This window comes from Velazquezella soli (assembly GCF_977018685.1).
Genome location: NZ_CDRNXF010000004.1, coordinates 2195031 through 2306771, shown reverse-complemented (window position 1 = coordinate 2306771; position 111741 = coordinate 2195031). Strand labels below are relative to the sequence as shown.

The window sequence follows — 111741 nt, the reverse complement described above, 5'->3', positions numbered from 1 at the left end:
AGAATGCCGAACACCATCGGGATCGCGAAGCTGGAGACGGCGCTGCCGCCCCAGATAGCCATTGGCAGAAGCGAGAGGAACGCCGTTGCCGAGGTATAGAGGCTTCGAGCCAGCGTTTCGTTGATCGACAGATCGATCACGTCGCGCAGCGGCATCTTCTTGTAGAGGCGCATATTCTCGCGCATGCGGTCATAGACCACGACCTTGTCGTTGACAGAGTAACCGACCAGCGTCAGCAGCGCGGCAATCGCTGTCAGGTTGAAGTCGAGACCGGTGATTGCGAAGAAGCCGATCGTCTTTGTCACATCGAGCACAAGTGTCGCGATGGCACCGACGGCGAAGGGCCATTCGAACCGCACCCAGATGTAGATCATCATGGCAATCGAGGCGAGCAGGACCGACAGGAAGCCGGCAGTCGCAAGTTCGCCCGATACCTTCGGACCGACGACTTCGGTACGCTCAACCTTGGCAGTCTGGTCGATCTTCAGTACTTCCGTCTTGAGCTTCTCGACGGCCTCTGTCTGGGCGATCTCGCCGCCTGGCTGGCGCTCGACACGGACCAGGAGCCTGTTATGGGCACCGAATTCCTGCAGTGCCACTTCACCGAGACCGAGTTCGTTGAGGCCCGAACGGAAGGATGCAAGATCCGCTTCGTTGGCGGTCACCACTTCCATCTGGATACCGCCGCGGAAGTCGACGCCGTAGTTGAGGCCAGGCGTCACGAACAGCACGAGCGAGGCGATCGACAGGAGAACCGACACGCCGATACCGATGAAGCGACCCTTCATGAACGGGATACGCGTACCATCCGGAACGAGATTGATCGGTAGAAGCGGCTTGATCTCGATCTTCTTCAGCTTGCGCTGTGCGGCAATGTAGATCATCGCGACGCGAACGACCGACACGGCGGTGAACATCGAGATCATGATGCCGAGGCCCATGGTGACCGCGAAGCCGCGGACAGGACCGGAGCCGAACCAGAACAGAAGGACGGTCGCGATCAGCGCCGTGACGTTACTGTCGACGATGGTCGAGTAGGCGCGGGCAAAGCCCGAGTCGATTGCCGCAAACGCGCTCTTGCCCTTGCGGGTTTCTTCCTTGATGCGCTCGTTGATCAGAACGTTCGCATCGACTGCAAGACCAATGCCGAGCACCACGCCGGCGATGCCGGGCAGGGTGAGCGTCGACCCGATCAAGGTGAGGCCGGCAAAGGTCAGGACGACGTTGATGAGAAGCGCAGCGTTGGCCAGAATGCCCCAGCTTCCGTAAAGGAAGAAGATAAAGCAGACGACGAGGACGAAGCCGATGAGGCCGGTGAAGATGCCCATTTCGATCGCATCGGAGCCAAGGTCGGCGCCGACGGTGCGTTCTTCGATGACAGTGAGCTTGGCGGGCAGGGAGCCGGCGCGCAGCAGCGCGGAAAGGGTGGTCGCGTCCTCAGGCGTGAAGCTGCCCGAAATCTGACCGGAACCGCCGGTGATCGGCGTCTGGATGACGGGTGCACTGAGCACCTTGTTGTCGAGCACGATCGCAAACGGACGGCCCACATTGGCCTGTGTGATCTGGGCAAAGCGGGCTGCACCGGCACTGTCGAACCGGAAGGTGACGATCGGCTGGCGGCTCTGCTGGTCGAACGCCGCGCGGGCATCGGTCAGGCGGTCACCGGAGAGTTCGACGCGGTCGAGCACCGGATACTGCTGACCGCTCTCGTCTGCGATCATGGTTACGCCCGGCTGGCCCTGGTCACCGAGAAGGTGGAAGCTCATCTTGGCGGTCGAGCCGAGAAGCTGGCGCAGGCGCGAAGGGTCCTGTTCGCCTGGAAGCTGGACGAGAACGCGGTCCGAACCCACACGCTGGATCGTCGGCTCGGCGACGCCGACCTGGTCAACGCGCTGGCGGATGATCTCAAGGCTTTGCTCAACGGCAGCGTTGATATGGGAGGTGATCCCCGCATCCGTCTGGGCGATGGAAATCGTGTTGTCGCCCTGGCTGGTGATGGAAAGGTCGCTGCCACCAACCGTCGTGCCAAGCCCGATCGGGTTCGCGAGCGTCTGCAACTCGGTGACGGCCTGATCGCGCTGCGCTGGATCGCGAAGCGTAACAAGCACAGCCTCGCCCGAGCGACGGATAGCCGATGTTGCGAGGTTCTTTTCGCGCAGAACGCGGCGTGCATCCTGGATCAGGCCCTGGACACGCTCGTTGATGAGATCAGCGCGGTCCACTTCCAGCACCAGATGCGAACCGCCGCGAAGGTCGAGACCGAGCGACACACGGCTGTGAGGCAGGAAGGAAGGCACGCGGTCGAGGACCGATTGCGGCAGAATGTTCGGCATCGCCACCAGGAAGCCGAACACGATGACAAGGATATAGCTCGCCACCAGCCAGGGTGAATTTCTCATGTTTTAAGATCCTGCTTCGCCCCGGTTGCGCGTTTCGCAGCAAGGGGCCGTATGCGTGTGAGGTTCGACTATCGCGCTTAGGAGACGACGGGCGGTGCGCGCGGCAGCGGAACCGGCCAATGCGTGCCGATAGGATTGGCATCGGTGAGCGCGGATGCAATCGCCTGAGCAAATTCCGGAATCGTCAGTGTCGAGGCGGTGAAAGCCAAAGCGCCGTCTGCGCCGCTCCACTGGCTGGGACCAGCCTCCCTGCGGTCGGCAGTCGCCAGCGTGCGAATAGGATCGCGTTTGCTGGCTTGTGGTGTCTCCGAGCTCTTCTCGCTGGAATGCGCAATGCGCAAAATTGCCTGGCTGTCACGAAGGCCACCAGACAGAAGAGCGACGAAGGCGATCAGCAGTGCCGCGACAAAGACTGCCCATTGCGACGGGAGCTTGTCCTGCGCGCACCGGGCCGTCTCTCGTGTTCCTGCCGGAAACACCGCCATCCGTTCCAACTCCGGAATATTCGTAACACCGAAGAGCCTGCTTCGGAAGAATGCCGCTTCTAAAGGAGAGTGCTGGTACGGTCAATCGCATCACGGCAGGGGATAACCGAAGTTTGACCCGCCTCGCGTCGGGCGCGAACCGGCCTTGACCTCAGTCAACGATTGGACGGGGCTCACCAGCACTTTCGAGCTGGGGGTCCGCGAGCCCCTGACCGGTTATTGCCGGCTGCGACCACCTAACGTTGCTAGCCGGCCTGCTTCAATGGCAGCGCTCTGATTCGACGGTCAATCTCGATTGTATAATAATGAGCGTTTAAACCGCTGTTTCAAAACGAGCCGAAAAGACTATGCAGACTGGATCAGCGGCAAGACTTCGATCGTGCCGTGATAGATCATGGTGATTGCGACATAGACGATCACGGCGAGGCCGAGATAGGCGATCCAGCGGTAGCGGTTGAGCAGGTTCGCCACGAAATTGGCAGCGATACCCATCATCGCAATCGACACGACGAGACCGATGATCAGGACTGCGGAATGCTCCTGAGCAGCTCCGGCAACGGCAAGGACGTTGTCCAGTGACATGGACACATCAGCGACGACGATCTGCATTGCCGCTTGAAAAAACGTCTTTTGCGGCTGGTTGGCGGCCGCAGCGTTGAGCGCGTCGGCGTCTGCCGTATCGTGGGCACGCAGTTCGCTCCACATTTTCCAGCACACCCAGGCGAGCAACAGGCCGCCGACAAGCTGCAGCCCGACGATGCCGAGAAGGTATGAGGTGACCGCTGCAAAGATCAGACGAAGCACGGTTGCGGCCGCGATGCCGAACAGGATTGCCTTCTTGCGCATGTCCGCCGGAAGGCCGGCAGCGGCAAGACCGATAACGATCGCGTTGTCGCCGGACAGCACGAGATTGATGGCAATGACCTCGACGAGGGCAGCCAAGCCAGCAGCGGTAAATAGATCCATGATAGGGAGGCCTGAATGGGAAGGATTGGAGGTAATTTCCTCTATCCGCTTCTTCGCGGTTGCGCACAAGCAATTTACAATTGTCTTTGCGCAAACCGTGGAACGGATGGTCTGCCGGACGATCAGCAACGGCGCTGGGGGGCAGGATATTTACATTCCCCAATTCCACCGTCATCAATGAGGCTACAAACGGGGAAATACCATGACGCTTGAACAGGATATCGCCAGGATCGCCGAGCAGGAAGCGGCCCTGATTTTCGACCGCTTTGGTCCGGACGAAGCCTGGCGACTCGGTTCTTTCCTGCGCGACATGGCGATCGAGAAGGGGCTGCCAGTCGCGATCGGTATCCGGCTTCACTCGATGCCACTCTTTTACACGGCGTTGCCGGGGTCGATGCCTGACAACGAAGACTGGGTTCGGCGCAAGAGCAATGTCGTCCTGCGCTTCTTTCAGTCGAGCTATGGGATGGGTCTGAGAATGACCAGGCAGGAGACAACACTCGAGGCAAAGTTCTCGCTTCCTATTGCCGACTATGCACCGCATGGCGGCAGTTTTCCGATAAAGGTGGACGGGGCAGGCTGTATCGGCGCAGTCACCGTATCGGGTCTCCCGCAGCGAGACGATCACAGGCTCGTCGTGGAGGCTCTGCTGGTGATGATGGGCAAGTCGTCCGACGGTCTTCAACTGGAGCAAGCTTCATGAGTTCTGAAGCGGTTCGTACCCCTGAAGACGTGCTGAATTTCTGGTTTGTCGAACTGGGACCGGAGAAATGGTTCGAAAAGAACCCTGCGCTGGATGTCGCAATCTCGAAGCATTTCGCGGCGACTCACCTGTTTCTGGCGCGTGGAGATCTGGATACGTGGCGAGGTTCACGCGAGGGGCATCTCGCGTCCATCATCGTGCTTGACCAGTTTTCTCGCAATATCTATCGGGGCACACCGCTGGCGTTTGCAACAGATTGGATCGCGTTGCGGGAGGCGAGGCTGGCAGTCGACGAAGGTGTCGATACGGGCGCCGGTCTGCATGAGCGGTGCTTCCTGTATCTGCCCTTCGAGCATTCGGAAGCGCTTGAAGACCAGGATCGCGCAGTCGAGCTTTTTGCTCTCCTCGGCGACGAACGATATCACGACTACGCGGTCAAGCACCGGGAGGTGATCCGTCAGTTCGGCCGCTTCCCGCATCGAAATGCTTTGCTCGGACGCAATTCGACCCCGGAAGAGCTCGAGTATCTTGCTCTGCCGGGGTCGGGTTTTTGATCAGACCTGATCTAGTCAGCGCTTAGCGTCTAAAGGCGCGCGCAACTGCAATAAGTATGCAGGCGCCGATAAAGCCGGCGATGAGGTAGCCAATCCAGCCGCCCAGCACAACGCCGAAGAAGCCGAGAATGGCGTTGGCGATGATCGCGCCGACGATGCCAAGAAGGATGTTCATGAAGACGCCCATATTGCTCTTCATGAACTGTTCTGCCAGCCAGCCTGCAATGCCGCCGATGATGATGGCTGCGATCCAGCCGATGCCTGCTTCTTCCATGTCTTACCCTCACGTTTTGAATTTGCGATTGGTAACGCAGCAGAATGTTCCAAAGTTCCCAAGGAATTTTCAAGCTGTGCAGGACGTCCTTTTCTTCGCCTTGAAGTGCCTCTATTCGTGCCTGCGATTCCGATTGTCCTGAGAAGAGTAGAGACCGGTGCGCGTGAACTCCTTCGATCCCTTGTCGCTGATGACGCGAACGATCCGCGCATCCATGATCGTCCTGCTTGTGACCGCAGCAGCGTTTACGGCCAATGCGCAGGCTCCGCAGACCGGTACGACGTCAACCCCGGCTGCACCGACCCCGGCTGCGCCGGCGCAGGCTGCGCCAACCCCGGCTGCACCGACCCAAGCGGCACCAGCCCAGACCGCGCCGGGCCAGGCAGCCCCCGGGCAGGCCGGGCAACCGCAGGCATCTGCTCAGCAAAACCCACAGTCGATGGTGACGGTCGACTCGATCAATCATGAAATGAAGGAGACATTGGACAGCCTTCGCGGCCGGCTGACCACGTTCAACGATCAGGTCAGGCAGGATACGACCGACGACGGCCGACTGGCCGAGCTTCGCCTGCAGGCGGAAGAGATCGTCGAACAGATGCGCAGCGCGTCTGACACGCTGAAGGCACGTGTCACGCAGATCCAGTCCAGGTTGACGAGCCTCGGAGAACCACCGGCCGAAGGGCAGCCGCAGGAAGCGCCGGCCGTCGCCGAGGAGCGCGGCAAGCTGGTCAATGAGCGTTCCGAGCTGAACCTCATCGTCGATGATGCCAACAACCTGGCCAACAGCGCGACAAATCTCGCCAACACGATCACCAACCTGCGCCGTGCCCTGTTCGCGCAGACGCTGTTTCGTCATACGGAATTGAACGCCGATCTATTCATCGAGGCGGGCAATGCCTTCGTAACTGAAGTGCACAACTTCAACGCGACGCTTGGCAGTTGGATCGGCTTTGTCATCCGCTTCAAGCTGCTTCAGCTTCTGAGCGCCATCGCGCTGTCCATCGGTGCTGCGGCCCTATTCCTCTGGGGCGGCTACCGCATTTTCGGCCGCTTCATTCGTCGCAACGGTCAGGAAGATCCATCCTACATCAAGCGTCTTTCGGTCGCCTTCTGGTCGACCGTGATCCAAACGGTCTCGATCGCGGCCTTTCTGGTGACCTCCTATCTTTTCCTCGATGGGTTCAATGTTCTCAGACCCGATGTGGCGCCGATCATTGCTTCGCTGTTCGGCTTCATCTGGTTCGTCTCGTTTGTCTGGAAGCTCACCTATGGCGTAATGGCGCCGGGAGAACCGGCATGGCGACTGGTGCGCATCACCGATAAGGGCGCGCGGCTGCTGACATTGGCCGTGCTCGTCATGGCGGTGGTCAACGGACTGGATTACCTTCTCGGCGCGATCAGCGAGGCATTGAACTCGCCACTGGTTCTGACGATCGTCAAGAGCCTGTTCGCCGCTGTCATCGTTGGTCTCATCCTGATCGCCATTTCCTTTGTACGGCCGCGCGTTGCCGAGGGCGAGGATCGTGGCGGCAGTACCGGCCATCCGTGGCCGCGGTTTTTCTCCGGTCTGTTGAAGATCATGGGCGGGCTGCTTCTGCTTGCTGTCCTGACCGGCTATATTGGTCTTGCCCGTTTTGTCGCGACACAGATCGTGCTGACCGGCGCGGTCGTCGTCCTGGTCTATCTGGGCTTCCTGTCGGGCAAGGCGATCTCTAAGCAGGGTGCGTTCAAGAACACCGGCGCCGGTCGGCAGCTGGCGGAGCGCCGCAATTTTGGCGAGGTCGCGCTCGACCAGACAGGGCTTGTTGCCGGCCTCGGCATCTATGCGTTCGCCCTGTTTCTCGGCATCCCGCTCATCCTTCTGACCTGGGGCTTCCAGACCACGGATATCGAGGCATGGATCTACAATTTCTTCACCGAAATTCGGATCGGTAACGTCTCCATCTCGATCGTCGGCATTTTCGGCGGCATCCTTCTGTTCGGATTGGGCTTTGTCGTCACCCACTGGGTTCAGAAGTGGATCGACAACAACGTTCTTGCCCGAAGCCAGGTGGATCTTGGTGTCCGAAACTCGGTGAAGACGGGCATCGGCTATCTCGGCGTCGGGCTTGCCGTCATCGTCGGCGTGTCGGCTGCGGGCATTGACCTCTCAAGCTTTGCTCTTGTCGCGTCTGCACTGTCGGTCGGTATCGGTTTCGGCCTGCAGAACATCGTATCGAACTTCGTATCGGGACTGATTCTGCTGGTGGAACGTCCGTTCAAGGTGGGTGACCACGTGGTGACGGGCGCAAACGAAGGTATCGTCAAGCGGATTTCTGTACGTGCGACCGAGATCGAGACCTTCCGCAAACAATCTATCATCGTGCCGAACTCCGACCTGATCAACGCCGCGGTCGGCAACTGGACGCATCGCAACAAGATCGGCCGTTCGGAAATTCCGATCGCTGTCAGCTACAACGCTGACCCGCAACGGGTGATGGACATTTTGCTGGAACTCGTCGACCAGATCCCCGAAGTGCTGCGGAATCCGGAGCCTCACGTCGAGTTCCTGACATTTGGGCCGTCGTCGCTGAATTTCGAGCTTCGTTTCCATCTCGCTGACATGGGCGATGGTCTTCGCATCCGGAACAACCTCAGGATCGCCATTCTGCAGCGCTTCCGCGCGGAGGGCATCGAGATTCCGTTCCCGCAGCAGGAGATCGTCTTCCACCGCGGAAAGCCGGTCCTGCCGGATGAGGGAGATACGGCGGGTGGCGCGTAAAGCCACACGCCGAGAATGGTAAGGTACCGGAATAATACATCATTCACTTTAGGCAGCGGTAACTCGATGACCGCTGCGCTCAAGATGTGAAAGTACTGCCTAATTAACGCTTCTGAAAATTGCTTCGCATAGAGTTAAACAAATGGGGCAAGGATCGGGGTTAAAAGGGTACCATGACATTTCTCGGCATTTCCGGCATGCAATATTCCGGCGAATCTTTGGCGAATGCGCGCATATTGCTTGCGGAAGATTCTAACGTATTTACGTCGATGGTCGGGACCCGACTGAAAGAACTGTTCGGCATCGAGATTGAGATCTGCCGTAACTTCGAAGATCTGCAGCTTGCTTACGATCGCTCCACCGAGCCTGTCACGCTTGCGATCTCCAACATCAACCTCCCGGGTGCTGAAAACGGAGAGGCGCTGGAATACCTGATCGATCTGTCGATCCCGACCATCGTCTTTACCGGCACCTTCCAGCAGGAAACACGCGATAGGCTTCTGGCCAAGGATATCGTGGATTATATCCTGAAGGACAACGTCTTTGCGGTCGACATGCTGGCAGAATCGGTTTGCCGGTTCCTGACCAACCACCGCCATCACGTCCTGATCGTCGATGATAGCATGACCGCCCGCGCATTGCTCTCGAGCCGCCTTAAGCGCTATAATTTTAGGGTCAGTGTCGCCGAAAGCGGCGCCAAAGCCCTCGAGATCCTGAAGAAGAGCCCCGATATCGGTCTCGTCATTACCGACTACAACATGCCCGATATCGATGGTTTCGAACTGACCCGCCGCATCCGCTCGGTTCGCGGTTCCCACGAACTGCGCGTGATCGGCGTGTCTTCGTCGTCGGACCGGCTGCTTTCCGCCCGGTTCCTGAAGGCGGGCGGCAATGACTTCATGTTGCGGCCCTTTATCGACGAGGAGTTCTACTGCCGCGTCAACCAGAACCTGGATACGCTGATCCAGATCCGCACGATGCGCTCGAAGGCTCCAGCAGCCGACGTCAGGAACGTTGCCTGATTTCTTGAGAGCTGCTGAGTGTGCAAAGCGAGCGGCACCCATATCGATGGCGTGCCGCTTTCCAAAAAACTTACACGACGACCCCGGTGCGTGCGGTGTTGAGCGAAAGCTTGCGCTCTGCGCGTTCCTGCTGGGGTGAGCGGTTGTAGACCTCGCGGTAACACTTGGAAAAATGAGACGCCGACACGAACCCGCAGGCGACCGCAACCTCGACGACCGGCATCGAGGACTGCACCAGCAGATGCCGGGCGCGGTCAAGGCGGATCTCGAGATAGTAGCGGGCAGGGGATCGGCCCATTTCCTGCCGGAACAGACGCTCTATCTGGCGGCGGGACAGGCCGACATCGTCGGCGATTTCGACCAGTGACAGCGGCTCGGCCAGATTGTTTTCCATCAGCTCTATGATCTGCAGAACCTTGGAGTTCTGGACCCCGAGCCTGGCACGCAAGGGAAGACGCTGGCGGTCCTGCGGGTTGCGGACGCGATCTGTCAGCTGCTGTTCGCAGACACGGTTGACAAGATTGTCGCCGAAATCCTGGCCGATCAGGTTCAGCATCATGTCGAGTGACGCGGTGCCGCCAGCGCAGGTATAGAGGTTGGAGTCGACCTCGTAGAGATCCGCATAGACTTCCGCCTGTGGAAACGCTTCTGCAAAACCCGGGAGGTTCTCCCAGTGGATCGCGCAGCGCTTGCCGTTCAGGAGCCCCGCCTGCGCCAGAATATGCGCGCCGGTGCAAAGGCTTCCGACAGCCGTGCCGCGGTTATAGGTCTCGCGCAGCCAGGCGTTGACAGATTTGTTGTTGAACTCCTCCACATAGATGCCGGAACACATCAGCACCATGCTGGGGCGATGCTCACCGCTCAGGTGACGGCGTTCGTCTGCAAGAGAGGAATTGACTTCGAGACCGATACCACTGGACGAGTAAACCTTCTCGCCATCGACGGAACAGAGGCGCCAGGTATAGGCGGCGTAGCCAAGCATGCGGTTTGCGATCCGCAGGGTTTCGACGGCGGCTGCAAAGGGCAGCATCGTAAAATGCGGCACAAGAAAGAAAACGAGCGCGCGTTTCTTCGCGTGCCCACGGTTTGTTATATCCATGTCGCTGTTCCCTTCGCTGGCCGCCGTTGATCCGGTCGTTTCTTTAAAAGCGACATTGACACGGAAGGCGGTGACGGAGAAGGACATTTGACGACGGCGAAATGTCAAATTTGCGACGTCCAAAGGTCGCACACACTATAATCTCGTTAACAGGCGATCAAAAAAGACGCAGCCTCAAGACCTGCCTGCGTGTCGCATGCAGGCCATGAGTATTGGGCATCAATGGCGCTTGAGGTCGTTGTCGGTGGATGGCCAACCGATATCCTTGCGGATTTCTGATGGCAGGCCCTCAAGGACCTGTTCATTTTGACGGCGGCGCCATGCGTCTCGCAGGTTTGAAACGGTGCTGCGGGCAAGCCCGAAGTATGTCGCAAATGACGACTGCGATGTTCGTGGCTGTACACTCTCACGATAGGTCATGTTGCTCATCGACTTTCTCCTTGGGGCTCTCGTTCGAGCACTGGACGCCGATTCAATGTGAACTGCGGTCAGTCATCAAAAAAGAGAATTAAAATAATTCATCCCATCAAGATTCGTTTTGTTTTGAGATGGCGTGTCGTGTTTCCAAGGGTGCGACCTGTTTGACTTTCAATCAAACGAAATGATATGGTGCTTAGGTTCAATTTAATTGATGGTGATGACGATGACCGTTCCGTTTCGACCGCCTCTTCCATTGCTCGATATCGACATCCTCAGAACCTTCGTTGCCATTGCCGAGACGGGCAATTTTTCGACTGCCGCAGAAGCGGTTCTGCGAACACCGTCGGCCGTGTCCATGCAGATCAAGAAGCTCGAAGAACAGTTGAAGACGACGCTGTTCCTGCGGGACGCGCGCTCGGTGTCGTTGACGCAGAACGGCGAAATGCTTTTGTCCTATGCGCGCCGGATGCTCGCTCTATCGAACGAAGCGGTCTCGCGGTTCGTCATGCCCGATCTCGCGGGCGTCGTGAGGCTGGGCGCTCCCGATGATATCGCCGAGCGGTTACTCCCAAAGCTCCTGAAGGATTTCGGAGAGAGCTTTCCGGGGATCATGGTCGATGTCACCGTCGACCAGAGCCTGCAATTACGTCGGCGGATGGATGAGCAGCGGCTGGATCTCACCCTGATCAACTGCGCGACAAGGCCGTTCCCGACCACCGGTGAAGTGATCCATTCCGAACGGCTCGTCTGGGCCGGTGCTAAATGCGGCAATGCCTACTTGCGTGATCCGCTACCGATCTCCGTCTGGGAGGATGGGTGCGTGTGGCGGCAGGATGCGATCTCTCAGCTCGATCGCCACAAGCGCTCCTATCGTATCGCCTATGCGAGCTCTCATACGATGGCGCAGCGCGCAGCAGTCGTGTCCGACCTTGCGATCGCACCATTCCCGCTTTCCTATGTCACGAGCGACATGCAGGTTCTGGGCGCCAAGGAAGGGCTGCCCGAACTCATCAGCTTCGACATTCGGCTTCTAACCGCGCCCCATCTCTCGGCCCCGGCCAAGGCTGTCGCGGAAAGCATGAGGGAAGCGTTCGGCGCGCTGGCAACGGCGGCCTGAACTCGGGCATTTCCGTGAGCATCACCAGATCTTCTTGGTGATGCCGTGATAAAGCCATGTCCAGATCGGCGGCGGAAAGCGCAGGGCTGATGGCCCGGCTGGTTCATACGGCTTCAGATTGCCCGTGATCGCATCCTGGATTGCTTTGATTGCGATATCCGTCGCGGATGCCGTCATCAGGAGCGGATAGGTTGCCATCGTGTCGGAACGGGCCGGAGATATCCGTTTCTCGTAAAGCGTTCCGCCGGTATCGACCCCGTTGTCAACGAGATGGACGGTTGCCCCGAAATTCTGCGCATCGCCTTCCACAAGAGCCCAGTACCCGCCCATCTGGCCACGATACATCGGGTTGATGCCAGCGTGGAAGTTGATCACGGGGCAGGGGATCGCGGCAAGCGTTCGGGGTGACAGGATACGGCAGGATATCGTGAAGACGACTGCCGGTCGGATTGCACTTACCGCAGCGTGACACGAAGCGTCATTCAGGGACGATACGGATGTCACAGGCACTGCCGGGTTGGGATCCGCTATCAACCCGTGCTCGTGAATGATCTCTTCAGACCGTCGCGCAGCGATGCCTTTGCCGAGCCGTGACGAAATCATCGTAGCCAGCTGACCAAGCGCATGCATCCATCCAAACCGCTTCGCGCGCCGCTTCAGAAGCACCGATTTCGGTTCCGCTTCCTCCTGGATAACGTGGAGATCAGAAAACTCCCGATGGATGGCATTAATCATCACCTGCGGGTTTATGCCGCCAGCAGTCATGATCAAAACCCGAGAAGATGAATGTTCCGTCATGGGCCTGCCCCGTAATTGACCGCGTAGCGTGCGCGCTCATAGTAACGGGGAAAGATTGGCAAATTCACACCGACCTCTCGGTTCGCGCGCTGCGACAACCGATTTGTCCTGTATCATTGTGCTGGAACCGGCGGTGAAGTCATCGGGCGCGATTGGGCTGTTGCCAAAAAGCATCACAGCGGTCGCTAAGAGACACATCACATTTGATTACGTGAACTTTTTCCGAGCTGGAACGTTCCTGTGCCGGAAATTGATTTTCCGAACGATTTGATCTTCATCCAGGGAGTTTTCTAACATGACGGCAAAGACAGTCACGGTTATCGCCGCACTTTTCGTAACGGCAGCTTCGCTCAGCTCGTGTGGCAACACGATCCGCGGCGTAGGCCAGGACACGGCGAACACCGTGAACGCCACCCAGGACGCCGGCCACCGCGTTGGCAAGGCTGCACAGTAATTAGTTACTCCCCAGCTCCGCTGTCGGCCATCACGTGCCGGCAGCGAGGCTGCTGAGGTGCCCCGCAGCGAGGGGCAGGGCGGTCTTGGCGTACAAGCTACTGCCAGTTTCGATGCGCTTTGCTCGACTTGATCAGACTCGAGCCTTTGGATAGGCGCGCTCGAAGCCGCCTGACTGATCAAGACCCTTCTTGAACGCCTGATAGGCTGGGTGCTGGCTGGATTTCGCCGCTTCCGCAATGCGGATTTGAAGCCGCGCCGGCGCTGCATTGCCGAGCCATCCACCAGATTTTTCCAGTTTCAAAGAGTTGAGAAACCGTCCTTCACTCGCCTGATCCAGGTAGAGATGCAGACCCGACAGGAGAAGGTCATCGCTCGACGGGTTCTCCATCAACAGAACAAGCCAGGACTGCTGTTCGGCCGACCGGTTCTCGAAACTCTCGGCAACGGTCTCGCGGCTGCCAATTGGCGAAATGTTGCTCACGTCTTCATCCTTTACCGTGATCGTTTCACGCCAGATCCACGCCTCCACACCGTGGGGAGCGCCGTCCTGACCTTTGTCGATCTTATCGCCCAACATGTCGACCTTGTCGATAAGGACGTCGGCATATGGCCGGTTGGCGTCAGAACGGTCCGACGCCGAGCCCTGTCATTCCGCAGCGATCCGTGCCTCCTCGGATGATGCAGGGCTGACCATGGCAGAAATGATTGTGTGCAGGTCGAGCGTCCCGACAGGCGCTCCAGTAGGATCTGTCACCGTTGCCCGTGTCAGGCTCGCCTCGCAGATCGCTCTCGCAGCGCTTTCGATCGTCGTGTTGCCCGCAAGCCTGATGCCGTCAGTCAGACCGTCGAACGGTTTCATCACGGTTTTTGCCTGCAACACACGCCCTCGGTTCACCTCCTTGACGAAGGCGGTGATGTAGTCATCAGCCGGTGACAGGACGATATCTTGGCCGGTTCCCTGCTGCACTACCTCACCATCGCGCAGAATGGCGATCTTGTCGCCCAGCCTCAGGGCCTCGTCGAGATCATGGGTGATGAATACGACGGTCTTCTTGAGCTCCGCCTGGAGATCGAGAAGCACGGTCTGCATGTCGACGCGGATCAGCGGATCGAGCGCGGAATAGGCCTCGTCCATCAAAAGGATGTCGGCATCGTTGGTCAGCGCCCGTGCGAGGCCGACGCGTTGCTGCATGCCGCCGGAAAGCTGGTTCGGGTAGTGGTTCTCGAAGCCGGAGAGGCCGACCCGCTCGATCCAGTACTGACCTTTCTTGAAGCTTTCCGCGCGAGGCACGCCCTGGATATCCAGTCCATAGACCGTGTTCTCGATCACGGTCCGATGCGGCAGAAGCGCGAATTTCTGAAACACCATCGCCGTCTTGTGCCGACGGAATTCCCGAAGATCGTTTTCGCTCATCGTGCACACGTCGACGCCGTCATAGACGACTTCGCCGTAGGTCGGGTCGATCAGCCGGTTGATATGGCGGATCAGGGTCGATTTGCCGGAACCAGACAGACCCATGACGACCGTGATGCCGCCCGCCGGCATGGATATGTTGATGTCTTTGAGGCCGAGCACATGACCGTGGTTCTTGTTGAGCTCGGTCTTCGTCATGCCCGCCTTGATGGCGTCGATATACTGGCGACCGTTCGCGCCGAAGATTTTGTAGAGACCTTTGATCTCGATGCCGTGACTAGCCATGGACCACCTCCGAATGTTTTTGCAGGCGCTTGCCGAATGCCTGGCTTGTTCGGTCGAAAATGATGGCGATCGCAACAAGCGCGAAACCGTTCATGATGCCGAACGTAAAGAACTGGTTGTTGATCGCCTGCAGCGTGTTGCGGCCAAGCCCGCCGACGCCGACCATCGATGCGACTACGACCATCGCCAGCGACATCATGATCGTCTGGTTGATCCCGGCCATGATTGTCGGCAGGGCCAGCGGCATCTGCACGTTCTTCAGCTTCTGGCTTGGCGACGAACCGAACGCATCCGCGGCTTCGAGCACTTCCTTGTCGACAAGCCGGATGCCGAGATTGGTCAGGCGGATCATTGGCGGGACCGCATAGATGACCACCGCAATCAGTCCCGGAACTTTGCCTATACCGAAAATCATCACCACGGGAATGAGGTAGACGAAGCTCGGCAGGGTCTGCATCACGTCGAGAACCGGATTGACGCTTGCCTGCGCCCGGTCGGACCGCGCCATCAGGATGCCGATAGGGATGCCGACGATGATGGAGATGAGAGTTGCGACCGTGGTGATCGCGAGCGTGATCATCGCATCGTTCCAAAGGCCGATAAAGCCGATGAACGACATTCCGAGCGCGGTACCGATGGTGATGCGGATGCTGCGGCTGCCGAGATAGACGATGGTGAGGATGACGGCGAGAACGATGATCCACGGCGAGTTGGTGAACAGCCTTTCCAGGAAGTTCAGGAACCATTGCAGGGGCTGGACGATCGTATCGATAAAGCCGGTATATTCGCGAACGAGGCTCTTGAACCCCTCATCGATGACCTTGCGCGCTTCACGGATGGAAGCGTCGCTGATCGCCGGAAAGCTACACAGAGCGTTCGGCAGAAAGTTGCAGGTTGCCATGATGTTCCCCTTTATAGGTTGGATTTTTGGCGTAACCCGGCATGGCTGCCCGAGCGCCTTCCTGACCAAATCAGCCTCATGCACGTCTGCAATGGATAAGGCGTTGGGTTCGCGCGACCGTCAGCGGTGGACGGCTTGTCGCGACTTCTCACGCGCCTTGAGCGGGAAGCCGCAGATCGGCTTCCCTCATTGGCGAGGCTAGGCTCAGAGAGCGGCCTTTACCTTTTCAGCGACGTCGGCACTGACCCACTTGCTCCAGATTTCCGGGCTGGTTGTAAGGAAGTGCTTGGCTGCGTCTTCATTGGTGCCTTGGTTGTCGGTCTGCCAGGCGAGAACGCTGTTGATCGTGGCGTTGCCCCATTTGCGGGCTTTGATGTAATCCATCGCGACGCCGGCCTTGTCGGCGAACTTCTTCGTTACGACCGTGAAGGCTTCCGAACTCGGATAGGAGTTGACCTTGGGGTTCGGGCAATCCGGAACCGCCGTGCAGGCATCCCAGTTGGCCTTGTCATGCGGCGTATCGAAGGACAGCTTCACCATCTCGTACTTGCCGAGAATCGCGGTCGGAGCCCAGTAATAGCCGAGCCAGCCGGTTTTCTTCTCGAATGCGCCGGCAATCGAGCCGTCGAGCCCGGCAGCAGAGCCGGTATCGACCAGTTCAAAGCCTTTTTCGCTTGCACCGAGAGCCTTGTAGAGGTTGGCGGTCGATGTCTGGCAGTTCCAGCCGGACGGGCAGTTGGTGACCGCGCCCTTGGATTTGTCTTCCGGTGCCGGGAAGAGTTCGGGATGAGCAAGCGCCTGCTGAACGGTCTTGATATCCGGGTGCGCGTCCGCAAGGAATTTCGGGATCCACCATCCTTCGACAGCGCCGTCGGCAAGGATTTCCGCTGCAATGACGAGCCGTCCTTCCTTGACCGCTGCGTCGAGCGGGGTGCGCACCGCGTTGACCCAGAATTCGGGTGCAAGGTCAGGCTGACCTTTTTCGTTCATCGATGTGAAGGTCGGCATCGTGTCGCCGGTCACCATTTCCACCGAGCAGCCATACCCGTTTTCGAGAATGATCTTGTCGATATGAGCGGCAACCCCTGCGGACGCCCAGTTCATCTCTGCGATTGATACCGAACCGCAGTCGGCATGGGCAGTGCCGGCAAAAGCGTAAAGACCGGCGGCGAAGGCTGCGGAAGTGAGGAGTTTCTTCATGTGTAAGACCTCCCAGTCTTATTCGTGACAGTGTTCAACTCTGGAGGCGCCGATAGCCGGCACCCGATGACTGCGGCTTTGTGCGATCAACCGGTAGATGTGATTGCACCGGCCAGCTGGCCTCATGCGTCTTTTATACGCCAGCGAATGATGTCACAGGCGTTGCGCAATAATGTGTCAGCAGTATCAGCCTACGTTTTCCGAAGCAGAAATCAACTGTCTGCGAGTAACCGCACAATAACGGGCATATCACCAAGCCCTTGTAAGATATCGTGTTCGCGTCTTTTGTGACGACAAAAGCGCCATCGCCGGCAATAACTAAGCAAACTCTGCAACCAGCAGCAGCCCGTTCATGCAGTCGGCACTTTGTCACGTCCGATATTTGACGTTTAGTGGCTGATTAGCGCCCTCGCTGTCGCAAAGAAAAATTCACGCAGTGTGGGGAAAAAATTGAAACTGCAGGCATTGGTAACGCGCTAATAACCATACGGTAAGAATGTACGCGTACATGTTGCCGCCATGGTCGTCCTCGAACGACTTGGCGCCGGATCAGGTAGTGCGTACCGGACGCCATAACCATTTTGCAGTGACGCAAGCGATCTCGAAGTGAAAGATCGCGCTATGGTTGCGTTCATATCGACTTTTGGGTTCTCATTTCACATCAGCCAGCGCTGAACGTACGGATGAAACCGAGCAGCGAAAAGCGCGTGTCGAGTTCCATGGCGCGGGTCTGACGATCACGACGCGGAAGGCTCGAATTCCAGGCAATCTGAACGCTGTCATTGTTCTTGAAGATGTAAAGCATCGGTGTTTCCTCAGAGGCTTCGTAGAACGAAGCCATGTCGTTTTCATATGCGCTCAGATACGCGGCGAACCAGCGCGTTTCAACGCAACAAGTCGGCAGCGCATGTCGCAAACAGAATGCCCATTGAGAAAGTTGTGAGATCGCGCCCCGAAATGTCTAACCCGCATGGGATTGACGGGCGACCTTCAACGAGTCAACATGGCGCTGCAATGCAAATCCAGAGCAAACACCAGCAGGGCCGGACGCCTTCCTCATCTACGAATCGTCCGGTCCCTTTCTCTGCGATCGGCCTGCTGCCATGACCCGCTCCGGGCGCGTCGCCCTTGTCCTTGGCGGCGCCAGATCCGGCAAGTCATCCTTCGCTGAAAAACTTAGCGGCGAAACCGGTCTCAACAGGCACTACATTGCCACAGGCCGCGCCTATGACGCCGAGATGGAAGAACGCATTCTGCGCCATCAAGACGACCGTGGCACGGGCTGGATCACCCACGAAACACCGTTGAACCTTACAGCCAACCTTCGCAGCATTGACTCTGATGATGTCGTCATCCTCGTCGACTGCCTCACGCTGTGGGTTACGAACCTGATGATGGCGGAGGCAGACATTTCCTCAGCCTCGGAAGGACTTCTGTCTTATCTGAGGGATACTGCTTCGACCGTCATCCTCGTGTCGAATGAAGTCGGTCTTGGTATCGTGCCGGACAATCGCATGGCGCGAGACTTCCGCGATCATGCCGGCCGCCTGCATCAGGCAATCGCAGCCGTGGCAGACGATGTATTTTTCGTGGCCGCCGGCTTACCGCTGAAGATGAAGGGGTGACGGGCTATACTGGTTTCGGTCGGGAGATAATCTAGAACCCCAGCCAGATACGAACCGGATGAGCCGGATTGGCGATCAGTTTGGTCGCAAGCGCAATGCATGAGATCACCAGCAGCGGCTTGATGATTTTCGCACCGTTCCGCATCGCCAGTCGCGACCCGATCTGCGCACCGACGAACTGGCCAACGCCCATCATCAGGCCGATCTTCCAGAGCACCGATCCCGACGCTGCAAACACCAGAAACGACCCGAAGTTGGAGCCGAGATTGATGAGCTTCGTGTGGGCGGTCGCCTTGAGCAGTCCGAATCCGGCGAGCAGGACGAAGCCCAGCATGTAGAATGATCCAGCGCCTGGCCCGAACACGCCATCATAGAGACCGACGATCGGCACGGCGGTCAGCCCGAAAACGAACGGCGTCACCCGTCGGTGACTTTCCAGATCGCCGAGATTGGGTTTGATCGCAAAGAAGATTGCGATTGCCACCAGCAGGAAGGGGATCGCGGTCGTCAGGAATTCGGCTGGAACGATGGAGGCAAGCAGCGCACCGATGGCGCCGCCGAGCGCCGCCATGGCTGCCATCGGCAGCTGCTCTTTCAGCTTCACATGGCCCTTGCGCGCATAGGCAATTGTTGCCGATGCCGAGCCGAACTGGGATTGCAGCTTGTTCGTCGCGATCGATTCAAGCGGCGGAATGCCGGCAATGAGCAGGACGGGGATGGTGATCAGCCCGCCGCCACCCGCAATCGAATCAACGAACCCCGCGAAGATGGCTGCGAGGAAGAGAAGAAAAAGCAGCTGAAATGCAATGTCGCTCAAGGCTCGCGCTCTGCGTGAAGGAGAGAAGGGGAAATGGCGAAGGGATGCGCGCCGGCTTGTGGCACCGAATCGGCGATCCGGCAATAGGAGGGGCGCTGGCAGCGGTTGCAGATTGCGGCTGCATTGCAGTAAACCGTTGCGGCGCTATGTTGCGCGATGAATGGCCGCTGGCTGGCGGCGAGCATTTCAAGGTATTCGCATGCAAAAAGTCATATTCGATACTGACCCCGGCGTAGACGACGCCATGGCGCTGCTGTTTCTCCATCGCCATCCGGATATCGATCTTCTCGGCGTGACAACGGTGTTCGGAAATGCCTCGATCGAACTGACCACGCGCAATGCGCAGTTCCTGCACAAGGAGTGGGGCATCGACGCGCCCATCGCCAAAGGGGCGGGCAAGACGCTTGATCCGTCGCGGGTCGAGCAGCACTCGCCGACGATCGTGCACGGCGAGGATGGCCTCGGCAATATCGGCGTGCCCTTGGAAATCGATTGGCCGCTCGATCCGCGTGAGGCCTCGCAGTTCATCATCGATACGATCAGGGCCAATCCCGGCGAAATCACGATTGTCGCTGTCGGTCGCATGACCAATCTGGCTCTGGCTCTTCAGGCCGATCCTGAGATCGCAGGCCTCACCAAGCAGGTGGTGATCATGGGCGGCGCCTTTGACGTCAACGGCAACGTGACGCCGGCGGCCGAAGCAAATATCCACGGCGATCCAGATGCTGCCGATCTCGTCTTCACCGCACCCTGGAACGTCGTCGCCTTCGGCCTCGACGTCACCATGAAGACGATGATGTCGTCGGATGACATGGCCGAGATGGCCAAGGGTGGCGACAAGGCGCTGACGCTCCTGTCCGACCTGTCGCAGTTCTACATCGATTTCTACCGCCAGGGCGCCGGTCTCGATGGAATGGCAATCCACGACAGCTGTGCCTGCGTCTATCTGGTGGCGCCCGATCTGTTCAAGCTCCGCAGCGGCCCTGTCCGCGTGGTCTGCGGCGGCATTGCCGATGGCGAGACGATCCAGGCGCCTGACACAGGCCGACGGTTCGTCGATAGTCCTTGGGATGATCAGCCAAGCCAGAAGGTCGCGGTCGGTGTCCAACCCGAAAAGGTCCTGGACGTTATCCGTGTCGCGCTGACGGCAGGTCGGCCGGCCTAGCCCTCTTCAAATTTGAGGGCGGTTTGGCATTCTGACCGATCGGCAATCGATGTTTAGGCAACAATGTAGCGGCAAATTGGCGCCGTCTTGTTGGAACCCATTGGCATTTTCGATTGGTTTCCTTATGTGGAACACCGAATACAGACTTTTTAAAAGGACATGGGCGTGACTGCTACATTCGACAAAGTTGCCGACATCATCGCTGAAACCAGCGAGATCGACCGCGAGACGATCACGCCGGAGAGCCACACGATCGACGATCTTGGCATCGACAGCCTGGACTTCCTCGACATCGTTTTCGCGATCGACAAGGAATTCGGGATCAAGATCCCGCTCGAGCAGTGGACCCAGGAAGTGAACGAGGGCAAGGTCTCGACGGAGGAATACTTCGTTCTGAAGAACCTCTGCGCCAAGATCGACGAACTGAAGGCGGCAAAGGGCTAAAGCCCAAAGCCGACGCAAGTTCATGCTGCTTGAATATTTCCAGATGATTGATCGGGTGGAAACGCTTGATCTCGCGGGAAAGACGCTGACTGCACGGTCGGTCGTTCCTGAAAAGAGCCCTGTTTTCGAAGGGCACTTTCCGGGAATGCCGCTCGTGCCGGGCGTGCTTTTGATCGAAACCATGGCGCAGGCATCCGGAATGCTGGTTCTTGCGGCTACCGATTTCGCCGCGATGCCATTTCTGATGTCGGTGGACAGTGCAAAGATGCGTGCGTTTGTCGAGCCGAACGCCGTGCTCGACATCGAGGCGTTTCTGGAGCATGAGGGTTCCGGCTACATGGTGACAAAGGCAAAGATTACGTCGGGCGGCAAGAAGGTGTGCGATGCGCAGCTCAAGCTGCGGACCATGCCTTTCAGCGAAGTTCCGCTGGCGCCGATCGTGCGCAAGCGCGCTGAAGAGATCGGCCTCATTGCGGCGATGCAAGCCGGCACCTGACGCAAAGCCTTCGGGAATAATGCGGCCCGGACGGACCGGTTCTAAAGTGTCCCGTCGTGCCTGATGTCGTCGCTGGTCAATGGCCGCGCAAAGAGGACAGTTATGAAGTCTGACAATGATGTGGTGATTACCGGGGTCGGCATCGTGACCTCGCTCGGCGTCGGCATCGAGCCGCATGTCGCGTTTCTGACGGGATCGTCCATTGACGAGCCCAAGGTCGAAACGGAGCGTTTCAAACCCTATCCTGTCCATCCCATGCCTGAGATCGACTGGTCCGCACAGATCGCCAAGCGCGGCGATCAGCGCCAGATGGAGAACTGGCAGCGCCTCGGCGTTTTCGCCGCAGGCCTCGCTCTCGACGACGCAGGTTTGAAGACGGATGCGGATGCCTGCGCCTCGATGGACATGATCGTTGCAGCCGGCGGCGGTGAGCGCGACATCAAGGTCGACTCGCTGATTGTCGACGAAGCCCTGAAGCGCAACGACCGCGACATGGTGCTCAATGAGAAGCTGACGACAGAGCTGCGTCCCACCCTGTTTCTCGCCCAGCTTTCGAACCTGATGGCCGGCAATATCTCGATCGTCCACAAGGTCACCGGCTCGTCCCGCACCTTCATGGGCGAAGAATCGGCCGGTATCTCGGCCATCGAAACCGCCTTCCACCGCATCAAGGCGGGCCAGTCGAGCCACAGTCTCGTCGGTGGCGCCTTCGTGGCGGAACGGGCTGATATTCTTCTGCTGGTCGAGGGCATCCGTGCTCACGCGACAGGCGGCTGGCAGCCGCTGTGGTCTCGCTCGCCGGACAATGGCGGCGGAATGATCACCGGTTCGGTCGGCGCCTTTCTCGTTCTCGAATCCCGCGGCTACGCGCAGGCGCGTGGTGCACGGATCTATGCAACGATCGATGCCGTCGAAGGCGATCGCGGCAACCGCGACGATGGCGGGCTCGAGAAGCGCATGTCGCGGCTCACCGCCCACGGCACGCCAGGGGCAGAAACTGTCGTGTTCTCCGGCGCGAGCGGCATGGTCGATCTCGCGAAGCGCGAAAAGACAGCGCTCGAGCAGGCTTTCCCGGGTTCCGCGATCCGCGGCTTTGGCGGCGTTACGGGCCACGCGATGGAAGCGCAGTTCCCGCTTGGCATCGCCCTTGCAGCGCTGACGCTCGAATCGACTGCCAAGGTCCCGGCCTTCGACGCCGCAAACGAGACGCCGATGGCGTCCCCGGCAAAGCAGGCGATTGTCACTACAGTTGGATATACGCGCGGCGAGGGGATTGCTGTCCTCTCTGCTGAAGCGTGAAGGAGACAGTCATGAGTGACAACCGCTTCACGGATCATCTCGGCCGGCCCATCGTCGCGGTCACCGGCATGGGCGTCATCACCTCGCTCGGACAGGGTCTTGATGACAACTGGTCAGCGCTGACCTCTGGCACGTCGGGCATCCACAAGATCACCCGTTTTCCGACCGAAGGCCTTTCGACCCGCATCAGCGGCACGGTGGACTTCATCAAGGTTCCAGCCGAAAACTCGGTCGAGCGCTCGTTTGCCTTCGCCCGCGAGACAACGGGGGAAGCGTTGGCCCAAGCCGGCTTGTCCGGTGATTTCGACGGACCGCTGTTTCTGGCCGCTCCGCCAGTCGAGCCGGAATGGTCCGACCGTTTCGCGCTTGCAGACCGTGCACCGCCATCGACGCAGCAGGGCGATGCCTACGATCGCTTTCTGACGGCCATGCGCGAGCGTCCTGATCCTGTCTTTCTCGAAGCCGTCCAGTTCGGTTCGATTTCGGAGCGCCTGGCCGACAAGTTTGGTACCCGTGGCCTGCCCGTAACGCTTTCCACCGCCTGCGCCTCTGGTGCAACCGCGATCCAGCTCGGCGTCGAAGCGATCCGTCAGGGTCGTACCGACAAGGCTCTGGTCGCTGCGACCGACGGTTCTGTCAGCGTCGAGGCACTCGTGCGCTTCTCGCTTCTGTCTGCGCTTTCGACGCAAAATGATCCGCCGGAAAAGGCGTCCAAGCCGTTCAGCAAGGATCGTGACGGCTTTGTCATCGCGGAAGGTGCGGCAACGCTGGTGCTGGAATCGCTGCAGTCGGCCATTGCCCGCGGCGCCAAGGTGCTCGGCATCGTCAAGGGTCTCGGCGAAAAGGCCGATCACTTCCACCGCACCCGCTCGTCCCCGGACGGCGGCCCGGCGATCGCCACGATCCGGGCGGCGCTTGAAGATGCGGGCATGGACGAAAGCGGCATCGGCTATATCAACGCCCACGGCACATCGACCCCGGAAAACGACAAGATGGAATATAGCTCCATGCTGGCCGTATTTGGCGAAGGTTTGAAGGGTATTCCGGTGTCGTCGAACAAGTCGATGATCGGTCACACGCTGACGGCAGCCGGCGCTGTCGAAGCCGTATTCTCGATCCAGACGATGCTGACCGGCACTCTGCCGCCGACCATCAACTACACCAATCCCGATCCGACGATCGAGCTGGATGTGGTGCCGAATGTGAAGCGGGACGGTGCGCCGAGGGCGGTTCTGTCCAATTCCTTCGGCTTCGGCGGCCAGAACGCCAGCCTTGTCATGACGCTTGAACCGGCGTAAGGCGAGCCCCCAAGAGATTTTTTAGACTTTTGAACGCCCAAACGGGCGGAGGATGACCTGTTATGCGCGCGCTGCAACTGATTGATGACCGCAAGCTCGAAGCCGTCGACATTCCCGAGCCGGAGGCGCCGGGTCCTGGCGAAGTCACGTTGCGTGTCAAGGCCGTAGCACTCAATCACATCGACGTCTGGGGCTGGCGCGGTATGGCATTCGCCAAGCGCAAGATGCCGCTGACGATCGGCGCCGAGGCCTCCGGCGTCGTGGAGGCCATCGGCCCGGGCGTTTCGAATGTTCTGCCCGGCCAGCTTGTGTCGATTTACGGCGCCCGTACCTGTGGTCTCTGCAAGGCGTGCCGCGAAAAGCGCGACAACCTTTGCGAAAATGTCTCGGGTGTTCATGGCTTCCATCTCGATGGCTTCGCGCAGGAAAAGGCCAATCTTCCGGCCCGTCTTCTCGTTCCGGCACCTCCGGGCGTCGATGCCGTTGCAGCAGCACTCGCGCCTGTCACGTTCGGCACGGTCGAGCATATGCTGTTCGATAACGCCAAGCTCCAGCCCGGCGAGACGATCCTTATTCACGCCGGCGGCTCGGGCATCGGATCTGCCGCCATCCAGCTGGCAAAGAAAATGGGCTGCACGGTCATCACCACGGTCGGTTCGGACGACAAGATCGAGAAGGCCAAGGCCCTCGGCGCCGATCATGTCATCAACTACCGCGTCGATCGGTTTGAAGGCGTCGTGCGCAAGCTGACCAAGAAGAAGGGCGTTGATGTCGTCTTCGAACATGTCGGCAAGGATACCTGGGCGGGTTCCATGCTGTGCATGAAGCGCGGCGGACGCCTCGTCACTTGCGGCTCCACCTCGGGTGTTTCCACCGACCTCAATCTGATGATGCTGTTCCAGCAGCAGTTGAAGCTCATCGGCTCGTTTGGCTGCCGCATGGAGAACATGGCCGATGCCATGCAGAAGATGGCCCAGGGCATCGTTCATCCGGTGATCGACACAGAAGTCACGTTTGATGAAATCCACAAGGCACTTGCCCGCATGGAGAGCCGCCAGATCTTCGGCAAGATCGTCCTGAGGATGGACTGACCACTGATGAAGATGGTCATTACCCGGATTGTTCTGAAGCTTATCCACTTCCGCCAATGGCTGGTGGCGCAGCTCACGTTCGGGCTGCTGAATTTCCTGAAGATCTTTCCGGCGGATCCGGCGATCCGGTTTGCCGATCGCTTCGCACGCTACATCGGGCCGAAATTCTGGCGTCATAAACTGATGATGACCAATCTGCGCAACGCCTTTCCGGAAAAGGGTGAGGCGGAGCTGCAGGAGATCGCTGTCGCGAGTTGGGGACACATGGGCAGGCTCGCCGCCGAATATGTCTTCCTCGACCGGCTGTTCGATTTCGACCCCGAACAGGCAGAGCCGGGCAGGGTGGAAGTCTCGGGCACCCCGATCTTCCTGGACCTGCGCGACAACCCACGTCCGTTTATCGTCTTTACCGCCCACACCGGCAATTTCGAGCTCCTGCCTGTCGCCGGCAAGGCCTTTGGTCTCGAGGTCATGGTGTTGTTCCGTCCGCCGAACAACCCTTACATCGCCGATAAGGTCTTCTCGTTCCGCAGTGCCCGCATGGGGCAGCTCGTGCCGTCGCATGCGGGGTCATCGTTCTCGCTGGCAAGGCGCCTGGACGCGGGCGGGGGGGTGGGTGTCCTCGTCGACCAGAAGTTCAGAAAAGGCTTGTCGACCAATTTCTTCGGACGCCCTGTTAAGACGAACCCGCTTCTTGCCAAGCTCGTGCGTCAGTTTGATGCGGATGTCTATCCGGCCCGCTGCATCCGTCTCCCGAACAACCGTTTTCGCCTTGAGATAGAGCCTCGCATCGAACTTCCGCGCGACGAACGCGGCAATCTCGACATTCAGGGCACGTCTCAGGTCCTGAACGACAAGGTCGAATCCTGGGTGCGGGAATACCCTGAACAGTGGCTGTGGTATCACGACCGCTGGCACATCAAGAAAACGGTCACAGATTGATTTCCTGAGGCCACAATTCTCGTGGGTTGCAAGCGTCTACGGGTATTTACCGGCCATTTTTAGGGGCCGTTTTTGAGACTACATTTAACGTGTGATGTATTATACGAGATTGGACGCAGTCGTCTCAGAGGGCCACGGCTGACGTGAGGCTCGTGTGGAGAGGGCATTGTCTTGCAAGCATTGATCGATCTTTTCTGGTCGAAATATGGAGAGCTACAGCAGGCGATCGACCGCGAAGACGAGGCTTTGACAGCCAGTCTCGACCGCGAACTTGATCCTTTGCTCCTGGCGATCTTTGGCAGCGCCGAATCCGATGCCGGCAGCATTCAAGCCCAGTTTCGTTTTGCGCTCGACCTCCTGAACGAGGAAGCGGACGATCGCAGCTGCGTTCGGCGCAACGCTCACCTCCTGCAGACCCTGGTCGAGCGGTATCTTGCACCGCAGACGACCTGTGCGGAAGCGCCGGGAGCTCCCGGTGAGGGGCAGGACCAATCGTCGCCGATCGACCAAGCCGTCTCCAGCGGCATTCTCGACGATTCCCTCCTGAACCAGCTTTCGGACCGCATTCTTGTCGTCGCTCCCGGTTACCGCATTCTCTATTCCAACGAGACGAACGCGCAGCGGCTGAACATTCCGCGTGAGGAACTCGTCGGCCGGCACATCGGGGAATTTGTCGGTCTCCATCGATTTCGAAACGAGTTCAAGCCGAACCTGGACCGCTGCTTCGAAGGCGAAAGCACGTCGGTCACCTATGCAGATCAAGTCGGAGGCGAGACGCTTGTGCTTCGCTGCCGCATGTCGCCGTTCCAGCGGTCTTCAACGATGATCGGTGTTCTTCTGGTCATTCAAGAGACCGCCGATCGGCGGAAGCGGCCTGCGGCCTGACGCTGAGCGTTCCATGATTGCCCTCAGCGACTGCAGATCCTTGAGGACATGCGCGGCATCCGCTTCGTGCGCCGCATCGTCGGTACCGGGTTGGCGCAAAAGAGTGAACAGAACTTCAGCTCCAGCACCGTTCGGTATGATACGCAGCGCGTTGTCCATCGACATTCCGTTTTCCAACGTGACCCTGTGATCGATCACGCCGAAGTCGTTGTCGGGAGCGAAGCGAACACGGATTGTTCCAACCGGACCGCCATCGCCGATCCAGTCTTCACCTTCGGCGCGCAGGTCTGCTGCAAGGCCTGAAGCCCAGCTTGCCATGTTTTCCGGACGCCTTGCAAATGCGTAGACATCCCTCCAGTTCCGCTCGATCGAGAGGTGGATTACGCGTGCGGGCATGACCGTCATGAAGGCCTCCTTGGTTTCTACGCCGAGTGGCATGCCACTCGGAAATTCTCTTGATCGCACGAGCCGGCGCATCCGCGAATAAACGGGCTCGCTTTCGTCTTAGCCTTGCCGTTTGGAAACGAGGATGCCAAAACAGCGTCAAATTAAAACTGGAGGCATATCCGTGGAACAGGCAGAAATCGGTCTTATCGGTCTTGGCGTTATGGGTGCAAACCTCGCGCTCAACATCGCGGAAAAAGGCAACAAGATCGCCGTCTTCAACCGGACAGCGGAAGTTACCAAGAAATTCTACGCCGAGGCGGGCGCGTTGCAAGGCCAGATCGTTCCTTGCGAGACCTTGGAAGAATTCATCGCTGCAATCCGGCCCCCACGCCCGATCATCATCATGATCAAGGCCGGCGATCCGGTCGATCAGCAGATGGAGCTCCTGAAGCCCTATCTTTCGCAGGGCGACATCATGATCGATGCCGGAAACGCCAACTTCCGCGATACGATGCGCCGTTTCGAAAACCTCGAAGGTTCCGGCCTGACCTTTATCGGCATGGGCGTATCCGGTGGGGAAGAAGGCGCACGCCATGGACCGTCGATCATGGTCGGCGGTGCTGAGGAAAGCTGGAAGCGCGTCGAAAAGGTGCTGACCTCGATCTCCGCAAAATTCCACGATGAACCCTGCGTCGCCTGGCTCGGTGAAAACGGCGCCGGCCATTTCGTGAAAACGATCCATAACGGCATCGAATACGCTGACATGCAGATGATTGCCGAAATCTACGGCATCCTGCGCGATGGTCTCGGCATGGGCGCCACCGAAATTGGCGACGTCTTCGGCAAGTGGAATACCGGCCGCCTGAATTCGTACCTGATCGAGATTTCGGAGAAGGTTCTGAAGGCAAAGGACCCGATCTCCGGCAAGCCGATGGTCGACGTGATCGTTGATTCCGCCGGCCAGAAGGGCACCGGCAAGTGGTCGGTCATCGAAGCCCAGAACATGGGTGTCGCGGCAACCGCGATCGAGGCCGCCGTCGCCGGGCGTGTTCTGTCGTCTCAGCGCACCGAGCGCCTCGCCGCAGAAAAGCAGTTTGGCCTGCCGAAAGCGATCGATGCGCCGGCAGACAGCGCGGCGTTCCTCGCCGATCTCGAAAACGCGCTGCTTGCGGCCAAGATCGGCGCCTATGCGCAGGGCTTTGCCGTCATGGCTGCCGCCTCCAAGGAGTATGGCTGGAACCTGCCGATGCCGACGATCGCCAAGATCTGGCGCGATGGCTGCATCATCCGTTCGGCCTTCCTCGATGAGATCACCTCGGCCTTCTCGAAGGACCCGGATGTTGCAAACCTGATCGTGACGCCGGCCTTCGCCCAGATGGTCGCAGACACCGACGGCGCACTTCGCCGCGTTGTCTCCTATGCCGTCATGTCCGGCCTGCCGGTTCCGGCACTCTCGTCCGCGCTGTCCTACTTCGATGCCTACCGCCGTGGTCGCGGGACAGCGAACCTCATCCAGGCGCAGCGCGACTTCTTTGGTGCCCACGGTTTCGATCGCCTCGACGGCGTCGACAAGCACCATGGCCCGTGGGGCAGCGGTCTAGCCGACTTCGCCTGAGACTTTCTTGCAAACACCGAAAGCCCGGCCAAGCGCCGGGCTTTTTGCATTCGATCAGTCCTGTGGTGACTTGATCGACCATTCCGGTTGGCTGACGCTTTGCAAAAGCTCTGGGGCCGCCCCATCGATCCGGGCCAGCAAGGCCTTTGCAAGTTCCCGTCCCGCCCAACGGATGTCCTCGTTTACGGCAAGGATTTCCGGCCTGATCCAGTTGAGAAATTCGGCCGACTGCTTTGACACGATATCGACATTGCGGCCGAGTTTTCGACCGGAAGCTTCAAGGCCTGAGGCGATCGCGATCGTTGCAGAGCCGCTCATCGAAATGATTCCATCAGGCGGTTGCGGAAGCCGCGACAGCTTCTCCGAATAGGCTCTGATATCCTCCAGCGACGTCTCCGTCGTGATCCGTCCCATCGGCACCTCGCTCAGGCCAAAGTCGGCTAGCGCCCGTTCGAAGCCGATGCGGCTATGGGTATAGTAGGCAAACCTGCTCTGTGGGGCGAGCAGACAGATATGCCGCCTGCCTCGCTTGGCGAGCCGCTCGACCGCCTGATAGGCAAACGCCGTGTTGTCGAAGTCGTGGTAGGGGTGCTCGATCCCCATACTGGTTCGGCCGTGGGTGACGAAAGGCAGGTTGCGCTCCGTCATCAGCCGCACACGCGGATCGTCCGGCTCGATCCTCGAGATGATCACGCCATCTGCCGATCCCGTATCGAGGATATAGCGCACCGGCACCATCGGGTCTTTCTCGAACGAGTGGGGCGTCAACACGAGGTGATATTGCGTGCCCCCGAGAACCTCGGAAATGCCCTGAACCATCTGGCTGGAAAAGCCCATCAGTTCCTGTTCGATGCTGAGCACGAGCGCGATCACATTGGTCTTGCCTGTGCGCAACCGGACGCCCGCCCGGTTCGGGTGATAGCCGAGCTGGCCGGCCACAAGTCGAACGCGTTCCTTCGTGTCGGCCCCAATGTCGGGTGCATCCTTGAGGGCCCGCGACACCGTCGTGATACCCAGCCCCGTCATGTAGGCAATTGTCTTAAGGGTCGGGCGTTGATTGCCGATCGTCCCGAAGGATCTACGTTTGTCTTCATCCATGGCTGCAGCTTTCTCGGAGATCACCGGCGACTGCGACCTTCTCCACAAGCACCGTTCATACGGTAAAAAACTGCAACGATACAGTCCTATTTTCGCTGAAAACCAACGACTTGCCGTCGATATACCCGTTACAACGCAGACGCACAATTCTTTTGCGTCTGCGAAGAAGGATCAATTCAATAATCCTATAAAGCATTGTTATATAACGAGATAAGTGCCTCAACACGAAGCACGCGGGCTGCTGTCGGACATCGCTGCGAACCTGCTCCGAATCTTTCACGCGATTTTCGGTTGCCCTCCATCGATGTTTGTCCTAGCCCTTTACTGCAACGTTTCAGTGAGGGAGGAGACTCATGCGCATCCGTGCTTTTGCAGCCGCTATGGCTGCCACCGTGGCATTGCCGTGCTTTGTTCAGGCAGCCGATCTTGAGGTCACCCATTGGTGGACGTCGGGGGGAGAGGCTGCAGCTGTCAAGGAACTGGCGAGCGCTTTCAATGCTACCGGCAACAAATGGGTTGATGGTGCCATCGCAGGTTCGGGAGGAACCGCGCGGCCGATCATGATCAGCCGGATCACCGGTGGTGACCCGATGGGCGCCACGCAGTTCAACCACGGCCGGCAGGCCGAAGAACTGGTCCAGTCAGGTCTCATGCGAGACCTGAGCGATGTGGCTGAGAAGGGCAAGTGGAAAGAGGTTATCAAGCCTGCCAACCTGCTCGACAGCTGCACGTTCGAGGGCAAGATCTATTGTGCCCCGATCAACATCCACTCGTGGCAATGGCTGTGGCTCTCGAACGCAGCCTTCAAGACGGCAGGCGTTGCCGTTCCGAAGGACTGGAACGAGTTCGTCGCAGCAGCGCCCGCGCTCAAGAAGGCCGGTATCCAGCCTTTGGCACTGGGTGGTCAGCCGTGGCAGGCCAATGGCTTGTTCGATACCTTGCTGATCTCGCTGGGCGGCAAAGACCTCTACGAGAAGGTCTACAAGGACAAGGACGCAAAGGTTGCTGCAGGGCCTGAAATGGCCAAGATCTTTGCAGCCGCCGACAAGGCACGCGAACTCGCCAAGGGTTCGAACGTACAGGACTGGAACCAGGCAACCAACATGGTGCTGACCGGCAAGGCCGGTGGCCAGGTCATGGGTGACTGGGCACAGGGTGAGTTCTCGTTGGCAGGAAAGACTGCCGGCACCGACTACACCTGCCTGCCAGGGCTCGGCATCAATGACGTGCTCACCACCAACGGCGATGCGATCTATTTCCCATTGCTGAAGGACGAGGCAAAATCGGAGGCGCAGAACGTTCTCGCCGAAACGATCGTCGATCCGAAGCTACAGGTCGCTTTTAACCTGAAAAAGGGATCGGTTCCGATCCGTGGCGATATCGACATGGCAGCCGCCAACGACTGCATGAAGAAGGGTATCGCGATCATCGCCAAGGGTAACACCGCCACCAGCACCGACCAGCTTGTCTCTGCCGATACGCAGAAACAGAAGGAAGATCTGATGTCGGAGTTCTTCAGCAGCTCCATCTCCGTGAAGGATGCTCAGGCGCGCTTCGTCGATATCATCAGCTCTGCGGACTGACACCGCTTTCAATCGCTGACCTTGACCGGCCCCGTATCACCGCGGGGCCGGCCCGGAAACCTGCGGCCTTCACGCTGCAGCCGATCGAGGACAACACATGGCGAAAACCCATCAATCTGCCAGACCAAACCAGCTTTTTCGCAACCTGAACTCGAAAATTGCCTCCCTTCCGATGATCTTCGTCGCGCTGGTGATTTTCCTCGGCGGTTCCGTATGGACCGTCATTTACTCATTCACCAATTCGAGACTGCTGCCGCGGGCAACATTCGTCGGGCTTGATCAATACGAGCGCCTGTGGGGCTCGGCGCGTTGGCTGATCTCGATCCAGAATCTCGCGATCTACGGCATCCTGTCGCTGATCTTCAGCCTCGTTGTCGGCTTCGTGCTCGCCGCGCTGATGGACCAGAAGATCCGCTTCGAAAACGTTTTCCGGACGATCTTTCTCTATCCGTTCGCGCTCTCGTTCATCGTCACCGGCCTCGTCTGGCAATGGATATTGAACCCCGAATTCGGCATCCAGCACATCGTCCGGTCGCTCGGTTGGGAGACCTTCGAATTCAATCCGGTCTATGACCCCGACATCGTCATCTACGGCATCCTGATTGCCGGGCTGTGGCAGGGCACGGGGCTCGTAATGTGCCTCATGCTCGCAGGTCTTCGCGGCATCGACGAGGATATCTGGAAAGCGTCGCGCGTCGACGGCATTCCGATGTGGCGGACCTACCTCTTCATCGTCATCCCGATGATGCGGCCGGTCTTCATCACCACGCTGGTCATCATCGCGAGCGGCATAGTCAAGCTCTACGATCTCGTCGTGGCGCAGACCTCAGGCGGACCCGGCAACGCGTCCGAAGTGCCCGCGAAATACGTCTACGACTACATGTTTCAGGCGCAGAACCTTGGCCAGGGCTTTGCCGCATCGACCATGATGCTGCTGACCGTCGCCATCATCATTGTCCCATGGGCTTATCTCGAATTCGGAGGGCGCAAGCGTGGCTAACGTTTCCACTTTCGACACCACATCGACCGTCGTCACAGATGCCGCAGTGCTGGCGACAACACCGTCACGCGCTCTGGGGGGGCCGAGTGGTCGCAAACCGAAGCGCAGGCTCTCACGCCGCAACATCATCCTCTACGGCACGCTCGGCCTTGCGGCGCTTTACTACCTTCTGCCGCTTTACGTGATGGTCGTGACATCGCTAAAGGGCATGCCCGAGATACGCATGGGCAACGTCTTCTCGCCGCCCATGGAGATCACGTTCGAGCCATGGGTAAAGGCATGGGCAGAAGCCTGCACCGGCCTCAATTGCGACGGCTTGTCACGCGGCTTCTGGAACTCCGTCCGCATCCTTTTGCCATCTGTGGTGGTCTCGATCTTCATCGCCTCGGTCAGCGGCTACTCGCTCGCCAACTGGCGCTTCAAAGGGTCGGAGCTGTTCTTCTCCATCCTGATCATCGGAGCCTTCATCCCCTACCAGGTCATGATCTATCCGATCGTCATCATCCTGCGTGAGATCGGGATCTACGGAACCCTGACCGGGCTGATCATCGTCCATACCATCTTCGGCATGCCGATCCTGACGCTTCTGTTCCGCAACTATTTCACCTCGCTGCCGGAAGAACTGTTCAAGGCGGCGCGCATCGACGGTGCCGGGTTCTGGCAGATCTACGGGCGCATCATGTTGCCCATGGCACTCCCGATTTTCGTGGTGGCGATGATCCTGCAGGTTACCGGCATCTGGAACGACTTCCTGTTCGGCGTCGTCTTTACGCGGCCCGACAGCTACCCGATGACGGTTCAGCTCAACAACATCGTCAACTCCGTGCAGGGGGTGAAGGAATACAACGTCAATATGGCGGCAACGCTCCTGACTGGTGCCGTTCCTCTCATCGTCTATTTCGTATCCGGCCGCCTTTTCGTCCGCGGCATCGCCGCTGGCGCAGTGAAGGGATGACCCCATGACCGATCTTTCCGTCCAGACACCACACACCAACGCATTTCCCCCAGGTGCAACCTCGTTGCCCGAACCCTCCACCCTATCCGGCGAGCACAGCGTCTCGATCCGCGACCTGTCGCTGTCCTTCGGGGCGGTCACGGTTCTCGAAGACCTGAACCTCGACATTCACGATGGTGAATTCCTTGTTCTGCTCGGTTCCTCCGGCTGCGGGAAATCGACGCTCCTCAACTGCATCGCCGGCTTGCTGGAGCCGACCGATGGCCAGATCTTCATAAAGGGCCGCAACGTCACCTGGGAGGAACCCAAGGATCGCGGCATCGGCATGGTGTTCCAGTCCTATGCGCTTTACCCGCAGATGACGGTCGAAAAGAACCTGTCCTTCGGCCTGCGGGTTGCCGGACTGCCGAAGGAAGACATCGCCAAACGCGTCGCGCGTGCTTCGGCGATCCTGCAGATCGAACCGCTTCTGCAGCGAAAGCCGGCAGCTCTTTCCGGCGGCCAGCGGCAGCGTGTCGCCATCGGCCGTGCGCTGGTGCGCGATGTCGACGTCTTCCTGTTCGATGAGCCGCTTTCCAACCTGGACGCAAAGCTCAGATCCGAGCTGCGCGTCGAGATCAAGCGGCTGCATCAGCAGCTCAAGAACACGATGATCTACGTGACCCACGACCAGATCGAGGCGCTGACGCTGGCAGACCGCATCGCCATCATGAAGAGCGGCGTCATCCAGCAGCTCGCCGATCCGGTCACAATCTACAACCGACCGAAGAACAAGTTCGTCGCGGGCTTCATCGGTTCACCCTCGATGAATTTCCTGGATGGCGAGCTGGCGGAAGAGGGCGGCCGTCCCGTGTTCAAGACGAACGGCGTCAGCTTCCTGCTCGACGGTTACAGCGCATCTGAACCGTTAACGCCCGGGCGCAAGGTCGTCCTCGGCGTCCGTCCAGAACATATCAAGGTCGATGCCGATATCGCCGGAGAGGAAATCCATGAGGCGATCGTCGACATCGAGGAGCCGATGGGTGCAGACAATCTCATCTGGCTGAAACTCGCCGCTCACACTCTGTCCGTTCGCGTCGGCGGAGCCCGTCGTTACGCTGTCGGATCGAAGGTCCGGCTGGGCTTCGACATGACCATGGCGTCGCTGTTCGATGCGGCGACCGAGGAGCGGATCTGATCCGCAGCTTTTCAATAGTTCACCTCTCCCCAGGAGGGTGACCAGCCGTGGGAGCGGTATTCTCGCTTTCCGCGGACCAAAGTTTCATTGCAAGGAGAATGACATGACGACGCTCGGTTTCCAGCTTTACAGCGCCCGCAATTTCCCGCCGCTATCCGATGTTCTGAAACTCGTGGCCAGTCACGGCTACCGTGAGGTCGAGGGCTATGGCGGTCTCTACGGAACGCTCGACGAGGCCGGTCTTCAGAAGTTTCGTGCAGAGCTCGATGCCAACGAACTCACGATGCCCACAGGCCATTTCGGTCTCGACCTCCTCGAACAGGAGCCTGACCAGGCACTGCTGATCGCAAAGACGCTCGGCATCAGTGCCATCTATTGCCCCCACCTCGCAGCCGATCAGAGACCCACGGATGCGGAAGGCTGGTTCGCCTTCGGTCAGCGCCTGCAGGAAGCCGGAAAACGCTATCAGGATGCCGGCTATACATTCGGTTGGCACAACCACGATTTCGAGTTCAAGCAGTTGCCGGATGGCTCCACGCCCCAGGAACAGATCTTTGCCGGCGGCCCTGATCTGAGTTGGGAAGCGGATATCGCCTGGGTCGTCCGTGGCGGCGCCGATCCGTTCACCTGGATCGAAAGCTACGGCAAGAAGATCTCGGCGGTTCACGTCAAGGACATCGCGCCAGCGGGCGAGAACACGGATGAAGACGGATGGGCCGATGTCGGCCATGGCACCGTGCCGTGGAAAGATCTGATGGCGGCACTGAAGAAGACACCCGCCAAGCACTTCGTGCTGGAGCACGACAACCCGAAGGATATCGAGCGGCTCGCATCCCGTTCGATGGCCGCCTTCAAGACCTACTGAATTCAGATATTGGATCGGAGTTTCCCATGACCAAGGAACTTGGCGTCGGCATCATCGGATGCGGCAACATTTCCATGACCTATTTCGCGCTGTCTCCGCTGTTTAAGGGGATCAAGGTTCTGGCCTGCGCCGACCTCAATCCCGAGGCGGCGCGGTTGCGGGCAGCAGAATACGGGGTGAAGGCGCAGACCATTCCGGAGCTGCTCGCCAATGACGAGCTGGACGTGATCGTCAACCTGACGATCCCGGCCGCGCATTTCGAGGTCTCGAAAGCCATTCTCGATGCCGGCAAGCACGTCTATTCCGAAAAGCCGCTGACCATCACGCTGGAAGAGGGAAAGCAGCTGCAGGCGCTTGGACGCGAAAAGGGGCTGGCGATCGGTTGCGCCCCGGACACGTTTTTAGGCGGCGCACACCAGCTGGCCCGCAAATACATCGATGAAGGCGGCGTCGGTCGCATCACGTCGGGTACATGCCATGTCATGAGCCCGGGCATGGAAATGTGGCACCCAAACCCCGGTTTCTTCTTCCTCAACGGCGGCGGGCCGATCCTCGACCTCGGGCCGTACTATATCGCCAACCTCGTCAACTTCCTCGGCCCCGTCAAACGGGTCGCGGCATTGACGTCGATGGCAAATCCGACGCGCACGATCACCAGCGAACCGCTGAAGGGCCAGAGCATCCCGGTCGAGACCCCGACCAACATCCACGCGCTGCTCGAGTTTGCGGCAGGCGCAACGATCACGCTTTCGGCCAGCTGGGATGTCTGGTCGCATCGCCATGCCAATATGGAACTCTACGGCACGGAAGGCTCGATCTACGTCCCCGACCCGAACTTCTTCGGTGGCGTGGTGGAAGCAAGCGGCCGCGACAAGGATATCCAGCCGCTCAAGGACTGGGATCATCCTTTCAGCAAAAACAACCAGGAGCATCCGACGAACGGTCCGCGTGCAAACTATCGCACCGCAGGTCTGGCCGACATGGCAATGGCACTGATCGAAGGGCGCGACATTCGCTGTTCGATCGACCGGGCGCTGCATGGCGTCGACGTCATGACCTCAATCCTCAAATCCGGAGAAGAGGGCAATTTCGTTGCGACCACAACGACCTGCACTCAACCGGCCGCGCTCGGCATCGATGAAGCGCTGGCGCTTCTTGTCTGATACTCTATGACGTGCACGGCGCCGAAGAAGAGGTCGGCGCCGTTTTTCATTCGGAGGAATTTTCAGAGATGGCTTGGCACCCGGCGGATAACCGCTACGACACCATGAAATACAATCGCTGTGGCCGATCCGGCCTCAAACTCCCGGCGATCTCGCTCGGCCTGTGGCACAATTTCGGTGATGACACGCCGCACCAGCGCAAGATCGATATCTGCAGAAAAGCCCTCGATCTCGGCATCACCCATTTCGACCTTGCCAACAATTATGGCCCGAAGGCTGGCAGCGCCGAAACGGCCTTCGGCCAGATCCTGCGCGATGAGTTTCATGGACTGCGGGATGAGCTGATCATCTCGACGAAAGCCGGCTACAACATGTGGCCCGGCCCCTATGGCGAATGGGGCAGCCGCAAGTACCTGATCGCGTCCTGCGACCAGAGCCTGAAGCGCATGGGTCTGGACTATGTCGATATCTTCTATTCGCACCGCTTCGATCCGGATACGCCGCTGGAAGAGACCTGCGGCGCGCTGGATCACATCGTTCGCTCGGGCAGGGCGCTTTATGTCGGCCTCTCGTCCTACAATTCGCAGCGCACCCGGGAGGCTACGGCGATCCTAAAGGCTCTCGGAACGCCGGTTCTCATCCACCAGCCGAGCTATTCGATGATCAATCGCTGGGTCGAGGAAGACGGTCTGCTCGACACGCTGGATGATCTCGGTGTCGGCTCGATCGTGTTTTCGCCGCTGGCCCAGGGCATGCTCACCTCGAAATATCTGGGCGGCATTCCAGAAGACAGCCGTGCCGCCCAGGGCAAGTCGCTGCGCCCGGCCTTCCTCAACGACAAGAATGTCGAGAACCTCAAAGGTCTGAACGCCATTGCCGAAAGGCGAGGCCAGACGCTGGCGCAGATGGCGCTTGCCTGGGTTCTACGCGGCGGCCGCGTGACCACGGCGCTGATCGGCGCCAGCCGCCCGGAACAGGTCGAGGATTGCGTCAAGGCGCTCGAGAACCCGGAATTCACGGCAGCTGAACTGGCCGAGATCGACGGTTACGCCAAGGAGGCCGATATCAACCTCTGGGCAGCGTCGGCCGAGCGCGAGGGTCCCGCCCGCAAGTGAACCTCCCCACAGCGGGAGACACGGGTGCAGACTGAGGAGAGAGCAGTCTGCGCCCTGAGACTTTACGACCACCGGAGGAAATCCATGATCCGCAATCCGATCCTGCCGGGTTTCAATCCCGATCCATCGATCTGCCGTGTCGGCGAGGACTATTATATCGCGACCTCCACATTCGAGTGGTATCCGGGCGTTCAGATCCACCACTCCCGCGACCTCGTGAACTGGACGCTCGTGCGGCGGCCTCTGGAGCGGAAAAGCCAGCTCGACATGCGCGGCAATCCCGACAGCTGCGGCGTCTGGGCACCGTGCCTTTCCTATGCGGACGGATTGTTCTGGTTGGTCTACACCGACGTGAAACGGTTCGACGGCAGCTTCAAGGACGCTCACAATTACATCGTGACCTCGCCGACAATCGAAGGCGACTGGTCGGATCCGATCTATGTCAATTCTTCCGGCTTCGATCCGTCGCTGTTCCACGATGACGATGGACGAAAGTGGTTCCTGAACATGCAATGGAACCACCGGACCGAAAGCTTCGGCGGCGCGCCGCAATCTCCCGCGTTCGACGGCATCCTCATGCAGGAATGGGACGCCGGGACGAAGACGTTGAAGGGCCCGATCAGCAACATCTTCCCGGGCAGTCCGCTCGGGCTCGTCGAGGGCCCGCATCTCTTCAAGCGCAATGGCTGGTACTATCTGACGACGGCAGAAGGCGGTACCGGCTATAACCACGCCGTGACGATGGCCCGGTCCAGGACGATCGGCGGCCCCTATGAGCTTCATCCCGATAACCATCTCATCACGTCCAAGGATGCACCGGAAGCTGTGCTGCAGCGGTCCGGACACGGGCAATATGTGGAGACGCCGCAAGGCGAGGTCTATCATACACATCTTTGCAGCCGACCGATCGAACCGCATCGCCGCTCACCTCTCGGGCGCGAGACGGCGTTGCAGAAATGCGTCTGGAAGGACGACTGGCTCTATCTCGAACATGGAGGCGTGGTTCCCGCCGTCGACGTCCCCGTAACGAACAGCGCGGCGGTGACGTCGGATACCGGTCGCGTAGCGCACCGATTCGACACGGCGGTGCTGCCGAGCGAATTCCAGTGGCTGCGCACGCCGGAGCCGGAGCGGATCTTCAGCCTGACGGAGCGCCCCGGACATCTGCGCCTGATCGGCCGGGAAAGCATTGGTTCCTGGTTCGAGCAGGCGCTGGTCGCCCGGCGGCAAGAGCACCATCGCTACCGCGCCGAGACGGTGGTCGATTTCTTACCCGATACGTACCAGCAGGTGGCAGGCCTTACCCACTACTACAATCGCCACAAGCTGCATGCGGTTGCCGTCACGCTGCACGAGAAGCTTGGCCGCGTCGTAACGGTACTGTCATGCCCCGGCGACTTCCCACATGCAAAGCTCGTCTGGCCAGCCGGAAGCGGCGTGCCGGTGCCGGACGGACCGGTACATCTTGCGATCGAAGTCGATGACAATGATCTCCAGTTCTTCTGGCGCGCCGGTGGAGCGAACGACTGGGAGCCGATCGGACCAAAGCTGGACGCCTCTGTCATCTCCGACGAGGGTGGTCGCGGTGAGCATGGCTCCTTCACCGGCGCATTCGTGGGCGTGTTCGCCTTCGATACCTCAGGTCGTGCGAAAGCCGCTGATTTCGACGACTTCGTATACGAGCCAATCGTATGAGAAGCTCCCGTAGCGCTTCACTTCCTGCGATAAGATATGACGCCAAGGCACTAGGATCATTACGTAAGTTTAATCTTGCATTCATATCGCGTTCATCGGTTGGGCTCTAATTCTCTCGTGTGTTCAATACGAGGAAACAACCATGAAGAAGTTCATCATTGCCATGCTCGCCGCTACCGTTCTGGTCGCTCCGATCGCCTCCACAGCGCAGGCGCAGGATTGGCGCAAGGGTCCGGAGCATCACCGCCCGGCCGGCAAGCATGTCGTCATCGAAAAGAAGAAAGTCGTCGTCACCAAGAAGCGCTGGGTGCGGGGTCATCGCATGTCGGCCGCTGAGCGCCGCCATATGGCGGAAGTCCGCGATTATCGCCGCTACCGCCTGTCGGCCCCGCCGCGCGGTCAGCGTTGGGTGAAGGTGGATAACGACTTCCTGCTCGTCGGCATCACCAGTGGCGTGATCGCAAGCATCATTTCCGGCCGATAAATTGAGTTGGGGGACGTCGAGTGTTCGACGTCCCCCACCTGTTTCTCTCAACACGCGGCACTGCAGGTCGCAGCACCGCGAATGTCTTGAAGATCAGGAAGCCTGCGAGAGGCAGGTCTTCAACGACGTTGCGAGACCACGCATCAGATCGAAGTAGAGATCCGGCCCCTCGGTCAGTGCGCCTGCTTCCGGATCAAGAACGCCGGAACGCGCCTTGCTTCCTTCCGTCACCACCTTCACCAGCTTTGGCTCGAACTGCGGCTCGGCGAACACGCAGGTGGCGCCAAGCTCCTCCACCTTCTGGTGGATTTCCTTCACGCGCTCGGCGCCGGGAATGGATTCCGGGCTCACCGTGATCGATCCCGCAACCTTCACGCCGTAGCGGTTCTCGAAATACTGATAGGCATCGTGGAATACGATGAAAGGCTTGTCCTTGACCGGCTCGAGCGTGGTCTTCAGTTCCGTGTCGAGCGCATCGAGCCGCTTCATCATATCAGCCCCGTTCGCCTGGTAGGTCGTGGCGTTTTCCGGGTCGGCCTGCACAAGCGCCTTTTCAATATCCTCCACCATCGCCTTGGCATTCATCGGGTCGAGCCACAGATGCACATCGTTGCCGTCATGGTCGTGATCGCCGTCATCTTCCGCGGCGGCGGCGTGATCCTCGCTGCCGTGGCTATGTCCGTGATCATGGCCTTCCTCTTCGGCTTCCGGCTCGAACACACCGCCCTCGCGGAACTTCAGTTTGGTCAGGCCCGGCGCGTCTTCCAGGCTTACCACGGCAGCCTTGGCGCCGAGCGCCTCAAGCGGCTTTTCCAAAAACGCTTCCATGCCATGGCCGACCCAGAAGATCAGGTCGGCTTTCTGCAGGGCCGACGCGTTGGATGGGCGCATGTTGTAGGTATGCGGGGAGGCCGCGCCCTCGACGATCAGCTTCGGCTCGCCCACGCCTTTCATGACCGAGGCGACCAGCGAATGGATCGGCTTGATCGAGACCACGACGCTGGGTGCATCGGCAAATGCGTTCGATGCGGTCATCAGGGCCGAGCATGAGAGGAGGAGGGTTGCGGCAAATTTCATCGGATAGCTCCTTGTGAAATGACGTAATGTTATTACATCAATTGCGTTATGCTATAACGTGTGCCATGAGGGTCTGCAAGAGGCCTGACAACAGGATTTTTAGACGACCATGCTGATGAGAAACCGGGCCGACCTGCCGCTTGGAGATCATGCAAAGGCCGCAGCGAAACTCGTATCGCTGTCGAATGCCGGCATTTTCCGGGATAATCGCTGGCTGGTGCGCGGCGTCGATCTGTCGATTGCCCGCGGCGAAGTGGTGACGCTGATCGGACCCAATGGCGCCGGCAAGTCGACGACCGCCAAGATGGCGATTGGTGTCCTGAAGGCAGACGAGGGTGCCGTTACCCGTAGCCGCGACCTGCGCATCGGCTATGTGCCGCAAAAGCTTTCGATCGACTGGACGATGCCGCTTTCGGTTCGTCGCCTGATGCGGCTGACGAGCTCGATTTCCGATCAGGATACGATCGCAGCGCTCGAAGCGACCGGCATCGCGCATCTGGCAGACGCCGAAGTCCGGCACCTGTCGGGCGGCGAATTCCAGCGCGCGCTGCTGGCCCGCGCCTTGGCACGCAAGCCGGACCTGCTGGTGCTGGACGAGCCGGTGCAGGGCGTCGATTTCGCTGGCGAGGCAGCGCTCTACGATCTGATCCGCAAGATCCGCACCACGACGGGTTGCGGCATCCTGATGATTTCGCATGATCTGCACATGGTGATGGCGGGGACCGACACGGTGATCTGCCTCAACGGTCATATCTGCTGCCGTGGCACGCCGGAAGTGGTCAGCCAGAGTTCTGACTATGCCAAGCTGTTTGGCGCCAATGGCCGTGCGCTCGCAGTCTATAGCCACAATCACGACCATACCCACCTGCCGGACGGCCGGGTCCAGCACCGCGACGGCTCGATCACGGATCATTGCCACCCCGAGGACGGCCACCATCACGAGCATCACGCCGGGCACGACCACGAGCATGGTGACCACAAGCACCATCACGATGGTGCTCACGACCATCACCACGATGGCGACCACGCCCACCATCATCACGGCGAGGGCAAGCCCCATGCTTGACGACTTCTTCACTCGCGCATTGATCGCCGGAGTCGGCGTGGCGCTGACAGCCGGACCGCTCGGCTGCTTCGTCGTGTGGCGGCGCATGGCCTATTTCGGCGACACGATGGCCCATTCGGCGCTGCTCGGCGTGGCGCTGTCGCTGTTTTTCGAGGTCAATCTTCTTCTGTCGGTGTTCGGCGTCGCCGTCCTCGTCTCCGGCCTGCTGCTCCTCCTTCAGCGTCGCCAGTCGCTGTCTGCGGATGCGCTGCTCGGAATCCTCTCCCATTCGGCTCTGGCGATCGGCCTTGTCCTCGTTGCCTTCATGACCTGGGTTCGGATCGATCTGATCGCCTTCCTGTTCGGCGACATCCTGGCGGTCACGCCATCCGATATTGCACTGATCTGGGGTGGCGGGATCGTCGTGATCGCAGCGCTCGCATTCCTCTGGCGCCCGCTGATCGCTTCGACGGTGAGTGAAGACGTGGCGGAAGCCGAAGGCATGCGGCCGGCTCAGGCAAAACTGTTCTTCATGCTTCTGATGGCGCTGGTCATCGCGATCGCCATGAAGATCGTCGGCATCATGCTGATCACCTCGCTGCTGATCATTCCTGCAGCGACCGCCAGACGCTTTTCGGCAAGCCCGGAATGGATGGCGGTATTCGCTTCGCTGATCGGTGCTGCAGCTGTCGTCGGCGGTCTATTCGGCTCTTTGACCTATGATACGCCGTCCGGCCCTTCCATCGTGGTGGCCGCACTCCTACTTTTCATCATGAGTTTGCTTCCCGCCTTCGGCCGCAAAACGAATGAGCGGGCAACCAATAAAGGAGTGCGCGGATGAACGCCCCGATCGTCAATCCGGCCCTGACCAAGAACCAGTCTCTGGTGTTTGAGGCACTTGACCGTGCCGATGGGCCGCTCAGCGCCTACACGATCCTCGACAAACTGCGCGACCACGGCTTCCGTGCACCGCTTCAGGTTTACCGTGCGCTCGACAAGCTGACAGAATTCGGCATGGTTCACCGGCTGGAAAGCCTCAATGCATTCGTGGCCTGCGCGCACCGAGAAAGCGCGTGCTGCGGCAAGGGGCACGGCCACGGCACGGTTGCCTTCGCAATCTGCGAAAGCTGCAGCCAGGTGCTGGAATTCCACGATCATGAGGTCGATCACCACCTCACGGATTGGGCATCCAGCAAGGGCTTCAAGCCGTCAAAGACGACGATCGAGATCCGCGGCATCTGCCAGAAATGCGCGGCATAGTCCGTTTGATCACAGCGCCCTGAGGTCCCGGGAAAACCGCTTCCAGTTCTCCACATAGCGCGCCGCAGATTGCCGCAGCCGCTCGACGGCGTCATCGTCGAGCGTACGGATCGCCTTGGCGGGCGAGCCGACGATCAGCGAATTGTCGGGGAAGTCCTTCCCCTCGGTCACAAGGGCATTGGCGCCCACCAGGCAATTGCGGCCGATCCTTGCGCCGTTCAGGATGGTCGCACCCATGCCAACAAGCGAATTGTCGCCAATGATGCAGCCATGCACGATCGCATGGTGGCCGATCGTACAGTCCGAGCCGATCACGACGGGGTAGGCGGGATCGGTATGCACCATCACGCCCTCCTGAATGTTCGACCGCGCACCGACAGTAATCGGCTCGTTGTCGCCGCGCAGCGTCACGCCGAACCAGATGCCGACATCCTCGCCCAGTTCCACCTTGCCGATTACGTTCGCATCCGGCGCGATCCAGAAGCGGTCGGGTGCGGGCAGTTTTGGCTGGAATTCGCCAAGCGCGTAGATCGGCATCTGTTGACCTCCGGTTCGTGCTTCAAACCACCGTGAGAGAGAGTTTGCCGACACCCTCGGCGCTGCAGGTGATCGTGTCGCCCTTGACGATCGGACCGACGCCGGCCGGCGTCCCGGTCATGATCACGTCTCCTGGTGCGAGCACGAAGAGCTTCGACAGTTCGGCGATGATTTCCGGCAGCTTCCAGATCATCTGGTTGAGGTTGCCGGACTGCTTGCGTTCGCCGTTGACCTCAAGCCAGATCGCACCTTCCTGCGGGTGCCCGATCTTGGCGGCCGGGACGAGTGCGGAGACGGGCGCCGAATGTTCGAACGCCTTTGCCGATTCCCACGGCCGGCTCATCTTCTTTGCCTTGTCCTGCACATCGCGCCGCGTGAAGTCGATGCCGATTCCGTAGCCATAGACCTTGGACAGGGCCTCTTCGACCGGAATGTCGGCGCCGCCATCGGAAAGCGCCATCACCAACTCGACTTCGAAATGCACATCGGAAGAGACTGGCGGGTATGGAAACGTCTCGCCATGATAGAGATTGTCGGCATTCTTCTGAAAGAAGAAGGGCGGCTCGCGTGACGGATCATGGCCCATTTCGATGGCGTGGTCGGCATAGTTGCGGCCGACGCAATAAACCCGGCGCACCGGAAACTGTTCGGTCTCGCCCTCGACATCAAGAAGCACGGGCTGCGGGGCAGGGATCACGGTAGCGCGCATCGAAAAAAATCCTCCGGTCATCAATATGCGTCCTTTGTCCACCAATTCGGCCGACAATCCTAGCCCGATTTCTGCACAGCCGTACGGCTGGCGTGAATTTTCGCTTTGCTATAAGGGAAAGCGCATTCGGCAAATATGCCGGCCATGCAACCGAACAAGGGCCGGCGTGTTGAGCTGGCGTCTCTCTAAAGACAGCACGAAAACGAAGGTTCTTCACCGATGACGAAACAGCCCAAACTCGAACATTCAGAATTCGCCGGTGAGTTCGAAGACGATGGCGTCACCGTGCTCGTCGATATCTATCGCCCGGCCGATACCAATGGCGACTGGACGCTCGAGGTCATCAGCCAGACGGAAGTCGTGACCAGCTGGGAAGAGACGTTCGCGACCGACAAGGACGCCTGGGAAGAATTCCTCGCCACCGCCGAACGCGATGGCATCAAAAGCTTCCTCGAAGAGGACGACGGACAGTCGGTTCACTGAACGGGCTGTCATGCTGGCAACCTGCCGGTTGAGGTCATTGACCGCAGTGGGAGCAGGGAACGTCGTTTCAGAGCGGATGAATGACTAGAGCGCGAGCACTTTCGTCAGCCACCTTCGACAGTCGCTTTCGTCAGCACCTGTTGCACGGCGCGCGCAAGATGATCACGCTCATAGGGCTTCTGGATGACGACCTCACTTTCCTTTCTGCGCGCGATCGCCAATTCGTTGCCGTAGCCGGTCGCGAAGATGAACGGCGTTCCGGCTTGCCCGAGCTTGGTCGCAAGATCGAAACTTGTGCCGCGACCGACATTGATGTCCAGCATAGCGAACTGGAAACTCTGCTTGGCAAGCAACTGTTCGGCTTCGGCAATAGTGGAGGCGAGGTGAACCTGAACCGCGCCCAGCTCGTACAGCATGTCCTCGGCCTCCAGTGCGATGAGCATGTTGTCCTCGACCAGCAGAACCTGCGCATCGTGCAGTAGTTGCTTTGGGGGGAGGCTGGTTGCTTTCAGGGTATCGGGCTCAATCATCGTCTGCGTCGGTGCCGGGTCTTCAGGCGCAATGATCACATAATTTAGCGGGATGAAGAAATCCGCTTCCAACCCGGCCAGCAGGAAGCGGACCTCTGCCGTTCCCTTCAGATCGAACGGAATCGTTTTCTCGACGATGACAGACCCAAACCCTCGCCGTGTCGGCGCAACCACGGCCGGGCCGCCGATTTCCTTCCATTTGATGTAAACGCCTTCGCCGTCGACCGAGTCGACGGTCACCTCTATGCGGCCGTTGGCCGAAAGCGCGCCATGCTTGCAGCTGTTGGTGACGAGTTCATGGACGACCAGCGCAATGGTCGACATCGCCTGTGGCTGGAGCAGTACGTTCGGCCCCTTCAAGGTAAATCGACCGCGTAAGCCGTCATGTGCCGCGATCTCATCCTGAAAGATGCCGGCGAGCGGCGCCGGGCCCCAGCTCTGGCGCGTGACGCGGTCATGGGCTCGTGCGAGCGCCTGCACCCGTCCGCCGAGCGATTCGACATAGCTCGCGACATCAACGGCTGTATGGCTTGTCTTCGTCATGAGACTGCGGATCAGCGCAAGGATGTTGCGGACGCGGTGATTGAGTTCGGCAATCAGCACTTCCTGACGTTCGGAAGCACGTCGTCTCTCGTCGCTGGCGCCGTCCGAATAGCGCAGGATGACTTCGATCAGTGCCTGTCTGATCGCTTCGCCGATGCGCTGATCGCGGTCGGAAAAAGGGTTGGACTTGCCGCGGACAAGTTCGGCGAATGCTGCAAAGCTTTTGCGGGGCGATATGCGTTCGCTATCGGTGCCTGCTTCCGCTGGCTTTGCAGGATTGCCACCCCACCTGATCTCGCTCAGCCGCTCGCGGCGGAACAGCAAGATATAGTCGCGCGGAACACGCGAGATGGGGATCGACAGCATGCCAGCGGCGCGGTCCGCTGTCTCGCTGCACGGCGCATGGACCGAAGCCAAGTTGTCGGTCGTGAACACCCGGCTCGGCGAGGCGGCGTTCAGATGATGGGCCAGAGAGATGACATTATGTTCCGACGGCGTGGCCCCGTGAAGATGAGCTTTGCCGCGACGGTAAATTGCGACACCATCGCAATCCAACATGTCGCGCGTCATGTCCTGCAGCCACTGAGCATCTTCCATCAACGATTCGTCACCAGCAATCATCGTAATGACGCGATCAGCCAAAGCACGTGCGCGATGCTCGTGCTCCTCGCTGCCGCGCCGCAGACGGCTCTCCAGCATCATCGAATACATCGCGCCGAACAGTTCCGATGCCGTCCGCATGATGAAGCTCGGCAGGCGCGGTCCATTGGCATGGCATGCGATAAGCCCCCACAGCTTTTCCTCGACGACGATCGAAATGGATAGGGAGGCACCAACCTCCATGTTGCGCAGATATTCGATATGGACGGGAGACACGGCGCGGCTGATCGACATCGACAGGTCAAGCGGTGGCGTGACCGCGTCCGCGGGAGGCAATAACGCCACGGTCGGTGCCGAGACGTCGGCTATGATGCGGAAAGGGTTGCGCAAGTACAATTCGCGCGCTTGGCGTGGGATGTCCGACGCGGGATAATGAAGCCCGAGGAAACTATCCACCCCGGCGCGGGTTGATTCCGCGATGACTTCGCCATGACCGTCTGTGTCGAACCGATAGATCATCACTCGATCAAAGCCGGTGATCGCCAGGACCTGTCGGACCGCATCTCTGTGGAATTTCTCGATTGAAGGAACTTTGGTCAGACGCGCAGCCATTGCGCGAACCATCGAAGCCGCCTCCAACCGTTCGGTCTTCTGTGTCCGTTCTCCTTCGACAATCAGAAGATCGCCCTGAAAATGGATCGACAGATCGACGTTGGGCAATCCCTGCACCAGCTTCACGTCGAAGATTCTCTCTCCTGTCGTTGACGCCAAAATCGCCATCCGGTTCCGGATGTCGTGGAGCGCCGTCTCACTGATCCACGTGTCGAAGCGCGTGCCCAGGAGTTTCTCCGGTTTGACGTTGAAGAATGTTTCGCAGTTCTCGGATACGCGAACGATCGTCCAGTCGTTCGACATCGCAACGAGGAACGCGAAGTTCTGGATCTCTTCGAGCCGCGTGATCGGCTCCCTATCGCAGACGATCAGACTGGCATCTGTGTACTCATAGCCCATTGGTGGCCCCCGCCATTTTGCCTAACGTTGCAGACGATATTTCAGCGGAGAGGTCCCCATCACCTCATGAAACGCCCTTCGAAACTGTGGTGTGCCCTTGTACCCGACTGCCCCGGCAATCGCGTCGATGGGCAGGTCAACCTGAGCAAGGAGCGTGACAGCTCGCGAGATGCGCCGCCGTTGAACAAACGAGTGTGGATTTTCCCCGGTCGTTGCCTTGAAGGCGCGGGAAAAATGAAAACGGCTGAGCCCGGCAACAGCGGCCAGCTCGGCCAGGCCGACTGTTGCCTGCAGATGCCCCTCCACGAAATCCGTGACCGCGGCGATCTGCCGGTCCGACAGACGCCCCTGCCTGTCGGCCATCACCCCGAAAACCTCAAGCGATGCCAGCAGGCAGACGCTCTCCGCGTGGAGCTCGTCCACATGAGGCGCCCTCAGAACCGCTTCAAGCTTCTTGAGTGTGGCGCGTAACTGTGGATCGCGGGAGTAGGCGAACGGCGCAGGATCCCGCTCGGAATATCTACCAGCCAGATCTTCACGGATCGCCTTTGGATCGAAATACATAGCGACAAATCGGTTGGTTCGTGGCTGAGGCTGGCACCAGCCCTCGATGCCGCAGCCTTTGGGCACGAAGGTGATCGTGTCGCGCAAGTCCTTTTTATGGAGCGTCGGAAGACCGTCCACGCGCAGCTCACCATCAGTGAGAGTGATGTCGTGCAATGCGAGATAGTGGTTCTCGCCACGGCTTCTGAAGTCATACGGTTCAGCACCGCTCAGCTCGACATACTCGGCCGAAATTCCGTTCAAGTCGAACGCCGCCCGTGCGACATGCGCCATGGCCGGCTCTGCAAAATCTATCTCAAGACCGCGAGAAGAACTCATATGCCTGACTAGCACGCATGTTGCTCGGATTAAACAAAATTTGCTACTGAAGGGTAGGGTTTGCACCTTGGTTGGCGACCGCTCACCTTCGATGGCATCTCGTCCGTCCAAAGTCGAATTCCCTGTAGAAGAGGCTTTCACCTCGAGACTCAGCCCATCTACGCTCCAGCCGGTTCCAATCCGCACCAACCTGGCGACAACGCATTTTTGCCGTTTGTCTTTCGCCAGGCTCAAAATCTTGTTATCCGTGCCGCCACGCACCGGAATAGTCGCTCGGAAACAATGCCAACGCATCCTCATAAAAAAGTCTTCGCTGTCGCACCCATGATCGACTGGACCGATCGTCACTGCCGTTTCCTGCACCGGCAGCTGTCGTCGCGCGCGCTTCTTTATACGGAGATGGTCGTCGCCGATGCGATCATCCATGGGCCGCGGGAGCGGCTCTTGTCCTATTCGCCGGCAGAACATCCTGTTGCCTTGCAGCTCGGCGGCTCGAATGCGGAAAAGCTGTCCGAGGCGATCCGGATCGCCGGTGATTACGGTTACGACGAGATCAACCTCAATGTCGGATGCCCCTCGGACCGGGTGCAGTCGGGGACATTCGGTGCCTGCCTGATGCGCGATCCTGCGCATGTTGCAGATCTCGTCACAGCCATGAAAAAGGTTTCACAGGCGCCTGTGACCGTCAAATGCCGCATCGGCGTTGATGATCAGGTGCCGGCCGACGTCCTGCCGGACTTTCTCGCGCGAATGATTGGTGCCGGTGCCGACGCGATCTGGATCCATGCCCGCAAGGCCTGGCTGCAGGGACTGTCGCCAAAACAAAATCGCGAGGTTCCTCCACTGGATTACGATCTCGTCCATCGGATGAAGCGTGAGAACCCGGATGTGTTCCTCGGGATCAACGGCGGTATTGCCGATCTTAAGCAAGCTGCTGAACACCTGGAGGTGATGGATGGCGTCATGCTCGGCCGCGCTGCCTATCACAACACCGGCTTGCTGGCGGGCGTCGATGCGCTTCTGGATGGAAGACTTGAGTATCCAGACCCTGACTGGCTGGCGCTGCGCGACGCGATGATCGCCTATGCGGATCAGGTTATCGCCTCCGGTGGCAGATTGCATCACGTGACGCGTCACATGGTTGGTCTGTTTCAGGGCTATCCCGGTGCGCGTCGGTTCCGCCAGATCCTGTCGTCAGAGGCGACGAAGCCTGGCGCTGGGACCGAAATCCTGACCGCTGCGTTCGCGGCAGTGGATTTGAGCTCCGGGCTCGAAAAGGCGGCTGGATAAGACTTTTGGGATCGATATCCCGTACCCAAGGCGCGTTCTTGGACACGTGCATGCCTACACTGTATATTATTATTTCCTTAAATATTAACACCTAATGTTTTGCTGACAAGTCGATGAAATTGTTCGTCGTGCGTTCTTGTGGTGGCATCCATGTTTCGAGTTCTCGAATGCGTCGTGGTTCAGCATGATCGAAGCACTGTTCTTCTCGCGGCCGGCATCTGCGTCGTCGGCATGCTCGCATTTTTTCTGATCCATAGACGGGCGATCGAGTGCAACGAACGTCGGCGGCGGATCTGGCTCCTTGTCGCCAGCGCTACGGGCGGGCTTTCCATCTGGTCGACGCATTTCGTGGCAATGCTCGCCTACCAGGGCACGATCGCGATCGAATTCGAGCGCGTCCTCACCCTTGTCTCGGCTCTGACTGCCGTCGCCGGCTTCTGGTTGGCGCTGCAGATTGCCGATCGATCGAAGACGGTTTCTTCGCTCGCAGCCGGCATGGTCGCCACGGTCACGGTCGCCGCCATGCACTTGATCGGCACCGAAGCGATCCGTGCCGCGGCAACGACCCGCTACGAAATAACGCCCATCCTGATCGGCTCTGTTGTCTCTTTCTCTCTCTTCACCGCGGCGTTCGCCTCCACGACGCTTCGAAGAAGCACCCTGCGCCTGATCTGTGCAGTCGCTGCCAGTGTTGCTGCCATTTGCATCCTGCATTTCACTGCAATGTCGGCGACCGAGCTGATCCCCGATCCGACGCTTCCAGAGGCCTCGCTCGACGGTGGCGGGCGGATCTGGCTGACTGGCGCGGTTTCGATCGTCATGAGTGTAATCGTGCTGACGACTGTTGCCGCGAGCTTCATCGACCGGTACCTGACGGATTTGCGTGGCTTCGCCAACGCGACGCTTGAAGGCCTCGCGGTGGTTCGCGATGGCCGCGTCATCGAGACCAATGCTCGCTTTGCCGAATTGCTGTTGCTGCGCGACCGAGACATCCTCGGCCGAGATCCCGACGATCTTCTGGCGGCAGCCGACGGTCTTCCGCTGACGGCTCAAAGGAATTCCGCAGTCGCTGCCACGCCGAAAGTGACGGATCGCGAGGTCTTTCTGGAGGTTGCCGTCCATACGATCGAGTATCGCGGTCGCTCCTGCCAGGTTCTGGCTGTCCGCGATCTGACCGAGAAGCGCATTGCGGAGCGCCGCATCGAACACATGGCCCGCCACGACGCTTTGACTGACCTTCCCAACCGTACGCTCTTCAACGATCGGCTCGACGGTGCCTTGAGGACGGCTGCACTTTCCGGCGATGTGCTGGCGGTGCTTGCCCTTGATCTCGACCGCTTCAAGGCCGTCAACGATGTGTTCGGCCATGCGGAAGGCGATCGTGTCCTGATCCGGGTCGCCGATATCCTGCGGCGCTGTGTCGGCCCGGCCGATACGCCGTCCCGCATCGGCGGCGACGAGTTCATCATCCTCCAGACAGCCGTCGAACAGCCGGCGGGCGCAAACCTGCTCGCCGAGCGTATCCTCGAAACCTTCCGCACCGAAATGAATGTTGCACTCGATCCCACCGCCGTCGGCGTCAGCATCGGCTGCGCGGTTTATCCGGACGACGGAGAAACGCCTGATGACTTGCGCAATGCGGCCGACATGGCCCTCTACAATGCGAAGTTCTCGGGACGTGGTACGGCAGCATTCTATTCCGCGGCAATGGACGCAGAGCTGCGCGAGCGGCGCGAGATCGAGAGCGAGTTGCGCTACGCCGTACTGCGCTCGCAACTCAGCATGGTATTCCAGCCACTCTTTGATGCCACAAGCGGCCTCTGCTCGGGCTATGAGGCCCTGATGCGGTGGAAGCATCCGCAATGGGGCAATGTCTCACCGAGCGTCTTCATTCCGGTTGCCGAGGAAACCGGCATCATCGTGCCGATCGGTGAATGGGCGATGCGCGAAGCCTGCAGGGTCGCCAGTACCTGGGATGACGGCCTGGCGGTAGCGGTCAACGTTTCGGCCATCCAGTTTCGCTTCCCGAACCTTGTCGACATGATTGCGTCGGCACTGGATGAGAGCGGCCTGGAGCCCCACCGGCTTGAACTCGAGATCACAGAGACCTCGCTGCTCAAGGATCGCGACACGACGCTCGCGACCTTGCTCCGGTTGAAGGCGCTGGGAGTCCATGTGGTGATGGATGACTTCGGCACCGGCTATTCGTCGCTCAGCAACCTGCACAGCTTCCCCTTTGACAAGATCAAGATCGACCGCAGTTTTATCAGCGAGATGGAGGAAAGCGACAGCGCCCGTGCCATCGTCAAAGCCATCATCGGTCTCGGCAAGAGCCTGGACTTGCCCGTCGTCGCGGAAGGCATCGAGACCTTCGGGCAGCACCGGATGGTGGTCGAAGACGGCTGCGAACAGCTGCAGGGTTTTCTCCTCGGCAAGCCGAAGAGCGAGGGTGAAGTGGAGATCCTCTCAGGAATTCGCAATCTTCCGACTTATCGCCGTCGAGGTTAAGGTGGGCGATCATACGGGCTGTTTCGTCAGCAACCCGCTGGCAAGGTGACGGAACGCTTCGACGGCTTTTTCCAACACGGCCGGCGGATCGTCGGCCGCAGCGATCCACAGTGCGGCGTTGAGTGCCGCACCGTTGATGAGACGTGCGGCGGCCTCCGCATCCATACTCTTGACCGTCCCTTCGGCGATGAGAGCGCTGATCGTATCCGCCGTGGTGCGCAGACAGGCGTTCTGATTGGGCCAACGCGATGGGTCGCCGAGGACAGCAGGACCATCCAGCAACATGATGCGCTGAATTTCCGGCTCCAGCGACATCTCGATATAGGCGACCGCCTCGGCAAGAAAGCCGTCCCAAAGTGTCCCGCCGGCGTGGTCTGCTGCAGCACGCATCCGCCGCAGCATCTCGGAATCGATCTGATCGATCACCGCTTGTAAAAGACCCTTCTTGTCTCCGAAATTATGGTAGAGCGCACCCCGCGTCAGGCCGGCGGACGCCGTGAAGTCGTCCATGGACGAGCTGGCATAGCCTTTCTCGGCGAAGGACTTGCGCGCCGCGCTGATCAGCTTGCCGCGCGTTTCTTCCATCATCGTCGTACGCTTGCTCGGCGCCATCGCTCACCCCCGGCTCGGATTCTTACAGCAGTTGACATACGCAACGTATCTGAGATACGCAGTTGCATACGGAGCGTATATCAAGATTGAAGTGGGCAGGGAAGGCTCCTGCAACGCCAAGGACGCAACAACCGATTGGAGACGAGCGATGATCGAACGAGAAGCAATTTTCCCCGCAGGCCGACAGGCCCTTTACGACATCAACAAATACTCAGCCGCGATAAGGTCGGGTGATCTTCTCTTCGTGTCCGGACAGGTTGGCAGCCGTGATGACGGAACGCCGGAACCGAATTTTGAAAAACAGGTTCAACTCGCGTTCGACAATCTGCGTGCGGTTCTCGCAGCGGCAGGCTGCGGGTTCGACGACATCATCGACGTCACCACGTTTCACACCGACCCTGAAAATCAGTTCGGGACGATTCAGGCAGTTCGCTTGGGCATAATGGGGGAAAAGCCGTACCCGAATTGGACAGCGGTTGGGGTAAACTGGCTCGCGGGGTTCGACTTCGAGATCAAAGTGATCGCTCGTATCCCGTAATCCCGAGCGGGCCGCGATTGCAGCACGGGCAGGCCAGTATCAGGCTACGGCGAGTTGCCGTAGCAAGCGCTTCAGTTCGACCGATTCCGGCAAAGGCTCGGGCGGTTCGGACTTGAGGTTGTTGCGATCATTCAGTTCAAACTGGTACCAGTTGAAAAGACCCGATGCGACAGTCTGAGCCTCCTCGCTCGACACGTCCACATGTCTCTCCTCGCACCAGGCTTCCAGGAATCTCTGAAGAAGTTCGAGATCATCCGAACCTAGCACGATCGCCGATGAGGCGTTGTCCTGACACATTCTACCCTCGCATCCTTGACAGGCACTCTCCTGATATCGGCATAGCCGAATGATCAGAAAAGACTGCGGGGCGTCTTTGAAAAGGCGACACCTGAGCGCTGCATCCCGGAGTATGCATGCGTCCCGCAGTGCAAGTTAACGCAGAACCAACGAATTGGTTCAATTCGGGAAAAGCAGTCGGGAGTAAAACGAAAGATTAGGAAGTCTTGACCGCGCGCTTGGTCTTCGTCGCCGATTTTTTTACAGGGGCGGGGGCATCAGCGGTCTGCTGGAGCCGCAGAGCACGTAGTTTTTCTGTCTTCTTTTCACGAGCAATAACTTCGGCGTCCAGGATGTCACGCACCACGGAGTTGGTCTGCTCCGATTTGGCTTGTGCCGACATTTTCGCGGGCTTGAAGAACTGGTCCTTGGTCGCTGTCATGCTTTCCTCCTGGAAACGGCCGATGTCTGCCGTGGACCGCGAGAATGGCATAGACTGCCATCCTGCGATTGGTTGCCTGGCTCTGGCTTGTGCTCAAAACCACGCTCATGTCGGAGCCTAGCGGGCGCGAGCTACGATGACTTTTTTCTTCGGAGCCGGAAGCAGGCCTTCGCGCTGCATCTGCTTGCGAGCAAGCTTGCGCGCGCGACGGATCGCATCTGCTTTTTCACGGGCACGCTTCTCGGAAGGCTTTTCGTAAGCGCTACGAGCCTTCATTTCGCGGAAGATACCTTCGCGCTGCATCTTCTTCTTCAGGACGCGGAGAGCCTGATCAACGTTGTTATCTCTGACGAGTACCTGCAAAATATCTCCTTACGCGGCGAACCGCTATCTCTTGAAATTTGTCGGACGCGGGTTGATCGGGAAGCGATCTCACATCCGCTCTCTTTTCACCCGTTCGAAGTTAAACCGTCTAGCACAGTAAAACCTCAGAATGGGCGAAAAAACAAAAGGCCGGGAGATGAACCCCGACCTTCCACCATCATCGCCGCCTTCGTGCCAGTACATCCGTGGTCACGCGGGGCAATGACAAAACCTTAAGCAGCGCGCAGGTTGTCTGCGGAGCTCTTGCCAGAACGCTTGTCCTGGACGATTTCGTAGCTGATCTTCTGACCTTCGTTCAGGCCATTCATGCCAGCGCGCTCAACAGCGGAGATGTGAACAAACACATCCTGGCTGCCGTTGTCAGGCTGAATGAAACCAAAACCCTTGGTGCTGTTGAACCACTTTACAGTGCCGGTATCCATAACGATTTCCTTTCAATCGTAGTAAGTTGCCAACCCTGAAATACGGGGTCGGGGGTAGATCGACGTTGAGAGGAAATCAGAAAGAGCTCCAAGTTTTCCGGGAGCTGCGGACGAGTCGCTAGCAAAGTTCGATGAAACTCAAAATAGAGAATAATTGCACTTAAACAAGGGCTGCGCGAAAATATATCCCGGAGAGGCCCAAAGCCCGGGCCTCTCCGGTATTCGTGTTACTCCGCGGCCTCCGCGTAGTCCTCAAGTGGCGGGCAGGTGCAGAGCAGATTGCGGTCGCCATAGACATTGTCGACGCGGTTGACCGGCGACCAGTATTTGTCGACACGGAAAGCGCCCGGCGGGTAGCAGGCCTGTTCGCGGCTATAAGGACGATCCCATTCGCCGACCAGGTCTTCCACCGTGTGCGGAGCGTTCTTCAGCGGGTTGTTGACCCTGTCCATGCGACCGTCTTCGATCGCACGAGCCTCTTCGCGGACTGCCAGCATCGCATCGCAGAACCGGTCGATCTCAGCCTTCGTTTCCGATTCCGTCGGTTCGATCATCAGCGTACCGGCAACCGGCCAGCTCATCGTCGGGGCGTGAAAGCCGCAGTCGATCAGGCGTTTTGCAACATCGTCGACAGAGACGCCGGCCGAGGCGTTGAGCGGGCGGGTGTCGATGATGCACTCATGCGCGACGCGTCCGCTTGCGGACTTGTAGAGCACATCGTAGGCGCCCTTGAGCCGGGCTGCGATATAGTTGGCGTTGAGGATCGCAACCTTCGTCGCCTGCGTGAGCCCTTCGCCGCCCATCATCAGGCAGTAGGACCAGGAGATCGGCAGGATCGAGGGAGAGCCGAACGGCGCCGCCGAAACCGCACCTTCGCTGCCGAGTTCTCCAGCCCATTGCGGGTGACCGGGCAGGTGGCTTGCCAGGTGCGCCTTGACGCCGATCGGCCCCATGCCGGGACCGCCGCCGCCATGCGGAATGCAGAACGTCTTGTGCAGGTTGAGATGCGAAACGTCGGAGCCAATGTCACCCGGGCGGGACAATCCGACCATTGCGTTCATATTGGCACCGTCGAGATAGACCTGGCCGCCATTGGCATGGGTGATCTCGCAGATCTCCTTCACCGTCTCCTCGAACACGCCGTGTGTCGAAGGATAGGTGATCATGCAGCAGGACAGATTTGCCGCATGCTGCTGTGCCTTGGCACGGAAGTCTTCGAGATCGATATCGCCGTTCTCGAGCACTTTCACGACCACGACCTTCATGCCGACCATCTGGGCCGAGGCAGGATTGGTGCCGTGCGCGGAGGTGGGGATGAGGCAGACGTCGCGATGGGTATCGCCATTGGCGATGTGATAGTTGCGGATCGTTAGCAGGCCCGCATACTCGCCCTGAGCACCGGAATTCGGCTGCATCGAGAAGGCATCGTAACCGGTTATCTGGCAAAGCTTTGCCGACAGATCGTCGATCATTTCCTTGTAGCCGAGTGCCTGGTCGACCGGCACGAACGGATGGATGTCGGAAAACTCCGGCCAGGTGATCGGCAGCATTTCAGCCGTCGCGTTCAGCTTCATCGTGCAGGAGCCGAGCGGGATCATCGCGCGGTCCAGCGCCAGGTCGCGGTCCGACAGGCGGCGGATGTAGCGGGTCATCTCGCTTTCGGCGCGGTTCATGTGGAAGATCGGATGGGTCATGTAATCCGATTTTCTGAGAAGCGCGTTGGGCAGGCGGTATTCGACCGGGAAGTCCGACACCTTGAACTCACCGCCGAATGCGCGCCAGACGGCCTCGAGCGTGACAGGGCGGGTGCGTTCGTCGAGCGACATGCCAATCCTGGTTTCACCGACCTTGCGCAGGTTGACGCCTTCAGAAACGGCCGCCCGCATGATCACACCCTGCATGTGGCCGACCTCGACAGTGAACGTGTCGAAGAACGTATCGGGTTCGATCGTGTAACCGAGCTTTTCCAGGCCCTTGGCCATCAGCACGGCCTTTTTGTGCACCGCTTGGGCAATCGCCTTCAGGCCTTCCGGGCCGTGGAAGACGCCGTACATCGAGGCCATGACAGCGAGCAGAACCTGCGCGGTGCAGATGTTCGACGTGGCCTTCTCGCGGCGGATATGCTGTTCGCGGGTCTGCAGCGACAGGCGGTAGGCACGATTGCCGCGGGCATCGACGGAGACGCCGACGAGGCGGCCGGGCATGGCGCGCTTGTGCGCATCCTTGACCGACATATAGGCCGCGTGCGGGCCGCCGTAACCGACAGGCACGCCAAACCGCTGCGACGAGCCGATCGCGATATCCGCACCCATTTCGCCGGGCGATTTCAGAAGCGTCAGCGCCAGAAGATCGGCCGCCATAGCAGCGACCGCACCGGTCTGGTGCAGGCGGGAAATCAGGCCGGAGAAATCACGGACTTCACCATTGGTGCCGGGATACTGGAAGATCGCTCCGAACACGTCGACCGGGTCGAGATCGGTCATCGGATCACCGACGATCACGCTCCAGCCGAGCGGCGCTGCACGTGTCTCGATCAACGCGATCGTCTGCGGATGACAGGCGTGATCGACGAAGAAGGCGGTTGCCTTCGATTTCGCCTGGCGCTGGCATAGCGCCATGGCTTCGGCAGCCGCCGTCGCTTCATCGAGCAGCGAGGCATTGGCGACGTCGAGGCCGGTCAGGTCGCAGATCATCGTCTGGAAGTTCAGGAGCGCTTCGAGGCGGCCTTGGGAGATTTCCGGCTGGTAGGGCGTGTATGCCGTGTACCAGGCTGGGTTCTCCAGAATGTTGCGCTGGATGACCGGCGGCGTCACGGTGCCGTAATAGCCCTGTCCGATCAGCGTGGTCAGCACCTGGTTCTTGTTGGCGGTCTCGCGCAGCTTGTCGAGCGCTTCGCGTTCGGTCAGCGCCGCACCCCAGGTCAGTGGGTTCTGCTGGCGGATGGAGGCGGGGACCGTGGCATCGATCAGCGCGTCGAGCGACTTGTAGCCGATCACGGCAAGCATATCGCTCATCTCCGTCGGGGACGGACCGATATGGCGACGGTTGGCGAAATCGTAAGGATCGTAGTCGGTGAAGTGGAAGTCGGTCGAGTCGCTCATCCGATCAGTTCCTTGTAGGCAGCTTCGTCCATCAGCGCGTCGGCGTCGGCTACATTCTTGAGCTTCAGCTTGAAGAACCAGCCGGCAGCCTGCGGATCGGAATTGACCAGCGACGGGTCGTCGACGATCGCCTGATTGACTTCGGTGACTTCGCCGTCGAGCGGAGAATAGACGTCGGAGGCTGCCTTGACGCTTTCGACGGTTGCGGCATTGCCGTCCTTCACCAGCTCGGCACCGACTTCCGGCAGTTCGACAAACACGAGATCACCGAGCTGCTCGGCAGCATGGGTGGTGATGCCGACGGTGGCAACGCCGTCTTCGAGTTTCAGCCATTCGTGTTCGGCGGTGAATTTCAGCATGGGAATGTCCTCTTAAGGAAAGCGTGAATGGGGATGACGTGGGGGGGGAGGCCGGGGATGGGGCCAAGCCGCCCGCGCGTGTTTATCGCTTGTAGGTCGGCGTGATGAACGGCAGCGCGGCCACCGTCATCGGCAGGTATTTTCCGCGCACTTCGGCAAAGACCTGCGTACCTGCAACTGCATGGCTGACGGGAACGTAACCCATGGCAACCGGACCTTCGACCGTCGGGCCGAATGTACCAGAGGTGACTTCGCCGAGTTCCTTGAGCCCGTCCGCATCGGCAAACAGTTTGGCATGCGAACGCACCGGCGCCTTGCCTTCCGGCTTCAGGCCGACGCGGCGGCGGCTGGTACCGTCTGCCAGTTCGCCAAGGATGCGGTCAGCTCCCGGAAACCCGCCTTCGCGGTCACCGCCGGCCTTGCGGGCCTTCTGCAATGCCCATTCGAGCGATGCCTCGATCGGCGACGTCGTAGTGTCGATGTCGTTTCCATAAAGACACAGACCGGCTTCAAGCCGCAGGCTGTCACGGGCGCCGAGGCCGATGGCTTCGCAATCCGGGTGTTCGAGCAATGCCTTGGCAACGGCGACGGCATGGTCCTGCGGGATCGAGATCTCGAAACCGTCCTCGCCGGAATAACCGGAGCGCGAGATGATGCAAGCAACGTCGTGCAGCGGCACTTCGCGGACATCCATGAACTTCATTGAGGAGACGCCAGCCCAGAGCTCGGCCAGAACAGCTTCGGCACGTGGACCTTGGAGGGCGATCAACGCGCGGTCGTCGAGCAGGGTGACGTCGCAGTCCGGAAGGTGCGCCTTCATGTGCGCAAGGTCGGCATCCTTGCAGGCGGCGTTGACGACGACGAGAAGATGGTCGCCGCGATTGGTGATCATCAGGTCGTCGAGAATGCAGCCATTGTCGTCGGTGAAGAACCCGTAACGCTGACGGCCTTCCTTCAGCGACAGGATGTCGACCGGAACGAGCTTTTCCAGCGCAAGTGCTGCATCTGCATAGTCGCCGGACTTCGCTCTGACGATGACCTGGCCCATGTGGGAGACATCGAACAGGCCTGCGGCAGCACGCGTATGGAGGTGCTCCTTCATCACGCCGAGCGGATATTGCACCGGCATGTCGTAGCCCGCGAACGGCACCATCTTCGCACCAAGCGAAAGATGCAGCGCGTTGAGCGGTGTGGTCTTGAGAACTGAGTGATCGTCCAAAAAGGCGCCTCCAGGTTTTGGCGCTCGCTGAGTAAAATCAGCTCACACGCCGGCTCTGATCAGGGCGCGGTTACGCGCCTGTTTCGAGCCCCCTCTGTCCTTTTCGCCTGAGATTGTTATCCCTTCGGCGAGCCCCCGATGACGGTTGCTACTCTCCAGAGTTCCGGTTGGTCGCCCGTGGTCCTTTTGCCTGAGAGTTTCCGGGGCGGTTGCTCCTTCGGCACCGCATCGAAGCGGCTTCTCCCAACGGGTATGAGGTTCATTATCGAGGAGGCGACAGGTTTGACAAGGGGAGAATGTCGTCGTGACCAAGATTTTTGTCGCACACCATAGAGTTAGGCATCGCGACTGAGTGCCAAGGTTCAAGCTTTCCGGACGTTCAGGAATCTGCTCTACCCGTCGTCTTGAAAGACGATGGGAGGCGTTGTCATGAAATTTCTTGCGACTCTGGCGCTGTTTGCAGCGACACTTGGTGCGGCGGCAGATCAATCCTATGCCCAGGCGGGAGATGCCGGTTCCGGGAATGGTGGCATGCACATGCACGGATCGTCCGATCCGGCGGCCACATCGGGCGCCACAGTTCAACTCGGTTTGCTCGAGATTTCCGGCGGTTATGTGCGTGCCATGCTTCCCGGCCAGCCGGTCGGCGGTGGCTATCTCGTGATCCGCAACACGGGCAGCGAAGACGATAGACTCGTCTCTGCCTCATCGCCTCTGTCGCCTGCCGTGGAGATCCACGAAATGTCGATGCAGGGCGAGATCATGAAGATGCGCCGTCTCGAAGGCGGCATTGCGGTCCCAGCCGGCCAGACCGTCGAGTTGAAGCCCAGTGGACTGCATCTGATGTTCACCAAAGTCGCGACTCCTTTCAAGCAGGGCGACAGCGTGCCCCTGAAGCTGACCTTCGAGAAGTCCGGCAGTCTCGATCTCACGCTCCCGGTCCAGGGTTTCCGTCCTGCCAACCAGCATAACTGATCACGCGGGATGTGATCTCAGGCGTAATATCTCGTTTAGCTCCGCCATCTATTCTACCGATGGGTTGGCTTTGTGGGGACGAAGATCGTGGATATTTCCAGTGCACCGGAACCGGACGCCGGCATTTACCGACGCCTCAACACACTTGCGGAAATCGACACGGTCGCCGACGCCTGGCGGGCCCTTGAAAGCCGGTGTGAAGACCGGCTGACCTATTTTCAGAGTTTCGATTGGTGCCGCGGCTGGGTCGCAGCCTTTGCCGGCGACGGCTCCGCGTTCGAATTCCGGATCGAGACTGTGTGGCGCAACGGCAGTCTCGTCGCAGTCTGGCCTTTGATGGTTCAGACCGTCAGCGGCATAAGGGTGTTGGAAAACCTCGGCGCACCCCACTCGCAATACTGCAATCTCCTGTGCGACGACGCCCATCTTGCCGGATTGCTGATGGGCAAGTTGCTCACCCGTATCGAGATGATGCCCGATTGTGATGTCGCGGTCTTTCACCCCGTTCCGCATCAATCCTCGCTGGGACTTCTGCTTCGCTCACAGCCGACGATCCGAGGCTACGGCGGAAGCAGCGCCGTGCTCGATCTCACGCAGTTTGCCGATTCGGACGCATACCGCTCGCACGGCGGCAAATTGAAGAAGCGCAATCGCAACCGTCGGCGCAACCATCTGGCGCGGCTCGGCGAACTCACCTTCGAGATGATCTGGCCCTCCGATCAAAGGTTTGCCGAATACGTTCGCGAATGTGCGGCGATGAAGCGGGTTTGGCTGCGCGAGACCGGGAGAAGCAGCAGCGGTTTTTCCTTCGATGGCCTGGACGATTTCCTGGCGAGCCTGACGGGTGATGCCGCGTTGCTAGAGGGTGCGTGCCTTTCGATCCTGCGGGCCGGCGATGTCACGGTGGCGATGGAGCTCGGCTTCGTGCGGGCAGGGCACTACTATGCCTATCTCGGAAGCTTCGACTGGAGCCTGCGGCATCTCTCCGCCGGCAAGGTGCAGATGGAAATGACAGTCTGCTGGCTGATCGACAACGGGATCAAGACCTACGATCTTCTCGGCGGCGATGGCGCCTACAAACAATCCTGGGCAAACCAGAAACTGTTGCTGAACGGCTATAGCCTGCCCTTCTCGTGGAAAGGGCGCCTCTACGCGCAGGCTTGGCTTCCGGTCATCCGTCCATTCGCCAAGCGGGTATATTTCACAATACCGGAAAGCTGGCGCCGCTTCGTCAGCGGCATTCAGGGCGTCGGACTTCTCGTTCTCGGCATCTGAGGGTCACTCTTCCGTGTCACGATAGGCGGCTTCGGCCATCTGCAGCGATGCCTGCTGCTGCGGAGGCTGCTGGCCGGCATCGAGGAAATCGAGAGACAGGCTGGTCGCAAGCGTCATCGCCCCGGTGACCGTCGGATCGGTCGCACTCTGATCACGCGCAGAAGCGCGTTCGGCGACACGTTTGGCCTCACCAATTCTCGCTTTGACGGACAGTTGCGGCGGCGTTCTTAACGTCTCTATGGCGAGCGCTGCCATGCTTGCCGAAATTGTCGTCACCTGAACCATAGCAACCGCCTTCAACCCATTCGGCACATATGTAATATGCGCCGAGTTTGCCGCGATTTAACCGAAATCCCGGCATTTTAACGGTAGGCACGATTTAGGACTTTTCTGGATATCTCGATGATCAATATCATACTTGTCGCACTGGGCGGCGCATTCGGTTCCGTCGCCCGCTACCTCGTGGGCGTCTGGACGCTGCGCCGGTTCGGGCCGAACTTTCCCTGGGGAACGCTGACCGTCAACATCGTCGGCTGTTTCGCAATCGGTTTGATAAGCGAGGTGATTGCCCGGCGCCTCAACGCCTCGCCTGAGATGCGTCTCCTGCTGGTGACTGGATTTCTCGGCGGCTTCACGACGTTTTCGGCCTTTTCGCTGGATGTCATCTCGCTGTTCGAGCGCGGCGCGACCGTGGCGGGGGCAAGTTATGTGATCGCAAGCGTCGGCGTGTCGCTGTGTGCGGTCTTTGCCGGGCTGGCGCTCGGGCGGGCAATGCTCTAAAGGGCAGGACTGATCACAGATAAGATGAAAGAGCTTTGATGGCAGGCATCGAGCATATCCGCGTCGAGGCGGACGAGGCAGGCATGCGCCTCGACCGTTGGTTCAAGATCCATTTCCCGGGTCTCGGCTTCGGCCCTCTACAGAAACTACTGCGCTCCGGACAGGTGCGCATCGACGGTGGCCGTGTGAAAAGCGACACGCGCGTCGAGCCCGGCCAGATGGTCCGCATTCCCCCGATGGATACCGACGCGAAGAACAGCGGGCCGATCGCGGGCAAGGATCTGAAGCACGCCGGCGACTACGAGCTTTTGCAGCGGATGATGCTGCATGAAGACGACAAGGTCTTCGTTCTCAACAAGCCGGCGGGTCTGGCTGTGCAGGGCGGATCCGGCGTGACCCGCCATATCGACCAGATGATGGATGCCTTCACCAACAAGAGAGGCGAAAAACCGCGTCTCGTCCACCGGATCGACCGCGACACATCAGGCGTCCTGGTTGTTGCCCGAACCCGCGGTGCTGCACAGAAGCTGACCGCGGCATTCCGCGAGCGCGATACCAAAAAAACCTACTGGGCGCTGGTCAAGGGCGTTCCGCGCAAGCGCGAGGACAAGATCTCCAACTGGCTGGTCAAGGAACAGACGCCCGACGGCGACCGTATGCGGATCGCGAGACATGGCGAGGAGGGCGCCGATCACGCGGTCTCCTACTACCGCGTTCTGGAAACCGCCGCGCAGACGATGGCGTGGCTAGAGATGGAGCCCTATACCGGCCGTACGCACCAGCTGCGTGTCCATGCGCTGCATCTCGGTCACCAGATCATCGGCGATCCGAAATATTTCGACGACGACCACAACTGGCCGTTCCCGGGCGGCATCCAGAAAAAGCTGCATCTGCACGCGCGCCACATCGACATCCCGCATCCGGATGGCGGTCGTCTGCGGGTCACGGCTCCGCTGCCGCCGCACATGGTGCAGTCCTGGAACCTTCTGGGCTTCGACATGGAGAACGGTCGGCGGGAGGACCAGGAATGAAGCTTGTCCTGTTCGATTGCGACGGCACGCTGGTCGACAGCGCCGAACTGATCCACGAGACGATGCTGCGCACCTTCCGTCACTTCGGCAAGGCTGAACCCACATTGGCGCAGACGAAGTCGATCATCGGCCTGACGCTCGACATCGCGATCGCCCGCATCGACGGCAAGCCGCATGCCGATGAAGAAGCCGTCGAGATGATGGCCTACTACAAGTCGCTCTTTTCCGTGGTGCGCCAGGATCTCGATTTCCGCGAGCCTTTGTTCGATGGCATAAAGGACCTGATCGAGACGATCGGACCGCGAGACGACCTGTTGATCGGCGCTGTCACCGGCAAATCCCGTCGCGGCCTCGACATGATCATGAACACGCACGGCTATGCAGACCATTTCGTCGTCAGCCGCACGGCAGATGATTGCCCGTCCAAACCCCATCCGGCGATGGTCACCGAATGCTGCGACGCGACGGGCGTGTCGCCCGAAGACACTCTTGTCATTGGCGATGCGATCTACGACATGCAGATGGCAAAGGCGGCCGGTGCAACGGCAATCGGTGTTTCCTGGGGATACGCCTCGGTTGGCGAGCTTCAGAAGGCCGGAGCCGACCACATCGTCCATCATCCAAGCGAATTGCTGCCGTTGATCGGCTGAGGGTTTTCCATGCGCGACATACTATCCGACCCGAACGCCGGTTTGAGCCACGAAGACCCGACCCGGCGGGCACAGATCCAGATGCACAAGCCTCTGCCGAAGCGCTTCTACAAGGAAGTCTCGGTTGAGGCGGGCGAGGGTGACTACGCCATCCTTCTCGATGGACGGCCGGTGAAAACACCCGCCAAGAACGCCTTGAGAATGCCAACCACACGGGTTGCCGAACTCGTCCGCGACGAATGGGCATCGCAGGTGGATGTGATCGATCCGCGCACGATGCCGGTAACACGGCTCGTCAACACTGCGATCGACGGCATTGCCGCCGACCCGCAGGCCGTGTTCGAGGACATCCTTCGCTTCTCGTCGAGCGACATGCTGTGCTACCGCGCAGAAACACCTGCAAACCTTACGCTTCGTCAGGCCGAGCAGTGGGATCCGGTCCTGGACTGGGCCGCCAACGCGATCGGCGCTCGCTTCGAGGTGATCGAGGGTATCATGCCCAAGGAGCAGCCTAAGGAAGCGATCGCCGCCCTTTCCGGGGTGTTGCGCAAATATGCGTCCCCGATCGAGCTTGCGTCTCTCCACACGGTGACATCGCTGACGGGCTCCGCAATCCTGGCGATTGCTTTCGCCGAAGGCGAACTCTCCGTCGATGACACATGGCGGCTTGCGCATCTGGAGGAAGACTGGGCAATCGAGCATTGGGGATCCGATGCCGAGGCCGAACATCGCCGCGCAAAGCGGTTCGAAGAGATGCAGGCCGCTGCTGCGGTTTTTGACGCAACCACAGGGCGGATTTAATCCTTCTCTAACCCTGTTGGGGGAAGATCGGTACAGTCTGCGTATCGAGTTTCCCCATGCGTTCCGGTGTCCTGCGCCTAGCCCTGATCTTGACCCTGACGCCATCGCTGATGGCGTTTCGCATGCCGTTGGAAGATGGTGTGCGCGACAAGCTTCTCTACGACGTCAGGGGAGCTTTCGTCACCGCAAGACCGGACGTGCCTCAGGGCCTCGTCATCGCCACCGACATGCTGATCGATGAGGCTGTGCGCTCGACGATGCGGCCGAGCATGCTGCCGCGAACCATCATCTCCGTTCGCATCGACCGGGCAGCGCCAGTTCCCGTCGTCTTTGGCCGGCGGCTGGAGGCGAGGGTCACGGTTCAGGCCGTCTCCGTCTCGACGGGCGAACCGGTTGCAACGGGATCGTTCGAAGCATCGGTCTTTTTCTTCGGCAACAAGGATGGAGATGCAGCCCTTGCCAGAAAGATCGCCGACCGGGTGGCGAGCGAGTTCCGCCTGCGCAGCGGACATTCCGCAACGATCACGTCGGCTTTGTTCGAGCCCTGATTCTTGACGAAATGCATTTGATTTCCGCAGGCAAACCGAGCTTAACTCGCTCGCTGTCGCGCAGTCGCGACATTGCTACGAGAGGTTATCACATGCAGTTTTTCAATCGTTTGGGACAATACCGTCCGCAGGCGCTGGCCGTACTGAGAATCATTGCAGCCCTGCTCTTCATCGAGCACGGCACAATGAAGCTGTTCGGTTTTCCGGCGCCGATGGGCGAGGGTTCTTTACCACCGCTTCTGCTGATTGCAGCGCTGCTTGAAGTGGTCGGCGGCGCGTTGCTGGTCGTCGGCTTCATGACCCGCCCGGTCGCGTTTCTCCTGTCCGGCCAGATGGCTGTCGCTTATTTCATGGCGCATGCCAGCAAGGGTTTTTGGCCGGCGCTGAACGGCGGCGAAGGCGCCATCCTGTTCTGCTTCATTTTCCTGTATCTCGTCTTCTCGGGCCCGGGCGCCTGGGCCGTCGACAAGGACTGAAACTCTACGCCCGCGAGCGATTGCGCGCGGGCGTCCTGATTCTCAAACGATCAATTAGACCAGACGCTCGGCATGCCAGCGCAGATGGTCGTCCATGAATGTCGAGATGAAGAAGTAGGAATGGTCGTAGCGCTCATGCATCCTGAGTGTCAGGGCAATATCCTTGCCCTCTATTGCCTCTTCGAACAGCCATGGCCGCAGGCCGCTCTCGAGGAAGTTGTCGGCCTTGCCCTGATCGATCAGGAATTCCGGAAAATGCGCCCCGTCTTTCACCAGCGCGCAGGCATCGTATTGCCGCCATGGAGCCTGATCGGCACCGAGATATTTTTCAAACGACGGCGCAGACCAGTCGGCGGTTGTCGGCTCGACGATGGGCGCAAAGGCCGAGCAGCTCTTGAACCGGTCGGGGTTTTTGAGAGCAATCGTCATGGCGCCATGGCCACCCATGGAGTGGCCGAAGATCCCCTGCCGGCTCATGTCGACGCGGAAGTGCTCGGCGATGAGAGCGGGCAGTTCCTGCGTGATGTAGGTGTACATCTGGTAGTTCTCGGCCCAGGGCTGCTGAGTCGCATCGAGATAAAATCCGGCACCCTTGCCCATCTGCCAGTTGGTCGCCTCATCCGCGACGTCGTCTCCGCGCGGGCTTGTGTCGGGGCAGACGATGACGAGACCGAGCTCTGCAGCCAGCCGGCGATACTCGCCCTTGTCCATCACGTTCTGATGGGTGCAGGTGAGACCCGACAGATACCAGAGGACAGGGCACGGCTCAGACAGCGCCTGCGGCGGCACGAACACGGCAAAGGTCATATCGCATTTGCAGGCATCCGACGGATGCGAATAGACGCCCTGCATGCCGCCAAATGCGGTGTTCTGTGAGATGATCTTCATCGGTCATGTTCCTCGATGTTGGGACTTCAGCCGGCCAGCGAAACGACGGCATTGACCGCAGCGGCTACCAGCACCGTGTTGAAAAAGAAAGACACGACCGAGTGGAGGAGATTGATCCTGCGCATGTCGGTCGCCGTGATCGCGACATCGGACGTCTGGGCGGTCATGCCGATGATATAGCCGAAATAGAGAAACTCCCAGCCGCCCGGACGATCGGTTCCGGGAAAGTCGAGGCCGCCAATCGGGCCCTCGACCTTGTCGTCGCCGGGGCGCCAGTAGAGGTGGGCGTAGTGTAGGGCAAACATCATGTGCAGCGAAAACCAGCCGAGAATGACGGCGGCGAAGCCGACCATCACATCCAACGCACCTGACGTCTGCTTGTCGTTCATCGCTTCAAACAGCGTCACCAACGAAATCGCCGCCGCAGCAAGCGTGACGGCCAGGATAAGCGGTGCCGGTTCATCGGTGTTCTGGCCGCTTTTCTCGAAGCGGTCGGCGTCCAGATGCGGGATTCGGAATGCCATCAATCCAAGATAGACGACGAAAAAGACGATCGCCGTCAGCGCTGCGGCAAGCTCCGGCAACTGCCAGATCAGCACAGGCAACGCGACGACTGCGACGATCGCCGATGCGAAAAAGGGCCCATGCCGGCGGCGGCGCCAGTGCCACAGCGATGCCTTGCCCTGTTGTGTCGACATCCGCCCTCCCGTACCGCCTTGATAGCGCGGTCTAGCCGTTTGATTTGGCGCGCCGGCAGAGCCTGTCCAGCGTCTCCAGGAATTTGGATCGGTCGCGTGGCGAGAAGGCTGCGTTATAGCCCTTGCTTTCGCCCGTCTCGCGCAGATGCTGGCCAAGATCGCGCATGGCGCTCGCCATGCCGATATTGGTCTCGTCGAACACGCGCCCGGTCGGTCCCGTGACAAAGGCACCGGCGGCCACACAACGCACGGCAAGCGGCACGTCGGCCGTAATGACGATGTCGGCAGGGCCGGCGCGCTCGGCAATCCAGTCGTCGGCGGCGTCGAAACCGGCCGAGACGATGACGTTCTTCACCATCGGATCGCGGGACGGACGCAAGCCGGAATTGGCAACAAACGTCACCTCAAACGCGTGACGCTCAGCGACTTTAAGGATTTCCGCCTTCACGGGGCAGGCATCGGCATCGACATAGATCAAGGCTTTGCCCTCAGCATGTCCACATGCGGAATACCGTCCTCCAGATATTCCTCTGATATCGGCGAGAAGCCGAACGAGGCATAGAATTTCTGAAGATGCGCCTGCGCGGAAATCTCGATCGTTTCTCCGGGATAGGCCTGTTCGCAGGCGGCGATCGATTCGCGCATCAACGCTTCGCCGAGCCGCTTGCCCCGATGATCCGGCGAGACGGCAACGCGGCCGATGCGCGGATTGTCTGAGGGCTCCGGCCGCCAGATGCGGGCGCAGGCCAGCAGATCGCGGCCGTCGAGAAGACGCAGATGCAGACAGGCCGCATCGTTGCCGTCAAGTTCCGGATAGGGACAAGTCTGCTCGACGACGAACACGTCCACGCGCATCTTCAGCATGGCATAGAGGTCGAGTGCGGAGAACTCTTCCAGTCTCCGCACATCGGTCGTGTAGGACGGCAGGGTGGTCAATAGACCACCACGCCACGGATGCTTTCGCCCGAATGCATCAGCTCGAAACCCTTGTTGATGTCTTCGAGCGGCATTGTGTGGGTGATCATCGGATCGATCTGGATCTTGCCTTCCATATACCAGTCGACGATCTTCGGCACGTCTGTGCGTCCTCGGGCACCGCCGAAGGCCGTGCCCATCCAGTTGCGGCCGGTGACCAGCTGGAACGGACGGGTCGAGATTTCCTGACCTGCGCCGGCAACGCCGATGATGACCGACTTGCCCCAGCCGCGATGCGACGATTCGAGCGCCTGGCGCATGACCTTGGTATTGCCGGTGCAATCGAACGTGTAGTCGGCGCCGCCGATCAGGTCGCCGTTGCGCTTGGTCATGTTGACGAGATAGGGCACGATGTCTTCGCCGACCTCTTTCGGGTTGACGAAATGTGTCATGCCGAACTTCTCGCCCCATTCCTTGCGGTCGGGATTGATGTCGACGCCGATGATCATGTCGGCGCCGGCAAGCCTCAGACCCTGCAGAACGTTAAGGCCGATGCCGCCGAGACCGAAGACGATCGCGGTCGAACCGATTTCAACCTTGGCCGTATTGATGACGGCGCCGATGCCCGTCGTGACACCGCAGCCGATGTAGCAGATCTTGTCGAACGGCGCGTCGGGATTGACCTTGGCAACGGCAATCTCGGGCAGAACGGTGAAGTTGGAGAATGTCGAGCAGCCCATGTAATGGTGGATCTTGTCCTTGCCGATCGAAAACCGGCTGGTGCCGTCAGGCATCACGCCCTGGCCCTGCGTGGTGCGGATGGAGGTGCAAAGGTTGGTCTTGCGCGATGTGCAGGAATAGCACTCGCGGCATTCCGGCGTGTAAAGCGGAATGACGTGGTCGCCCTTCTTGACCGAGGTTACACCCGGTCCGACATCAACGACGATGCCGGCGCCTTCATGGCCGAGGATGGCGGGGAAGAGGCCTTCCGGATCCGCACCCGACAGGGTGAAATCGTCGGTATGGCAGATGCCGGTCGCCTTGATCTCGATCAGCACTTCGCCGGCGCGAGGGCCTTCCAGCTGTACGGTCATCACTTCGAGCGGTTTGCCAGCCTGAACGGCAACGGCGGCGCGGACATCCATGGTGTCACTCCATTTTATCTATAAGATTCTACCGCGACTTTTGCACGGCAAGTGGTTCGGGCTCAAGCCGGAAGACGGTATGAATAGTCGCAATCGGGTGATCGGTCAGGGCTCGATGATCGGCGCCTGCGGAGATGCGCTGCGCGGCACCAGGCCTGTCAGCCGCACATCATCGACGACTTCGACCATCATCTTGAAGGGTTTGAAGCCGGAGCGCTGGTAAAATGGCAGAGCGTGAGACGAATCAAGGTGGCAGGTGTGAACCCACAAGCGCGAGATCGGGCGCGACCACGCCTTTTCGATAGCAGCATTCATCAGGAACCGGCCGGCCCCCTTGCCGATCGTACCGGCGGCAAGACCGAAATAGCCGATCTCACATTCGCCTTCCTTGCGAAAATCGAGTTCCAGAAGCCCAACCGCGCGATCGCCATCCATCAGGGCATGAACTTCGATCAGTGGGTCTTGAAGGATGGCGGAAAGCTCGCTGTCATCCATGATGAGGCGCGAGGTCCACATCCAGTGTTCGCCGACTGATCTGTAGAGCGCGCGATAATCCGCGATCGACGGCGACGGCCAGTGTTCGACGGTGAGCGATCCTGCAGGAGGATTGGAACCGGGTTCCGGTCGTTCCTGCATCTCCAGACAGGTCACCACGGTGGCGATCATTCCCGGCGGAACATTGGAATATCCGCTGAGAAGCATGGGATTGTCAGGGGACATCGGGTCTTGGCTCATGAGGTCTTTTCACGATGTTTGATGGTTGTTGTCAACGAAGGTCACGCAGGCACGAGCTGTTTCGACTGGGCGTGTTCGCGCCAGATGATGAACAGGCCCGAGGCCACGATGATGAGGATGCCGAACCATTTCGATGCCGTCGGAAAGTCGCCGAACAGCGCATAGCCAAGCACGGTCGCCGAGATGATCTCGAAATACTGGAAGGGCGCGAGCAGCGACAGGGGTGCCATCCTGAACGCCTTCACCACGAGGAGGTGCATGTATCCCGAGATCGAACCCAGGACGACCAGCAGCAGCAACCCGAGCACGGAGGCGGGCAGGGACGGCTCGAAGTCGGTCACGCCGAAACCGCTTCCGGCCGTCATCGCGAGGCCCATGAAGACGGTGCCGCCGAGGCCGGCGATGGTTTGCATCACCAGCGGCGAATCACTCTCACCAATGGCGCGATTGAGAAACAGATAGAGCGTGAAGAGAAAGGCGCAGGCGACCGGCAGAAGCGCCGTCCAGCCGAATATCGAATAGCTCGGCTGGATCACGATCATCGCACCACCGAAACCGACCACGATGGCAAGCCAGCGCCGCCAGCCGACCCTTTCTCCGAGAAAGATGGCAGACATCATCGTCAGCATGAACGGCTCGACGAAGTAGATCGCGAACACATCGGCAAGCGGCATATATTTGACGGCGGCAAAAAACATCAGACTTGCCGAAGCATGCAACGTGCCGCGCAACAGGTTCATCCACGGGCGATTCGCATGAATGAGCGACCGGGCGGAAAGCAGTGCCAGCGGCAGCAGGCTCAGGAACTGGAACAGGAACCGATAGAAGGTGACCTGTCCGGGCGACATGTGCTCGAAATTCGCCATGTATTTGGCGATGGCATCCATGACCGGCAGAATGGCCATGCACGAGGCCATGATCGCCATGCCCTTGAGCGGGTTTTCGGAAGTCTTTGGGGGCATTGGCCTGCGCTTTCAATTGAACCTGAGTTCAAACACAGGCTGACCTTGTCGGCAAGCCGCAGGTGCGGGCACATCAGCAACGCTTGGCGCTGCAAGCACCGGAAAGCATATCCGATGCTCATTTACAGAGGTCGCGGTATGTTAGGCCGCGAGTTCCGTGGTCTCACCGTGTTCGATGAGAAGGCGCGGGGAGGTCATGTCGCCGGTCTCTTCGTCCACCATTACCGAATAGGCAGCGACTCCGATGACGCGCACCGACATGGCCGTCGCGATCTTCTCGGCGGAGGCCGCGTTCGAGGCTTGGCGCATTTCACCGAGGACGATGTGGCCGCGGTTCTTCTTGAATTGGAGAACGATGAATTTTTCTGCGGTTGCCATGTCACGCTCCTGTGTTGTTCTGTTTATGTTCCAGAAGCAGCAAGAAGTCAATTCGTTTCTGAAGATGTGAATTTGGTGATCATGATCAGGCTCAAACGTCATTTGACGCCAGAAACGAAAAAACCCGGCCGAAGCCGGGTTCTTTTGGTGCGGTCGAGAAGACTCGAACTTCCACGGGTTGCCCCACAGCGACCTCAACGCTGCGCGTCTACCAATTCCGCCACGACCGCATCCGTGGTAGAGCCGAATTGCTCCGGCGAGCGAGCATGTAGCAAAAGGATTTGAGGTGCACAAGTGCGTCGTGACAGATTTTTGAAGGATTTAAACGGGTTGGGGATAACCTTATATAAAGTCCCAGAAAACAAGGCTCTTGCCGCCCTTGTTCGCTTTTGACAGAAGACTGGCCATGCTGACACGCACCGATCTCAATCTCTCCATGCTGCCGCAAGCCGACTGTCCGCCCGTAAGGTGGCGGGTTTCGGACGAACTCGTGCCTTACGACGTGGCGATCGCCACGATGGAGGCGGAGGTTGCAGCCATTGCCGACGGCCATGCCGACGAACTCGTCTGGCTGCTGGAGCATCCGCCGCTCTATACTGCAGGAACCAGCGCACAGACCGCCGATCTCATCGAGCCGGATCGGTTTCCCGTATTTGCGACGGGTCGCGGCGGAGAATACACCTATCATGGCCCGGGCCAGCGCGTTGCCTACGTCATGCTTGACCTGAAGCGCCGTCGCCAGGATGTTCGCGCCTATGTGGCAGCGCTCGAGGAATTGGTCATCCAGACGCTCGACATGATGAACGTTCGCGGCGAGCGGCGCGAGGATCGTGTTGGCGTATGGGTAAAGCGGCCGGACAAGCCCGCCATGCTCGATGGGTCGGTCACCGAGGACAAAATCGCCGCACTGGGTATTCGCCTGCGCCGCTGGGTGAGCTTTCACGGTCTGTCGCTCAACGTCGAGCCCGACCTGTCGCATTTCTCCGGCATCGTGCCTTGCGGTATAACTGGATATGGTGTGACCAGCCTGGTGGATCTCGGCCTGCCGGTCATGATGACGGATGTCGATATCCGGCTTCGTGAGGCTTTCGAGCAGATCTTCGGCCCGACTGTGAACGAACGAGAACAGGTCACCTCACGGTGACCTGTTCAATCGTCTGATGGTTGGTAGCGACGGCGATAATCACCGGCGTACGAGTCTCAGTCCTCGTCGGGCATACGTCCATCGACGCCGCCAGCGCGCAGGTTGTTGACGACGGATTTCACGCCGGAAATGCTTTTTACCTTGGCAGCGATGATGCGCACGGCAGATGCCTCGTCGACCAGGCCTTCGAGCGTGACCTCTCCGTCATCGACATGCACGTCGATGGCATCCATCATGGCGATATCGAGCGATTCGATCGCGTCCGTGATGCGCTCCTCGAGATCGTCTGATTCTTCGACCCCGATCGTTGCGGGCGTATCGCTGTCGACAAGCCGTTCCTGCTGCCCGTCGGCCTCGATGCCTTCGACCTGGTAGCCTTCGTTACGATCGCTTTCGAAGTTCGCAGCAGGCTCGCCATAGGCGGCGTTGCCGACCGGACGCGCACCGGCACCGGCTGCATCGTCATAAGGCCAGCCTTCGTCGATGTTGCGGTCGTCGTAATCGCGGAAATCTTCTTCGCGGGAAATATCGTCGGGCTTGCGGGTGGCGGGCATTGTGGTTCCTTCCGTAAGGTTCGTCAGTCGGTAGAGGGTTGCCTCGATAACCGTCAGGAACAGCCTTGGTTCCTCTACCGACCTTTTTCCCACTTGCGGACCAACCGGTCGCGTTTCAACCTCGATAGACGCTTCAGCCAGAAGACGCCGTCCAGCTGGTCGATCTCATGTTGCATGCAGACGGAGTAAAAGCCCGTGGCGTCCTCTTCTGCGTGCGTCCCGTCCAGGCGCTGATAGCGGAACCGGATCATGGCGGGACGCTCGACCTCTTCGGTCGCACCTGGCATGGATACGCTTCCCTCGGTGTAGCGCATTACCTGCTCACCGAACGAAAGGATTTCCGGGTTGGCATAAAAGCGCGGACCGTCTTTCGCCGACAGTTCGAGCACGACAAGCCGGATGTGAACCCCGACATGCGCGGCGGTGATTCCGACGCCCGGTGCAGCCCGCATGGTGGCGAGCAGATCCTGCGCGAACGTCTCGAGTGCTGCGTCGAACACGGTAATCGGCTGACACGGCTTTGACAGGCCGGGATCCGGATATCGCAATATCGTCAGGGGTGCCATTCGTTATCCTTCCTCGTCTCTCAAGCGTTCCCATTCGCATGGCGAGAACCGTTTCGCCACAGATGTTTGACCATTGCGCACTGGACCATCCCGACCATTTGCTCTAGCTGGAATGAAGCGGCAAATGCGTTCGATCTAAGACGGTTATCTGGTTGTTGAAAATCAGTTTCTGCCGTTATCTTCAACCTGCGAGATGCGGATAGCGAGGGCGGCAATGAGCGATATCGGCGAAGAGACCCGCGGTCGCAGCAAGGCCAACGATCCGGCTCACGACATCTATACCGAAGAGGGCGCGGTTCGCCCCGATTTCCTCGCCCGTGTCGGGGCGGCGGTCGCCGATCGCGATGTTCTCTATCTCCGCCAGTACGTGGCGCGCCTGCACGAATCCGAACTTGGCGACCTTCTCGAATCGATTCTTCCGGATCAGCGCCACGCGATGGTGCGGCTGCTCGGCACCGACTTCGACCTGACGGCCCTGACGGAGGTGGACGAGGCGATCCGTATGGAGATCGTCGAGCAGATGTCGAACGCGCAGATCGCTGCGGGCATCGGCGGTCTCGATTCGGACGACGCGGTCTACATTCTCGAAGATCTGGACAAAGACGATCGCGAGGAGATTCTCGCGCAGCTTCCATTCACTGAGCGGGTTCGCCTCAGACGCGCGCTCGACTATCCGGAAAGCTCGGCCGGTCGCCGCATGCAGACGGAGTTCGTCGCTGTGCCGCCGTTCTGGACGGTGGGGCAGACGATTGACTACATGCGCGAGGACGAAGGCCTGCCGGAGAGCTTTACGCAGATCTTCGTCATCGACCCGACCTTCAAGCTGCTCGGCGTCATCTATCTCGACCGCATCCTGCGCACCAACAGGCAGGTGAAGATCGAGACGATCATGCGGGAGACGAACTATCCGATCCCCGCCGACATGGACCAGGAAGAGGCAGCACAGCTCTTCGAGCAATACGACCTTCTCTCGGCCGCCGTCGTCGATGAAAACGGCAGGCTGGTCGGCGTCCTGACGATCGACGACATCGTCGACGTGATGCAGGAAGAGGCCGAAGAAGACATCATGCGCCTCGGCGGCGTCGGCGATGAAGAACTGTCCGACACCGTGGTCGATATCTCGCGGTCTCGCGTGCCGTGGCTGCTCGTCAACCTCTTGACCGCATTTGTAGCGGCCTCCGTGATCTCGCTGTTCGAAGCCACGATCGAAGAAGTGGTCGCGCTGGCGATCCTGATGCCGATCGTCGCCGGCATGGGCGGCAATGCGGGGTCGCAGACGATGACGGTCACGGTGCGCGCCATCGCGACCCGCGATCTCGATATCCACAATGCCTGGCGCGTCGCGCGGCGTGAAATCTGCGTCGGCCTGATCAATGGGTGTCTGATCGGCACACTCGTCGGGCTGGTGGCGGGCTTCTGGTTTCAGGATCCCAATATCGGCGGACTGATTGCGACGGCCATGCTCATCAACATGGTCGCCGCCGCCAGCGCCGGTCTGATGGTGCCGATCCTCCTCAACCGGGCAGGGGCAGATCCCGCCGTATCGTCCGCGGTCTTTGTGACCGCCATCACCGATACGACCGGGTTCTTTTCGTTCCTCGGCCTCGCCACCTGGTGGTTCGCAATCGGGTAAGTCGGGAGTCACATCCACGAAAATTGACTGTTACGTAAAAGTCAATTATTTGAGGCAGAAATGTCAGGATGTGGCCGTGAACAAATATTACAGCATCACCGAGTTGACCCGTGAGTTCGGCGTTTCCACTCGCACCTTGCGATTCTACGAAGATGAAGGGCTGATCCATCCGGAGCGACGCGGCCGGACGCGCCTGTTCAGGGCGGCCGACCGCCGGCTGATCATGGAGATCCTGCGGGGACGGCGCATCGGCTTCTCCATCGCCGAAATCCGCGAGATCGTTCAGATCTACAAGGAGCCTCCAGGCGAAATGGGACAGCTCAAGCTTCTGATGAAGAAGGTCGATGAGAAACGCGACGACCTGCGCCAGAAGCGCAAGGACATCGAGGAAACACTGCTTGAACTCGACAATGTCGAGGAGGCCTGCCTCACCCGTCTCGCCGAAATCGGCGTCGGTACCTGACCGTCAGGGTGCAGGAGCAGCGATTGCGCATTCCTGCGCGATCATCTGGATACGGTCGTCCTGGGGCGTGATCGCGCCAGATTGCATCGGTGTCATCAGGTTCTGGGCGATCAACCGGTCGGCCGTGCAGGTGCAGAACGAACGGCAGATATTGGCGTCGGCACTCTCTACGCAGCCCCTCTCGCAGCTCAGGATATACCCTTTGCGAACATCCGGCGGCGGGGCGGGATGGACCAGCGAGAACAGATAGACAAGACCGATCAGGACCGGCTGATGCACGAGATAGATCAGCAGGCTGTGCTGCCCGGCCTTTGAGAGCAGGTTCTGTCTGGTCTGGACCTGCGCAATGCGGGGCAGCAGGTTGCGCGTCATCAGGAACTTCGTCACAGCGACGCCTGCCAGCAGAGCGGCAACCCAGGGAAACAGCGGCACATAGTCGTTGGAGCGCGGCGGAGCCTCGGCAAAGCCGATCCAGGCCAGCCAGCGCGTATCGAACAGCGCCGATTCGAGCGTTCCGGGCGTGACGATGTAATCAACGATCATCAGACCAGCGATGATTGCGGCCACTGCCGCCGTCAGCGTGGGAGGTAGCCGCAGGAACGCCAGCCCGATCAGGCTGGATAGCGCAATGTTGTGCAGTATGCCGAAAGAGATCCACTCGCCTGGGAAGGCGACGAATGTCGCGACGCTGATGGCAAGTGCTGCGCCGGCAACGATGCCGAGACGTTTTGCGAAGGACTGCCAGCGAATCTGCGGCGTATGCGCGAGAACCAGACTGACACCCGCGAGAAAGAGAAACGAACTGGCGATCAACCGGGCGTAGATCTTGAAGAAGCCCTGCGTCGCCGTACCCGGATCGAGATAGCCGAAGAATTCGAGATCCCAGGTGAAATGGTAGGTCGCCATCGCGATCAGTGCCACGCCGCGCAGCGTATCGATCAAGACGATGCGTGGCACGCGAGGTGCGTTTGGTTGGGTCTCGGATAACGTCACGTGCGCATGTCCCGCTCTTGTTTGTCTTTGGTGTCGATCGCCGGATCCATCAGCGCGAGACGGGCATCGGAGAAATACTGGCGGCGCGTGAGAACGAAGACCACGATCGCAGTCATCGCCATGAACATATAGGGGCCGGCGAACCATCCCAGGTAGCCGATCGACAGAAACAGCGCCCGCAGGCCCGCATTGAAATGGCCGGCCGCGATCATGTTCATCCGCACAACCTGGTCTGCCGCCAGCTCCGCCTTGGCGCGATCGGCATTCGTGTCGTGCATCATCGGCAAAGCGCCGAACAGGATGGTGCAGTAGTTGAACAGACGGTAGGCCCAGCCGAATTTGAAGAAGGAATAGCCGAACAGCACCGTCAGACCGGCAACCTTGAGCTCGAACGCGGTGCGCCCGCCGTAATAGACAAAGGGCAGATTGCTGAACACGTCCTCCACCTTGTCGGTCGAGCCAAGCAGCGCAAAGCAGCCACCAATCGCGAAGATCGAGGTCGAGGCGAAAAAGGCCGTCCCGTTCTGCAGACCGGCCAGGATTTGCGTGTCGATCATCTTGAGATCGCGCCGAAGCGAGTTGTAGATCCAGTTCCGACGCCGCTCCGCCATGGCCCGGTTAAGGCTCAAGCGGGGGAAAAAGCGACTGCCAGACCCCGCTGTGAGCCAGGAATAAAGGGCCCAGAGGGCGAGAAACAGTGCCAGCGCGATATAGTCCGCAGTCGTCATGGGTCTCGCCACAAATCGTGTATGCCTCGTTTCGTCTTGCTTTGTTTCGGCTGTCCGGGCAAGAGGCGTGTGCCTGGTATAGGTTTTTGCAACACCTATCTGTAGAGCGTGTCTCTGTGATGCATGTCGCTCGTGTCCAAGCGGATGTCGGGTGATCGCCTGAGCCGAACTCAGGTTTGGCGTAGCCTCTGCCCAAACGAACGGTCCCGTGAACAATCATGTTTCTTTCAGTTTTCGACGTTTTCAAAATCGGTATCGGTCCTTCCAGCTCGCACACGATGGGGCCGATGTCGGCAGCCAATCGTTTCCTGGAGCTCCTCCTTTCCAATGACTGGCCACGCCCGACGGGTGCTGCCGTCGCGGCGCTGAAGGTCAGCCTCCACGGGTCGCTTGCCTTTACCGGCATTGGGCACGGAACGGGCAGGGCAGTTATCCTCGGTCTTGTCGGCGAAGAGCCGCACAGCGTGGATCCCGATCGGATGGACGCGATCATTGCAGACGTCGAACGCACCGGTCGCGTCACCCCGCCGGGCCACCCCAGCTACGAGTTCAGGCCGGCAACGGACCTGATCTTCGACAAGAAGCAGCCGCTGCCCGGCCATGCCAACGGCATGAGCTTCTCGGCGCTGGATCGGGACGGACGGCTGCTCTTGAAGCGCATCTACTATTCGATCGGCGGCGGCTTTATCGTGACCGACACCGAACTGGAGGCAATGCGGGCGTCCAAGAAGACGGCAAGCGATGCGCGCGTGCCCTATCCATTCTCGTCCGCCAAACAGATGCTCGAAATGTCGCAGGGTTCTGGCCTGACGATTGCCCAGATGAAACGCGCCAACGAGCTGACAAAGATGAGCGCGGCCGAACTCGACGAAGGCGTCGACCGGATCTGGGACGCGATGAGGAATTGCATTGATCGCGGTCTGAAGGTCGACGGCATCATGCCGGGTGGCCTCAAGGTGAAGCGCCGTGCGCGGGCGATCCACGACCGCCTTAACGAGGAATGGCGCAGCAATCGGCTCAACCCGCTTCTCGCCAATGACTGGCTTTCGGTCTATGCGATGGCGGTCAACGAAGAGAATGCCGGTGGTGGCCGTGTCGTGACCGCGCCGACCAACGGTGCCGCTGGGGTCATTCCAGCCACGGTTCGCTATTATCTGCATTTTCACGACGACGCGACGCAGGAAGACATCCGTACCTTTCTTCTGACCGCGGCAGCGATCGGCGGCATCATCAAACACAATGCCTCGATTTCCGGTGCCGAAGTCGGTTGCCAGGGTGAAGTCGGGTCGGCTGCGGCCATGGCGGCTGCAGGTCTCGCCGCCGTTATGGGCGGTTCGCCGGAGCAGATCGAAAATGCTGCGGAGATCGCGCTCGAGCATCACCTCGGCATGACCTGCGATCCCATTGCAGGCCTCGTCCAGGTGCCGTGTATAGAGCGCAATGCGCTTGGCGCCGTAAAGGCCGTGACGGCGGCGTCTCTGGCCCTGAAGGGTGACGGAAGCCATTTCGTGCCGCTCGACGCCTGTATTGAAACCATGCGCCAGACTGGCATGGACATGAACGAGAAGTACAAGGAGACCTCGACCGGCGGGCTTGCCGTGAACGTGGTCGAGTGCTGAGAGCTTCCTGTGGGGCGTTGTCCGTTTTGAAAGATCCGACTTGACCCGGCGTAGTCCTTGCGGCTTTGAACGGACATGGCTCTACATCTGATCAAGCTCTGCGTCGGCGCCGACTCCATCCAGGACCTGAGGGACTGGGTGGCCGAGCGGTCTCTGACCGCCATGTCCGCCGGCCTTGAACCCCACAGCATCCACACGACGCGAATGATGCCGAAGCGCGTGGAAGAGCTCGTCGATGGCGGGTCGCTCTACTGGGTGATCAAGGGGCAGGTCTCTGCGCGCCAGAAGCTTCTGGAGGTTCGCACAGTTAAGGGCGAGGATGGTATCGGCCGTTGCCAGCTGGTGCTCGGTCCCGAAGTCATCGAAACCGCGCCGATGCCGAAGCGGCCATTTCAGGGCTGGCGTTATCTCCTCGATAACGAGATCCCGAAGGACCTCGGCGGACTGGGAGATGATGTCACCCAGCTGCCGGAAGAGTTGCGGCGACACCTCGCCGAACTCGGTCTTCTCTAGCTATTCAGCCCAGTCTCAGTCAGCGAAGTCTCAAACGGACCGACGCGCGTCCGGCACGCAGCCCGACATGCAGATGGATCTGAGCCGGTGGCTGCGACTGGCGCCACGCACGGGCTCCATGGCTGAGCAGCAGGGTGACGAGATCCTTGGTCTTTTCGCGGGAACGCGAAGAGAGGTTCATTCCCGCCATTCCCATTCCCGCAAGCCGCATGGCCGCTTCGTGCAGCGGATTGAGCGCAATGCCGCGGGCCTTGGACTTCGTCGCGTTGGCGACGAAGCCGATACTGTTTTCATTCATTCCCATAGGAAACCCCGTTTTACGCATTACTATCGAGATTTCACTGCGCCGGCGGATACAAAACACGGTGGCTGGCGCAGCTTTTTTCAGTGGTCGTCTGATGGGCCGATTACTGTATCGACGCCCAGCAGTTCACGCCTTTCTTCTTCAGGATATTGCAGGCATCGATCGCGGACTTCTGGTCGCCGAAGCCTCCGAAACGTGCCCGATAGACCTGGCCGCCATTGGTGCTGAAGGCGACTGTGAAGGGTTTGGCGGAACGCAATACCTTGCCGCCTTTATCCTGCGCATCCTGCAGGAGTTCGTTTGCCATCGAAGGATTGGGCGAGACGCCAATCTGGATGACCCAACCGGACACATCACCCTTGAGAGACACTTTGGGCGTATCGCGGGTGGATGCCGTGGTGACCGAATCGATTGCCGCCATTTCGGCCCGCTCGCCGGCGCCACTGCGCTTCGGAACATATTCCGGGGCAGGGGTCGGGACAGCGCCAGAACCGAGCATTGCGGAGTTCATCGCTGCCGAAGCCGTTCGCTTCTGCGACGGTTCGCCGAGATAGGCAGTCGCAGCAGGTGCTGCCGTCTCGTCATAGCGAGCGCCGGGCATGGGGCCACTGTTAGGAAGGTCGAGAGCCGAAACCTGACGGGCGTCGGATACTGCAGCAGCGACACGCGGCTGACTTGCGACGGGAAGCGATGGTGTCGGAACCGGAGCGGACGGAGCCTGCGAGATCAGGTTGCTCTGACCGCCGCGGGAGGCTTTCGGTAGATATTCCGCAACGAGCTTGCGCATGGTCGCATCACGAGCGGCGCTGGAGCGGCCACCGAGCACGACTGCAACGATCGAGCGACCGTCGAGCTGTGCCGACGTTGCCAGATTGCTGCCGGCTGCGCGGGTATAACCGGTCTTGATACCGTCGACGCCGCGGACAGTCCCGACCAGGCGATTGTGGTTGCCGATCGTCTGCTTGCCGAAATTGAAAGTGCGGATGGAGAAGTAACCGTAATACTGCGGAAAATGCTGGCGAAGAGCGATGCCGAGACGCGCCTGATCACGTGCCGTCGTCATCTGCGCCGTGTTGGGCAGGCCGTGTGCGTTCCGATACGTCGTACGCGTCATGCCGAGGGCACGTGCCTTGTTCGTCATCATCTGCGCAAAGCGGTCTTCGGATCCACCGACGAACTCGCCGAGAGCTGTCGCCATATCATTGGCCGACCGCGTAACGAGTGCACGGATCGCCTGATCGACATTGATGGCGCCGCCGGGGCGCACACCCAGTTTCGAAGGCGGCTCGGACGCAGCATGCGCAGAAACCGGAACCCTGGTGTCAAGCGTGATACGACCAGCCTCGAGCGCTTCGAAGGTCAGGTAAAGCGTCATCATCTTCGTGAGCGAAGCTGGATAGCGAAGACCATCCGGATCCTCGCCGTAAAGAACCTTTCCAGACTTGGCGTCGACGACGATCCCTGCATATTTCGGATCGGCATGCGCCGGACTGGCGAGGCTCGAAAAGGCCAAGATCACCGTAAAAAGACAACCGAGAAATTTTCCCGGCACTGCCACGCGTCCCTTGGGGAGGATTGTGGAAAACATGCTCTTCGACACTGCCGCACTCATCGCTTGCATGGTGGTTGTATTACGTCCGGGCTCAGCGCCCCCGATGGGCCCGTTGTCAGGCAATCTAGGGGAACAGCGTTACCAAGAGGTTTATGATGAACGTTTGGTTGCTTCGCAGAGGACCATTTTACCGATTGACCTGCGCTACCGGGTGCCCGGTCACAAGGCGGGTTTGGACAAATGTTCGAACTCCGGCGTCAATCTTCTGCCAGTCGCGCAAAAGCGCGCTGGAGAATCGATAAAGCACGGTCAGATCCTGCCCGACTCGGATATCGCGCTGGCAGTCCCCGCTGGTAGGGCGCTCTCCCGCCGATGGAAAAAGGCAACGCACGGCGTAGGGAGAGGCGGCACCGGGCTGTGCGCCCGTCAGAATCACCTCGTTCCCGTAACCGCTGTCCGCCCGGAGGCGATGCAGTGTCAGCCCATGCTCAGCCGGTTCTGCCGGGCCTTCGAAAAGTCCCTCGTAGATCGGCTGAAGCCGCCCCGACATGTCGCGCGACATGGTGCTCTGCGACATCTGTACGAAGATCAGAGATGCCGGCTGGGAGACGGTGTCGAATCGCGCCCGATTTGTGGCGCTGTAGCCCATCATTTCCGGCCAGGTCAGATAAAGATCCGCCCGTTCAGTTGCACCGCTCCGTCTCTGCTCTTTGAAACGGAGCGTGTTGGCTGAAAGCTGGATCGTATCCTGACCGATCACCAAGTCGAATGTCTCGGTGCTCTCGGAATGGCCACCCAGCATCATCCGCTCGCCGAGCCATCGGCCGCCAACGCTGATGGCGCTGGTCACTATGCCAAGCGCAATCACGATGCCGGTGATCTTGTACAGGGTTCGCCTGGATAGAAGCGGGCTGTCCGTTTCACTAAGGCTGTCGGGTTGCATGCGGCCGGGCTCTCGTCACTGGAGTGGCCGGCGGACCGAACGAGGGGTGCGACCGCGCCGGCAGCGATACCGCCATTGTTGCGGATTTGTGGTTAATGGATCGTTAGTCATAGTCGCGCGACAGTGGTGAGCGCCATAAATGGAATCGCCGGCAGGATACCTCCTCGGAGGCCCTGCCGGCGTTCTGAATGATGACATGGTCGATCGTTCGTCGGGGTAATCTTGTCTTACTGGCTGACGCTGCCGACTGCGGTCGCCCGGCCGTCCTGGAGTTTGACCCAACGCGCCGGATCATCGGTCGCCTGGCGCTTCAGGTATGTGTATTCCGTATCGGTCCAGATCATGACCTTGTTGCGCATGTTGTCGAGGACAAAGTCGCCGCGATCGGTGCGGACGGTCAGAACTGCATGACCTTCGCCATTCGGCTGCAGCACGACCGTGATCAGCAGGTTGGAAGGCGAAATGCCCTGCTGCGTCAGCATCTTCCGCTTCAGGAGCACGAAGTCCTCGCAGTCCCCGACGGTCCGCGGGTATGCCCAGCGCTCTTCGACGCCGTAGATTTCCTGGTCGGTCATCGGTGTGATCGAGGTGTTGACCGTGTAGTTGACGTCGAGGATCGTGCGCCAGGTGTCTTCGGTGAGTGCCACGGGGCCGGCGTCCTTGTAGGATGCCACGCATTCGCTCGTGTAGGTCTTGCAGAATTCGTAATGACCGATCGGCGGGTTTGCCTTGCCGATAACGCGCATGGCGCCGGATGGCATCGCAAAGGACTGGACGGTCATGGAGCCGATCATTGCAGCGGCGGCGATTGCGAATGCGAGAGCTTTACGGCAGTTCATTTTTCTTGTCTCCCCGTTGTGGGGAAACAATGCCTCAGACCCTTTGATTGACCGCGAAATACCGCAGTAAAATCAGATGCTTATTCTAATCAACTTTGGCGAAAATACGCGTCGAATTCGACGTGCTTTTTCATAAAATACGCACTGCTTTTTCGGCGAATTTGCATAAAATGCGAGGTAAATTTGACCTATCCGCTCCTATCTCCCTGATACTGCATCGCTTTGATGAAACGTGACATCATCGAAAGGTGAGCGGAGTCTTAGATCTGCCTGTGCCTTTTGCTTTGCTTCGCCGCGTTCCGGGAAAAAATCGCGAGCAAAACAGCCCGTTTCGCCGCCTAAAACTGCGCGAAAAAAATCCCGAAAAGACACAAAATAATTCTGTCGACGTGTTTTTTCGGGATTTTGTGTGTCGGACCAGCGAGTCCAGCGCCGCTGACGATGGCGGTGATCGTAAGAATTCACGCCGGAGCAGACACAGCACAACTCAGCTGCGGGCAGGCGGGTTAGAAAATGGATATGATGAGGCTTAGAGGAACTCGGTCAGCGCTTCGCGGGACTGGACCGAGTGAAACTCGATCGCGACGCCTTCCATGAAGTGACGCACCACGCGTCCGCGCATGTTTCCGAGGCGGAGCGGGGTCCCGATTGACGGACGGGTCTCGATGTCGACCGCCGCACCGGAAAGCGATAGGTCAAGCAGCCGGCACGGATAGCGGCGCCCGTCGTCGAGAGTAATCTCCGAACGGGTGTTGCGCGGGGTGAGACGATCGTGGCGACGGTCCTCCGGCAGCCCGAGTTCATGCTTGTTGGCGATCCAGGTCAACTGTGCGGCAAGTTTTTCGCGCTTGCGGTCGGTCGCGTTGATCATCATCAGGAAGCCGCCGCCGGCAACACTGAGAACTGTCCCTTCAAGGCGGCCGACGTGATCGAGATAGGCGATGACCCGCTCGTTGGTCCGTGGACGACCGGCACACTGGAAGCTGACGTCCCCGGGGGACATCTCGATCGCGGTGCAGGCATATTCCTCATGGTCGGCCAGCATCAAGCGGCCGCCGATGTTCACGGAGACGCGTTGGAATGAGCGCTGCGCTGCAGTTGCTTGCGAAACGGATGCCTGAGACGAGGTGCCGGAAAACATGGATGAGCGCTTTTTCAGCTAGAGTCCTAGCCTACATTAGCGACAGGGCGTTAATATATGGTTCCCGAAGCCGTCATTGTGGGAAGAAGCTCGCCGGCAGGAAGCGGCGCAGAAGTCCTGACTGGACCAACTGCGGCTGGTCATGCCCGCAGACGGACAACCCGCCGGTTTCATCGCTTTCGACAAAGCCCCAATCTTGAAGATGCAGCCCACTTGCCGGTCTGGCCGCCACCGGGAAAGGGCCGTCGGCAGGCAGAAGTGCTCCGAGTACCCGGTCGCTTCCGGTTTCGGAAGAGCGAAGCGGCATCATCAGCATTTCGCATTCGATTGACGTGCCGGCTACGTTCAGGACTACGTCGGCAATCGCGGGTTTCTCATGGACGAGGATCTGCATGACGACCTCCTGGGCGCGATCGTTTTCTTCGAGATCCCAGATCGTGCGGAACGGCATCCCACGAAACTCGCCACCGAACAACTCGCATAACCGCGTTCCCGCAAGCCGAAACGTCAATTGGTCGTCTGCCTCGTTTGCGACGATGAAGAGATGAGGCAGAAATCTGCGCAGGGCGACCGGATCGATCTCGTTGCGCATAGGAGGCAACCGCCCGTCGCACAGACCTGTCCAGTATTCGAAGATTTCCGTCGTAGCCGGATTTCGCATTCGCTTTCCCGTGATCCATTTCGAGACGCTTCATCCCGTGCTGAACCGCTTTCTAAGGCACAACACGAGGGTCAGCCTTAACGCTGCGAAAACCATGCCAGAGCGGTGAGCCTAGACGAAAGAATGTCGAACCCGGCGACTAAGTGCTTGTATCCGGTGCTATCTGCAGCTTTTCTTCAGGCGGGTCGTCCTGTAAGCCTGACGCTTCAACAGGGAAGGAATTGTGATGAGCGACAGGCAAGACCTGCCGGGTGCCGCGAACGATACGGACAGGGATGCGGACGCCATCGACGACCAGTCGTCGCAGCCAGTTTTCAATCTTCCCCGAAGTCTGGTGATCTCGGTCCTGTTCCTGGCCGTCGTCTATCTAGTCGATGCTTACTTGCTCGACGAGGAGGCGCAGATCTCGGTGCTGATGTGGTTCGCCTTCACGCCCGTACGCTACGTCGTTCCGTTTGCGGAGCAGAATTTCGAATGGCTGTGGACGCCTGTCACCTATTCCTTCCTGCATGGCGGTATCGAGCATATCGGCTTTAACGCACTCTGGCTGGTTGCCTTTGGAACGCCGGTCGTGCGCCGCATCGGAACTCTCCGCTACGTGCTGTTCTGGATTTTCTCGGCAGCGGCGGCAGCTTTCTTCCATGCCGGCCTGCATTGGGGCGACCAGACGCTGCTCGTCGGCGCTTCAGGCGTCGTCTCAGGCTTGATGGGCGCCGCGTGCCGGTTCGCGTTCCCGGACGGCCGCGGATACGACCGCAGTTTCGGCCATCTCCATCCACGTCAGTCCATACTCGGCTCTTTCCGGAACCGGACAGTGGTGATTTTCACGGCGATGTGGTTCTTCGGAAACGTGCTTGTCGCCATCGGTCTGCCGCTGATTGGATCGGATGTCGGAGAGATCGCCTGGGATGCTCATATCGGTGGCTTTCTCTTCGGCTTTTTGTTTTTCGGCCTGTTCGACAGGATTGCCGCCGATGACCAACCATTGGCGCCCGCTTGATCTCCAGTTGCTGTCGTCTTAAACTTCGCGCCGAGGGACTGTGCCGCAAACGTCTTTGAGGGGAGACGTTTCGGTTCGAATGGTTTTGGAGGAGCGAGCCATGTCGACGACCGTAAAGAGCATGCTGGATTCGAAGGGCCGTAACGTCGTGACCGTCAGCCCGGACGAGACGTTGCGCCAGATCGCGGGCATCTTGAACGACCGAAACATCGGTGCCGTGATCATTGCCGGGATGGAGGGGCGTATTGCCGGCATTTTCACCGAGAGAGACCTCGTCCACTGCATCGCCACTAAAGGCGTCGATGCGCTGGAGCAGCCGGTCAAGGCCGTCATGACAACTTCCGTGCAGCGCTGTCGGGAGGATCAGACGGCAGACGAGGTGATGGGTATGATGACGGCGGGACGGTTCCGCCATGTCCCGGTAGAAGCCGACGGCAAGCTCTCCGGCATCATTTCGATCGGCGACGTCGTGAAATCGCGACTGCGTGAAGTGGAGATCGAAGCCGAACAGATGAAGGCCTATATCGCCGGGTAAGGCGGCTGGGAGAGCGGCATCTTCGCCCGCATCTCAGCGGGCGAAAACTTCCTGCATGCGCTGAAGCGCCACGATCTGCGACATGGTGGCCTCATAGCCCCGGTCGATCGCCTCGCCGGCGCGGTGGAATTCGGACAGACCGATATCGTTGAGGCGTGGATGCAGCGCCAGATCAGGCGGATCGCCGGCCAGTCTGGCGCGCGATATGCGCTCCTGGATGATGTTGAACGCCTGCACCATGGTGCCGGTGACACCGACGCGGGGGTCGTCCTGATGGCGCGAACGCTCGTGATCGTCCGGCGCATCGGCTGCAGTGTGTTTGACAACCGCGGACCGGCCGAAGACATCGTAGTTGAGGTTCACGGCCACGACCAGCGGCTGCTCGTAGGCGCGACAGACGGAGGTCGGGACCGGATTGACCAGCGCGCCATCGACCAGCGTGCGGCCGCTGCATTTCACAGGTTCGAAAATCCCCGGCAGCGCGTAGGACGCCCGAAGGGCTCGGATCAGAGAGCCGGCCGAAATCCACACTTCGTGCCCGGTATGAAGTTCCGTCGCGACTGCGACGAAGGGGCGGTCGAGATCTTCGATGGAGATGCCCTGCAGGTGTTCCTGCATTCGCTTCGTCAACCGCATGCCACCGATCAGGCCGCCGCCACCGATGGTGAGGTCGAGAAGCGCCGCGATCCGCCGCATGGTCAGAGATCGGGCAAAGCTTTCGAGTTCGTCGAGCTTGCCTGCGAGATAACAGCCTCCGACCAGCGCGCCGATTGATGTGCCGGCAATCATCCCGACTTCGATGCCGGCTTCGTCAAGCGCGCGCAACACGCCGATATGCGCCCATCCGCGGGCCGCGCCGCCACCAAGTGCTAAAGACAGCTTTGCCTTGCGTGGCTGCTCAATGACAATGGGAGGAGGGGACGTCTGGAGCCGATTTGTGACAGCGTCTGCTGGCGCGGCTTGCCGCTCGTTGCGACTCCAACTCCAATTCATCATCGCCATCACCTCTCAGCTGAACACAGCCACGTACGCCAATTAACGCATCGTTTGGTTGCCAATTCGTTATTCAGGTGGGGATGGTATGAAAGCGGTGCAGACGCCTACCGCTTTCCCGTCTCATCATGACCAGAATACACATGCTCTGGATCAAAGTGACGCTGTTGATCCTGTATTTCAAGGACAGCGCCACCGTCACTTTTCTTTACCGCACGATAGAAACAGGAGCGTCGCCCGGTGTGGCAAGCGGCGTCATGGCCGGACATCGAGACCTTGAGCCAGACGGCGTCCTGATCGCAATCGGTCCTGATCTCATGCACAGTTTGCAGATTGCCGGAGGTCTCGCCCTTCTTCCAGAGTTTCGCTCTCGACCGGCTGTAGTAGTGAGCGACGCCGGTCTCGACCGTCAGCGCGAGCGCCTCTGCGTTCATATGCGCCACCATGAGCAATTCGCCATCGCGAATGTCGGTCACGACAGCGGTCACAAGACCGTCGGAATCGAAACGCGGCGTAAAGGCGCCGTCACCCTCGAGCTCGGCCTTATCCGACGACGGCGCTTGAAAAGTGATTGTCATTTCGGCGCTCAGCGGTTGCGGGCCATGGTAAAGAAACGCGCCTGCTCGGCCGCGTCGGTCTTGAACGCACCGGTAAACCGGGTCGTCAGCGTCTGAGATCCCTGCTTCTCCACACCGCGCATTTCCATGCACATGTGTTCCGCCTCGATCAGGACGGCCACACCGCGCGGCTTCAATGTCGTGTCGATCGCGCTGGCGATCTGTGCCGTCAAATTTTCCTGTGTCTGGAGGCGACGACCGTAGATCTCGATCACACGCGCGATCTTGGACAGCCCCAGAACCCGGCCCTGCGGAAGATAGGCAACGGTCGCCTTGCCTTTGATGGGCAGCATGTGGTGCTCGCAATGGGAGAAGAATGGTATATCGCGAACGAGAACCATATCGTCATAACCCGAGACCTCCTCGAAGGTCCGGCCGAGAACCTCTTCGGCCGACAGATCATAGCCCGAAAAGAGCTCGCGATAGGCTTTTGCAACGCGCTTCGGCGTATCGAGCAAACCTTCGCGCTCCGGATCGTCACCGGACCACTGGAGCAAGACGCGCACGGCGTCCTCAGCTTCCTGCTGGGTCGGACGAGGCTGTTTCTGGCTGGAGGCCGGAAAATTCTTCAAAATAGCATCCATCTTGTGTCCCTCGATGCGGGCCAGGGCCACATCCGATCTCACTATGGTAAAAAAGCTGATCGCCATGGATCACGCCGGAATACCAGTTCCCTGACTTTTCGTCTGCGCGTTCCGAATTTTCAAGGCATACCATCGCCGTTTTCGCGTGTTTCTCGAAAACGTGTTTCCTTGATAATTCCCGTCGCGGACAACATATAGGGGCCTAATCCAGATTGTGGTAGGTCATCCCGGTAGACGGTGCGTTCGATCGGTCGAGCGGATGTCGAGGACGATGACGTGAGCGAGCGACATGGACGAGATCTATAACCAGAAAATTCTTGAATTTGCGGGGAACATTGGCCGCGCGGGTGCAATGGACGATGCGGATGCGACGTCCGAAAAGCACTCCAAGCTCTGTGGTTCAAAAGTTCGTGTTTACCTGAAAGTCAGTGACGGCGTGGTGAGCGACTTCTCTCACGAGGTGAGGGCCTGCGCCCTCGGTCAGGCGTCGTCGTCGATCATGGCACGGCATATCGTCGGCGCGCCTGTCGACGAACTGCGCCAGGCGAGGGTCGACATGCTGTCGATGCTGAAAGAGGGCGGCGAAGGCCCGGTCGGCCGTTTCGAAGACATGCGCTACCTGAAGCCTGTGAAGGATTACAAGGCCCGGCATCCGTCTACCATGCTGACATTCGATGCCGTCGTTGACGCGCTCGATCAGATCGACGTCCGCGACCGGGCCGACAAAGCGACCGCCTGATGTGCGGCTCGCCGGATTGTGACCACGACACGAAACGCGGCGGGCCCTATCGATCGCGCAACTGGCAGGGCCCGTTCAAAAAGACGCCCGGACGCCTCGCCGGTATGGGACTGATCCGGTTCTATCAGCTCACTCTTTCCGGCTTTGTCGGAAACGGCTGCCGCCATATTCCGACCTGTTCCGAGTATGGCTACGAGGCGATCGCCCGACACGGGCTCTGGCCCGGTCTCTGGATGACACTGTACCGAGTCGCGCGCTGCGGTCCGGGTGGCTCCGGCGGACTGGACCCGGTTCCGGACCTGCAGAGGCAGCGCCAGGTCTGGTGGATGCCCTGGCGCTACTGGCGTCATGGATAAGCGTGACACCCAGCCCAACTATCTCAAATGACGTCAGTCCTTGCAGCTCGCCAGAGCTCGGAAGCTAGAGGCTTTCCGACCATCCGTTCGCGGGTTCCAAACCTTTACTAACGGCCCGAAACACACTATCACCGCGCCCGTTGCCGGCCGGTCGATCTGGCCATTTTACCACCACCCGCATTCGTTGGCGGGACTGGACAGGAGATAGAACATGTCCCAGGTTTCCCTTACATTTCCCGATGGCTCCGTCCGCACGTATGATGCCGGCACGACCGGCCGTGAAGTTGCCGAATCCATTTCCAAGTCGCTTGCCAAAAAGTCTGTCGCGATCGCGATCGACGGGACCGTGCGCGATCTCTCCGACCCCGTCGTCGACGGTCAGATCGAGATCGTTACCCGTACGGACCCCAAGGCACTCGAACTGATCCGCCACGATGCCGCCCACGTGATGGCAGAAGCGGTGCAGGAGCTGTGGCCCGGCACGCAGGTGACCATCGGTCCCGTCATCGAGAACGGCTTCTATTACGATTTTGCCAAGGCCGAGCCCTTCACCCCGGACGACCTGCCGAAGATCGAAAAGCGGATGAAGGAAATCATCCAGCGCAACAAGCCCTTCACCAAGGAAGTCTGGCCGCGCAACAAGGCGCGAGAAGTATTTGCAGCCAAGGGCGAGGCCTACAAGGTCGAGCTGGTCGATGCCATTCCCGAGGACCAGGATCTGAAGATCTATTATCAGGGCGACTGGTTCGACCTGTGCCGCGGGCCGCATATGGCGTCCACGGGCCAGATCGGCACGGCTTTCAAGCTGATGAAGGTGGCTGGCGCCTATTGGCGCGGCGACAGCAACAATGTCATGCTGACGCGCATCTACGGCACAGCCTTTGCGGAGCAGGAGCAGCTCGATAACTACCTGCATATCCTGGCCGAAGCCGAAAAGCGTGACCATCGCAAGCTCGGGCGTGAAATGGACCTGTTCCATTTCCAGGAAGAGGGCCCCGGCGTCGTCTTCTGGCACGGCAAGGGCTGGCGCATGTTCCAGACCCTGACGTCCTACATGCGCCGCCGCCTGGCCGGCACCTACGAAGAGGTCAACGCACCGCAGGTTCTCGATGCGTCGCTCTGGGAAACGTCAGGTCACTGGGGCTGGTACCAGGAAAACATGTTCGCGGTGAAATCCGCTTACGCGTTCACGCATCCGAAGGACGAGGGAGCGGACAATCGCGTCTTCGCATTGAAGCCAATGAACTGCCCCGGCCACGTCCAGATCTTCAAGCACGGTCTGAAGTCCTATCGTGAACTGCCTATCAGGCTTGCCGAATTCGGTCTCGTTCACCGCTACGAAGCGTCTGGCGCGCTTCATGGTCTGATGCGCGTGCGCGGCTTTACGCAGGACGACGCACACGTGTTCTGCACGGACGAGCAGATGGCAGCCGAGTGCCTGCGCATCAACGACCTCATCCTCTCCGTCTACGAGGATTTCGGCTTCGAGGAAGTGGTCGTGAAGCTCTCGACGCGTCCTGAAAAGCGCGTCGGCACCGATGATCTCTGGGATCGCGCCGAAAGCGTCATGACGGACGTTCTGAAAACCATTGAAGAACAGTCCGGCGGTCGTATCAAGACCGGCATTCTTCCGGGCGAGGGCGCTTTCTATGGCCCGAAGTTCGAATATACGCTGAAGGATGCCATCGGTCGCGAATGGCAGTGCGGAACGACCCAGGTCGACTTTAACCTGCCGGAGCGCTTCGGAGCCTTCTACATCGATGCCAACTCGGAAAAGCAGCAGCCGGTGATGATCCACCGTGCCATCTGCGGCTCGATGGAACGGTTCCTTGGCATTCTGATCGAGAACTTCGCAGGCCACATGCCGCTGTGGTTTGCACCGACCCAGGTCGTTGTCGCGACCATCACCTCGGATGCAGACGACTACGGTCGGGAAGTTGCCGAACAGTTGCGCGATGCCGGTCTGCAGGTCGAGACCGACTTCCGCAACGAGAAGATCAACTACAAGGTCCGCGAGCATTCGGTGACCAAGGTTCCGGTCATTATCGTCTGCGGAAAGAAGGAAGCCGAGGAGAACTCGGTCAACATCCGTCGTCTCGGCTCGCAGGCGCAAACGTCGATGACGCTAGAAGAGGCGATTCGGTCGCTTGCGGAAGAAGCGACGCCGCCGGACCTTCGCCGCCGCGCAGCACTGAGAAAGCGCCCGGCCTGATCAAGACCAGCGCCCGCGGGCCATGTCCGCGGGTGCTGTCAAAAAACTGCAATCGTTTTGTAATATTGCCTTCCCATCGGATGCGCCTTTCCGTTGGGAGACTGATTTGCGGTTCAGAGAACTGTCCTACGCCAATGACAGGGATCCGCGCTTCAAGCGCTGGTTCATCCGGTCTATCGAAGGGCTCTCGGGACGCGATCGTTTCGCCCGGCTGTATGATATCTGGCGCACCGACATCGTCGGCAAGAGCGACCGCGTCTTCGGCAAGATGCTCGATATCATCGACGTGGGTCTCGAGATCGAAGGCGCATGGCCTCCCGAAGAACAGCTGCAGTCTCCACTGGTCATCGTTGCAAACCATCCGTTCGGCATCGGAGACGGAATTGCCGTGCTGGCACTTGCCGAACAGCTCGGCCGACCTTTCCGCGTGCTGATCCACAACGATCTCCTGAAGGTTCCTGAGATGGAACCCTATTCGCTGCCCGTATCCTTCGAGGAGACGAAGGAGGCGCTGGTGCTGAACATGCACACGCGGAACGAAGCGATACGGCTGCTGAAAGACGGCACGACCATCATTATCTTTCCAGCCGGCGGTGTCGCAACCGCGAAGAAGGGCTTCGGCATTGCCGACGACCTGCCGTGGAAGATCTTCGCCGCAAAACTCATTCAGGCTACCAGGGAAAAAGTGGTTCCGGTCTATTTCGAGGGGCAGAATGGTCGGCTCTTTCATCTGGCCAGCCGGATCTCGATGACATTCAGGCTGTCGCTTCTCATCCGCGAGTTTAAACGCCTGTCTGGAACGTCGATCACGGCACGGGTGGGCAGGGTGATGAGCTGGGACGATATGGCTGGGACCACAGACCGCAAGGAGTTGCTCGGTCTGCTCCACAGTGCCGTCTTCTCCATGCGACCCGTCAGACGTGAGCGGTTTCTCAAGAAGGCCAGTTGACCCAGGAAGCCGATGTCAGTCGGGCACGACGGCAGCGGTCGTCGCATCTGACGGGTTGGCATTGCGCATCAGAACCTCGACATCCACGTTGTTACCAGCCGTCACCTTGAATTCGCGCTGATAGATCTTGTCCTTGTTGCGGGCAACGGCGAGATAGTCGCCCTCGGCCAGCACCATGGAGGGCAGGGCGCTGACGCTTTCGTTGACCACGTCGCCCGCAGCCGTCAGCACCGACCAGGCCGTGTCGGCGATGGCTTCGCCACCCGGCTGAGACACGAGCTTCAGCGACACCTCCGCGGCCTTGTGCTGCAAAACAGCCTGCGTCAGCTTGCCCGCTTCCACCTGGATGTCAGCACGCACGACGGCGTTGATGTCACCGTACTCAGAAACCACGTGATAGGTCCCTGTCGCAAGCCGCACGATCGTGTTGGGCTTCACCTCCGACATCACCAGGGCCCGATCGCCGTTTTCGCGGACTTCGGCCGCATAGACGGAGAAGCTCAGCTGTGCCGGTGGGATAGTCTGGTCCGCTCCGGCAACCGCGTTCAGGATGAACCCGCCGGCATCAAGGACGAGGGTCTGTTTCTGGAAGTCGCCTTCAGAAGGTACAGTTACTTTTTTCGTGACGCCGGCGCGGCCGAACGCGACATTCACGAAATAATCACCCGGCGCCAGCTGGAAAGCGGCGGATCCGCCGTCGGAGCTTGCAACAAGCGGAAGCTTGCCGTCCACACCGGCAATCGGGCTGAACACGCGCCAGGCAAGACCTTCCTGCATCACGTCGCTGTCAGCCGTCAGCCTGGCATCAAACCGCACATCCTTCGCGATCGAGCCGGCGCTTTCGCCCGGTGTGGCCGAGAAGGCGTTCAGCTTGGGCATCTTCCCCGTGCTGTCGAGCTGGCGGAAGCTTCCGAACGCATCGCTTTGCGCGAAACCCAGGTCGGCAGCGGTCAACAGCAGCAGGCCTGCAGCAGCGATACGGGTAACGAACGATAGGCCTGGCATCAGGATATGACCCGTTGACTCTTGTTTTGCGAGAAGCCACTTGAAGACGAACGTCCGGGCATTTTCAAGGCCTACCTCTATATCACGTATCGATCGGAAGCTTTCGACATGGAAAACAACCTGAAGCTCAGCGATTACCTGCAAGAGCGCCACTCGACGCCCGTTGCCCAGATCACAGGCCCGGGCCCATCGCAAGAAGAGCTCGAATCGATCTTGAGCATGTCGGTCCGCGTTCCCGATCATGGCAAAATCGCGCCGTGGCGCCTTGTCGTCTATCGGGGTGACGTTTGCACAAAGCTCGGCGAAACGTTCCTTGAACTCGCGCTCGCCGGTAACCCGGAGATGAATGAACCGGCCAAACAGGCTGAACTGACGCGTTTCACACGTGCACCGCTTGTCGTTGCCGTTGTCAGCACCGCGCAGCCCCACGTCAAAATCCCTGAATGGGAGCAGGTCCTGTCGGCTGGCGCTGTCTGCCTCAACATGCTGATGGCTGCAAATGCACATGGCTATGTTGCCAACTGGCGCACCGAGTGGGTGTGCTACGACGAGCGAGCCCTCGACGCTCTTGGCATAAGCCCGGGCGAAAAGGTCGCGGGTTTCATTCATATCGGCTCGAGCGATTTCGCGACGCCGGACCGGCCGCGGCCGGCTCTTGCCGACATTGTCACCTACGCAGGTTGAACGCATGTTTTATCGCACCGACACGAACGCCCACGGCATGCGCCATGATCCCTTCAAGGCGATCGTAGCGCCGCGGCCGATCGGCTGGATCGGTACCAAAGGCCGCGACGGTTCGCTGAACCTGTCGCCCTATTCTTTCTTCAACATCGTGTCCGATAACCCCAAGATCGTGATGTTCTCCTCGTCGGGACGCAAGCACAGTCTGAAGAATGCGTCGGACACGGGTTTTTTCACGGCAAGCATGGCCAGCCGCCATGTTTCCGAACAGGTCAACGCTTCCTCGGCTCCGGTAGATTACGGGGTGAATGAGTTCGACCTGGCTGGCCTCACCGCCAGAATGGGAGAGGTCGTCGACGCGCCCTACGTTGCGGAGGCCTATACCGCGCTGGAGTGCCGTCTTACCGAAGTGATCCAGCCGAAGGATCTCAAGGGCGAGCTCACCGACGCCTACATGGTGTTTGGCGAGGTGGTCGGAATCCATATCTCCGAAGACATCATCCGGGATGGCCGAATCGACATGCAGCTTGCCCGACCGGTCGGCCGCATGGGCTACCGTGACTATTCCGATGCCGGCGAGGGCGTGTTCGAACTGATCCGTCCGACGTGAGATTTCATACTCTCGGCCTGGTTCAGGCTACGCGTGAGGTGCGCCGCGCCGGGTGTGGAACATGGTGAACCAATCTTAAACTTTTTGTCTCTACCGTGGCACCAGGCTGTTCCAGACGGAGCAGCAGCGTTGTGTTTCCGGGGCAGGTCGTGATCGTACAGGCATTTCTTCGTTGGGCTGAGACGGCAAGGGCTGGGGACCGTTCCCGCGCAGCGGATGCCCTTGGTCGGGCATATCTCCACGCGGCGATGGGGGCGGAAGAGCGCAAGGCTGCCGGATTGGCGATCACTTACCTTCTCGATGACCCTTCGCCGCGCGTACGTCTCGCATTGGCAGAATCGATCGCCGATTCGCCTCAGGCTCCTCGTGCAATCATCCTCGCGCTTGCGGAAGATCAGGTCGAGATCGCCTGTACGGTGATTGCCCGCTCGCCCGTGATCAGCGACTCGGATCTTGTCGACCTGATCGGCCGAGGCGATGGAATGACCCGGCGTCTGATCGCCTCGCGGCCCAATCTTTCCCGCGGCGCCTGTGCAGCACTTGCAGAAATCGGCGACGAGCCGGAAATTCTGATTCTGCTCGAAAGTGGCACTGCGTTGATCACAGGCATATCCCTGCGCCGGATCGCCGAGCGGCATGGACAGCGCCACGACATTCGCAACCTTCTGCTCGAGCGCGAAGACCTTCCTTCAGAAGCGCGCCACATGCTCGTTAGCCACATCGCGGACACGCTTCTCAACTGCGGTCTGGTCCGCTCGACGCTTGCTCGCGGCCGTATCGAATATGTGGGCCGCGAGGCCGACGAAGCGGCAACCGTTGCAATTGCAGGAACGACGTCCCAGCAGGAAGTGCCGGCACTCGTCGAGCATCTCCGGGCATCGGGACGCCTCACACCGTCTTTCCTGATCCACGCCCTTTGCCTTGGCAAAGCGGACCTCGTTGCAGAGGCGGTATCGACCCTTTCCGGGCTCGGAGAGCGTCGCGTGAGGCCTATCCTGGCGACAGGCCGCCTTCATGCCGTTCGCGCCCTTTTTGAAGCCTGTGGTCTGACAAGAGAGATTGCCGCCGTCTTCGTCGAGGCTGTCCTGCTCTGGCGCGACGCGTCGGCGGGTCGTTCCACCGCTGATGTCTGCGGTCGTTTGATCGAGAGGTTTTCAGGGGCTGCAGGGCAGCATCCGGCAGTCTCGGATATGATCCAGATGATCGAGAGACGGCATCGTCTGGAGATGCGGTTCGCCGCACGGGCCTATGCGAGCGAGTTAGCGCTTGCTGCCTGAGCTTAGCGGTCGAAACGCTTGGCAACCCACGAATAACCGCCTTCGACAAGCCTTACGGGCGTCGTCACGAGCGTCTTGACGCCTTCGGTCGTTGGCAAAACGTTGCGAACCCGCTGGATCGCACGGCTGGCCAGACCTTCCTTCTGCTTCTCGCTTACGTCGCTGTCTGGCTCCGGAGCCGCCGCTATCGGCTCGGACGCTTGATCCCGCACGGGAGGGGTTTGCGACTGTGTTGCTGTCTCGATCGCATCATCCGGATTCTGGCAGACGGCGATGATTACCGGATAAGGCTGATTGGCATAGGACGGTAGCCTGTCTTCGGAAACAGCGTCGCACATGGCGACCGTTGGCCATCTCTGGTCGACCGTCGAGATGTAGCGGCAGTCCGTGGCCGAATCGTTGCAGCCCAAAATAGTCATGACGATGAGCGCGGAATTCATGCGGTTTTCCCCAATGGCGGTTGTTGGGGGTTAGATTGCTCAATGATGGCGCCAGCGAGGCGTCGGCAGCGGGGCTGAACGCTTAAGGCGTTTGCGCCTTACGCTTATAGGCCCGCTCCGCCGCTTCGCTCGGCGACACCGCAAGGTCGGCCGATTGCACTTCGGTCGTCTCTGCCATACGGACCTCGCGAATCCATTCCCGCCATATCGACACAATCAGCGCCATCAGAACCGGACCGATAAACAGTCCGAGAAAGCCCATGGTTTTCACACCACCGACAAGGCCGAAGAATGTGGGAAGGAATGGCAATTTGATGGGGCCGCCAACCAGGCGCGGACGAACCGTCTTGTCGACGATAAACAATTCCACCGCACCCCACGTGAACAGCCCGATCCCTGCGACGAACGAGCCGTTGGCAACGAGATAGGCAGATACCAGCGTAAACGAAAGCGGCGCGCCGCCTGGAATAAGCGCCATTACGCCAGTGATGACCCCAAGTGTCACAGGCGAGGGGACGCCAGCAATCCAGTAGGCCACGCCAAGCACGATGCCTTCGCCGATCGCAATCAACGTCATCCCGGTCACCGTCGAACTGATTGTCGCCGGTACGACACGCGAAATCCGCTCCCACCGCGACGGCAGGATGCGCTCACCAACGAGATCAATCTGGCGTGAAAACGATGCGCCGTCACGATAAACAAAAAACAGCGCGATCATCATAAACAGCATGGTCAGAACAAGATGGAAGACGCCATCTCCGGCAGCTATCACAGCGCGGTAGATATTGCCGATATTGGCTCCGCTAACGATCTGTACAAGCTCGCCGATGGCGCCAGGTGACCCAACATGCTTTGTCCACTGCAACCCGAGCCAATCACCGGCCCAGGGAAGGCCGATGATCCAGGCTGGAGGCGGTGCCCCGAACCTGTTCACTTCAACCGCCCAGCTGAACCACTGGCGCAGTTCACCCGTGGTGTAGCTGATCGCGACGCCGATCGGCACAATCAGAAAGGCGAGGATGAACAGAATGGCAAGCGTCGCGGCGATTGTCGTGTTTCCGCCAACGCGGACCAAGAGCTTGCGATATAGTGGCCAGCTGGCAAATCCGATGACCAAGGCGGCCAGAACCGGCACAAGGAAGCCGTAGAAGAAATAAATCGACGCAGCAACAATCAGGACCAGAAGCCATCGAGCTGCCGATATCGCCGGTATCAGAGCAATGCGATTGGGAGAGACCGGTCCCAGCCAACGCGGTTCTATAGGGATGTTCCGATCATCTTGCGCGCTCACGATATACTGCCACTCCCGATTGCTGTCGCCGATATGGTGTCTCAGCCATTACGCTGCAAGCCTACCGTGGACCTCTTAACCGAGCCCTTCATCGTCTGCCTATCCTTCAGATACGATACAAATGTGAAAACACCGAACCATAACTTCATCTAGGGCATTGCGATGGCTAAACCGTCTTTGTCAGCGCCCCTTGTTTCGGTAGAGCAGAACAATAGATAACCGTAACGTACGCGTGTTTGATAAGAGACGAGATCCAAGGACTTTAATGATGCTCAATGCGGAGGCGGTCGACCTTACAAATTGCGACCGCGAGCCAATTCACATCCCAGGGAGCATTCAACCGCATGGTTGCCTTCTTGCCTGCGACTTAACTGGCGCTGAGATTCTTCACCACTCTGCGAATGTCGGAGAAATGCTCGGTGTTGAAGGTGACATCAACGGCCGGAGACTTGAGGACGTCGTCGGTGGCGAAGCGGCCCATTCGCTTCGCAACGCGCTCGCGACCTCCGATGATCCAGCACGCCCGGCGCTACGCCATGCCTTGCGACTCCCGTCAGGCAAAGCTTTCGACATCTCGTTGCATCGTTTCGATTCCAAGGTGATCATCGAGTTCGAGCCGGCTTCCAACGATGCCGACCAGCCGCTCGAAGTTGCGCGCATGTTGATCAGCCGCATTCGCAACATGAAGAGCATCGACAGGCTTATCGAGAACGCTGCAAGGCTGATGTTCGCCATGCTCGGATATGACCGCGTGATGGTCTATCGTTTCGAGGAGGAAGGGTCCGGCAAGGTCGTCAGCGAATACAAACGCCGCGACCTCGAGAGCTTCAAGGGCCAGTATTTTCCTGCAGCGGATATCCCCAAACAGGCACGCATTCTTTACATCAAGAACACCATCCGCGTCATTTCCAACGCTGATAACGAGCGGGTGGCCATCGTCCCTGAGTTGGGCGAAGACGGCTTGCCGCTCGATATGTCCTTCGCGCATCTGAGGAGTGTTTCGCCGATCCACTGCGAGTATCTTCGCAACATGGGCGTCTCTGCCTCAATGTCGGTGTCCATCATCGTCGATGGCGAGTTGTGGGGGCTGATGGCCTGCCACCATTATTCGCCGAAGACCTTGTCGATGCCCCAGCGCGTTGCGGCAGAAACGTTCGGCGAGTTCTTCTCCCTGCATTTGAGCGCGCTGAAACAGAAGCAACTTGTCGAAACGGCAAATCTTGCCAGACGTTCGCTTGACCGATTCCTTCAGATCGCTTCCAACCACAACGATATTAGCGGGCTGTTGAGAAGTTCGCTGGATGATTTCGGCGGCATGCTACCCTGCGATGGGGTCGGGCTTTGGCTTGACGGGATCTGGACGGGGCAGGGCCTCGTGCCACAGGAGCATCTCGTTGCCGAACTGGCGGAACTGGTCGGCGGCGTCGCGGGCGGACGGATTTGGTCGACGGCCGAATTGTCTCGGTCGCTACCGTTGTCGATGATCTCGCCGGACGACGTGAGCGGCGTTCTTGCCATTTCGTTGTCCCAGCGCCCTCGCGACTATCTGTTTTTCTTCCGCAAGGAAGTCGTGCAGACCCTTGATTGGGCAGGCAATCCCGACAAGCAGTATACCAGCGGACCGCATGGGGAGCGACTGACGCCGAGGTCGAGCTTCGCCATCTGGAAAGAACAGGTGCGCCTCAAGGCTCAACCTTGGACCGATACGGATCTCGAGATTGCCGACGCCATCAGGGCAGTTCTTGTCGAAACCGTACTGCATCATAACGAACTGCTTGCGGACGAGCGCGGTAAGGCGGACGTGCGCCAGCGCATGCTCAACGAGGAGCTCAACCACCGCGTCAAGAACATCCTGTCTGTGATCAAGGCGCTCGTGGGGCATCCTGTGGATGACTCAAGACCGCTGTCCGATTACGTCGGCTCGCTGAAGGGACGCATTCAGGCATTGGCCTATGCGCACGATCAGGTCGTCCGCAGCGGCGATGGCGGACATCTGGCCGACCTTCTTGAGGCCGAACTGCAGCCCTATAAGGGAAGCAGCCGCATCGTGACGATGAGCGGACCGCGATTCTGGCTTGATAGCCGTGCGTTTTCCGTCATGGCCCTCGTCCTGCACGAAATGTCTACCAATGCTGCGAAATACGGTTCGCTTTCGGTATCTGACGGTCGGCTCGACATCGAGTGGGGCCGAAGCGCCGATGGCGATTGCGAGCTGACCTGGAAAGAAACCGGTGGTCCGGTCACCAAGGCGCCCAGTCGCAGTGGGTTCGGCAGTGTCCTTATCAGCCGCAGCATGCCCTTCGAGCTGGATGGACGGGCATCGGTCGACTATCCGCCCGAGGGCGTCAACGCGGTCTTTGTCATCCCCTCCAAGCACGTTCACGCAGATGATGACGCGGCATCCGAGGACGATCTCCACCTAGATGGGCTCGGCGGACGGACGGCGAGCGAGCGATCACTCGGCAATCTGGAGTTCCTTCTTGTGGAAGATCAGATGCTGATCGCAGCCGATGTCGAGGCGATGCTGGCGGACAATGGTATCGACAAGGTAACGACATCGCCTTCGGTCTCGGACGCGCTTCGCCGCCTCAAGGATTTCACCCCGGACGTCGCGATCCTCGACGTCAATCTGGGATCCGGTACGTCGCTTCCAATCGCGGAAGAACTTCTGCGTCGTCACGTGCCCTTCGTGTTTGCGACGGGATACAGCGATCGCTCGATCATTCCGGCGACGTTTTCAGCGCCGGTTGTGCGCAAGCCTTATGAAGCGACGGCGTTGATCGCCGCCGTCAGCAAGGTTCTGGAACGATAGCTTCAAAATGCGACCGGAAGTCTTCCGGTCGTAGCAATCAGATATCGAGGTTATCGGCGAAGGCGGCGCGTTCCTGGATGAACCGGAAGCGCGCCTCGGGCCGTGTACCCATCAGATTGTCGACCGCCTCGCGCGTGCCTTCGAAATCCACCTCGTCGATCCCGACGCGCAGCAGCGTGCGCTTGGCCGGGTCCATGGTCGTTTCCTTCAACTGCGCAGCCATCATCTCGCCAAGGCCTTTGAAGCGACCGATTTCGACTTTCTTGCCCTTGAACACCGTTTCCATCAATTCGGCCCGATGCGCGTCGTTGCGGGCATAGACGGTCTTGCCACCCTGCCGGATGACGTAAAGCGGCGGCACGGCCAGATAAAGATGGCTGCCGCGGATGAGTTCGGGCATTTCCTGATAGAAGAACGTGATCAGCAGCGATGCGATATGGGCGCCGTCGACATCGGCGTCGGTCATGATGATGACCCGCTCGTAGCGAAGATCCTCCTCGCGGTATTTCGTCCGCGTGCCGCAGCCAAGCGCCTGCACCAGATCTGCGATCTGCTGGTTGGCCGAGAGTTTCTCGCGGCTTGCCGAGCCGACGTTGAGGATTTTACCTCGGAGCGGAAGAATGGCCTGGTTCAACCGGTTACGGCCCTGCTTCGCCGAGCCGCCAGCCGAGTCACCCTCGACGATGAACAGTTCGGCGCCCTCGGCCGTGTTCTGTGAGCAATCGGCAAGCTTGCCGGGAAGGCGCAGCTTGCGCACGGCCGTCTTGCGATTGACCTCTTTTTCCTTGCGGCGACGAAGCCGCTCTTCGGAGCGCTCAATCACCCAGTCGAGCAGTTTCGCGGCCTCGTTGGGATTTCCGGTCAGGTAATGATCGAAGGGGTCGCGCAGAACGTTCTCGACGAGCCGCTGAGCCTCCACGGTCGCAAGCTTGTCCTTGGTCTGGCCGACAAATTCCGGCTCGCGGATAAAGACAGACAGCATGCCCACGGCCGAGATCATCACGTCATCCGTCGTAATTTCGCGGGCACGTTTGTTCTGGGTCAGTTCGGCGTAATTCTTCAGGCCTTTGGTCAGCGCGATGCGCAACCCGGCTTCATGAGTGCCACCTTCGGTCGTCGGGATGGTGTTGCAGTAGGAGTGAACCTGCGGGTCGCCACCATACCACGTGATCGCCCATTCCATGGCGCCGTGACCACCGGTCTTTTCGGTGCGGCCCGCAAAGATTTCGCGAGTGACGGTGAAATCCTTGCCGAGCGTGGCCGAAAGATAGTCTTTCAGACCGCCGGGAAAATGGAAGACTGCCTTGTCCGGCACATCGCCACCGGCCTGAACCAGTGACGGGTCGCAGCTCCAGCGGATTTCGACGCCGCCGAACAGATAAGCCTTCGAGCGCGCCATGCGGAAAATGCGACCGGCATCGAACTTCGCGTGATCGCCGAAGATCTGCGGATCCGGATGGAAGCGGACGCGGGTGCCGCGACGATTGTGTACGTCACCGAGTTCTTCGAGCCCACCTTGCGGAACTCCGCGGGAAAAACGTTGGCGATAGAGCTTCTTGTTGCGCGCAACCTCGACTTCCAGCATGTCGGAAAGCGCGTTGACCACAGAGACGCCGACGCCATGGAGGCCGCCCGAGGTCTCGTAAGCCTTTCCGTCAAACTTACCGCCGGCGTGAAGCTTGGTCATGATGACTTCGAGCGTCGACTTGCCGGGCACTTGCGGATGGTTTTCCACAGGAATGCCACGACCGTTATCGGTAACCGTCAGGCAACCTTCGGTATCCAGATACACCTCGATGAAATTGGCATGGCCGGCCACGGCTTCGTCCATCGAGTTGTCGATGACTTCGGCAAACAGATGGTGGAGAGCCTTTTCGTCCGTGCCGCCGATATACATGCCGGGGCGCATGCGCACCGGTTCCAGCCCCTCCAGCACGCGGATCGACGATGCGCCGTAGTCGTCGCCGTCGGCGGCGATTGTAGCCGGACGTCGCGGCGAAGGCGCTGCCTTGACGGCGGGTACAGGTTCCGCTGGCGCTGATCCGGGGAGAGCGGGCGTATCGGCAAAAAGGTCGTTATTGTCATCCATTGGCGGTGTCGGTACTACCTGTCGGGGTGCGGAGGAGATAGCCATACCCATCTCGTGCTGTTTCGAATCACATGCGATTTTGCCAGAAAACCGGCTTTCTCGCGATGCCGTACGCACACGGCGGCTCTGCCAGCAATGCTGCCTCGGCTTTAGCATGGCAAGTTGGAAGACAGAAGGTTCCGAATGAAAGCCCGCATGTCCACAGTTCATTTCTTTTTCGGCACGCTTCTTGCTGGCATGGTCGCGCTCACCGCTTCAGCAAGCCTCGCGCAGGAAGGCCCCATCAAGCCGTTCAAGGACGAGCTTTTCTCCAGGTTCGAGGTGCTGGAGACCAAGGATGGCGGCGCTTACGAGGTGGTCGACTACCAGGAACTGCGCGACATCAACGGACGTGACAGCGAGCCTGAGCGGCGGGTCAAGAATGCCTATGTGGCGCTTGGACCGCGCCGTGTCCAGGAAAATGAAACCCTGGCCTTCTCCGGACGGACCCTTGATGTCACCAGGGTGGGACCTTCTCAAGGTGGCGCCTTCACGGTGATCTTCATTCACGGCAGGGGCGGCGACAGGCGGCTCGGCGTCAACGACTACACGTTCGGCGGCAATTTCAACCGGCTGAAGAACCTCGTCACCGCGTCAGGCGGGACCTACTATTCGCCGAGCGTAAAATCCTTCGACGACAAAGGTGCTGCCGATATCGCTGCCCTTATTCGCTATGCGTCGGAGAAATCGGCAGGACGTCCAGTCATCCTCGCCTGCGCCTCCATGGGTGGATTCATCTGTCAGGCCGTGAGCCATGATGCCACGACGATCCGGTCCTTGAAGGGCATGGTGCTGCTGGGCGGTCCACCCGATCCGGGTCTGCCGTCAACGCCGTTGGCCAAGGCAAAACTGCCGGTCTATATCGCTCACGGCAGCGCCGACAGCGTCTACGCAGCAAGGGGACAGACCGAGGTCTACCGGAAATTGCAGAGTTCCGGATACCCGGTCCGTATGTCCGTTTTCAATACAGGCGGGCACGGAACACCCATTCGGATGATCGACTGGCGCAAAGCCCTCAATTTCGTGCTTATTGCCCACAAATAACCCGTTTGGCTGCAATCGCGCGTTTAAATGGTTCTCAACCGATTGAATCGCGGCGTGGATCGCTTCCCACCCGCAACGGGACGACATCTGGGCCATGCTGCGCCATCCATGATCCATGCAAGCACTTGAAATACGTTCATTATTCAGCGTACGAAGTGTGAAAGGATATGTCGGGAGGCATGTCCTGCACGTTTAGGTGGCGGCGCTCAACGGCGTCGGCTGGAGGAGAGGACCAGGGATCGACATGACACCAGAAATTCGCCCGCTTATTGCCGGAAACTGGAAGATGAACGGCACACGGGACAGCCTTCCCGAGATCAAGGCAATCGCGCAGGGCGTGATGGGACCTCTCTCGGACAAGGTCGAAACCCTGATCTGTCCACCGGCCACGCTTCTCTATGTGGCGACGGCACTTTCGACGGACAGCCCGCTGATGATCGGCGCCCAGGATTGCCATCAGAAGGATTGCGGTGCGCATACCGGCGAAATTTCCGCCGACATGATCGCCGACTGCTTCGGCACGCATGTGATCGTCGGCCATTCCGAAAGGCGCGTCGATCATCGTGAAACTGATCGGATCGTTCGCGCCAAGGCCGAGGCTGCCCATACGGCCGGATTGATCGCGATCGTCTGCGTCGGTGAAACGGCGGACGAACGCGACACCGGCCAGACACTCGATATCCTGAAGCGTCAGCTCGCTGGCTCCCTGCCTGACCATGCCACAGCCGCAAACACGGTCATTGCCTACGAGCCTGTATGGGCGATCGGATCCGGCGTGACGCCGACCGCAAGCGATGTGGAAGCCGCGCATGCTTTCATGCGCGCAGAACTTGTGAAGCGGTTCGGCGACGACGGCAAGGGGATGCGTCTCCTCTACGGCGGCTCGGTCAAGCCAGGCAATGCGGCGGAGCTGATGGCGATCGAAAATGTCGATGGCGCATTGATCGGTGGCGCCAGCTTGAAAGCCGACGATTTTCTCGCCATCTACGGCGTCTATGAGGCCTTGACCGCCTGAGCCATTCAATAGGGGCTTGGAAAGCGGGCGGGCCTCATGTAAAGAGCCGCCAAACTTCTTCTATTGCCTCGCCAACGGGGCAGGGATCTTATTCATGCAGACTGTTCTGATCGTCATTCATCTCATGATCGTGCTGGCGCTTGTCGGCGTCGTGCTGATCCAGCGCTCCGAAGGCGGAGGGCTTGGCATCGGCGGCGGTTCCGGCTTCATGTCGGCGCGCGGCACGGCAAACGCCCTGACCCGCACGACGGCGATCCTGGCGACGCTGTTTTTCGTCACGTCATTGGCGCTCGGTATTCTGGCACGCTACGAATCGCGTCCAACGGATATTCTCGACCGCATTCCGCAGAGCCAGCAGGGTTCAGGCAATGGTATCTTGAACCAGCTCGGCCCGGCACCGACCGCTCCGCCGGCAAGCAACGGCGTCCCATCGGATGGCGCGAGTTCAGCGCCTGCTCCGACAGCACCGGCAACGGGAGCACCGGCTCCGGCGACACCGGCCCCGGCAACGCCCGCTCCGACGAACAGCGTTCCAACCGGCCAGTAAGGCACGGTTGAAGGCAACAAACTCCGGCGGGCCAAAAGCCTGCCGGTTTTCGTTTGTGGAGATTCCACAGACTTTTTTCGGAAAAAGAAAATTCCGCTGGCGGAATCAGAAATCAGAAGGTATTCGGTGGCTCCCATGGCGCGATATGTATTCATCACAGGCGGCGTGGTTTCTTCCCTCGGAAAAGGAATTGCGGCCGCGGCCCTCGGAGCACTGCTCCAGGCGAGGGGTTACCGGGTTCGGCTGAGGAAGCTCGATCCTTATCTCAACGTTGATCCGGGAACTATGAGCCCGACGCAGCACGGCGAGGTCTTCGTGACCGACGACGGCGCTGAGACCGATCTGGATCTCGGTCACTACGAGCGGTTCACCAGCCGTTCGGCGACCAAGACCGACAACATCACCACCGGCCGCATCTACAAGAACATCATCGACAAGGAACGCCGCGGCGACTACCTCGGCGCGACCGTTCAGGTCATTCCGCATGTCACCAACGAGATCAAGGATTTCGTTACCGAGGGCAATGAGGACTACGATTTCGTTCTCTGCGAAGTTGGCGGTACGGTCGGCGACATCGAAGCGATGCCGTTCATGGAGGCGATCCGCCAGGTCAAGAACGACTTGCCCCGCGGAACAACGATCTATCTGCATCTGACACTGATGCCGTTCATTGCGGCAGCCGGCGAGTTGAAGACCAAGCCGACCCAGCATTCCGTCAAGGAACTGCAGGCGCTGGGTATCGCGCCGGACATCCTGCTGGTGCGCGCAGACCGGGAAATCCCGGAGGCCGAGCGCCGCAAGCTTTCGCTGTTCTGCAACGTTCGCCCATCCGCGGTCATCCAGGCGCTCGACGTCGCCAATATCTACGACGTCCCGATGGCCTACCACAAGGAAGGCCTCGATTCGGAAGTGCTGGCTGCGTTCGGCATCGAACCGGCTCCCAAGCCCCGTCTGGACGCCTGGGAAGAGGTTTGCAACCGCATCCACACGCCGGAAGGCGAAGTGACGATCGCGATCGTCGGCAAGTACACAGGCCTCAAGGACGCGTACAAGTCGTTGATCGAGGCCCTGCATCACGGCGGCATCGCCAATCACGTCAAGGTCAATCTCGAGTGGATCGAATCGGAAGTCTTCGAAAAGGAAGACCCGGCTCCGTGGCTTGAAAAGGTTCACGGCATTCTGGTCCCCGGCGGTTTCGGCGAGCGCGGTTCCGAAGGCAAGATCCTCGCAGCCCAGTTTGCCCGCGAACGCAAGGTTCCGTATTTCGGCATCTGCTTCGGCATGCAGATGGCGGTGGTAGAAGCCGCCCGTCATCTCGCCGGCATCGAAGACGCATCCTCGACGGAGTTTGGTCCTGCAAAGGAACCGGTCGTCGGTTTGATGACGGAATGGCTGAAGGGCAACGAGCTCGAGAAGCGGTCTACCGCCGGCAACCTCGGCGGCACGATGCGTCTCGGCGCCTATCAGGCAGCTCTGAAGAAGGGCACCAAGATCGCCGAGATCTACGGATCGACGGATATCTCCGAGCGCCATCGTCACCGTTACGAAGTGAACGTCCAATACAAGGAACGCCTGGAAAACTGCGGCCTCGTTTTTTCGGGAATGTCGCCGGACGGCCTTCTGCCGGAAACGGTCGAATACCCTGACCATCCGTGGTTCATCGGCGTTCAGTACCATCCGGAACTGAAGAGCCGACCGCTCGATCCGCACCCGCTGTTTGCGAGTTTCGTCGAGGCAGCGCTCGAACAGAGCCGTCTCGTCTAAGACAAGAAAAACCCGGCTTCGGCCGGGTTTTTCTTTGCCCGCTTTTCTACTTGAGCGCCTTGTATGCGGCGAGCGCCCGGTCGCGGGCAAAGCCGTGATCGACGATGGGCTTTGGATAGGTCTTCCCCAGCTCGATCCCTGCCTTCTCCAGCACGGCCGCAGGCGCCTCGAACGGCTTGTGGATGTATTTGCGGTCGAGCTTTGCCAGTTCGGGCACATGCTCGCGAACGTAATCGCCGTCTGGATCGAATTTCTCGCCCTGCAGGATAGGGTTGAAGATCCGGAAGAACGGTGAGGCATCGGCGCCGCTGCCGGCCACCCACTGCCAGTTGGCGGAATTGTTGGCAGGATCCGCATCGACAAGCGTATCGCGGAACCACTGCTCGCCCTTGCGCCAGTCGATCATCAGATCCTTGATCATGAACGACGCCGTGATCATCCGCACCCGGTTGTGCATGTAGCCGTATCTCCACAACTGCCGCATCCCGGCATCGACGATCGGATAACCCGTCATCCCCTTTGTCCAGTCCGTGAATTGCTTGGCATCGTATTGCCATTCGAATGCGTCGAACTTGTCGTCCCAGTTCTCGCGATCGAGGCCGGGAAATTCGATCAGCAGACCGTAGCAGAAATCACGCCAGGCAAGCTCGCGGCGGAAGTGCGACACGTCTTCCGATGTCTTCGCCGGAAGACCTCTCGTCTCGTACCAGATACGGGCAGGGGAAATCTCACCATGGGTGAGGTGGGCAGACAGCGAAGACGTGGCGTCGATCGCCGGAAAGTCCCGACCGCGCTTGTAGTCGTGCAGGTCCCTGTCGATGATGTCCTTTAACTTCTCCCGCGCGCCCTGTTCGCCCGGTGTCCACATTTCGGAAAAACCCGAAGCCCAGTCCGGCTTTGCCGGCAGCAGGTCCCAGCCGTCCAGGCTTTCCGAACGGGGAAATTGCTTCGGGGCAGGGATGGACTTTGGGGTATCCATCGGCTCGTGCGGTTCGCCGAGCTTCTGCATCGCGTTCCAGAACGGTGTAAAAACCTTGAATGCCTTGCCCGCCCCCGTGCGGATCCGGTCCGGCTCGTGGAGAAGCTGGCCATGAAAGGCGCTGATGGCGATGCCCTTGTCTTTGAGGGCGACCGCGATTTCACGGTCGTAGTCCGTGCGTTCATAGGCGCGGTTGACGAAGACGGAGCGGGCGCCGGTCTTGTGGGCGATGTCGGACAGAACATCCTCGGCCTTTCCCCTAACGAGGATGAGGTCACTGCCGAGCGCTTTCAGCGCGCCCTTGAGTGCCGTCAGCGAATGATGCAGCCACCATTCCTGCGCGCCACCGAGAGGCCCGATGTTCAGTTCGTCGGGTTCGCGAATATAGACGGGGATGACCGCGCCGCCGGCATCGATCGCGGCATTCAGCGCCGCATTGTCATCGAGACGGAGATCCTTGCGAAACCACAGGATGGTCGGAATGTCTTTGTCAGTTGAATGATCGGCAGGCACGCGCTTCTCCGTTCGAGGCATCGCAAAGGACGCCTGGAAAGCGCCTTAGGAACGAATGAGCAATATAGGGCAGGGTGCACCGGCAGCCAGCTCCGGAGCGTGCGGCGGACGCACGATAAGGCCGTCGGATCGCGAAAATATCTTCATCATCGACGAATCCTGCTTTCCGAAAGCCTTGGCAACAAGATTTCCCGCCGCGTCACGCGTCACGCTCGCGCGAACATAGTCCTGCCGCTGGTCGTTCGCCTTCATATGCTCCGCTGTGACACCCATGACCTCGCGGTTCCTCTCGCTGAGACGCGCGAGCTTTCGCAGCAGAGGCTCGAGGAACAGGAGACTGGTCACAAGGCTTGCGACCGGGTTGCCGGGCAGGCCCAGCACATGCATGCCGTCGAGCGAACCGACCATCAGCGGTTTGCCGGGACGCATCGCGATCCGCCAGAAATCGAGTTCCATACCGGCGCCCTTCAGCGTCGACTGGACGAGGTCGTGATCGCCGACAGAAGCTCCACCGAGCGTGACCAGCACGTCGGCCTTTTCGAGCTGCGCCCGTGCGACAGCTGCAGCGATATCCGCCTGGTTGTCCTTGACGATGCCAAGGTCGAGAACCTCACCGCCGTTGGACCGCACCAGTGCGGCGACGCCGAACGTATTGGAGGCAATGATCTGCGCGGTCGCCGGCACACCGCCAGGAACTACAAGCTCGTCACCGGTCGCAAGGATCGCGACCCTTGGTCGCCGATAGATCCCAAGCGTCGGATGGTTCATCGCGGCGGCGACGGTTAGATGCGCGAAGTCGAGCACCGTGCCGCGCTTGAGGACGATCTCGCCCTCCGCGAAATCCTGGCCGCGGGGCCGCACATGCCGTCCTTCGACGACGGCAAATGCAGTGCGGATCCGGTCGTCCGCTATTCGCTCGGCGTCTTCCTGGATGAGGACAGAATCAGCGCCCTGCGGCAAAGGTGCACCGGTAAAGATACGCACGGTTTCGCCCGGACCGACGGCACCCTGGAAGGCATGCCCTGCGGAAGCGGTTCCGATGACTGACAGTTCCGTGCCGACCGTGGACGCATCCGCTGCCCGCACTGCGTAGCCGTCCATGGCGGACGCGTCGAACGGTGGCTGCGTCAGCCTCGCGGCCAGATCGGCAGCCAGCACGCGACCGTCGGCCTCGCCAAGCGGAACATTCACGATATCGTCGATCGGACGCGCTGCAGAGAGCAGCCGGCTCCTGGCATCCGCCACGGGGAGTAGTGCTTTCATCAGCCCTCCAGGCGGTATGTTCCGGACTTGCCGCCGGTCTTCTCGAGAAGCTGGATGCCGCCGATCTGCATGCCCTTGTCTGCGGCTTTCGCCATATCGTAGATCGTCAGGCAGGCAACGGACACCGCCGTCAGCGCTTCCATCTCGACGCCGGTCTTGCCGGTCAGCTTGGCGGTCGCCGTGACACGCAGACCGGGCAGGGCGGCGTCTTCGGTAATCTCGACCGAGACCTTGGTCAGCATCAGCGGATGGCAAAGAGGAATGAGATCGCTGGTCTTCTTCGCCGCCATGATCCCGGCGAGCCGCGCTGTTCCAATGACGTCACCCTTCTTGGCATTGCCATCCAGAATCAGCGCCAGCGTCTCGGGAAGCATCCTGACATGACCCTCGGCCGTCGCCGAACGTACGGTTTCAGTCTTGTCGCCGACATCGACCATATGCGCTTCGCCGGCCGCATCGATATGAGTGAGTGTTGCCATTATTCGGCCGCCTGTGCGGAGAGCTCGCCGGACAGCAGCAGCCGCGTCGCCGCAGCAACGTCGTCCTGACGCATCAGGCTTTCACCGACGAGGAAGGTCTCGATATCAGCCTTCTGA

General features: G+C 59.7%; 116 protein-coding genes, 1 tRNA gene, 1 pseudogene and 2 riboswitches (2 of these 120 running past the window's edge). Of the genes and pseudogenes, 59 read left to right on the top strand and 59 right to left on the bottom strand.

All coding sequences use genetic code 11. The features are described 5' to 3' along the window. The 3 genes from secD to AC0JZ8_RS14630 all read right to left on the bottom strand — a co-directional run. Positions 1 to 2399: the 5' portion of a protein translocase subunit SecD gene (secD, locus tag AC0JZ8_RS14640; RefSeq protein WP_174196709.1), read on the bottom strand. It extends 136 nt beyond the left edge of the window; only the first 2399 of its 2535 coding nucleotides appear in the window; the start codon lies at positions 2397 to 2399; its stop codon lies beyond the left edge, outside the window. 77 nt (positions 2400 to 2476) lie between these two features. Continuing rightward, positions 2477 to 2884: a hypothetical protein gene (locus tag AC0JZ8_RS14635; protein ID WP_092662217.1), complete on the bottom strand. Its 408-nt coding sequence runs from the start codon at positions 2882 to 2884 to the stop codon at positions 2477 to 2479. 345 nt (positions 2885 to 3229) lie between these two features. Further along, positions 3230 to 3850 (bottom strand): TerC family protein, encoded by a 621-nt coding sequence (locus tag AC0JZ8_RS14630; RefSeq protein WP_092662219.1) that lies wholly within the window; start codon positions 3848 to 3850, stop codon positions 3230 to 3232. A gap of 202 nt (positions 3851 to 4052) precedes the next feature. Between AC0JZ8_RS14630 and AC0JZ8_RS14625 the strand changes: the two genes are divergently transcribed. Together AC0JZ8_RS14625 and AC0JZ8_RS14620 are read left to right on the top strand one after the other, a co-directional pair. Further along, positions 4053 to 4553 (top strand): heme-degrading domain-containing protein, encoded by a 501-nt coding sequence (locus tag AC0JZ8_RS14625; RefSeq protein WP_471892808.1) that lies wholly within the window; start codon positions 4053 to 4055, stop codon positions 4551 to 4553. Then, complete coding sequence (locus AC0JZ8_RS14620) at positions 4550 to 5107, top strand: DUF924 family protein (RefSeq protein ID WP_471892807.1); 558 nt, start codon at positions 4550 to 4552, stop codon at positions 5105 to 5107. Before AC0JZ8_RS14625 ends, AC0JZ8_RS14620 begins: the two co-directional genes overlap by 4 nt. Positions 5108 to 5129: 22 nt before the next feature. Here the strand turns inward: AC0JZ8_RS14620 and AC0JZ8_RS14615 are convergent, their stop codons facing one another. Beyond that, positions 5130 to 5381, bottom strand: a complete 252-nt coding sequence (locus tag AC0JZ8_RS14615; RefSeq protein WP_062457205.1) for a GlsB/YeaQ/YmgE family stress response membrane protein — start codon at positions 5379 to 5381, stop codon at positions 5130 to 5132. Positions 5382 to 5571: 190 nt separating this feature from the next. Here AC0JZ8_RS14615 and AC0JZ8_RS14610 point away from each other — a divergent pair, with 190 nt between their 5' ends. Next, positions 5572 to 8142 (top strand): mechanosensitive ion channel domain-containing protein, encoded by a 2571-nt coding sequence (locus tag AC0JZ8_RS14610; RefSeq protein ID WP_471893378.1) that lies wholly within the window; start codon positions 5572 to 5574, stop codon positions 8140 to 8142. Between the two features lie 173 nt (positions 8143 to 8315). After that, positions 8316 to 9164 carry a response regulator gene (locus AC0JZ8_RS14605; RefSeq protein ID WP_471892806.1) on the top strand — a complete coding sequence of 283 codons (849 nt, stop codon included), beginning with the start codon at positions 8316 to 8318 and terminating at the stop codon, positions 9162 to 9164. Positions 9165 to 9234: 70 nt separating this feature from the next. On the opposite strand, the gene AC0JZ8_RS14600 is transcribed toward AC0JZ8_RS14605, so the two are convergent. Both AC0JZ8_RS14600 and AC0JZ8_RS14595 read right to left on the bottom strand, forming a co-directional pair. After that, a complete protein-coding gene (locus tag AC0JZ8_RS14600; protein WP_471892805.1) occupies positions 9235 to 10263 on the bottom strand; it encodes a GlxA family transcriptional regulator in 1029 nt (342 codons plus the stop codon). Between the two features lie 219 nt (positions 10264 to 10482). Beyond that, positions 10483 to 10692 (bottom strand): hypothetical protein, encoded by a 210-nt coding sequence (locus AC0JZ8_RS14595; protein ID WP_471892804.1) that lies wholly within the window; start codon positions 10690 to 10692, stop codon positions 10483 to 10485. A gap of 214 nt (positions 10693 to 10906) precedes the next feature. Here AC0JZ8_RS14595 and AC0JZ8_RS14590 point away from each other — a divergent pair, with 214 nt between their 5' ends. Further along, the gene (locus tag AC0JZ8_RS14590; protein ID WP_062458089.1) at positions 10907 to 11800 is read left to right on the top strand and encodes a LysR family transcriptional regulator; all 894 of its coding nucleotides are present in this window, start codon (positions 10907 to 10909) and stop codon (positions 11798 to 11800) included. A gap of 21 nt (positions 11801 to 11821) precedes the next feature. On the opposite strand, the gene AC0JZ8_RS14585 is transcribed toward AC0JZ8_RS14590, so the two are convergent. Beyond that, positions 11822 to 12598, bottom strand: coding sequence for a formyl transferase (locus AC0JZ8_RS14585; RefSeq protein ID WP_471892803.1), 777 nt, complete (start codon positions 12596 to 12598; stop codon positions 11822 to 11824). 295 nt (positions 12599 to 12893) lie between these two features. On the opposite strand from AC0JZ8_RS14585, the gene AC0JZ8_RS14580 reads away from it, so the two are divergent. Continuing rightward, entirely contained in the window at positions 12894 to 13052 is a 159-nt protein-coding gene (locus tag AC0JZ8_RS14580) for an entericidin domain-containing protein (RefSeq protein ID WP_062457192.1), read from the top strand. 132 nt (positions 13053 to 13184) lie between these two features. On the opposite strand, the gene AC0JZ8_RS14575 is transcribed toward AC0JZ8_RS14580, so the two are convergent. The 5 genes from AC0JZ8_RS14575 to AC0JZ8_RS14555 form a co-directional block, all read right to left on the bottom strand. After that, positions 13185 to 13535: a hypothetical protein gene (locus AC0JZ8_RS14575; protein ID WP_062458086.1), complete on the bottom strand. Its 351-nt coding sequence runs from the start codon at positions 13533 to 13535 to the stop codon at positions 13185 to 13187. Positions 13536 to 13700: 165 nt separating this feature from the next. Continuing rightward, on the bottom strand, positions 13701 to 14753 hold the full coding sequence (locus tag AC0JZ8_RS14570) for a quaternary amine ABC transporter ATP-binding protein (protein ID WP_062580606.1): 1053 nt from the start codon (positions 14751 to 14753) through the stop codon (positions 13701 to 13703). After that, positions 14746 to 15654 (bottom strand): ABC transporter permease, encoded by a 909-nt coding sequence (locus AC0JZ8_RS14565; RefSeq protein ID WP_062457186.1) that lies wholly within the window; start codon positions 15652 to 15654, stop codon positions 14746 to 14748. Before AC0JZ8_RS14565 ends, AC0JZ8_RS14570 begins: the two co-directional genes overlap by 8 nt. A gap of 204 nt (positions 15655 to 15858) precedes the next feature. Continuing rightward, positions 15859 to 16854: an ABC transporter substrate-binding protein gene (locus AC0JZ8_RS14560; protein ID WP_092662231.1), complete on the bottom strand. Its 996-nt coding sequence runs from the start codon at positions 16852 to 16854 to the stop codon at positions 15859 to 15861. Positions 16855 to 17515: 661 nt separating this feature from the next. After that, positions 17516 to 17695, bottom strand: coding sequence for a hypothetical protein (locus AC0JZ8_RS14555; RefSeq protein WP_325265311.1), 180 nt, complete (start codon positions 17693 to 17695; stop codon positions 17516 to 17518). Between the two features lie 262 nt (positions 17696 to 17957). Between AC0JZ8_RS14555 and cobU the strand changes: the two genes are divergently transcribed. Next, a complete protein-coding gene (gene cobU / locus AC0JZ8_RS14550) occupies positions 17958 to 18479 on the top strand; it encodes a bifunctional adenosylcobinamide kinase/adenosylcobinamide-phosphate guanylyltransferase (RefSeq protein WP_471892802.1) in 522 nt (173 codons plus the stop codon). Positions 18480 to 18510: 31 nt separating this feature from the next. Here cobU and AC0JZ8_RS14545 read toward each other — a convergent pair whose 3' ends face one another. Next, positions 18511 to 19296 (bottom strand): TSUP family transporter, encoded by a 786-nt coding sequence (locus tag AC0JZ8_RS14545; protein ID WP_192076857.1) that lies wholly within the window; start codon positions 19294 to 19296, stop codon positions 18511 to 18513. 199 nt (positions 19297 to 19495) lie between these two features. Between AC0JZ8_RS14545 and AC0JZ8_RS14540 the strand changes: the two genes are divergently transcribed. The 8 genes from AC0JZ8_RS14540 (at position 19496) to AC0JZ8_RS14505 (ending at position 26916) form a co-directional block, all read left to right on the top strand. After that, a complete protein-coding gene (locus AC0JZ8_RS14540) occupies positions 19496 to 20461 on the top strand; it encodes a nucleoside hydrolase (protein WP_062580614.1) in 966 nt (321 codons plus the stop codon). A gap of 159 nt (positions 20462 to 20620) precedes the next feature. Then, complete coding sequence (locus AC0JZ8_RS14535; RefSeq protein ID WP_092662234.1) at positions 20621 to 20905, top strand: acyl carrier protein; 285 nt, start codon at positions 20621 to 20623, stop codon at positions 20903 to 20905. Positions 20906 to 20927: 22 nt separating this feature from the next. Next, positions 20928 to 21401 (top strand): 3-hydroxyacyl-ACP dehydratase FabZ family protein, encoded by a 474-nt coding sequence (locus AC0JZ8_RS14530; RefSeq protein WP_062457169.1) that lies wholly within the window; start codon positions 20928 to 20930, stop codon positions 21399 to 21401. A 102-nt stretch (positions 21402 to 21503) separates the two neighbouring features. After that, the gene (locus AC0JZ8_RS14525) at positions 21504 to 22700 is read left to right on the top strand and encodes a beta-ketoacyl-ACP synthase (RefSeq protein ID WP_174196702.1); all 1197 of its coding nucleotides are present in this window, start codon (positions 21504 to 21506) and stop codon (positions 22698 to 22700) included. An 11-nt stretch (positions 22701 to 22711) separates the two neighbouring features. After that, a complete protein-coding gene (locus AC0JZ8_RS14520; protein WP_471892801.1) occupies positions 22712 to 23998 on the top strand; it encodes a beta-ketoacyl-ACP synthase in 1287 nt (428 codons plus the stop codon). A 62-nt stretch (positions 23999 to 24060) separates the two neighbouring features. After that, positions 24061 to 25089, top strand: a complete 1029-nt coding sequence (locus AC0JZ8_RS14515) for a zinc-binding dehydrogenase (RefSeq protein ID WP_062457160.1) — start codon at positions 24061 to 24063, stop codon at positions 25087 to 25089. A 6-nt stretch (positions 25090 to 25095) separates the two neighbouring features. Continuing rightward, entirely contained in the window at positions 25096 to 26031 is a 936-nt protein-coding gene (locus AC0JZ8_RS14510) for a lipid A biosynthesis lauroyl acyltransferase (protein WP_062457157.1), read from the top strand. 171 nt (positions 26032 to 26202) lie between these two features. Next, complete coding sequence (locus AC0JZ8_RS14505; RefSeq protein ID WP_162237989.1) at positions 26203 to 26916, top strand: PAS domain-containing protein; 714 nt, start codon at positions 26203 to 26205, stop codon at positions 26914 to 26916. Positions 26917 to 26922: 6 nt separating this feature from the next. Here AC0JZ8_RS14505 and AC0JZ8_RS14500 read toward each other — a convergent pair. After that, positions 26923 to 27321, bottom strand: a pseudogene (locus AC0JZ8_RS14500) (SRPBCC family protein); the annotation flags it as partial. A 163-nt stretch (positions 27322 to 27484) separates the two neighbouring features. On the opposite strand from AC0JZ8_RS14500, the gene gndA reads away from it, so the two are divergent. Then, entirely contained in the window at positions 27485 to 28918 is a 1434-nt protein-coding gene (gndA, locus tag AC0JZ8_RS14495; protein ID WP_062457148.1) for an NADP-dependent phosphogluconate dehydrogenase, read from the top strand. Between the two features lie 54 nt (positions 28919 to 28972). On the opposite strand, the gene AC0JZ8_RS14490 is transcribed toward gndA, so the two are convergent. Next, positions 28973 to 30016 carry a LacI family transcriptional regulator gene (locus AC0JZ8_RS14490; RefSeq protein WP_062581404.1) on the bottom strand — a complete coding sequence of 348 codons (1044 nt, stop codon included), beginning with the start codon at positions 30014 to 30016 and terminating at the stop codon, positions 28973 to 28975. 353 nt (positions 30017 to 30369) lie between these two features. Between AC0JZ8_RS14490 and AC0JZ8_RS14485 the strand changes: the two genes are divergently transcribed. The 9 genes from AC0JZ8_RS14485 to AC0JZ8_RS14445 all read left to right on the top strand — a co-directional run bounded on the left by AC0JZ8_RS14485 (position 30370) and on the right by AC0JZ8_RS14445 (position 40053). Further along, entirely contained in the window at positions 30370 to 31599 is a 1230-nt protein-coding gene (locus AC0JZ8_RS14485; protein ID WP_174196697.1) for an ABC transporter substrate-binding protein, read from the top strand. 97 nt (positions 31600 to 31696) lie between these two features. Continuing rightward, complete coding sequence (locus tag AC0JZ8_RS14480; protein ID WP_430251820.1) at positions 31697 to 32599, top strand: carbohydrate ABC transporter permease; 903 nt, start codon at positions 31697 to 31699, stop codon at positions 32597 to 32599. Further along, on the top strand, positions 32592 to 33554 hold the full coding sequence (locus AC0JZ8_RS14475) for a carbohydrate ABC transporter permease (RefSeq protein WP_471892800.1): 963 nt from the start codon (positions 32592 to 32594) through the stop codon (positions 33552 to 33554). Before AC0JZ8_RS14480 ends, AC0JZ8_RS14475 begins: the two co-directional genes overlap by 8 nt. 4 nt (positions 33555 to 33558) lie before the next feature. Beyond that, positions 33559 to 34731, top strand: coding sequence for an ABC transporter ATP-binding protein (locus AC0JZ8_RS14470; RefSeq protein WP_471892799.1), 1173 nt, complete (start codon positions 33559 to 33561; stop codon positions 34729 to 34731). Between the two features lie 103 nt (positions 34732 to 34834). Beyond that, positions 34835 to 35596 carry a sugar phosphate isomerase/epimerase family protein gene (locus AC0JZ8_RS14465; RefSeq protein ID WP_192086600.1) on the top strand — a complete coding sequence of 254 codons (762 nt, stop codon included), beginning with the start codon at positions 34835 to 34837 and terminating at the stop codon, positions 35594 to 35596. 26 nt (positions 35597 to 35622) lie between these two features. Beyond that, a complete protein-coding gene (locus tag AC0JZ8_RS14460) occupies positions 35623 to 36759 on the top strand; it encodes a Gfo/Idh/MocA family protein (RefSeq protein WP_471892798.1) in 1137 nt (378 codons plus the stop codon). A 68-nt stretch (positions 36760 to 36827) separates the two neighbouring features. Further along, a complete protein-coding gene (gene mgrA, locus AC0JZ8_RS14455; RefSeq protein ID WP_430256589.1) occupies positions 36828 to 37874 on the top strand; it encodes an L-glyceraldehyde 3-phosphate reductase in 1047 nt (348 codons plus the stop codon). A gap of 84 nt (positions 37875 to 37958) precedes the next feature. Then, entirely contained in the window at positions 37959 to 39569 is a 1611-nt protein-coding gene (locus AC0JZ8_RS14450; protein WP_471892797.1) for a glycoside hydrolase family 43 protein, read from the top strand. Positions 39570 to 39711: 142 nt separating this feature from the next. After that, a complete protein-coding gene (locus tag AC0JZ8_RS14445) occupies positions 39712 to 40053 on the top strand; it encodes an RcnB family protein (RefSeq protein ID WP_062457117.1) in 342 nt (113 codons plus the stop codon). 93 nt (positions 40054 to 40146) lie between these two features. Here AC0JZ8_RS14445 and AC0JZ8_RS14440 read toward each other — a convergent pair whose 3' ends face one another. Further along, a complete protein-coding gene (locus tag AC0JZ8_RS14440) occupies positions 40147 to 41130 on the bottom strand; it encodes a zinc ABC transporter substrate-binding protein (protein ID WP_092662264.1) in 984 nt (327 codons plus the stop codon). A gap of 115 nt (positions 41131 to 41245) precedes the next feature. On the opposite strand from AC0JZ8_RS14440, the gene AC0JZ8_RS14435 reads away from it, so the two are divergent. Genes AC0JZ8_RS14435 through AC0JZ8_RS14425 form a run of 3 tightly spaced genes read left to right on the top strand, consistent with a single transcriptional unit; the run spans position 41246 to position 43435 of the window. Further along, positions 41246 to 42196: an ATP-binding cassette domain-containing protein gene (locus AC0JZ8_RS14435; RefSeq protein WP_425503224.1), complete on the top strand. Its 951-nt coding sequence runs from the start codon at positions 41246 to 41248 to the stop codon at positions 42194 to 42196. After that, positions 42189 to 43016 (top strand): zinc ABC transporter permease subunit ZnuB, encoded by an 828-nt coding sequence (gene znuB, locus AC0JZ8_RS14430; RefSeq protein WP_184655048.1) that lies wholly within the window; start codon positions 42189 to 42191, stop codon positions 43014 to 43016. The genes AC0JZ8_RS14435 and znuB overlap by 8 nt, the downstream gene beginning before the upstream one ends. Beyond that, positions 43013 to 43435, top strand: a complete 423-nt coding sequence (locus AC0JZ8_RS14425; RefSeq protein WP_471892796.1) for a Fur family transcriptional regulator — start codon at positions 43013 to 43015, stop codon at positions 43433 to 43435. Before znuB ends, AC0JZ8_RS14425 begins: the two co-directional genes overlap by 4 nt. A 9-nt stretch (positions 43436 to 43444) precedes the next feature. On the opposite strand, the gene AC0JZ8_RS14420 is transcribed toward AC0JZ8_RS14425, so the two are convergent. Continuing rightward, on the bottom strand, positions 43445 to 43972 hold the full coding sequence (locus AC0JZ8_RS14420; RefSeq protein ID WP_062580633.1) for a gamma carbonic anhydrase family protein: 528 nt from the start codon (positions 43970 to 43972) through the stop codon (positions 43445 to 43447). A 22-nt stretch (positions 43973 to 43994) separates the two neighbouring features. After that, complete coding sequence (locus AC0JZ8_RS14415; protein WP_471892795.1) at positions 43995 to 44681, bottom strand: fumarylacetoacetate hydrolase family protein; 687 nt, start codon at positions 44679 to 44681, stop codon at positions 43995 to 43997. Positions 44682 to 44900: 219 nt separating this feature from the next. Here AC0JZ8_RS14415 and AC0JZ8_RS14410 point away from each other — a divergent pair, with 219 nt between their 5' ends. Then, complete coding sequence (locus tag AC0JZ8_RS14410; protein ID WP_062457099.1) at positions 44901 to 45164, top strand: hypothetical protein; 264 nt, start codon at positions 44901 to 44903, stop codon at positions 45162 to 45164. Positions 45165 to 45268: 104 nt separating this feature from the next. Here AC0JZ8_RS14410 and AC0JZ8_RS14405 read toward each other — a convergent pair whose 3' ends face one another. Continuing rightward, the gene (locus AC0JZ8_RS14405; RefSeq protein ID WP_471892794.1) at positions 45269 to 47848 is read right to left on the bottom strand and encodes an HWE histidine kinase domain-containing protein; all 2580 of its coding nucleotides are present in this window, start codon (positions 47846 to 47848) and stop codon (positions 45269 to 45271) included. Between the two features lie 21 nt (positions 47849 to 47869). Then, positions 47870 to 49078 (bottom strand): helix-turn-helix domain-containing protein, encoded by a 1209-nt coding sequence (locus AC0JZ8_RS14400; protein ID WP_471892793.1) that lies wholly within the window; start codon positions 49076 to 49078, stop codon positions 47870 to 47872. On the opposite strand from AC0JZ8_RS14400, the gene dusA reads away from it, so the two are divergent. Further along, entirely contained in the window at positions 49055 to 50020 is a 966-nt protein-coding gene (gene dusA, locus AC0JZ8_RS14395; RefSeq protein ID WP_471892792.1) for a tRNA dihydrouridine(20/20a) synthase DusA, read from the top strand. The genes AC0JZ8_RS14400 and dusA overlap by 24 nt on opposite strands. Positions 50021 to 50170: 150 nt before the next feature. Beyond that, complete coding sequence (locus tag AC0JZ8_RS14390; protein ID WP_471892791.1) at positions 50171 to 52528, top strand: bifunctional diguanylate cyclase/phosphodiesterase; 2358 nt, start codon at positions 50171 to 50173, stop codon at positions 52526 to 52528. 9 nt (positions 52529 to 52537) lie between these two features. Here AC0JZ8_RS14390 and AC0JZ8_RS14385 read toward each other — a convergent pair whose 3' ends face one another. After that, positions 52538 to 53140 carry a TetR/AcrR family transcriptional regulator gene (locus AC0JZ8_RS14385; RefSeq protein WP_471892790.1) on the bottom strand — a complete coding sequence of 201 codons (603 nt, stop codon included), beginning with the start codon at positions 53138 to 53140 and terminating at the stop codon, positions 52538 to 52540. 148 nt (positions 53141 to 53288) lie between these two features. Here AC0JZ8_RS14385 and AC0JZ8_RS14380 point away from each other — a divergent pair, with 148 nt between their 5' ends. Next, a complete protein-coding gene (locus AC0JZ8_RS14380) occupies positions 53289 to 53678 on the top strand; it encodes a RidA family protein (protein ID WP_471892789.1) in 390 nt (129 codons plus the stop codon). Positions 53679 to 53717: 39 nt separating this feature from the next. On the opposite strand, the gene AC0JZ8_RS14375 is transcribed toward AC0JZ8_RS14380, so the two are convergent. The 7 genes from AC0JZ8_RS14375 to gcvT all read right to left on the bottom strand — a co-directional run bounded on the left by AC0JZ8_RS14375 (position 53718) and on the right by gcvT (position 59881). Continuing rightward, on the bottom strand, positions 53718 to 53975 hold the full coding sequence (locus AC0JZ8_RS14375) for a hypothetical protein (protein WP_062457086.1): 258 nt from the start codon (positions 53973 to 53975) through the stop codon (positions 53718 to 53720). A gap of 196 nt (positions 53976 to 54171) precedes the next feature. Next, a complete protein-coding gene (locus AC0JZ8_RS14370; protein ID WP_471892788.1) occupies positions 54172 to 54396 on the bottom strand; it encodes a hypothetical protein in 225 nt (74 codons plus the stop codon). 117 nt (positions 54397 to 54513) lie between these two features. Further along, the gene (gene rpsU / locus AC0JZ8_RS14365) at positions 54514 to 54759 is read right to left on the bottom strand and encodes a 30S ribosomal protein S21 (RefSeq protein WP_062457083.1); all 246 of its coding nucleotides are present in this window, start codon (positions 54757 to 54759) and stop codon (positions 54514 to 54516) included. 233 nt (positions 54760 to 54992) lie between these two features. After that, positions 54993 to 55202 carry a cold-shock protein gene (locus AC0JZ8_RS14360; protein WP_062457081.1) on the bottom strand — a complete coding sequence of 70 codons (210 nt, stop codon included), beginning with the start codon at positions 55200 to 55202 and terminating at the stop codon, positions 54993 to 54995. Between the two features lie 227 nt (positions 55203 to 55429). Next, on the bottom strand, positions 55430 to 58303 hold the full coding sequence (gcvP, locus tag AC0JZ8_RS14355) for an aminomethyl-transferring glycine dehydrogenase (protein WP_471892787.1): 2874 nt from the start codon (positions 58301 to 58303) through the stop codon (positions 55430 to 55432). Continuing rightward, positions 58300 to 58662, bottom strand: coding sequence for a glycine cleavage system protein GcvH (gene gcvH, locus AC0JZ8_RS14350; RefSeq protein WP_062580646.1), 363 nt, complete (start codon positions 58660 to 58662; stop codon positions 58300 to 58302). Before gcvH ends, gcvP begins: the two co-directional genes overlap by 4 nt. Positions 58663 to 58744: 82 nt before the next feature. Continuing rightward, the gene (gene gcvT, locus AC0JZ8_RS14345) at positions 58745 to 59881 is read right to left on the bottom strand and encodes a glycine cleavage system aminomethyltransferase GcvT (RefSeq protein ID WP_471892786.1); all 1137 of its coding nucleotides are present in this window, start codon (positions 59879 to 59881) and stop codon (positions 58745 to 58747) included. An 84-nt stretch (positions 59882 to 59965) separates the two neighbouring features. Further along, positions 59966 to 60050, bottom strand: a riboswitch (glycine riboswitch). Further along, positions 60051 to 60137: riboswitch (glycine riboswitch) on the bottom strand. A gap of 173 nt (positions 60138 to 60310) precedes the next feature. Between gcvT and AC0JZ8_RS14340 the strand changes: the two genes are divergently transcribed. Further along, a complete protein-coding gene (locus AC0JZ8_RS14340; RefSeq protein ID WP_471892785.1) occupies positions 60311 to 60856 on the top strand; it encodes a copper chaperone PCu(A)C in 546 nt (181 codons plus the stop codon). A gap of 87 nt (positions 60857 to 60943) precedes the next feature. Continuing rightward, positions 60944 to 62131: a GNAT family N-acetyltransferase gene (locus tag AC0JZ8_RS14335; protein WP_471892784.1), complete on the top strand. Its 1188-nt coding sequence runs from the start codon at positions 60944 to 60946 to the stop codon at positions 62129 to 62131. A gap of 3 nt (positions 62132 to 62134) precedes the next feature. On the opposite strand, the gene AC0JZ8_RS14330 is transcribed toward AC0JZ8_RS14335, so the two are convergent. Beyond that, positions 62135 to 62416 (bottom strand): hypothetical protein, encoded by a 282-nt coding sequence (locus AC0JZ8_RS14330; RefSeq protein WP_062457067.1) that lies wholly within the window; start codon positions 62414 to 62416, stop codon positions 62135 to 62137. A gap of 117 nt (positions 62417 to 62533) precedes the next feature. Between AC0JZ8_RS14330 and crcB the strand changes: the two genes are divergently transcribed. The 6 genes from crcB to AC0JZ8_RS14300 all read left to right on the top strand — a co-directional run bounded on the left by crcB (position 62534) and on the right by AC0JZ8_RS14300 (position 66417). After that, positions 62534 to 62911, top strand: coding sequence for a fluoride efflux transporter CrcB (gene crcB / locus AC0JZ8_RS14325; protein ID WP_184655025.1), 378 nt, complete (start codon positions 62534 to 62536; stop codon positions 62909 to 62911). 38 nt (positions 62912 to 62949) lie between these two features. Further along, complete coding sequence (locus AC0JZ8_RS14320; RefSeq protein ID WP_062457061.1) at positions 62950 to 63942, top strand: RluA family pseudouridine synthase; 993 nt, start codon at positions 62950 to 62952, stop codon at positions 63940 to 63942. Continuing rightward, positions 63939 to 64592 carry an HAD-IA family hydrolase gene (locus AC0JZ8_RS14315; protein WP_062457059.1) on the top strand — a complete coding sequence of 218 codons (654 nt, stop codon included), beginning with the start codon at positions 63939 to 63941 and terminating at the stop codon, positions 64590 to 64592. The genes AC0JZ8_RS14320 and AC0JZ8_RS14315 overlap by 4 nt, the downstream gene beginning before the upstream one ends. Before the next feature lie 9 nt (positions 64593 to 64601). Continuing rightward, positions 64602 to 65393, top strand: coding sequence for an ATP12 family chaperone protein (locus tag AC0JZ8_RS14310; RefSeq protein ID WP_471892783.1), 792 nt, complete (start codon positions 64602 to 64604; stop codon positions 65391 to 65393). Between the two features lie 56 nt (positions 65394 to 65449). Then, positions 65450 to 65941 carry a hypothetical protein gene (locus AC0JZ8_RS14305; protein WP_471892782.1) on the top strand — a complete coding sequence of 164 codons (492 nt, stop codon included), beginning with the start codon at positions 65450 to 65452 and terminating at the stop codon, positions 65939 to 65941. 92 nt (positions 65942 to 66033) lie between these two features. After that, entirely contained in the window at positions 66034 to 66417 is a 384-nt protein-coding gene (locus AC0JZ8_RS14300; RefSeq protein WP_471892781.1) for a DoxX family protein, read from the top strand. A 54-nt stretch (positions 66418 to 66471) separates the two neighbouring features. Here AC0JZ8_RS14300 and fghA read toward each other — a convergent pair whose 3' ends face one another. The 9 genes from fghA to AC0JZ8_RS14255 form a co-directional block, all read right to left on the bottom strand. Then, positions 66472 to 67305 (bottom strand): S-formylglutathione hydrolase, encoded by an 834-nt coding sequence (fghA, locus tag AC0JZ8_RS14295; RefSeq protein WP_471892780.1) that lies wholly within the window; start codon positions 67303 to 67305, stop codon positions 66472 to 66474. A gap of 26 nt (positions 67306 to 67331) precedes the next feature. Then, positions 67332 to 68003 carry a DUF1345 domain-containing protein gene (locus tag AC0JZ8_RS14290; protein ID WP_471892779.1) on the bottom strand — a complete coding sequence of 224 codons (672 nt, stop codon included), beginning with the start codon at positions 68001 to 68003 and terminating at the stop codon, positions 67332 to 67334. A 31-nt stretch (positions 68004 to 68034) separates the two neighbouring features. Beyond that, positions 68035 to 68481, bottom strand: a complete 447-nt coding sequence (locus AC0JZ8_RS14285) for a YaiI/YqxD family protein (RefSeq protein WP_062457036.1) — start codon at positions 68479 to 68481, stop codon at positions 68035 to 68037. Beyond that, the gene (locus AC0JZ8_RS14280; RefSeq protein ID WP_471892778.1) at positions 68478 to 68939 is read right to left on the bottom strand and encodes a GNAT family N-acetyltransferase; all 462 of its coding nucleotides are present in this window, start codon (positions 68937 to 68939) and stop codon (positions 68478 to 68480) included. Before AC0JZ8_RS14280 ends, AC0JZ8_RS14285 begins: the two co-directional genes overlap by 4 nt. After that, a complete protein-coding gene (locus AC0JZ8_RS14275) occupies positions 68936 to 70063 on the bottom strand; it encodes an S-(hydroxymethyl)glutathione dehydrogenase/class III alcohol dehydrogenase (RefSeq protein WP_062580660.1) in 1128 nt (375 codons plus the stop codon). The genes AC0JZ8_RS14280 and AC0JZ8_RS14275 overlap by 4 nt, the downstream gene beginning before the upstream one ends. A gap of 105 nt (positions 70064 to 70168) precedes the next feature. Further along, entirely contained in the window at positions 70169 to 70798 is a 630-nt protein-coding gene (locus AC0JZ8_RS14270) for a GNAT family N-acetyltransferase (RefSeq protein WP_244474042.1), read from the bottom strand. A 41-nt stretch (positions 70799 to 70839) separates the two neighbouring features. Beyond that, the gene (locus AC0JZ8_RS14265) at positions 70840 to 71760 is read right to left on the bottom strand and encodes a DMT family transporter (RefSeq protein ID WP_113110486.1); all 921 of its coding nucleotides are present in this window, start codon (positions 71758 to 71760) and stop codon (positions 70840 to 70842) included. A gap of 141 nt (positions 71761 to 71901) precedes the next feature. Further along, positions 71902 to 72138, bottom strand: coding sequence for a hypothetical protein (locus AC0JZ8_RS14260; RefSeq protein WP_471892777.1), 237 nt, complete (start codon positions 72136 to 72138; stop codon positions 71902 to 71904). A 145-nt stretch (positions 72139 to 72283) separates the two neighbouring features. Beyond that, positions 72284 to 72368: transfer RNA gene (locus AC0JZ8_RS14255), tRNA-Leu, on the bottom strand. Positions 72369 to 72544: 176 nt separating this feature from the next. Between AC0JZ8_RS14255 and lipB the strand changes: the two genes are divergently transcribed. Then, a complete protein-coding gene (lipB, locus tag AC0JZ8_RS14250; RefSeq protein ID WP_471892776.1) occupies positions 72545 to 73282 on the top strand; it encodes a lipoyl(octanoyl) transferase LipB in 738 nt (245 codons plus the stop codon). A 56-nt stretch (positions 73283 to 73338) separates the two neighbouring features. Here lipB and AC0JZ8_RS14245 read toward each other — a convergent pair whose 3' ends face one another. Further along, on the bottom strand, positions 73339 to 73836 hold the full coding sequence (locus AC0JZ8_RS14245) for a BON domain-containing protein (protein WP_092662308.1): 498 nt from the start codon (positions 73834 to 73836) through the stop codon (positions 73339 to 73341). 74 nt (positions 73837 to 73910) lie between these two features. Next, positions 73911 to 74402, bottom strand: coding sequence for a peptide deformylase (locus tag AC0JZ8_RS14240; protein WP_430256612.1), 492 nt, complete (start codon positions 74400 to 74402; stop codon positions 73911 to 73913). A gap of 214 nt (positions 74403 to 74616) precedes the next feature. Between AC0JZ8_RS14240 and mgtE the strand changes: the two genes are divergently transcribed. After that, positions 74617 to 76035, top strand: a complete 1419-nt coding sequence (gene mgtE, locus AC0JZ8_RS14235; RefSeq protein WP_062580669.1) for a magnesium transporter — start codon at positions 74617 to 74619, stop codon at positions 76033 to 76035. A 76-nt stretch (positions 76036 to 76111) separates the two neighbouring features. Continuing rightward, positions 76112 to 76498, top strand: coding sequence for a MerR family transcriptional regulator (locus AC0JZ8_RS14230; protein WP_092662576.1), 387 nt, complete (start codon positions 76112 to 76114; stop codon positions 76496 to 76498). 3 nt (positions 76499 to 76501) lie between these two features. Here the strand turns inward: AC0JZ8_RS14230 and AC0JZ8_RS14225 are convergent, their stop codons facing one another. After that, positions 76502 to 77491 carry a heparan-alpha-glucosaminide N-acetyltransferase gene (locus AC0JZ8_RS14225; protein WP_471892775.1) on the bottom strand — a complete coding sequence of 330 codons (990 nt, stop codon included), beginning with the start codon at positions 77489 to 77491 and terminating at the stop codon, positions 76502 to 76504. Then, positions 77488 to 78219, bottom strand: a complete 732-nt coding sequence (locus AC0JZ8_RS14220) for a DUF599 domain-containing protein (RefSeq protein ID WP_471892774.1) — start codon at positions 78217 to 78219, stop codon at positions 77488 to 77490. Before AC0JZ8_RS14220 ends, AC0JZ8_RS14225 begins: the two co-directional genes overlap by 4 nt. Before the next feature lie 218 nt (positions 78220 to 78437). On the opposite strand from AC0JZ8_RS14220, the gene AC0JZ8_RS14215 reads away from it, so the two are divergent. Both AC0JZ8_RS14215 and AC0JZ8_RS14210 read left to right on the top strand, forming a co-directional pair. Then, a complete protein-coding gene (locus AC0JZ8_RS14215) occupies positions 78438 to 79838 on the top strand; it encodes an L-serine ammonia-lyase (RefSeq protein WP_471892773.1) in 1401 nt (466 codons plus the stop codon). Positions 79839 to 79913: 75 nt separating this feature from the next. Beyond that, positions 79914 to 80351, top strand: a complete 438-nt coding sequence (locus tag AC0JZ8_RS14210) for a DUF1489 family protein (RefSeq protein ID WP_062456994.1) — start codon at positions 79914 to 79916, stop codon at positions 80349 to 80351. Between the two features lie 19 nt (positions 80352 to 80370). Here the strand turns inward: AC0JZ8_RS14210 and AC0JZ8_RS14205 are convergent, their stop codons facing one another. From AC0JZ8_RS14205 to AC0JZ8_RS14180, 6 genes are all read right to left on the bottom strand, one after another. Next, complete coding sequence (locus AC0JZ8_RS14205; protein WP_062456991.1) at positions 80371 to 80655, bottom strand: hypothetical protein; 285 nt, start codon at positions 80653 to 80655, stop codon at positions 80371 to 80373. Between the two features lie 103 nt (positions 80656 to 80758). Then, complete coding sequence (locus AC0JZ8_RS14200; RefSeq protein ID WP_471892772.1) at positions 80759 to 82276, bottom strand: SPOR domain-containing protein; 1518 nt, start codon at positions 82274 to 82276, stop codon at positions 80759 to 80761. Positions 82277 to 82394: 118 nt separating this feature from the next. Next, complete coding sequence (locus AC0JZ8_RS14195) at positions 82395 to 83150, bottom strand: hypothetical protein (RefSeq protein WP_471892771.1); 756 nt, start codon at positions 83148 to 83150, stop codon at positions 82395 to 82397. Between the two features lie 227 nt (positions 83151 to 83377). After that, positions 83378 to 83944: a transglutaminase-like cysteine peptidase gene (locus AC0JZ8_RS14190; protein ID WP_092662577.1), complete on the bottom strand. Its 567-nt coding sequence runs from the start codon at positions 83942 to 83944 to the stop codon at positions 83378 to 83380. Between the two features lie 574 nt (positions 83945 to 84518). Then, the gene (locus AC0JZ8_RS14185) at positions 84519 to 85130 is read right to left on the bottom strand and encodes a PilZ domain-containing protein (RefSeq protein ID WP_062456977.1); all 612 of its coding nucleotides are present in this window, start codon (positions 85128 to 85130) and stop codon (positions 84519 to 84521) included. A gap of 73 nt (positions 85131 to 85203) precedes the next feature. Next, complete coding sequence (locus AC0JZ8_RS14180; RefSeq protein ID WP_062456974.1) at positions 85204 to 85791, bottom strand: PAS domain-containing protein; 588 nt, start codon at positions 85789 to 85791, stop codon at positions 85204 to 85206. Positions 85792 to 86017: 226 nt separating this feature from the next. Here AC0JZ8_RS14180 and AC0JZ8_RS14175 point away from each other — a divergent pair, with 226 nt between their 5' ends. Next, positions 86018 to 86791 (top strand): rhomboid family intramembrane serine protease, encoded by a 774-nt coding sequence (locus tag AC0JZ8_RS14175; RefSeq protein WP_471892770.1) that lies wholly within the window; start codon positions 86018 to 86020, stop codon positions 86789 to 86791. A gap of 100 nt (positions 86792 to 86891) precedes the next feature. Further along, a complete protein-coding gene (locus AC0JZ8_RS14170; protein ID WP_062456971.1) occupies positions 86892 to 87326 on the top strand; it encodes a CBS domain-containing protein in 435 nt (144 codons plus the stop codon). A 33-nt stretch (positions 87327 to 87359) separates the two neighbouring features. Here AC0JZ8_RS14170 and AC0JZ8_RS14165 read toward each other — a convergent pair whose 3' ends face one another. The 3 genes from AC0JZ8_RS14165 to folE all read right to left on the bottom strand — a co-directional run bounded on the left by AC0JZ8_RS14165 (position 87360) and on the right by folE (position 89520). Continuing rightward, positions 87360 to 88322 (bottom strand): patatin-like phospholipase family protein, encoded by a 963-nt coding sequence (locus AC0JZ8_RS14165; RefSeq protein ID WP_062458055.1) that lies wholly within the window; start codon positions 88320 to 88322, stop codon positions 87360 to 87362. A gap of 104 nt (positions 88323 to 88426) precedes the next feature. After that, entirely contained in the window at positions 88427 to 88897 is a 471-nt protein-coding gene (gene hisI, locus AC0JZ8_RS14160) for a phosphoribosyl-AMP cyclohydrolase (protein WP_471892769.1), read from the bottom strand. An 8-nt stretch (positions 88898 to 88905) separates the two neighbouring features. Next, positions 88906 to 89520, bottom strand: a complete 615-nt coding sequence (gene folE / locus AC0JZ8_RS14155; RefSeq protein ID WP_062458053.1) for a GTP cyclohydrolase I FolE — start codon at positions 89518 to 89520, stop codon at positions 88906 to 88908. A gap of 289 nt (positions 89521 to 89809) precedes the next feature. Between folE and AC0JZ8_RS14150 the strand changes: the two genes are divergently transcribed. The 4 genes from AC0JZ8_RS14150 to AC0JZ8_RS14135 all read left to right on the top strand — a co-directional run bounded on the left by AC0JZ8_RS14150 (position 89810) and on the right by AC0JZ8_RS14135 (position 93776). Next, positions 89810 to 90259: an iron-sulfur cluster assembly scaffold protein gene (locus tag AC0JZ8_RS14150; protein WP_062456964.1), complete on the top strand. Its 450-nt coding sequence runs from the start codon at positions 89810 to 89812 to the stop codon at positions 90257 to 90259. After that, entirely contained in the window at positions 90259 to 90615 is a 357-nt protein-coding gene (gene yidD / locus AC0JZ8_RS14145; protein ID WP_092662328.1) for a membrane protein insertion efficiency factor YidD, read from the top strand. Before AC0JZ8_RS14150 ends, yidD begins: the two co-directional genes overlap by 1 nt. 211 nt (positions 90616 to 90826) lie before the next feature. Then, positions 90827 to 92827, top strand: a complete 2001-nt coding sequence (thrS, locus tag AC0JZ8_RS14140) for a threonine--tRNA ligase (RefSeq protein WP_192076892.1) — start codon at positions 90827 to 90829, stop codon at positions 92825 to 92827. 106 nt (positions 92828 to 92933) lie between these two features. Continuing rightward, positions 92934 to 93776 (top strand): lysophospholipid acyltransferase family protein, encoded by an 843-nt coding sequence (locus AC0JZ8_RS14135; RefSeq protein ID WP_471892768.1) that lies wholly within the window; start codon positions 92934 to 92936, stop codon positions 93774 to 93776. Positions 93777 to 93791: 15 nt separating this feature from the next. Here the strand turns inward: AC0JZ8_RS14135 and AC0JZ8_RS14130 are convergent, their stop codons facing one another. Continuing rightward, complete coding sequence (locus AC0JZ8_RS14130) at positions 93792 to 94781, bottom strand: hypothetical protein (RefSeq protein ID WP_174196665.1); 990 nt, start codon at positions 94779 to 94781, stop codon at positions 93792 to 93794. A gap of 108 nt (positions 94782 to 94889) precedes the next feature. Here AC0JZ8_RS14130 and AC0JZ8_RS14125 point away from each other — a divergent pair, with 108 nt between their 5' ends. From AC0JZ8_RS14125 to AC0JZ8_RS14115, 3 genes are all read left to right on the top strand, one after another. Further along, positions 94890 to 95465 carry a nitroreductase family protein gene (locus AC0JZ8_RS14125; protein WP_062581422.1) on the top strand — a complete coding sequence of 192 codons (576 nt, stop codon included), beginning with the start codon at positions 94890 to 94892 and terminating at the stop codon, positions 95463 to 95465. A gap of 4 nt (positions 95466 to 95469) precedes the next feature. Beyond that, positions 95470 to 96072, top strand: coding sequence for a flavin reductase family protein (locus AC0JZ8_RS14120; protein WP_062456946.1), 603 nt, complete (start codon positions 95470 to 95472; stop codon positions 96070 to 96072). 149 nt (positions 96073 to 96221) lie between these two features. After that, the gene (locus tag AC0JZ8_RS14115) at positions 96222 to 97349 is read left to right on the top strand and encodes a DUF2336 domain-containing protein (protein WP_062458049.1); all 1128 of its coding nucleotides are present in this window, start codon (positions 96222 to 96224) and stop codon (positions 97347 to 97349) included. Between the two features lie 2 nt (positions 97350 to 97351). Here the strand turns inward: AC0JZ8_RS14115 and AC0JZ8_RS14110 are convergent, their stop codons facing one another. Both AC0JZ8_RS14110 and AC0JZ8_RS14105 read right to left on the bottom strand, forming a co-directional pair. Continuing rightward, positions 97352 to 97789 carry a hypothetical protein gene (locus AC0JZ8_RS14110; RefSeq protein ID WP_062580693.1) on the bottom strand — a complete coding sequence of 146 codons (438 nt, stop codon included), beginning with the start codon at positions 97787 to 97789 and terminating at the stop codon, positions 97352 to 97354. Positions 97790 to 97871: 82 nt separating this feature from the next. Then, the gene (locus AC0JZ8_RS14105; protein ID WP_062580694.1) at positions 97872 to 99080 is read right to left on the bottom strand and encodes an AI-2E family transporter; all 1209 of its coding nucleotides are present in this window, start codon (positions 99078 to 99080) and stop codon (positions 97872 to 97874) included. A gap of 265 nt (positions 99081 to 99345) precedes the next feature. Between AC0JZ8_RS14105 and AC0JZ8_RS14100 the strand changes: the two genes are divergently transcribed. Next, positions 99346 to 101892 carry an HWE histidine kinase domain-containing protein gene (locus AC0JZ8_RS14100; RefSeq protein WP_471892767.1) on the top strand — a complete coding sequence of 849 codons (2547 nt, stop codon included), beginning with the start codon at positions 99346 to 99348 and terminating at the stop codon, positions 101890 to 101892. Between the two features lie 37 nt (positions 101893 to 101929). On the opposite strand, the gene parE is transcribed toward AC0JZ8_RS14100, so the two are convergent. Next, positions 101930 to 103981, bottom strand: a complete 2052-nt coding sequence (gene parE / locus AC0JZ8_RS14095; protein ID WP_471893377.1) for a DNA topoisomerase IV subunit B — start codon at positions 103979 to 103981, stop codon at positions 101930 to 101932. 195 nt (positions 103982 to 104176) lie between these two features. On the opposite strand from parE, the gene AC0JZ8_RS14090 reads away from it, so the two are divergent. The 4 genes from AC0JZ8_RS14090 to AC0JZ8_RS14075 all read left to right on the top strand — a co-directional run bounded on the left by AC0JZ8_RS14090 (position 104177) and on the right by AC0JZ8_RS14075 (position 108390). Then, positions 104177 to 105064 carry an alpha/beta hydrolase gene (locus tag AC0JZ8_RS14090; RefSeq protein WP_471892766.1) on the top strand — a complete coding sequence of 296 codons (888 nt, stop codon included), beginning with the start codon at positions 104177 to 104179 and terminating at the stop codon, positions 105062 to 105064. Between the two features lie 244 nt (positions 105065 to 105308). Then, positions 105309 to 106079: a triose-phosphate isomerase gene (gene tpiA / locus AC0JZ8_RS14085; protein ID WP_471892765.1), complete on the top strand. Its 771-nt coding sequence runs from the start codon at positions 105309 to 105311 to the stop codon at positions 106077 to 106079. A 94-nt stretch (positions 106080 to 106173) separates the two neighbouring features. After that, complete coding sequence (secG, locus tag AC0JZ8_RS14080; RefSeq protein ID WP_062456931.1) at positions 106174 to 106626, top strand: preprotein translocase subunit SecG; 453 nt, start codon at positions 106174 to 106176, stop codon at positions 106624 to 106626. Between the two features lie 135 nt (positions 106627 to 106761). Further along, on the top strand, positions 106762 to 108390 hold the full coding sequence (locus AC0JZ8_RS14075; RefSeq protein ID WP_092662342.1) for a CTP synthase: 1629 nt from the start codon (positions 106762 to 106764) through the stop codon (positions 108388 to 108390). Between the two features lie 46 nt (positions 108391 to 108436). Here the strand turns inward: AC0JZ8_RS14075 and AC0JZ8_RS14070 are convergent, their stop codons facing one another. The 4 genes in view from AC0JZ8_RS14070 to trpC are tightly spaced (at most 24 nt apart) and all read right to left on the bottom strand, a layout consistent with a single transcriptional unit that may run on beyond the window. Next, complete coding sequence (locus AC0JZ8_RS14070; RefSeq protein ID WP_471892764.1) at positions 108437 to 109903, bottom strand: cryptochrome/photolyase family protein; 1467 nt, start codon at positions 109901 to 109903, stop codon at positions 108437 to 108439. Positions 109904 to 109927: 24 nt separating this feature from the next. Then, positions 109928 to 111145 carry a molybdopterin molybdotransferase MoeA gene (locus tag AC0JZ8_RS14065; protein ID WP_471892763.1) on the bottom strand — a complete coding sequence of 406 codons (1218 nt, stop codon included), beginning with the start codon at positions 111143 to 111145 and terminating at the stop codon, positions 109928 to 109930. After that, the gene (gene moaC / locus AC0JZ8_RS14060) at positions 111145 to 111624 is read right to left on the bottom strand and encodes a cyclic pyranopterin monophosphate synthase MoaC (protein WP_062456920.1); all 480 of its coding nucleotides are present in this window, start codon (positions 111622 to 111624) and stop codon (positions 111145 to 111147) included. Before moaC ends, AC0JZ8_RS14065 begins: the two co-directional genes overlap by 1 nt. Next, on the bottom strand, positions 111624 to 111741 hold the end of the coding sequence (gene trpC, locus AC0JZ8_RS14055) for an indole-3-glycerol phosphate synthase TrpC (RefSeq protein ID WP_092662348.1). The gene runs 698 nt beyond the window's last position; 118 of the gene's 816 nt are visible here — the last part of the coding sequence; the start codon falls outside the window, past its right edge; it ends in the stop codon at positions 111624 to 111626. Before trpC ends, moaC begins: the two co-directional genes overlap by 1 nt.

Bases quoted from the DNA above. Each gene is read 5' to 3' on its own strand.
- AC0JZ8_RS14635 (WP_092662217.1), bottom strand. From the start codon at position 2,884: ATGGCGGTGTTTCCGGCAGGAACACGAGAGACGGCCCGGTGCGCGCAG.
- AC0JZ8_RS14630 (WP_092662219.1), bottom strand. From the start codon at position 3,850: ATGGATCTATTTACCGCTGCTGGCTTGGCTGCCCTCGTCGAGGTCATT.
- AC0JZ8_RS14625 (WP_471892808.1), top strand. From the start codon at position 4,053: ATGACGCTTGAACAGGATATCGCCAGGATCGCCGAGCAGGAAGCGGCC.
- AC0JZ8_RS14620 (WP_471892807.1), top strand. From the start codon at position 4,550: ATGAGTTCTGAAGCGGTTCGTACCCCTGAAGACGTGCTGAATTTCTGG.
- AC0JZ8_RS14615 (WP_062457205.1), bottom strand. From the start codon at position 5,381: ATGGAAGAAGCAGGCATCGGCTGGATCGCAGCCATCATCATCGGCGGC.
- AC0JZ8_RS14610 (WP_471893378.1), top strand. From the start codon at position 5,572: ATGACGCGAACGATCCGCGCATCCATGATCGTCCTGCTTGTGACCGCA.
- AC0JZ8_RS14605 (WP_471892806.1), top strand. From the start codon at position 8,316: ATGACATTTCTCGGCATTTCCGGCATGCAATATTCCGGCGAATCTTTG.
- AC0JZ8_RS14600 (WP_471892805.1), bottom strand. From the start codon at position 10,263: ATGGATATAACAAACCGTGGGCACGCGAAGAAACGCGCGCTCGTTTTC.
- AC0JZ8_RS14595 (WP_471892804.1), bottom strand. From the start codon at position 10,692: ATGAGCAACATGACCTATCGTGAGAGTGTACAGCCACGAACATCGCAG.
- AC0JZ8_RS14590 (WP_062458089.1), top strand. From the start codon at position 10,907: ATGACCGTTCCGTTTCGACCGCCTCTTCCATTGCTCGATATCGACATC.
- AC0JZ8_RS14585 (WP_471892803.1), bottom strand. From the start codon at position 12,598: ATGACGGAACATTCATCTTCTCGGGTTTTGATCATGACTGCTGGCGGC.
- AC0JZ8_RS14580 (WP_062457192.1), top strand. From the start codon at position 12,894: ATGACGGCAAAGACAGTCACGGTTATCGCCGCACTTTTCGTAACGGCA.
- AC0JZ8_RS14570 (WP_062580606.1), bottom strand. From the start codon at position 14,753: ATGGCTAGTCACGGCATCGAGATCAAAGGTCTCTACAAAATCTTCGGC.
- AC0JZ8_RS14565 (WP_062457186.1), bottom strand. From the start codon at position 15,654: ATGGCAACCTGCAACTTTCTGCCGAACGCTCTGTGTAGCTTTCCGGCG.
- AC0JZ8_RS14560 (WP_092662231.1), bottom strand. From the start codon at position 16,854: ATGAAGAAACTCCTCACTTCCGCAGCCTTCGCCGCCGGTCTTTACGCT.
- AC0JZ8_RS14555 (WP_325265311.1), bottom strand. From the start codon at position 17,695: ATGGCTTCGTTCTACGAAGCCTCTGAGGAAACACCGATGCTTTACATC.
- cobU (WP_471892802.1), top strand. From the start codon at position 17,958: ATGACCCGCTCCGGGCGCGTCGCCCTTGTCCTTGGCGGCGCCAGATCC.
- AC0JZ8_RS14540 (WP_062580614.1), top strand. From the start codon at position 19,496: ATGCAAAAAGTCATATTCGATACTGACCCCGGCGTAGACGACGCCATG.
- AC0JZ8_RS14535 (WP_092662234.1), top strand. From the start codon at position 20,621: ATGGGCGTGACTGCTACATTCGACAAAGTTGCCGACATCATCGCTGAA.
- AC0JZ8_RS14530 (WP_062457169.1), top strand. From the start codon at position 20,928: ATGCTGCTTGAATATTTCCAGATGATTGATCGGGTGGAAACGCTTGAT.
- AC0JZ8_RS14525 (WP_174196702.1), top strand. From the start codon at position 21,504: ATGAAGTCTGACAATGATGTGGTGATTACCGGGGTCGGCATCGTGACC.
- AC0JZ8_RS14520 (WP_471892801.1), top strand. From the start codon at position 22,712: ATGAGTGACAACCGCTTCACGGATCATCTCGGCCGGCCCATCGTCGCG.
- AC0JZ8_RS14515 (WP_062457160.1), top strand. From the start codon at position 24,061: ATGCGCGCGCTGCAACTGATTGATGACCGCAAGCTCGAAGCCGTCGAC.
- AC0JZ8_RS14510 (WP_062457157.1), top strand. From the start codon at position 25,096: ATGAAGATGGTCATTACCCGGATTGTTCTGAAGCTTATCCACTTCCGC.
- AC0JZ8_RS14490 (WP_062581404.1), bottom strand. From the start codon at position 30,016: ATGGATGAAGACAAACGTAGATCCTTCGGGACGATCGGCAATCAACGC.
- AC0JZ8_RS14485 (WP_174196697.1), top strand. From the start codon at position 30,370: ATGCGCATCCGTGCTTTTGCAGCCGCTATGGCTGCCACCGTGGCATTG.
- AC0JZ8_RS14480 (WP_430251820.1), top strand. From the start codon at position 31,697: ATGGCGAAAACCCATCAATCTGCCAGACCAAACCAGCTTTTTCGCAAC.
- AC0JZ8_RS14470 (WP_471892799.1), top strand. From the start codon at position 33,559: ATGACCGATCTTTCCGTCCAGACACCACACACCAACGCATTTCCCCCA.
- AC0JZ8_RS14465 (WP_192086600.1), top strand. From the start codon at position 34,835: ATGACGACGCTCGGTTTCCAGCTTTACAGCGCCCGCAATTTCCCGCCG.
- AC0JZ8_RS14460 (WP_471892798.1), top strand. From the start codon at position 35,623: ATGACCAAGGAACTTGGCGTCGGCATCATCGGATGCGGCAACATTTCC.
- mgrA (WP_430256589.1), top strand. From the start codon at position 36,828: ATGGCTTGGCACCCGGCGGATAACCGCTACGACACCATGAAATACAAT.
- AC0JZ8_RS14450 (WP_471892797.1), top strand. From the start codon at position 37,959: ATGATCCGCAATCCGATCCTGCCGGGTTTCAATCCCGATCCATCGATC.
- AC0JZ8_RS14445 (WP_062457117.1), top strand. From the start codon at position 39,712: ATGAAGAAGTTCATCATTGCCATGCTCGCCGCTACCGTTCTGGTCGCT.
- AC0JZ8_RS14440 (WP_092662264.1), bottom strand. From the start codon at position 41,130: ATGAAATTTGCCGCAACCCTCCTCCTCTCATGCTCGGCCCTGATGACC.
- AC0JZ8_RS14435 (WP_425503224.1), top strand. From the start codon at position 41,246: ATGAGAAACCGGGCCGACCTGCCGCTTGGAGATCATGCAAAGGCCGCA.
- znuB (WP_184655048.1), top strand. From the start codon at position 42,189: ATGCTTGACGACTTCTTCACTCGCGCATTGATCGCCGGAGTCGGCGTG.
- AC0JZ8_RS14425 (WP_471892796.1), top strand. From the start codon at position 43,013: ATGAACGCCCCGATCGTCAATCCGGCCCTGACCAAGAACCAGTCTCTG.
- AC0JZ8_RS14420 (WP_062580633.1), bottom strand. From the start codon at position 43,972: ATGCCGATCTACGCGCTTGGCGAATTCCAGCCAAAACTGCCCGCACCC.
- AC0JZ8_RS14415 (WP_471892795.1), bottom strand. From the start codon at position 44,681: ATGCGCGCTACCGTGATCCCTGCCCCGCAGCCCGTGCTTCTTGATGTC.
- AC0JZ8_RS14410 (WP_062457099.1), top strand. From the start codon at position 44,901: ATGACGAAACAGCCCAAACTCGAACATTCAGAATTCGCCGGTGAGTTC.
- AC0JZ8_RS14405 (WP_471892794.1), bottom strand. From the start codon at position 47,848: ATGGGCTATGAGTACACAGATGCCAGTCTGATCGTCTGCGATAGGGAG.
- dusA (WP_471892792.1), top strand. From the start codon at position 49,055: ATGATCGACTGGACCGATCGTCACTGCCGTTTCCTGCACCGGCAGCTG.
- AC0JZ8_RS14390 (WP_471892791.1), top strand. From the start codon at position 50,171: ATGTTTCGAGTTCTCGAATGCGTCGTGGTTCAGCATGATCGAAGCACT.
- AC0JZ8_RS14385 (WP_471892790.1), bottom strand. From the start codon at position 53,140: ATGGCGCCGAGCAAGCGTACGACGATGATGGAAGAAACGCGCGGCAAG.
- AC0JZ8_RS14380 (WP_471892789.1), top strand. From the start codon at position 53,289: ATGATCGAACGAGAAGCAATTTTCCCCGCAGGCCGACAGGCCCTTTAC.
- AC0JZ8_RS14375 (WP_062457086.1), bottom strand. From the start codon at position 53,975: ATGTGTCAGGACAACGCCTCATCGGCGATCGTGCTAGGTTCGGATGAT.
- AC0JZ8_RS14370 (WP_471892788.1), bottom strand. From the start codon at position 54,396: ATGACAGCGACCAAGGACCAGTTCTTCAAGCCCGCGAAAATGTCGGCA.
- AC0JZ8_RS14360 (WP_062457081.1), bottom strand. From the start codon at position 55,202: ATGGATACCGGCACTGTAAAGTGGTTCAACAGCACCAAGGGTTTTGGT.
- gcvP (WP_471892787.1), bottom strand. From the start codon at position 58,303: ATGAGCGACTCGACCGACTTCCACTTCACCGACTACGATCCTTACGAT.
- gcvH (WP_062580646.1), bottom strand. From the start codon at position 58,662: ATGCTGAAATTCACCGCCGAACACGAATGGCTGAAACTCGAAGACGGC.
- AC0JZ8_RS14340 (WP_471892785.1), top strand. From the start codon at position 60,311: ATGAAATTTCTTGCGACTCTGGCGCTGTTTGCAGCGACACTTGGTGCG.
- AC0JZ8_RS14330 (WP_062457067.1), bottom strand. From the start codon at position 62,416: ATGGTTCAGGTGACGACAATTTCGGCAAGCATGGCAGCGCTCGCCATA.
- crcB (WP_184655025.1), top strand. From the start codon at position 62,534: ATGATCAATATCATACTTGTCGCACTGGGCGGCGCATTCGGTTCCGTC.
- AC0JZ8_RS14320 (WP_062457061.1), top strand. From the start codon at position 62,950: ATGGCAGGCATCGAGCATATCCGCGTCGAGGCGGACGAGGCAGGCATG.
- AC0JZ8_RS14315 (WP_062457059.1), top strand. From the start codon at position 63,939: ATGAAGCTTGTCCTGTTCGATTGCGACGGCACGCTGGTCGACAGCGCC.
- AC0JZ8_RS14310 (WP_471892783.1), top strand. From the start codon at position 64,602: ATGCGCGACATACTATCCGACCCGAACGCCGGTTTGAGCCACGAAGAC.
- AC0JZ8_RS14305 (WP_471892782.1), top strand. From the start codon at position 65,450: ATGCGTTCCGGTGTCCTGCGCCTAGCCCTGATCTTGACCCTGACGCCA.
- AC0JZ8_RS14300 (WP_471892781.1), top strand. From the start codon at position 66,034: ATGCAGTTTTTCAATCGTTTGGGACAATACCGTCCGCAGGCGCTGGCC.
- fghA (WP_471892780.1), bottom strand. From the start codon at position 67,305: ATGAAGATCATCTCACAGAACACCGCATTTGGCGGCATGCAGGGCGTC.
- AC0JZ8_RS14290 (WP_471892779.1), bottom strand. From the start codon at position 68,003: ATGTCGACACAACAGGGCAAGGCATCGCTGTGGCACTGGCGCCGCCGC.
- AC0JZ8_RS14275 (WP_062580660.1), bottom strand. From the start codon at position 70,063: ATGGATGTCCGCGCCGCCGTTGCCGTTCAGGCTGGCAAACCGCTCGAA.
- AC0JZ8_RS14270 (WP_244474042.1), bottom strand. From the start codon at position 70,798: ATGAGCCAAGACCCGATGTCCCCTGACAATCCCATGCTTCTCAGCGGA.
- AC0JZ8_RS14265 (WP_113110486.1), bottom strand. From the start codon at position 71,760: ATGCCCCCAAAGACTTCCGAAAACCCGCTCAAGGGCATGGCGATCATG.
- AC0JZ8_RS14260 (WP_471892777.1), bottom strand. From the start codon at position 72,138: ATGGCAACCGCAGAAAAATTCATCGTTCTCCAATTCAAGAAGAACCGC.
- lipB (WP_471892776.1), top strand. From the start codon at position 72,545: ATGCTGACACGCACCGATCTCAATCTCTCCATGCTGCCGCAAGCCGAC.
- AC0JZ8_RS14245 (WP_092662308.1), bottom strand. From the start codon at position 73,836: ATGCCCGCCACCCGCAAGCCCGACGATATTTCCCGCGAAGAAGATTTC.
- AC0JZ8_RS14240 (WP_430256612.1), bottom strand. From the start codon at position 74,402: ATGGCACCCCTGACGATATTGCGATATCCGGATCCCGGCCTGTCAAAG.
- mgtE (WP_062580669.1), top strand. From the start codon at position 74,617: ATGAGCGATATCGGCGAAGAGACCCGCGGTCGCAGCAAGGCCAACGAT.
- AC0JZ8_RS14220 (WP_471892774.1), bottom strand. From the start codon at position 78,219: ATGACGACTGCGGACTATATCGCGCTGGCACTGTTTCTCGCCCTCTGG.
- AC0JZ8_RS14215 (WP_471892773.1), top strand. From the start codon at position 78,438: ATGTTTCTTTCAGTTTTCGACGTTTTCAAAATCGGTATCGGTCCTTCC.
- AC0JZ8_RS14210 (WP_062456994.1), top strand. From the start codon at position 79,914: ATGGCTCTACATCTGATCAAGCTCTGCGTCGGCGCCGACTCCATCCAG.
- AC0JZ8_RS14205 (WP_062456991.1), bottom strand. From the start codon at position 80,655: ATGGGAATGAATGAAAACAGTATCGGCTTCGTCGCCAACGCGACGAAG.
- AC0JZ8_RS14200 (WP_471892772.1), bottom strand. From the start codon at position 82,276: ATGCAAGCGATGAGTGCGGCAGTGTCGAAGAGCATGTTTTCCACAATC.
- AC0JZ8_RS14195 (WP_471892771.1), bottom strand. From the start codon at position 83,150: ATGCAACCCGACAGCCTTAGTGAAACGGACAGCCCGCTTCTATCCAGG.
- AC0JZ8_RS14190 (WP_092662577.1), bottom strand. From the start codon at position 83,944: ATGATCGGCTCCATGACCGTCCAGTCCTTTGCGATGCCATCCGGCGCC.
- AC0JZ8_RS14185 (WP_062456977.1), bottom strand. From the start codon at position 85,130: ATGTTTTCCGGCACCTCGTCTCAGGCATCCGTTTCGCAAGCAACTGCA.
- AC0JZ8_RS14180 (WP_062456974.1), bottom strand. From the start codon at position 85,791: ATGCGAAATCCGGCTACGACGGAAATCTTCGAATACTGGACAGGTCTG.
- AC0JZ8_RS14175 (WP_471892770.1), top strand. From the start codon at position 86,018: ATGAGCGACAGGCAAGACCTGCCGGGTGCCGCGAACGATACGGACAGG.
- AC0JZ8_RS14170 (WP_062456971.1), top strand. From the start codon at position 86,892: ATGTCGACGACCGTAAAGAGCATGCTGGATTCGAAGGGCCGTAACGTC.
- AC0JZ8_RS14165 (WP_062458055.1), bottom strand. From the start codon at position 88,322: ATGATGAATTGGAGTTGGAGTCGCAACGAGCGGCAAGCCGCGCCAGCA.
- hisI (WP_471892769.1), bottom strand. From the start codon at position 88,897: ATGACAATCACTTTTCAAGCGCCGTCGTCGGATAAGGCCGAGCTCGAG.
- folE (WP_062458053.1), bottom strand. From the start codon at position 89,520: ATGGATGCTATTTTGAAGAATTTTCCGGCCTCCAGCCAGAAACAGCCT.
- AC0JZ8_RS14150 (WP_062456964.1), top strand. From the start codon at position 89,810: ATGGACGAGATCTATAACCAGAAAATTCTTGAATTTGCGGGGAACATT.
- yidD (WP_092662328.1), top strand. From the start codon at position 90,259: ATGTGCGGCTCGCCGGATTGTGACCACGACACGAAACGCGGCGGGCCC.
- thrS (WP_192076892.1), top strand. From the start codon at position 90,827: ATGTCCCAGGTTTCCCTTACATTTCCCGATGGCTCCGTCCGCACGTAT.
- AC0JZ8_RS14130 (WP_174196665.1), bottom strand. From the start codon at position 94,781: ATGCCAGGCCTATCGTTCGTTACCCGTATCGCTGCTGCAGGCCTGCTG.
- AC0JZ8_RS14125 (WP_062581422.1), top strand. From the start codon at position 94,890: ATGGAAAACAACCTGAAGCTCAGCGATTACCTGCAAGAGCGCCACTCG.
- AC0JZ8_RS14120 (WP_062456946.1), top strand. From the start codon at position 95,470: ATGTTTTATCGCACCGACACGAACGCCCACGGCATGCGCCATGATCCC.
- AC0JZ8_RS14110 (WP_062580693.1), bottom strand. From the start codon at position 97,789: ATGAATTCCGCGCTCATCGTCATGACTATTTTGGGCTGCAACGATTCG.
- AC0JZ8_RS14100 (WP_471892767.1), top strand. From the start codon at position 99,346: ATGATGCTCAATGCGGAGGCGGTCGACCTTACAAATTGCGACCGCGAG.
- parE (WP_471893377.1), bottom strand. From the start codon at position 103,981: ATGGATGACAATAACGACCTTTTTGCCGATACGCCCGCTCTCCCCGGA.
- AC0JZ8_RS14090 (WP_471892766.1), top strand. From the start codon at position 104,177: ATGTCCACAGTTCATTTCTTTTTCGGCACGCTTCTTGCTGGCATGGTC.
- tpiA (WP_471892765.1), top strand. From the start codon at position 105,309: ATGACACCAGAAATTCGCCCGCTTATTGCCGGAAACTGGAAGATGAAC.
- secG (WP_062456931.1), top strand. From the start codon at position 106,174: ATGCAGACTGTTCTGATCGTCATTCATCTCATGATCGTGCTGGCGCTT.
- AC0JZ8_RS14075 (WP_092662342.1), top strand. From the start codon at position 106,762: ATGGCGCGATATGTATTCATCACAGGCGGCGTGGTTTCTTCCCTCGGA.
- AC0JZ8_RS14070 (WP_471892764.1), bottom strand. From the start codon at position 109,903: ATGCCTCGAACGGAGAAGCGCGTGCCTGCCGATCATTCAACTGACAAA.
- AC0JZ8_RS14065 (WP_471892763.1), bottom strand. From the start codon at position 111,145: ATGAAAGCACTACTCCCCGTGGCGGATGCCAGGAGCCGGCTGCTCTCT.
- moaC (WP_062456920.1), bottom strand. From the start codon at position 111,624: ATGGCAACACTCACTCATATCGATGCGGCCGGCGAAGCGCATATGGTC.